This window comes from Terasakiella sediminum, assembly GCF_033100395.1.
Classification (GTDB): Bacteria; Pseudomonadota; Alphaproteobacteria; order Rhodospirillales; family Terasakiellaceae; genus Terasakiella.
In genome coordinates this window covers 1-86,823 of sequence record NZ_JAWLVJ010000020.1, presented here as the reverse complement: position 1 = coordinate 86,823, position 86,823 = coordinate 1, and the positions used below count along the sequence as shown (strand labels likewise).

Sequence of the window (86,823 nt, the reverse complement as noted above, 5' to 3'; positions counted from 1 at the left end):
TGACAAAACGATGTTAAGCTTTCTCGGCTTCGTTCAGGTCACATCAATTCGGGTTTGGGTAAAGCACTTTGTCAACAGAACCTAGCCACTTTGGTTCCACATTTCTTGTACAACACGCTTAGTCTACTATTAATTGCATCTTTTTCACGTGTCAGCCTATTAAGTTCCAAAACTTCATTATCGTAGTCAGATTTAGCCGCATCCATATCCTGTTTAATTGCCTTTTTCTCCTGAGGATCACTGGCTTCTTGATATTCCTGTTTCAACTCCTCCCAGTCTAAATAATATTTCGCGGCTAACTGTTTAGTAACACCATAGGCATGATTAACATCTTTTAAATCCTCTTCAAGCTGTGTAATCTCATCTTTGTCTTGTTGAGTACAAGTTTGTTGCTGTGTTTGAACATTCGACATAATAGTCTCCTTAGTTAAGTGGTGAGTAGTGAAATGAAAAATCTAAAAACTTATCTGATTGCTATACTTCTGCTTACGATCACAAGCTGCACAACAATGACAACGAATGATCAAGAAGAGGCACTTCTAAGCAGGTATTATGAATTGGTCCTTCATGACCCAAATGCTGCACAACAGGTCGCCCAAATGGGAGCATTCCTCGGCTACAAGGGCTTTTTTGAAGAATACGCGAAGACGCTCCCCCCCGATGATCCAAGTGCTAATTACTGGCATCAAGCGGCACTCAAAGTTTCACAAAGTGCAAATGCATATTTCAACTTCGCCTGTTGGCATTATCAACGCGCATCAAACAGCCGTTTTTACAGAAATGCGTACAGCAACATGAAAACCAGCGCAGAAAAAGGCCTTTATCATGCTCAAGTCATATTGGCCATTTACTACAGACAAGGCATTGGCACCAATAAGTCTCAAACCCAAAGTGAGCTCTGGTTAGAAAAAGCCATAAACAACAACTGGCTGAAAAAGCACCCACAATCCGAACGATATTTTAAAATTGGCAAGCTTCTCGGGAAAAACTCAAAATGCGCTCCAACGGACGAAGAAACAGCCATAAAACTCATCAAGGAGGCGGCTGATCTTGGCAACAAAATCGCTAAACTTCATATTGAGAAAAACTTAATTCCTAAAGAAATGAAATAGTCAGTCCAAAACCGCCCTCCTCCTTCCATAGATGTTCAAAAGGAGAGACGTGATGAAAACGGATCTTGGCCTGAAAAGCGGCTGCCTTCGAGAAGAAAACTTAAAGATATTCTCTAATTGAAAAAAAATGGTTTCATCCAGTACGCGAGGGCAGGTGAAATTATACCCGTCTGCCCCGCCTGCGAACGAGGACAAAAAAAATCCTCTTAGAAGTTAAAACCCATATTGTAGGCAAAACGATTGATCAGGTCGTCTTCATCGGTTTTTTTCGCAGCCTGCGTAAAAGCATCGGTGGTTTTTGGCCCAACAATGCCATCGTCTTTCAGCCCGGCACCCAGATCATTGAGCGTATCCTGCAAGGCAAGCCCTTCCATCTGAAAACCATCTTTCGGTGATTTCTTCTTCGGTAAAAGTGGGGAGAAGGTTTGGCTGAGTTCATCGGCCAAATTCTGTGGCCCCTCTTTCTTCGCCTTTTTCACCACTTCCTTAAACTGACCCATCGCCACGGCTTCGGCCACCTTGCCCGTGCCATTTTCCACCAGCGCCTTTTTCAGACCAAGTGATGTCTTCGGTCCGGCCACGCCATCTTCTTTCAACTTCACCTGTTTCACAGCACCTGGAAGTGGTGACTGGTTCTGCTTGTTGGTCAGCATATTGAGACCGGATTGAATGCCTTTGACCACGTCGGGAGCCTTTTTAGTAATCACAGGCACAGACTCATCAATTTCCCCCGGTTGCATATGCTCATAAGGAAGTTTTACGTAATCAGTTGGATGAGGTTCGCGACCTTTTTCCTGAGCCGGACCAGCAGGCACTTTATTATATCCACCTGTCATTGGATCAAACTGAACCCATCCGCCTTTTTCTTCATCATAAAAGGGCAAATTAATGCCTTCGATTGGGCTTCCAACGCCACCAATAGCCTGATCCACAATTTGTGAAATTCCAGCGTGCAAATCCTGACCATCCTTTGTCTTCATCGGTGTCGGATGTGCATATACCGGGCCACGCATCTTCGGCTGTTTCATCTTGCCTGTTTCATCATATTCGACTTCCTGATTGCCATAGGCATTTTCAAACCATTCACGTTCTCGCCGAAACATTTGATCTTTCATGACAGGATCACTGATCCGTTCGCGCTCCTTCATCGCTGCCAGTAACTCTTCCTGTGTCCAGTCTTTTGGATGTTTAATCTGAAGGTCATCTTCAGATGACCCTTTTAATTGTTCTTCCAATTGCTTACGCATAGCAATAACTGTTGGTGTCATCACCGCTGGCAGAACCACATCCTGTGGATTGTTCTTTCCTTTTGATGGCACCGCATCATCTCCTCGATATCTCATATCCGTTACCATCCCAGGCTGAACGGACTGGCTACTCATTGATTGATGGGACTGCATTCTTTGAGGCCGAAACCGCTGCTCCAACCAACGGCCTTTTGCTTTTTGCTTTGCATAACGAATTGCTTTTTCGGGACTATCCCCACGTCGTATGGCGTTGTCTGCATCTGAGACGACCTGATTATAATCAAGATATTTTTCTGGTACGCCCTCACTCCTCAGTTCATCAATTGCTCGTTCTCCAGTTGTTTCCGGTCCATTGGTTCCTATTGAGGGACCTAAAGGCCCTATATTTCCACCATTGATGCCATACCGGTCCTTACCATAAGCCCATTCAAAAATTTTCTTCTTGATAGCTCCACCTATAAGTTTGTCTTTTGCCTTCTTTTTAAGATCAGGCCTTCTTTTCTTTGAATCTGACATTGCAGTTCCTTTCAAAATGTTTCTAAACCGTCCATAGTACGTTTTAATTGTACTGATAATGAAAATGGGCAAATGAAATGAGATGTTTAAAAATTCTATTTGTAGGCTTCATCCTTCTCTTTACGCATGCAGCATCAGCGCGAAATTCAGATAAAGTCGAAATTGATAAAGAAAGATACTTCAGCGAAGATTTCGAACTCACCATTCAAAAAGCTGAACAAGGTGATGCGGGTTCGCAACATATGCTTGGCTGGTCTTTCAGAGACGGTATTAAAACCCCAAAGTCTGCTGAAAAAGCACTCTATTGGTACGAACAGGCTGCAAAACAAAACTATCGAATATCCATTTTCGATGCAGGCGTTCTATACTTTGAAGGCTATGGCATTCCTCAAGATATTGAAAAAGGCATGTCCTATTTTCTGAAAGCCCATTCCCTTAAATTTCCACCAGCCACAGAAGAGCTGGGGCGTATCTATATTCATGGCAGAAACGGCATTGAAAAAGATGTCTCAAAGGGCATTGATTATCTTACTCAAAGCGCTGCCCAAGGCATGCCCAAAAGCATTTATCTTCTGGCACATGCCTACCTAAAAGGTTTTGGTGTTGAGAAAGATGAATATAAGGGTATCTTGATGCTCATTCGTGCAGGAAACAAAGGATTGGAACGTGCCCAAGCCGACATTAAACGTTTTGAAAAACAAAATGGTGGAACGTTCCAAAATTACTTGAAAGAAAAATTCAACCATGATGAGCCTCCCTACAGTTGGGAACAATCACAGTAGAATTAACTTTTAAACCTGTGCCCCAAACAACAACGGCTCATCTCCCCTATGCCATTGCTGGAATTTCGGCATAACATTCAGGAACACCACCTCTTCCAGAAAACCTTCCAGCCATCGGTTCAGGGATTGATAGGGTGAAGATTGGAACCAGGCTTTATCAGCAAAGCAGAACTGACGGATAAAGGGGAAGATGGCGTAGTCGGCGAGGCTGGGTTTATAACCACACAGGTGCCCATGTGCAGAAATACGTTGATCCAAATCTTGCAGGACAATTTCGGCCTTTTCCCGTTCCAGCAAAGGATCAGCGTCATCATAACGATTAGCATATTTATAGCGATCCAGATGAATTTTAAACACATGATCATTCTGATAGATCAGTTGCGCGATTTCATCTTCATCAGCTTTCAACCAGCCTTTCGGATCATTCTTCACCAAGGCCCAGCGCATAATATCCAGACTTTCTTCCAGAACGGTACCATCCGGCAACTGTAAAACAGGGACCGTGGCTTTCGGCGATAAAGCGAGCATTTCAGCAGGCTTGTCACGCAAAACCACTTCGCGCAGTTCACACGTTATACCGCTGACGTAAAGCGCCATCCGTGCGCGCATGGCATAAGGACAGCGGCGAAAACTATAGAGAATGGGATAGGTCATGGCCCTATCCTAATCCACAAAGAAAAAGGCCGCCACCCCTTTAAGACAAGAGATAGCGGCCCAGTCACTTAGCCCGGATAGAGGCGACGGAAACCGTCACGCACGCGTTCCACCGTTGCAGGATCACGATCGCGCCAGTATTTCGGATCACGCATCAGGCGACGCACGTCTTCTTCACTGCTGAGACCACCTGTTTCTTCAAACCCGCCGAAGCCGGGTTCATTTTCATTTTTGGTCATCATTTCATAAAGAGTCATGACGCCGTCATAGCTGCTGCCCATGGCTTCCAGCGCCTGCGGGCCGAACTTCTGTTCCCCCCAGGTACGCAGCTGACGCGCGGTTTCCAGCCAGCGGTCTTCCCCGCCAAATTTCTCGCACAAACGATCGATCTGCTGATGGCTATGCAGGCCAGCTGCAATTTCCGCCACCATCGGTTCCAGCGCTTCATGGGCAAGGTCATAGACCAGTTGCACCTGTTCCTGAGTAAAGCCTGCTTTATGCATGCGTTCGTTGATGCCGTCATCAACGCCAAACAGATCGCTTTTACATTCCACACAATATTCAGAATGATGTTTCGGCAGCGTGCGCACCGGGACAGAACCGATCTTGCGTTCCAGGTCACGATAGGATTGGGCCATCGCTTCCATGCGGGCTTCGCCTTTTTTCGCATCCCAGAATTTCTTCGGCAGATACGACGGGCATTCATGTGTCATTGTTTCAATATGTTCGTTCATTTTTCACCTATACGATAAAGTTGAAGAGTTAGTTTGCTTCACGGCCCTGGCGCACCAGACCCATGATGTAGGAAACGAGATAACGTTGACCTTCCAGATGTCGTAAAATCCCGTTATGTGCATTGGCACCCAAGGGACGGGCCAACGTCATTTCAGCCAGATGGGCTAAGGCAGCCTCACCATCTTCCCCACGGAAACAGCGGGCAAAACGGGCGGGCATATCTTCATCTGCACTCATTTGAGACTGATCATTATGATCAATCATTTTTTCAAACCAGGACCAGCCCGGCTCATTGCGGTTGGGCATTTCCTAATCCTTTCATCAGGTTTTGCATTTGTTTGGGATCACTCATAATGCTTTGGGCAATCTGACCGATTTCCCCCATATCGCCACCTTCACCAGCACCGGGAACCACCCCGGCCATGGCTGCCGGGTTGGCGGTCTGTGCTTCGGCTTCCTGCATTTCCTCTTCTGTCTTAAGGATTTCACCGGGTACACCGTAGGCCTTGGCAAGGAAACGTGCCGTCTTCATCGGGTTGATCAACCCCATAGCTTCCGGCCCCAGACTGCCAAGCGACTGAATCCAGGCAAGAATATCCTGGGCTTCTTTGCGGGTTTGTTGTCTGGCAAGCGGGGATTTATATTGCAGGTCAATATGACGGCCATCGACCCGCAGGTTGTTGACCTCCCCACGGCGATTAAGAACAGCCAGTGCGCGCACCACAAGCGGTGTTAACAGTTCCGCCTGCAAACGCCCATAGGTCGCCCCCAAAATACGTGCCATTTCTGCCGAGCGTTCCAACACTTCAGTCGCCGTCATCTGCTTGCTGTCCGTTGCCCCAAGCTTATCGGCCAGAAGGGCGTGACGAATGCGTTTGCGCAATTCTTCCAGCACGACCTGAGACAGATCGAAACTGCCTGGTGACTGCAATGGTGTAAGACCGGCGGACCCCACAGCTTTAGGGATAATGGTGCCGGGTACCAGCTTGATCGTTGCCGGGTTCAACACCCCGTCATCATCTGCCTGCCAAATCCCGGTTACCGCGATGGATGCATTTTTAAGGGCAAGTTCCACCACCTTGTTCGCCGTCTTGATGTCCGGCAAAGCCTTCATCACCGGGGACCGACCATAGCTTTCCCCCGGTGCTTTCAACCAGCGAAACCCGATGAAAGGAGAATGGGCAAAAGCACCACGGCGCAGTAACACAGGTTCCCCCGTGCCACCATAGCCATGTTCCAATACAGCCATATAGTCAAAGCGCGGACCATTTTCGATCACCGCTTCCACAACGGCATATTTCTCATCCTTATTGCGGTTTGCCCGATCAGCCATATCGGCAGGCAGTTTGCTTTCCGGGAAACGGGCACGTAAATGATCAAAGCTGATCTCACTACGACGGAAGGTGTCGCTTAATAGACCGCCGACCCCTTCTTCCATCATCACTTGTGACAAGGGAACAGCGGTGAAACGAAAGGCCGAAGCTTCCCCCGGTGGGGCTTCTTCAAACAGAAGGCACGCACTGCCGACGGTCACCAGGTCCAGATAACACTGGTGCATCTCGATGGAAAAATTGGATCGTTCAAAATGCGTCTGCAAGGTTTGGGATGCTTTATCCAGATCCACATTCAACGCCTGCAACTGGGCTTCGTCTGCTTCCGGTCCCGGTGTCAGGCCGAACCAGCGTGCCCAGGGCGGCGTCAGGTGTGCCAGCATACTGGCCGCCAGCTGATCCACTGCATCCGGGGCCGTGCCATCAAACAGTTTATCTGCGCGTTTTTCACCGGGTGTGCCGCCGCTGAAAAAGCCCGTGCGATGGGGCAGTGCAAAATCATAACATTCCTGCCAATGACTTTCCCAGACGTTGCGACGTTCCTTTGCTTTTTCAAACCGTTCAAGCACGTCTTTTGGTGTCAATTCCGACATAATCAGTCTCCTAACAATTGCTTGCCCGATGTCGGGATTGCATTACTTTGTTCCAACCCACGCCAGGATGTCTGAATGGTGCCCTGACGCCCGCGGCGACGGCGTTCCATATTCTTCAGACGCTCTTCACGTTCTGCATCTTCCGGTTCTGGCGGTGCAGGTGGTTCTGGTGGGGGTGCCGGGGGTTTTGGGGATGAAAATACTCCTCCCATGGGACTCTCCTTTTTAAAATGTTCAGGGGAAGGCCTGAAATTGGCCCAAAAAAAAGCCCCTCGAGCGTGCTCGAAGGGCTTTAGTCACAGTTTTCCTGTTGACTGAGACAAAACCTAACGAACTAAGCGCCAAATGTCAAGTAATTTTTCCTATATATTCTCTTTTTGTTCTTATTGAGCGCTTTATAGAGCTGCCATGGGGTTAAAACCCGCCAATCGCGTGCACCAACCAGTCGCTTGACCACTTCGACGCAAGTCATCGGTGCCCAACAATGCGGGGTCGCCCGGGTGGTATCCACATTTACTTTCAGAACCCGCATGCCTTGGTCCCTATACCATTTCAAAAGACCTGCAAGTTCATAACCTTCCAGCAGCTTGACGGTAAAGTTGTTGCTTAAAGGGTCCAGCCAGATACATCCGCGATCTGTTTCCAGAATGACAAAGCAATGGCGAAACCCGGGTTTCAAGAGTTTGAGCCACCAAACCCCTGCATTGTCGCTAAAGACAACCAGTGCTGTACTCATTGTACGATTCCTTTCTGTTGCAGGGCATCGCCCAGTTTAATTAAAGCCTCTTTCCATAAAGGAACATCTTCGCGTTCCTGCCTGACATATTCATCCGGTGGGGTAAGCCGTTCCCCATATTGGCCAAGCACCTGCAGATGCTGACCTTCAATGCGGCGTTTCTGATAAAGACGCATAACAGCACGGTACACATCATCCGGGCTGCAAGGCCTCGGGGTTTCAACCATGCCGGATATAAAGCGGGCGCCATCCAGACGCATGACCTGACAACGCGAAAACCAAAACCAGGCTTCTTCACCATCAGCAAAAGGAACAGTTTCAACATCATGGCTGGGGGGCAGAACAATTCGTTTTGTAGTCGACATACTCATATACTCTCTGGTGTATTTTGACAAAAGAACACAACAAGAACATTTAAATACAGTAATTTTGTCCTATGTCAATGACAAGTTTTCAATAAATTCCTATAGCATTGTGATCTTATTTCTATAATAATGCTCGAATGTTGAAACATGCTGATATCTGGCGCGCTATAGATCGCCTCGCACAAGAGTACGGATTGTCCGCGTCCGGCCTTGCGCGTAAAGCTGGACTTGATCCCACGACATTCAATAAAAGCAAGCGCTTGACCCGTGAGGGCAAAGCCCGCTGGCCAAGTACAGAAAGCATTGCGAAAATCCTGGAAGCCACTCATTCAGACCTAGCTGAGTTCATTGGATACGTGCAGGGTGAAGGTGGGCGTGGTGTCATCAAAAATGTCCCCCTGATCGGTCTGGCACAGGCGGGATCACAAGGATTCTTTGACGATGCGGGCTATCCAACAGGGGGCAGCTGGGATGAAATCCCCTTTCCTGATGTGCCCGATTCCAATGCCTATGCCCTTGAAATATCAGGCGCAAGTATGGAACCCGTCTTTCGTGATGGGGACCAGGTTTTGGTCTCGCCCAACGCCAATATCCGTCGCGGAGACCGTGTAGTTGTAAAGACAGTTGAAGGCGAAGTTATGGCCAAACAACTGCGCCGTCGATCCGCCAGAAAGATCGAATTGCAGTCTTTAAACCCGGAATATGAAGACCGCATCTTCGAAATGGATGAGATCGTCTGGATTCACCGGATCATCTGGGCATCCCAATAGGGGTTTACAAATTAAAAAATCAGATTAGGTCTATTTTCCTACAAGGAGAATAAAATGACTGATCTGACTCTGCGTTTCAACGGACCCATTCCGCGTTATCTCACGCCCCTGCCCACCGGGACCATTCTGTCTGCACGGCGGCTTTGGGAAACGTGCTATCATCAAAGGCAACGTAAAAAGCAGTTGCATAAAAAAACTTTAAATCGCTATCCTTCACAAAAGAAAAAACAATCACAACATTAAAAGTGAACATTCCAAAGGTGAGGAGAGACGTATGGGAAATGTCGGTAGCGGCAAAACCTGGACATATTTTGATGGCAAATGGTCCGAAGGCAATCCAGAAATGATGGGCGCACGCACCCATGGGGTGTGGCTTTCATCCACCGTCTTTGATGGTGCACGCGCGTTTGATGGTGTAGTCCCCGATCTTGACCTCCATTGCCAGCGATCCATCGATTCTGCGCGTATCCTGGGGATGGCGCCTATGTTAAGTGCCCGTGAAATAGAAGAACTCGCATGGGAAGGGGTCGCCAAATTCCCTGCCAAGTCAGAACTTTATGTCTGCCCCATGTTTTATGCGGATGCGGGATTTATTGCACCTGATCCGGCCAGCACCCGTTTTGTCCTCAGCATCTTTGATGCCCCGCTACCGGAACCAACCGGGTTTAGTGCCTGTAAATCCAGTTTTCGCCGTCCGGCACGCGATATGGCCCCCACGGAAGCCAAGGCCTCCTGCCTCTATCCCAATGTGGCGCGCTGCGTTAAAGAAGCAACCGATCAAGGGTTTGATACCGCTGTGGTGCTGGACCCTAACGGGAACGTTGCCGAATTTGCCTATACCAATCTGTTTTATGTCAAAGACGGCACCCTCTTTACCCCTGCCCCCAATGGCACCTTCCTGAACGGCATTACCCGTCAGCGCGTCATTAAACTGGCCCGCGCCAATGACTATCAGGTCATTGAGAAACCTGTCGCCTTTGAGGAACTGCTCGAGGCTGATGAGATTTTCGGCACCGGGAATTATTTTAAGGTCGGTCCCTGCACCAAAATCGAAGACAAATCCATGCCTATCGGCGACATCACCATGCATCTGCGTAAGCTTTATTTCGACTGGGCAAAAAAATAGCCGGGCACGAAGGCCCGGCAAGTCTATAACAGGGAGGCTTCACGTCTGGAGACGTAGGACCCAATAAAAAGGCCCTTAGATCGGAACAAGTCCGAAAATCTGCTTAATACTGCGCTGCAGCATTAGATGAGTCTTGTTTTATATAATTTCTAAAGAAACAACCAGATTTATTTTATCACCCCTACCATGCGTCCTGCGCATGGAACACCATAAGTCACTGTAATAAAACAGACTTATACTTTCGGATTAAGTCGGAATAATCAAAAAAAAAACCGGACCACGAGGGTCCGGCAAGTTTTAACAGGGAGGCTTCACGTCTGGGAGACGTAGGGTCAACCCGAGAAGGGGACCCTCACACTCAGGTAAGACCTGAGGGGAAGAAACTTTGCTGCAACGCAACAAAGTCGATGAGCTATATTTAGCTCGTCGCACTATCAAACACCATAGCAAATAAATCAGGGCAGCTATGCGTTTAGCGCATAGTTGACCGTATGGTTAGTTTTTTATTATTTATTTTCAAACACTTAAACTAAAGCAGCTTAATGCGCCTGACTCATTTTGCGGACAATAAAATCTCTAAAAAGCGTAATTCTTTTCGAATTGCGCAATTCCTCTGGATAGACAAAGTAAGTATCGATCACCGGACCACGCAGTTCTGGCAGGATTTCCACCAGATTCCCCACTTCCCGGCTCATATATTCCGGCAAAGCCCCAAGGCCCAGGCCGGACTGTACCGCACGGTAAATGCCATAAACGTTATTCACACGCAGGGCGGCTGTGCGTTTGGTGCCGTCACTGCGCCCCGCAGACAGCAGCCAGTTCAGTCCCTGCACGGGCTGGCGCACATCATCGCCGTAGACAATGATACGGTGATCATCCAGGTCTTGTGGGGTACGTGGCATACCATGTTTCTTCAGGTACTCTGGTGCCCCATAAATATGATAAGGCATGCGCCAGAGATGACGCTGGATCAGGTCCGGCTGTTTTGGCGGACTCATGCGAATCGCAACATCGGCTTCACGCATGGACAAATCCAATTCGGTATCCGTCAGCACGACGGAAACTTCGATATCTGGATAGAGCTCCAGAAATTCACGGATTTTAGGTGTCAACCAAGTAGACCCAAAGGCCACGGTCGTTGTGATTTTCAATGTGCCCTGCGGCTTTTCCTTGGTTTCAGAAAGCTGGCTTTCCACCATGGCAAGCTTGGCAAAGACTTCATGGGCAGTTTTATAGAGCAATTCACCCTGTTCGGTCAGGATCAAACCACGGGCATGGCGATGGAATAGACTGACCTGGACACTGTCTTCCAGGGCACTGATTTGACGACTTACCGCAGACTGGCTGAGATTCAGATTCTCACCAGCGTGTGTAAAGCTTCCGGCTTCCGCAACAGCGTGAAAGACCCGTAATTTGTCCCAATGCATCTGTCATCCCATTCAAAAATCGCATAGAAGGTATGCGTATATAACATAGACGAAAAAGGCGAAAGGAAAAACATCCCTTCGCCTTCATCATTTTAATTTTTTTGAAGAAGCAGACCTTAGTCGTCCATCTCAGCAATAAAACGTTCTGCTTCCAGTGCTGCCATACAGCCTGTCCCCGCAGCCGTTACGGCTTGCTGATAGACCTTATCCTGTACGTCACCAGCCGCATATACACCTTTGATGCTGGTTTGTGTGCTATCCGCATCTGTCAGGATGTAATTTTCATCATCCATATCCAGCTGACCTTTAAACAAGCCTGTGTTCGGATCATGGCCGATGGCGATGAACGCGCCGTGTACCGGAATGGTTTTAACTTCATCTGTCTTAACGTTCTTCACACGCACGCCAGTAACGCCAAACGGCTCTTCTTCACCAACGATTTCGTCAATCACGCTATCCCAGACCATTTCAACTTTTTCGTTCTTCAGCAGACGATCCTGAAGGATTTTTTCAGAACGCAGTTCGTCACGACGGTGAATGAGATAAACTTTGGACGCGAAGTTGGTCAGGTAAAGGGCTTCTTCAACAGCCGTGTTACCGCCACCAACAACTGCAACTTCTTTACCGCGATAGAAGAAACCATCACATGTGGCACAGGCAGAAACACCAAAGCCCTGATACTTCTGTTCTGAATCCAGACCAAGCCAACGTGCAGAAGCACCCGTGCTGATCACCAATGTATCACCAGTGTAAACAGTGCCGCTGTCCCCCGTCAGTTTGAATGGACGCGATGACAGGTCTGCTTCAACGATAGTGTCGTCAAACATTTCTGTGCCCACGTTCTTGGCTTGATCATGGAACTGGTCCATCAGCCAGGGACCCTGAATAGGGTCTGCGAAACCAGGATAGTTTTCCACGTCCGTTGTGATGGTCAGCTGACCACCGGGCTGCAGGCCTTTTACAAGAATGGGTTTTAAGTTTGCACGCGCTGCATAGATGGCTGCCGTGTAGCCTGCGGGGCCGGAACCGAGAATGAGAACCTTGGAATGGTGCTGTTCGGACATGAAGGATATCCTTGATAGAAGTATAAAATTCAAATGAGGGCGCTAATCTAGGCAGGATGTTTCCTGAGCGCAAGGGAGAAGAAAAAAGGGAAGCCACAGCCCCCCTTTTCTCTATACTTATAAGTACTTAATCGACTTACAGCTTGTCAGAGTTTTCTGACAGGTATGCCGCAACGCCATCAGGTGTCGCAGTCATGCCAGAATCGCCTTTGTTCCAGCCTGCTGGGCAAACTTCGCCGTGCTCTTCATGGAACAGCAGCGCGTCCAGTGTACGGATGGTTTCATCAACGTTACGGCCCAGTGGCAGATCGTTTACCAGCTGGTGACGAACAACACCATTTTTGTCGATGATGAATGTGCCACGGAACGCGATACCAGGACCGGTTTTAACGCCGTAGTTTGTTACGATGTCTTTGGTGATGTCAGCAACCATTGGGAACTGAACCTGCCCCAGACCGCCTTCGTTAACCGGTGTGTTTTTCCACGCCAGGTGTGTGAAGTGCGAATCGATAGAAACAGCGATTACTTTCGCGCCGCGCTCTTCAAATGCTTTCATACGGTGGTCAAAAGCGATGATTTCTGAAGGACATACAAATGTGAAGTCCAACGGATAGAAGAAAACGACACCGTAAGAACCGTCCAGATAGGACTTCAGGTTAAACGCATCTTCGATTGAGTTGTCACCCATTACAGCCGGTGCTGTGAAATCAGGTGCTTCCTGACCAACGAGAACTTGAGACATTATTGTTATTCCCTATTTTAGAATGATTCAAAACTAGTGACAGACTAACTTCTCTCCCAACCATTTGCAAGCGGGGAAACAAGATATCTTGAACGCCTTAACGTTAACGCCTTTTTATTAACAGGGCTATAGCTTGCTTCTTAAAATTTATCAAAAAAATCAAATGCGTAGCTGACAAGGCCCGTTCCGTTTTCTAAACTACGCGCTAAGGTTCCAGAACAGCGTAATTTTTCTTTTCTCATATCCACCACCAAGATAAAAAAACGCAATTTTATTTCTTCTTTTTGACAAGCTTCTCTTGGCTTGTTAGGAACAACATTGTAATATCATTGCGTCTTTCAGGGAATTTTTGGAGTAGAATTATTATGCAAAAGGTCAAACTTGACCGAATCGACCGTCGTATTCTTGCGGACTTACAAGATGATGGTCGCATGACAAATGTCGAATTGGCCCGCCGTGCCGGCATTTCCGCTCCGCCTTGTCTGCGCCGTGTGCGTGCCCTTGAAGAGGCCGGTTTTGTGCGCGGCTATCATGCTGAACTTGATCCGGCTGCCCTTGGTTTCAACGTCACTGTCTTTGCGCAAGTTGGCTTGAACAGCCAGGCCGAATCAGATCTCAAGGCTTTTGAAGATCTGGTCGAAAGCTGGCCGGAAGTGCGCGAATGCCATATGCTGGCAGGGGAAACCGACTTCCTGCTGAAGATTGTTGAAAAAGACTGGGATTCGTACCAGCAGTTCCTGACCAAGTCCCTGACATCTGCGCCAAACGTGGCCCATGTCAAATCATCCATGACGATTCGCAGTTCCAAAACCATCCCCGGCGTGCCGATCAAGGTTGATGTGGCGGATGAGGATGAAGACGAATAAGTCAGGTCAAAGAATAGATGAAAAAAGCGGCGCTGAAAATCAGACGCCGCTTTTTTTATAAATATCGTAAGTCGTTATTTATATTCGACTTCCACAATCTCGTAAGATTTGGCACCACCTGGTGTGCGGACCTCTACGCTATCACCCAGACTCTTGCCAATCAGGCCGCGTGCAAGTGGAGAACTGATGGAGATTTTACCACCTTCAAGGTCGGCTTCATGCTGACCAACGATCTGATACGTGGTTTCTTCATCGGTTTCTTCATCCGCCACCAGAACCGTTGCGCCAAAGCGGACCACGTCCCCGGACAGGGTTTTCGGATCAATCACTTCGGCAACACTGATCACAGCTTCCAGTTCTTTAATGCGGCCTTCAATGAACCCTTGTTTTTCACGAGCAGCATGATATTCGGCATTCTCTGAGAGGTCGCCATGTTCACGCGCTTCTGCGATCGCCGCAATAACTGCCGGACGTTCAACCGATTTCAGGTTCTTCAATTCTAATTCAAGCTGAGCACAACCCTCAGCGGTCATGGGTATCCGTTCCATAACTCTTTCCCAAACGTACAATAAAAAATAGTTGCGCCCCCACGCATTCGTGAGGGCGCAAACGAAAGAACTCTTCCTTCTTAATCTGATTTAGAAGGATTTGTCAAAATAAGATTGCAACGAACCGACTTCAAGCGTATCGGCTCGAAGCGCGTCAATCGCTTCTGCTGCTGCCTGTGCACCCGCCATTGTAGTGTAATAAGGGATGCTTTGCGTCAGAGTTTCGCGACGGATTGAATAACTGTCTTCAATCGCCTGCAGACCTTCGGTGGTGTTGATCACCAGGTGAACTTCCTTGTTCAGGATCGCATCCACACAGTGCGGACGACCTTCAATCACTTTATTGACGGTCTTGGCAGAAATACCGTTGCTTTCTAGGTGTTTCGCAGTACCTGATGTCGCCAGGAGAGAGAAGCCCATATCCACCAGCTTCTGTGCAATCGGCACGATCTTTTCTTTGTCACGTTCTTTCACAGAAACAAAGGCACAGCCTTCTGTCGGCAGGTGAGAACTTGCGCCCATCTGCGCTTTCAAAAAGGCCGTTGGGAAGTCTTTATCCAGCCCCATAACCTCACCAGTGGATTTCATCTCTGGGCCAAGCAGAATGTCAACGCCCGGGAAGCGGGCAAATGGGAAGACCGCTTCTTTAACCGCAACGTGATCCATCTTCGGCATTTGATCTTTGATACCAAAGTCAGCCAGTTTTTCACCCGCCATGATACGCGCACCGATCTTCGCAACCGGAATGCCTGTCGCTTTGGCAACAAACGGTACGGTACGTGATGCACGTGGGTTCACTTCGATGATGTAGATCACATCGTCTTTCACCGCGAACTGTACGTTCATCAGACCGACAACTTTCAAAGCTTTCGCCAAGGAAACTGCCTGATCTTTCAACTCACCAATGATTTTGTCGCTCAAAGAATATGGCGGCAGGGAACAGGCAGAGTCACCGGAGTGGATACCCGCTTCTTCAATATGCTGCATGATACCTGCGATATAGACGTTACCGTCGCTATCACCAACCGCATCCACATCAACCTCAATCGCATCCTGCAGGAAGTTATCCAGCAGAACCGGGCTGTCACCGGACACCTGAACCGCTTCTTTCATGTAACGCTTAAGACGGTCCATGTTATGGACAATTTCCATCGCACGACCACCCAATACGTAGGAAGGACGAATTACCAGCGGGAAGCCGATACCTTCAGCGATGGCCAATGCTTCTTCTTCAGAACGTGCCAGACCATTTGATGGTTGCTTGAGACCCAGTTCAGCCAGCAGCTGTTGGAAACGTTCACGGTCTTCTGCCAAATCAATCGCGTCAACAGATGTACCAAGGATTGGAATACCTGCTTTTTCCAAAGCGTGAGACAGTTTCAATGGCGTTTGACCACCATACTGTACGATCACACCTTTGACGTTGCCTTTGGATTGTTCAACGCGGATCAGTTCGATCACATCTTCCTCTGTCAGTGGTTCGAAATACAGACGATCAGAGGTGTCATAGTCAGTCGATACTGTTTCCGGGTTACAGTTGACCATGATGGTTTCATAGCCTGCTTCTTTCAAAGCGTAAGCGGCATGTACACAGCAGTAATCAAATTCGATACCCTGACCAATACGGTTTGGACCGCCACCCAGGATTACGACCTTATCACGATCAGACGGGTCTGATTCACATTCCGGAACGTTGATACCGTCACCTTCGTAAGCAGAATACATATAAGACGTCTTGGACGGGAATTCTGCCGCACAAGTATCCACGCGTTTGTAGACCGGGTGAATATTCAGCACGTGACGGCGATAAGCCACAACTTCCAGATCACGTTTTGTCAGCTCGGAAATACGCTTGTCAGAGAAGCCCATTTTCTTGAAGCGCATCAGATCATCGGCTTCGCTTGGCAGGCCTTTGTCGATCAGTTCCTGTTCTGCTTCAACGATGCCCTGAATTTGACGCAGCATCCATGGCTCGTACTTACAGGCAGCATGGATTTCTTCAAGGCTCAGACCGTGGCGGAACGCTTGTGCGATCACCAGCAGACGATCAGAACGCGGCTTACCCAGTTCACCGATGATCGCCAGCTTGCCTTCCGGCCCGTCAGCACCTTCGATTTCAACTTCGTTCAGACCTGTCAGGCCTGTTTCCATGGAACGCAGACCCTTTTGCAGCGATTCCTGGAAAGTACGGCCGATGGACATGGCTTCACCCACAGACTTCATCGCTGTGGACAGGCTGTCATCAGTGCCGGGGAATTTCTCAAAAGTAAAGCGTGGGATTTTTGTCACCACATAGTCGATGGACGGTTCAAACGAGGCTGGCGTGCAGCCTGTGATGTCGTTGTCCAGCTCATCCAGTGTAAAGCCAACCGCCAGCTTGGCCGCCACTTTCGCAATCGGGAAACCGGTTGCTTTGGAAGCCAGCGCAGAGGAACGTGACACACGCGGGTTCATTTCAATCACGATCAGGCGACCGTCTTTCGGGTTCACGGTGAACTGTACGTTCGACCCGCCCGTTTCCACACCAATTTCACGCAGCACGTTCAAAGACGCATTGCGCATAATCTGATATTCTTTGTCGGTCAGCGTCAGGGCCGGGGCAACGGTGATGGAGTCGCCTGTGTGCACGCCCATCGGGTCAACGTTTTCGATAGAACAGATGATGATACAGTTGTCGTTTTTGTCACGAACAACTTCCATCTCATATTCCTTCCAGCCCAGAAGCGATTCCTCGACCAGAACTTCCGACGTCGGCGACAGCGCGAGACCGGAAGCCACAATGGTTTCAAACTCTTCTTTATTATAAGCGATACCACCGCCGGTGCCGCCCATGGTGAAGCTTGGACGAATGATCACCGGGAAGCCGATGTCTTCCAGGGCTTCATTTGCTTCTGCACGTGTATGACACACATAAGATTTCGCATTTTCCAGACCGATCTTGGTCATGGCTTCACGGAAACGTTCGCGATTTTCCGCCTTGTCAATCGCATCCGCTGTCGCACCGATCATTTCGATACCCAGTCTTTCCAGCGTGCCGTTCTCGTACAAGGCAAGCGCCGTGTTCAAAGCGGTTTGACCACCCATTGTTGGCAGTAGTGCATCCGGCTTTTCTTTTTCCAGGATTTTGGCAACAACGTCCGGTGTGATCGGCTCGATATAAGTCGCATCAGCCATGCCTGGGTCGGTCATGATGGTCGCGGGGTTGGAGTTCACCAAAATCACCCGATAGCCTTCCTCACGCAGCGCCTTACAAGCCTGAGCCCCTGAATAATCGAACTCACATGCTTGCCCAATCACAATGGGGCCGGCACCAATAATCATAATTGATTTAATATCTGTACGTTTTGGCATGACTAACCTTATCGTCCTTCGTTTTCCAACATGTCACCGGATAAACCGATGACACAATTCATTCTCTACCACGTCATCCCCGCAAAAGCGGGGACCCAGAAGTCAGTGCATGTCATTTCCCATACACTGGGTTCCCGCTTTCGCGGGAATGACGATAATTTCCTATCTGCTCAAATACCCAGCCATATCCAAGCCATGCAGCGTGATAGAAGCCATGAACGGAGGCGTGGGTTTCACGTGGAGTTCATGATCTTCCAAAATGGCTGCGCCTTCTTGGCAGAGTTCTTCGAGCCAGTCGGCGAGCGTGCCCTGATCGGGGTAGCTCACCATAAATTCTTCGCAGATCCCTTCCACGTCACGAAACGCCCCGCCTGGCAGTTGATCATCTTCTGCCATGGCGTTGAGGAGTTTCGAAGCGTTATCGGAAAGGGACATGCTTATTTTGCTTTCGCCATCAGTTCAACAAAGCGCGCGAACAGATAGTGGCTGTCCTGCGGGCCGGGGGAGGCTTCCGGGTGATGCTGCACAGAGAAGACAGGCTTGTCATCCAGGGCAATCCCTTCCAGCGTTTTATCAAACAATGAACGGTGCGTGACCTTGGCGTTTGCTGGCAGTGTTTCTTCATCCACCACGAAGCCATGGTTTTGTGATGTGATTTCAACCGTGCTTGTGGTCAGGTCTTTAACCGGGTGGTTACCACCGCGATGGCCCAGATGCATTTTATATGTCTTGGCACCAAGGGCGAGACAGGTCATTTGGTGACCGAGGCAAATCCCAAACATCGGCTTGCCGCTTTCAATAATCTCCTGGATCATCGGTACCGCATATTCACCTGTGGCTGCCGGATCGCCCGGACCGTTTGACAGGAACACGCCATCGGGGTTGTAAGCCAGAATATCTTCAGCAGATGTATTGCCCGGAACAACCGTTACACGACAGCCCGCAGCGGCCAGGCAGCGCAGGATGTTACGCTTGGCACCGAAGTCAACCGCTACCACATGGTATTCAGGTGCATCTTGCTTGGCGTAACCTTCACCCATGGTCCAGCCTGCTTCGTCCCATTCATATGGCGCATCGCACATGACTTCTTTCGCCAGATCCATCCCTTCCAGACCGGGGAAAGAGTTGGACATTGTATTAAGGGCATCCAGATCAATCTCCTGACCTGCGGGCAAATGGATCACAGTGCCGCCCGGAGCACCATTGTCGCGGATGTAGCGGGTCAGCTGACGCGTATCGATACCGGAGATGCCGACCAGGTTGGAGGCTTTCATCCAGGCATCAAAATGTTCAGCCGCACGCCAGTTGGCAGGCTCTGTAATATCGGCGCGCAGGATACAGCCGCGTGCAGCGGGCTTGGCAGTTTCGATATCTTCGGCGTTGGTGCCGACGTTACCAATATGTGGGAAGGTAAATGTGATGATCTGACCAGCATAAGAAGGGTCGGTCATGATCTCCTGGTAGCCAGTGATGGAAGTGTTGAAACAGACTTCCCCGATGGCGACACCTTCAACACCAACGCCTTTCCCCCAAAAAACAGTTCCATCCGTCAATACCAGTGCGGCGTTGGCGTTTTTGGGACGGGCTTTCGGTGGCATCGGGGCAACCGGTGCTTGTGTCTGCGACATGGCTACAGTGTCCTTTATAAAAGAGCTATATTCATTCAATGCCTATAGGCAAATTGGCGCGTTGATAAAGAAATCTACCACGCTCGTCAAGAGGGAGTCACAAATAAAATTTATGCTTATTTTTCAATGGCTTACAAAATAGTTTCTGATTGATTTTTTTCGCCAGTTGGTATAAGTTTCTTGCTTTCCTTAAAACAACGACAGTTCAAAGCAATGCTTCGTGAGCAGATTAAATCATCCTTAAAAGAGGCTATGGTCGCAAAAGACACGCATGCCGTTTCTACCATGCGCCTGATCATGGCAGCCCTTAAAGACCGCGACATTGCGGCACGAACACAAGAAAAACCGGACGGCATTGGCGACGATGAAATCCTGTCTTTGCTGCAATCCATGATCAAGCAGCGCCGTGACAGCATCACCATGTATGAAAATGGTGGCCGTCTTGAACTGGCCGAACAGGAAGCCAGCGAGATCAAGATTATCGAGCAATTCCTGCCAAAACAAATGTCAGAAGAAGAAATCGGCGAAGCTGTCGATTCTATCATTGCAGAACTGGGTGCCTCCAGCCTGAAAGACATGGGCCCCACCATGAAAACCATCCGCGACCGCTATGCCGGACAGATGGATTTCGGTAAAGCAAGTGCAATCATCAAAGCGCGCCTGGCTTAGCAAAAGACCGTCATTCCTGCGAAGGCAGGAATCTCCTGAACAATAACAAAGAGATCCCTGCCTGCGCAGGGATGACAGATATAGAAACACACCATGGCAATACCACCCGGATTCCTTGACGAACTTAGAAACCGTGTCTCTGTTTCAGAGATTGTCGGCAAACGGGTGAAGCTGATTAAAAAAGGCCGGGAACATTCCGGCCTTTGTCCCTTCCATAGCGAAAAATCCCCCTCCTTTACCGTCAATGACGATAAAGGCTTCTACCATTGCTTCGGCTGTGGTGCGCACGGCAGTGCCCTTGACTTCGTCATGAATACCGAAGGGCTGAACTTCCCCGAAGCGGTTGAACGTCTGGCCATTCAGGCCGGAATGGACGTCCCGCAGGACACGCCCGAACAACGCGAACGTACCGAACGGCGCAACACACTTTATGACGTGATGGAACAGGCGACCCTTTATTATGAACGCGCCCTTCGTATGCCCGAAGGTCAAAAGGGTCTAGCGTATCTGCGCGATCGCGGTCTCACCGAAGAAACCATCAAACGGTTCCGTCTGGGATATTCCCCCAATATTCAGGGGGGACTGAAAGCCGCATTGAAACGCGAAGGTATCGAAGAAAGCCTGATGATCGAAGCGGGCCTTCTCATCCAGCCCGATGATCGTGGTCGCAATCCTTATGAACGATTCCGCGAACGTGTCATGTTCCCCATCACGGATCGACGCGGCAAGGTGATTGCTTTTGGTGGACGTATTCTGGGCGATGGCAAACCGAAATATCTGAACTCCCCTGACACTCCGCTCTTTCATAAAGGCACCATTCTTTACGGTCTGGCCCAGGCACGTGAAAGTGCGCACAAGAAAGAAGAGATCATCGTTACCGAAGGCTATATGGACGTGATCGGTCTGGCACAAGGCGGCTTCCCCAACGCGGTTGCACCGCTAGGCACAGCCCTGACGGAAGAACAAATTCAGCTGCTGTGGCGCATGAGTAAACGCCCGACCCTGTGTTTCGATGGCGATGCGGCAGGGCAACGTGCGGCCTCTCGGGGGGCGGAACGCGCTTTGCCTCATCTGAAACCCGGCTATGGCCTGCAATTTGTTCATCTGCCAACAGGCGAGGACCCGGACAGTCTGATCAAGGCAGAAGGCAGCGCGGCCATGCAGACGGTTTTGGATGACGCCATTCCGTTGTCAGAACTTTTGTGGCGCACGGAAAGTGAGGGCATCAATCTGGAGACAGCTGAAGATCGCGCGCTGTTGGAAGACAAACTGAAGAAACATGCCTTCCAGATCGAAGACGAATCGGTAAAAAGTCACTTTTTATCTGCGCTGAAAGACCGGATGTGGAAGGAAATCCGCGCAAAAAAAGAGACAAAACCCTTCCAGCCACGCCGGGACTGGAAGTTTGAGAAAAAAAATCATCACACCCATCTGGAAACAAATATTGCAAAAAATACAAAAATTAATGCGCAAAACTGGCGCGAAACCTTGTTATTGGCCGCGATCATCCTGCACCCGTCCATTATGGATGAGGTTGGGGAGCGTTTAGGACTGCTGAATTTCTCATCCGATTCGCTTGACAAACTTCGTCAGGAAGTTTTAAAGACCGTCGATGGGGATTTAGGCTTAGATTCAAGCGCGCTTCAAGGCCACCTCATAAAAAATGGGTTTTCAGGACCGCTGAATAGTCTGCTTGGCAAATTTCACGCACCGAACGGGGGGAAGTTTATTGGGCATGAGACCTTCTTGCACCCTGACCGCCCGATCGACGATGTGCTTCGGGGCTGGGACCATACGTTCAATCTCTATGTGAAAGAACGGGATCTGGCAGCGGAGTTTAAAGAATTGAAACGCAGGCTCGAACAGGAAATGACCCCTCAGGCCCTGAGTCAATTTCAGGCTCACCAAAAACTGATGGGGATGGTTGATACCGATGAGGACGACGGCGGCGTTGGAAGTTCTTTTAAATTAAATGAAGAAGATTTGTTTGATTAACGCTCTTTACATATTCTTGGCGCATCTTACTTAAAAGAGTCTGTTCTTTTAGTTTTAAAGATCGCGCTGAATAAAGATAGATTATTAAGTTTCACGGGGAATCGCATGTCTGCGAAAGCTGCAAACCAAACCGAAGCAAAAACCAAACAAGAAGAAGGCGGTGATGGCCCACTTCTTGATTCCCTTGGTGCCGCTGTTAAAAAGATGCTCGCAAAGGGCAAAGAACGCGGTTTCATCACCTATGACGAATTAAATACCGCTTTGCCACCGGACAAAATGTCGTCCGAGCAAATCGAAGACACCATGTCTGCGCTGTCAGAAATGGGCATCAACGTTGTTGAAAACGAAGAAGCCGAAGACGATAACGAAGAAGAAAAGTCCGACGAAAAAGCCGTTGGTAACATCGACGAAAACGACACAGGGCGCACCGACGATCCGGTACGTATGTACCTGCGCGAAATGGGCAGCGTAGAGCTGCTGTCACGCGAAGGTGAAATTGCGATTGCCAAACGGATCGAAGCGGGCCGTGAAATGATGATCGGCGGCATCTGCGAAAGCCCGATTACCATCCGCTCTATCGTTGAATGGCACGATGCGCTGATCAATGGCGACATTCTGCTACGTGACATTATCGATCTGGAAACCACATATGGCGGTGGCCCCAACACTGAAGAAGTGGAAGCCGCTGCCAAAGAGATGGAAGAAGACACCGATACCGATTCCCTCACAGCGGACATTGATAACGCGGGCGATGATGATGACGACGACGATAAAGAAATCGAAGCCCCGGACGGCGTAGATGCGGGTTCGGAAGACGACGACCTTGATGAGTCACCTGAAGGTGAAGAAGGCGAAGAAGGTGCTGAAAGCACTGGCGAAGAAGAAAACGGAGAAGAAAACAACGTTTCTCTGGCTGCCATGGAAGAACAGCTCCTGCCACAGGTCGTTGAGACGTTTGAAAAAATCGCCAAGACTTACGACAAGCTGCATAAGTCACAGGAACAACGCCTGACCACATTGGGTAAAGGTGAAAAAGTTTCTGCAACAATTGAACGTCGCATTGAAAAACTGCGTCACGAACTTGTTGTCCTGATGGAAGGTGTTCACCTGAACAACGGTCGGATCGAAGAACTGATGGACCATCTTTATGGTCTGAACAAGGCTTTGATGAACTGCGAAGGTCGCATGTTGCGTCTTGCCACCGGCTGCCGTGTCTCACGCGTGGACTTCCTGAAACAGTACTACGGTCACGAACTGGACCCGAACTGGCTGGAACGCGTCTCTGAACTGCCTGCCAAGGGCTGGCAGCGTTTTGCCGAACGTCACCACGACGAAGTTGTCAAACTGCGCGCCCGTGTAACCGAAGTTGCCGGCGAAGTTGGCCTGCCAATTGCCGAATACCGCCGCATTGTCTCCACCGTTCAAAAAGGTGAACGCGAAGCCAACCGTGCGAAAAAAGAAATGATCGAGGCCAACCTGCGTCTCGTTATTTCGATTGCCAAAAAATACACCAACCGTGGCCTGCAGTTCCTGGATTTGATTCAGGAAGGGAACATCGGCCTGATGAAAGCCGTAGACAAGTTCGAATATCGTCGCGGCTACAAATTCTCAACTTACGCCACATGGTGGATCCGTCAGGCCATTACCCGTTCTATCGCGGACCAGGCCCGTACCATTCGTATCCCTGTGCATATGATCGAAACCATCAACAAGCTGGTTCGTACCAGCCGTCAGATGCTGCATGAGATCGGTCGTGAGCCCACACCGGAAGAACTGGCTGAAAAGCTGTCCATGCCGCAGGAAAAGGTCCGCAAGGTCCTCAAGATCGCGAAAGAACCAATCTCCCTTGAAACACCGATTGGCGATGAAGAAGACAGCCATCTGGGTGATTTCATCGAAGATAAAAACGCGGTTCAGCCGTTGGATGCGGCCATCCAGTCCAACCTGCGTAACACCACAACACGTGTCCTGTCATCCCTGACACCGCGTGAAGAACGTGTGCTGCGTATGCGGTTCGGCATCGGCATGAACACAGATCACACGCTGGAAGAAGTCGGCCAGCAGTTCTCTGTAACCCGGGAACGTATCCGTCAGATTGAGGCGAAAGCCTTGCGTAAACTGAAACACCCAAGCCGTTCGCGCAAACTGCGCAGCTTCCTGGACTATTAAGTTTATTTGCACAGACAAACACTTGACGTGGCGTGAGTTTCCAGTAAATTCACGCCACTTCTATTTGTAACGACAACATAGTCGCTTACGTGTGGGGCAGTAGCTCAGTTGGTTAGAGCCGACCGCTCATAACGGTCTGGTCACAGGTTCGAGTCCTGTCTGCCCTACCATATATTTCAAATACTTACGGCCAATGTGGATACAGCCTGCATCGGCCGTAAGTGCATAATAATTTAACCAATTTTCCGTCGTCATATAATTACAAACCTGATGAGACAAAGTCCTCTGCGACTTTAAGCGCTCACTTGTCCCAAATTATATGACGACGGAAAATGTGTTTTACACTCAGTTTATAATATCACAATGCACAAATAGAAAAGCGCTCAACCAGTTTTGGGAGCGCTTTTCACATGGATGAGGAGGGTTACGAACCCAGCTGCCCAACTCGCCGTGACCGCCACGAAAATGTTTAGAGTGGCTGTTAAGAGGTTGTTGGTTGCGGGTTTTACTTGTTTCTCACGTTTAATGTTCGTTTTTGTCATGACTGTCTCCTTCATATTCTGAAGCCAATATTGGCCTAAAATTAGAACTAAAACGGTCACGAAGAACCAAGCAGCAGGATTTGCGCCTGCACCCATCCCCGAAGAACATTTAATTTATATCATCACCTTCAAATTTCATCAATTTTCTTTCTTTGTTCTACGTATTGACTATATTCCTATTTCTCCCCATATCCAGCTATTATCAACTCTAGCCGGAACAGGTAGATATGAATTTTTCGAATATGTTTAAGGGGTTTAGCGACTTATTCTCTGTCGATAGTCCCGTTTCTTCTTCATCATTTGATATGTCAGATGATGTGATTAAAACCCAAAATGCGTTGTCCGACCTTGGACACTTTAATACACAAACACCCGACATCGGAGCAGGGCTTAAGAGCTTTCAGGCTGATAACGGTTTGAAGGCGGATGGGATTATGAATCCCGGTGGGCCAACGGAGAATGCGCTTTCTCAGACCTTGGCTGGTCAAGGGATTGGCAACACCGACTTACTTGAGAAAAGCAATAGCCCTTTGCCGTCTAATATTGAAGTCAGCCAGCCGATTTCAAGCAAGGCAGACAATAAATCATGGACGGCTTCTGCACCTTTTGGGGAAACACCGAAACCGAAGGCACCGTCCAAGCCAAAGGCCAATATGAAAAAGGCCTGGGACGATTTCTATATACAACAGTCCAAGAAAGCAAAGACAGCCATTGTGCCGCAAGGCAATACAGTGGATGAGCGTATTCGCTCTATGATGCAGGACAACCGCTATCAGGATAAGCGTGATACAGGTTTGCGAGACCATGTGGTCAAACAGTTCGAACGCGCCTATCCGGGCATGGTGGAATATGATGAAACTGGAAAAATGGTTCAGGCCAAACCCATCATTTCACCAGATGAAGTGGAACCTTATGACCCTCATGGAGAATTGCGTTATGCTCAAGAACAAGCGGATCAAATTCAAGCATTATCTCACCAGCTGCCCGAGCGAGATCAAACGTCTTCAACAGGTGCAAATGATGAAGGACCGGGAGATTACCCTCACCGCTCAAACACTCAATCCTCTGCCCGACGATCAAGCGACCAATTGGGACCAAACATCCCGTTCAATGAGGCAGCTTTAGCGGAAGCCTCGGCAATGAGCCTGGATGGAGCGTCACAAGGTAAGGGCCATCAAGTGGCACAAAACCAGTATACCGATACAATGAGCGATGCGGGACAGGCAGATACACCACATAAACCATTATCAAAAGAAGCCGTGGAGCATCTTGCAAAGCAATATAATGATGCCCTTGCCTCAGGTGATGAAAAACAGATCAAAGGGTTCCAAGGGGCATTGAATGCGTATCACCCTGATGATCGGGCACGCATTGTCGATGCATATCACCAGAAATTCAAATCTGGTGATGGGCCAAAGCTTTCAGATGAGGCGACAAAAGAAATGGGAGACCACCTAGCCCGCCGTAAAGCCCGAGACCCGTATGACGAAGGTCGCTTGGACGCAACCGATACAGCCATCAACACCACGTATACAAAGGAAGAACAGGAGCGCATTCGCAAACATGCCGAAGAAAACCCGCAACCTGTTATGCCGAAACATCATGATGTCTGGCGCGACAATGTGCATGTAATGGGGGAAGTGATGGGCCTTGATAAAAAGCTGATTGATGAGGCTGGCAATGACGCTATGAATGCTATGGCAGCCGCCATGTCTTATCGACAACTGAAAACACCTGAAGCGCAACGAAAAGCATTAGCTGAAATTCAGCGACTTGAGGAAGCTGGATATAGAAAGCTGGCTTTTAAACTAAGAGGAGAGGTTGGCGTGTCGTTGGTACAGGATGCTTTAGTTCCAACCAGCCAGTCTGATAAGGAGATTAAACAGCAAATCAAGGATCACAAGGCACTTGAAAAAGCAGCAGGTACAATCAGCAACTTACCAGGCCTGCCTCCAACAGCTACTATTGGAGCAAAAACTATAGAAGACGGTCTTCAAAGAAAAGGAATAAAGGACAAACGAGAACTTAAACGCAGGCAACGAAGACACTAATCAGGGTATAATCGTGTACATGGGGCTATAGGAATAACATGCTCCCCAACGTGATACTCCCTGATACGGACTATATATTCATTGGCGGGTGTCTTTATATCAAAGCGCCCGTCAGTGACTTCGTTTTTAATTTTGAGCATTTCAACTTTAGTCAACTTCTCGTCGAGAACTTTGAAAAGATCTTGGATATTAGGGGTCAACACATATGCCTTTTTCTTAATATCTGTTGCTCCGTTCTGAATAGCTGTAATTAACCAGCCATATGAGCGATGATAATCGGGCCGGTGGCCCCAAGATACATCGCTTAGTATGGAAGCCATCATCATTTGTGCATCAGTGTCGCCCTCACGAGCTGCCCGATCAATCCACTTCACACCTTCACAGGCATCAGTATTAAGCCCATTTCCGAGAAGAAACATTACGCCAATATATAATTGTGCAGAAGGATTGCCTTTAATCGCCAAAGGAAGAAATTTGTGCCTCGCAGTCGCATATTCCTTCTTTTCCATTGCTTCTATACCGCGTTCAAGGTCATCGGCTTCAGAGTCTGACATCTCATCAATTGTCAGGGCATACGCCGGAACAGCCATTAACAAAGAAACAAGAAACAAAAAAGCCTTCATCACAACCACCATGTCTAAATACTCGTTTAAGTTATGGCAGGATTAGAAGGCTTTTTCTATGGGAAAGCAATTCGCCTAATACACCAGGCGTATCATCAAGGCATTCACCGACCCCATATCTCTTTGATACGTGAACTCATAAGCTTACCCTTCCTTCCCGAAATAGGTCAGAAATACGTCTCCGGCATCCTACAGGGAATAAAAAGCATCTCTTTTTTCACTCCAATACCGATCGAAGAAAAGATGGTGATTTCTGGTTTCGATTTTCTGGGTATGGGATGACTTTTTTATAAACAGATCAATCAGATATTGTGTAACCTGTCGGCAGGCTGTGAGCAGCCGGTCCATCCCATTGGCAGAAATATGCGCAACAGATCTCGGCAGTACAAACATTCAATCTTCGATTTCCACGTTTCGAGGGTCCAGCGGGTTCACTGTGGGGGTCACTTTGGGGACATCGTAGACAAAATCAGTTCTGTCTTCGGCGGCCAAGACATCTTTTTTGGCAATGCGATAGGTCGCAAATGCAATCAATGGAATTTGGGCAGTTGCCAGATAAGCAAAGAAGCCATCCACCCCGAAAAAAGACATAAAAGTTGAGGAAAGTAATGGGGCGAGAAACGCACCACAACCATATAAAACGACCATTGTACTGCAAGCGGAAATAAATTCATCGGCTTCCAGATAGTCGTTAATATGACTGGCACATACGGCATATATCGGAAAAGAAACAAACCCCAACAATCCAACAAGCACATAAAACAGGCTTGGAGAACTTGATCCTGCAAGGAAATGGGTGATGGAGACAACAAACGTCATCACTGTTAAGCCAAGAATAACTTTCCGGCGATCAATCATGTCCGAAAGTTTTCCAATCGGCCAAAATGCAAGTGTTCCGCCAACCATAAGGCAGAACATTGCTATTGAAACTTCAGAAGCCGCATAGTCCGACCGGATCATAAAGACAGGCGTCATCGCCCATAGTGCGCCACTCAGCAAGCCGGCAACAAAAACACCGAGTGTGCCCAAAGGATGATGTTTCAACATCAGCAACAGCGGTTTTCTTTGTGCTGTCTTGATCTCCGGAGCATGTATTCTTTTGCCAAGGCTTAAAGGAAGAACAGATAAAGACAAAATGACCGACACCAAAACAAAAAGATCATACCCTTGTATGCTGGTCAGATTGAGCAATGTCTGACTGATCGCTGCTGCTGAAAAAATCACCAGCATGTAGCTGGCAAATACTGTTCCTCTATTTTCGTTGCTGACCGAGGCATTCAACCAGCTTTCAACGATTAAAACCAGACCACCGAAACACACCCCGGTAATCGATCTGAAAACAAACCATGAAACAGGGTCAACAAATACTGCATGACTTAAAGTCACGGCGGAACACAGCGATGCAAAAGCTGCAAAGGAACGGATATGTCCAACTGCATTGATAAACCGTGGCACGATCATAATGCTGATAATGTAACCAATAAAGTAGGAGGACATGACGATACCCGTCTCGGTCACATCAAATGACTCAAGGGTAGCGCGCATGCCCAAAAGTGTTCCCTGCAATCCTCCGCCCAGATTAATTAGCCAGACACTAACGAAAAGAAAAATAAAAGGGCTGATGATTTTTTGCATTGTTAATTATTTCTGCTTTTTCTGGATTGCTGTTCAACAGACGCTGTTTCGATCATTGGGAAGTCATCCATCTCACCGATAACATTCTCATTCTTGGCGAATATTGGCGATGACAGCATATATTGTCCCAGCAAACGCGCCACACATTCAAGTGATTTCGTATGGGTTCTTTCAAAACCATGCGACGCATCAAGCGCAAAACAGACAAGTGCTGTGCGAATGTCATTCCCGGCTTCAAGGGCAGCTGCGGAATCACTTCGGTAATAAAGAAATACATCACGACTGAATTCAATGGTCTTGTTTTTACATAAGTCAATCAAATGGTTACTGAGATGCCTATCAAATGGGCCGCTTGAATCCTGCATCGCAATCGTAACCCCATATTCACAGGTATTCTGATTAGGTGCGATTGTCCCATTGTCTACAGAAACCATTTCCGCAACATCTCCATGAAGTACATGAGACGCCCCGACACCGACCTCTTCTGAAATAGTGAAAAGCAAGTGACAATCCAGTTCAAGTTCAAAGTTTGACTCTTTCACTGCTTTTGCCGCTGCCAGAATTGCGGCAACACCTGCCTTATCGTCGATATGGCGAGAATTGACAAAACCGTTCTTGTTAAATTCCGGTTGAGGATCAATCGAAATAAAGTCTCCGACACGAAGCCCTAATTCCCAGAGCGTATCGACGTCTGAGCAGATTTCATCAAGGCGAAGCTCAAGATTTTCCCATTCAGAGGGCTGGCTATCAATTTGTTCATTGTAGGTATGCCCTGACGCTTTTAAAGGCAGAATAGTACCTCTGAATGTTCGTCCATCATCACTATGGACTGTACACTTTGCCCCTTCAGCAAAACGGGCGGACCAATAACCAATAGGTACAACAGACAAGCGTCCGTTATCCTTCAAGTTTTTAACCATCGCCCCAAGCGTGTCCAAGTGAGCTGCAACAGCTCTACGCGGGCCTGTTCCATTGCTGCTCAATGTGGCACGAATAGCCCCCCTACGTGTCAGTTCGTAAGGAATATCAAGTCGGTCCAGTTCTTGACAAGTCAATCGCACCACATCATCCGTCATACCCGATGGGCTTGGGGTCATCAAAAGACGTTCAAGAATATCTTTCAGATATTCCTGATCAATTTCCAGATTGTGTTCGCTCAATTTAGACCTCAACTTTCTTTGTGTTTGGGAACAACATATCAATAAATTTCTCAGCCGTAGGTTGCGGCTCATGATTGGCAAGCCCGGCACGCTCATTGGCTTCGATAATTGCGTAATCTTCTCCGGCAACATCAGGCACCATGAAATCCAGCCCCACACACGGGATATCCAATGTCATTGCTGCCTTAATGGCAGCGTTTTCCAAAACCGAATTTAACTGGTCTGTAACATCATGAATGGTCCCGCCAGTATGGAGATTTGCAGTCTTGCGCACTTGCAAAGTGATGCCTTCAGGCAAAATGTCGGACCGTTTGTATCCTTCCATTTCAATACACCGTTGTGTTTCTGCATCAAGTGGGATCGTACTTTCACCAGAGGTTGCAGCAGCCCGGCGGCGACTGTAGTAATGGATCAATTCTTCAATTGTCCTTTTGCCGTCGCCTTTGATTTGAGCAGGTTTTCGGATAGCGGCGGCTACAACTTCATTATCAATAACAATAATGCGCAGATCATGCCCCTGGACAAATTCTTCCAAAAGAACTTTCTCACAAACATCCTTGGCTTCTTCAATAGCTTCCAGTACATCTGCCAATTCGGATAAATCGACTTTGATCCCGCGACCTTGTTCACCTTGAGCCGGTTTCACCACGGCCCGTTTATGACGTTTCAGAAAACTGGCAACACGATCAGGATCATCCGCAGTAACTTGCTGGGGAACACGCAATCCACTCTGACTTAAGAGACGACGAGTCACAGCCTTGTCGTCACAACGGCTCATGGCGATTGCTGTGGTCAATTCGCTTAAAGATTCCCTGCAGGCGATACTGCGCCCGCCCAAAGAAAGCTTGAAATAACCATTTTGAGCATCCAGAACATCAACACTTATGCCCCTGCGACGTGCTTCATCTACAATAATCTTGGCATAAATATTCAAGTCTTCTTCAGGCTCAGGGCCAATGAACAATTGCTCATTGATCGAATTTTTGTTTTTGATGCAATAAACCGGAACCTGCTGAAAGCCAAGCTTTTGATAGAGACCAATGGCCTGGCTGTTATCATGCATGACGGAGAGATCAAGAAAACGTCGTCCTTGTGATGCATAATATTCAATCAGGCTTCTGACCAATGCTTCACCAACAGCGGGACGTTGGCATTGGGGATCAACAACCAATGCCCACAGACTGCACCCATTATCTATATCAGAAAATGCCTTGTAATGATCAACACCTGTGACAGCGCCAATAATTTCGCCAGTTTCCCCATCTGCTGCGATCAGTATTTTCAGGGCACCCACTTCTGCAGCCGTATCGTAAAACCCCTCATATGCAGGAACCATTGAACGAGACAGGTACAACCTGTCCAGCGTTTGGGCATCATCCCCCTGCTTCAAGGGACGAATAACAACACCGACAGGTTTCTTGTCACCTGTTTTGTAGCGATCAAAATCCAAACGATAAGTCAAAGACGGGTCCAGGAACAAATCTTGCGGGGCAAAGGAAACCACAACATGCGGATCACGAACATAGAGAGCGACATCACGTCTCCCCTCCTGTTCCGACGTCAGTGTAGAGGCCAAATGAGCAGGGTCCTCGTAGGTCTGTCCAAAAATCAGCCTACCCCAGCCGCAGTCTACATTTACGGCAGCTTTCATTGTCTCTGCCCCAGACTCCTCCACAGGGCTACCCCAATGCTTAAGAGATGCCATTTTTATCGGGTTCATTGGGTCCGTTTTGTCATTGTGCTGTTGGGTCATCATGATCAAATCCCTTGTTCCTGTAGCCACAGTTCAAGCAAGGCCACCTGCCACAACTTCGAACCACGAAGGGGCGTGATATGATCCTTTGGATCAGTAAGCAGCGTTTGAATATAGCTTTCTTTAAAGATACCTCTCTGTCTTGCGGTATCACTTAATAAAGCGTCTTTCACCATCTCCAGGTATGGACCTTGAATATATTTCAGGGCAGGAACCGGGAAGTATCCTTTTGGACGATCAATCACCTCAGACGGAATGACCTTTCGGGCTGCTTCTTTCAGAACCCATTTCCCTGAATTCTTAACCTTGTATTCAGCCGGGATACGACCAGCGAGTTCACAAAGTTCATGATCCAGAAACGGAACACGCGCCTCAAGCCCCCAGGCCATGGTCATATTGTCCACCCGTTTCACCGGATCATCGACCAGCATAACCGTCGAGTCCAACCTTAACGCCTTATCAACATCTCGGTCCGCACCGGGTTTGGAGAAATGCGCTTCTACAAACTCTCGTGAATAATTACTTTCATGGTAGGTACCTGTTACCGCTGAAACATATGTTGCTTCGTCCTGATCAAAAAAGGCCTTCTGGTATTTGTCAATCGCGTTACCCGTTTCCATCATGGGCGGGTACCAATGATATCCAGCAAAGATTTCATCCGCGCCTTGTCCACTTTGCACCACCTTCAAGTGTTGCGAAACTTCCTGAGACAAAAGAAAGAAGCCGACATTGTCGTAGCTCACCATAGGCTCAGACATCGCTCTAATTGTTTTGGGCAAGGCCTCCAACAGGTCGCTTGAGGGAACGAACTTCTTGTGATGCGTTGTCCCATAGTGGTTAGCAATCAAGTCCGAATACTGGAACTCATCTCCTTTTTCACCACCAGCCTCTTCAAACCCAACAGAAAAAGTGTTCAAATCTTTCTGGCCAGCTTCAGCCAATAAACCGACAATCAGGCTTGAATCCACACCACCGGATAGCAACACACCGACAGGGACATCAGCAACCATGCGACGTTTAACCGCCAAACGCAAAGCATCCAAAACGCGTTCCTGCCATTCTTCACCAGTGATCTTACGATCATCATCTGATTGATTGATGTTGAGTTTCCAATAGGTCCTTTCAGAGAGAGTACCGTCAGCGTCAATTGTGCGAATAGTTGCCGGCGGCAACTTTCGAACACCTTTGATAATTGTGTGAGGGGCAGGCACGACCGCATGCCAGTGCATGTAATGATGCAAAGCAACGGGATCGATCATTTTATCGACTTCGCCTGCGGCCAGCAGTGCAGGAAGGCTTGATGCAAATCGAATACCATTTGGACGATCTATGTAATAAAGCGGCTTAATCCCAAAACGATCACGCGCCATGATAATACGGCCGCTTGCATGTTCATGGATTACAAAAGCAAACATACCATGGAAACGCTGGACACATTCCAGACCCCAAGCATGAAACGCTTTCACAATGACTTCTGTATCGCCAGAGGAAAAAAAACGATACCCTTTCTCTATCAACTCTTCACGAAGCTCTTTGTAGTTATAAATACAGCCATTAAAGACGATGGATAATCCCAATTCATCGTCAGTCATCGGTTGTTTAGATTGATCGCTCAAATCTATAATTTTGAGACGGCGGTGCCCAAAAACAACTCTTCCCTTTTCATATATATCGCCGCTATCCGGCCCACGGGGGATGAGAGCTTCGTTCATGATTGAAACCGCCTCAACTGACGCCGGGGCATTATTAAAATTCACATCGCCACAAATACCACACATTTTTACAATAGAATTACTTGGAACTCATAAAGTAAAATAAAAATAAAAATACATATTATTAATATAATTATTATCATTACTTTATAAATAATATTTGATGTAACAATTATTTAACATCACATATAACCAAGCAAAAATTCCTTTCATTTCAATTCATACAAATATTATTTCTAAGAATTATTATTGTTTCATTATATACTTGACAAAACAATATTGTTTTTATAAAATTTAAATCAACGAGCTAACAAAAGGTTTTTTGGCTCGATTTTTTATGTGTTCATTAGACCAACACATATATATCTGACGATTAACCGTAATAATATTGCGGATATCGAGCCTCCTTTTAACAAACAGCCAACAAAAGGAGATAAAATGACCCAAAATACAAGTGGATTGAGCAAAGTTGCAGACAACCTTCAAGAGTCTGCTGAAAAAGTTGAAGATGGCATCAACAATGTTCTTGAGCCGGAAATCAAAGAAACACGCATCTCATCTCACGACACAAAACGATTAATGCAAAACCTTTACAACAGAGTTGTCCTTCTTTTTGCTGCTTCGGTAGCGATCAATGGAATCACATTACTGATCATTATGAACGGGTAAAAAAATGCCAATTGAAATTGAAGGAATTCAGGAGAACCAAAAACTTAAAAGCAACAGTAATGACTTAGCTGAGTTTGTCGATCAGCTGACGCGTGCATACCGCGATCACGGTGAATACATTGCCGAGTTACACCAATGCATGCTGTTCAACGACCATCCACTCCTAACTTTAGAGGTTTTACGAGAAAACTGTGACTTTTGTAATCTTCTTACAAACATCGAAGATAAAGAAATAACGGAGCATCACGTATATCAACGCCTCAAAAAGAAACATAAGGTTATTCATAGTCTTGCGGATCAATTAGTAATCCTTGCAAGAGACAATCGTTTGCAGCCGCATGAATATGATATTTTTAAAAGGTTTTGCCAGAAGGAAGCCTATTATGTTGATCAATTAAAACAATTGGGCACTTTTTCTATTGCTCATGTTGATGATCTAACAAGCCTCTTAACACGAGACGTGATGGAGGAAATGATCGAAAAGGAATGGAGCCGCTCACAACGAAATGGCAGCCCGTTCTGCGTCGCTATGATCGACATCGATCACTTCAAGAAAGTAAACGACACCTATGGCCACCCAGCAGGTGACCAGGTATTGAGGGAAATTGCATCCATTATTGACGATAACTTGCGCCCCTATGACGAAGTCTTTCGTTACGGCGGAGAAGAATTTCTTGTTTTGCTGCCGGATACACAGCTAAGCAAAGCGGTCCCGGTATTAACGCGGGTCCACGAAGCCATCAACGTTCTGACCATCCAGACAGAAGAGGCACAAATCAAAGCAACCTCCTCTATCGGCATTGCTTCATCCGTATCCCATAATACCTATACAGATGTCATTGAAGCATCTGATAAACTACTATATGGCGCAAAAGAAGCAGGACGTAACAAAATATTGCACGAAAAACTTTGCTTCGAGATTGAACTTAACACCCCATAAGCCCGCCTCATTTGAATGAGCTGCATTACACGGCCTAATAATGGCTGTGAATACCGTGCTGTTCACGCTTTATCACAACTTTGACGTCAAAAAGGATAATCTGAATGCCAGATGACAACAGAATATTCGACCTGCCACCCAAGATAAAAAAAGCCGATGGGGCAAACAGGAAGGTAGGCTTTGAACTTGAGTTTTCAGGCTTGACGATTGATCAGGCTGTTGAAGCTGTGCAAACCTCATTGAACGCGTCACTGCGTTCTGAAACCACTGCTGAGAAAACACTTGATGCGGAAGGATTAGGCTCTTTCAGCGTTGAACTTGACTGGGAACTTTTGAAACGTCTTGCAGACAAAGCAACACAAAAGGACAACAACTGGATAGAGACGCTCAGCCAAACCGCTGCCATGATTGTCCCGATCGAAGTGGTTTGTCCGCCCATTGAAGTTGAGCAATTGTTTGCACTTGAGCAGATGGTAAAGGCACTTCGTAATGCTGGCGCCAAAGGAACAGAAGAGTCCCCTATTGCAGCCTACGGAGTTCATATCAACGTTGAGCTCCCAAACCTTGATACTCATACGATCAACGCCTATGTAACAGCATTTTGCCTGCTCCAGTGGTGGTTATCAGAGGCACGTGACGTCAACATTACACGTAAGATCAGCCCTTATGTCGCTTTATTTTCTGAGACTTATGTCAAAACAATCCTATCAAGAAAATCACCCGGAATGGTAGATATCTTTGAAGACTATTTGACACACAACGCCAGTCGCAACCGGGCATTAGACCTCTTACCTCTGTTGGCACACATAGATGAGAAACGTGTATTCGCGGCTGTAGATGATCCAAAGATCAAAGCGCGTCCTGCCCTTCATTATCGGCTGCCAAATTGCCATATTGAAGATCCTGACTGGTCACTGAACAACAGTTGGAACGTCTGGCAAATCGTCGAAAAGCTAGCATCAAGTCCAGAAGACCTGGAATATTTATCCTCAAAATTTTTTGAATATGACAGGCCGTTGATTGGCATTGATACGAATGAATGGAACGAGTTCATAGACAAATGGCTAAAAGACCAAAAATTGGCGTAACCGCCTCTGAGCGAACCTGGTCACCAGGATGGTGGTTCACGGCGTTAGCACTTCTTCTTGTCGGTGCAAAGCCGAAAAGGATCGGCTTGCGCCATCATCCTGATACAGCCCAATTCGACGCAATTGTTATTGGTGGCGGCGATGACATACACCCAGACCATTACGGCGGAAAACTCAATCAAAAAGTGAGAATTGACCTTGAGCGTGACCAATTGGAAATTGAATGGATTAAATGGGCAATCAGTAAACGCATTCCCTTGATGGGGATTTGTAGAGGCGCACAGTTGATAAATGTTGTACTCAGCGGAACTCTTCACCAAGATATTCGAACCATAAGAAAACTGACCTATAACCGCCCCGGCCTGTTACCAACCAAACAGGTGCGTTTAGAGGAAAATTCTCTTATGTCATCAATATGTGGCAAGAATAGAATACGAGTGAACAGCTTACATCATCAGGCAATTAAATCTTGCGGCTCAAGCCTCAACGTCGTGGGCTGGGATCTGGATAAAATCACACAAGCAATTGAATCTTCAGCAGGTCAAAAAATCGTCGCAGTCCAATGGCATCCAGAATACATGTTCTACATGCCATCCCAACTGGCCTTATTTAAGTGGTTAAGAGAAAGCGCCGAAGAATGATTGTATTTACTTCATTCCCTAAAACATAGAAGCATAGAATTAAATATCATCCAAATATCCAGATGAAAACGCGCCATCGCAATCACGATACCCATCAGCTTGCCTGAAATCCGCTTAAACCGGACCATAAACCAAAGTCACAAACCCGTATCTTTACCTATTGGGTTGATTGTTCATCGGCATAAACCCTGCGCACACTCAGCTTCATCAACATTCCCGAAAGCTGAGGATCAATACAATGCGGTTTGCTGAAAAAGAAGAAAACGCCCTTCAATATATAAAGGTCTGGGACCTGCCGTTGCGCATTTTCCACTGGACTATGGTCATCGTGGTATCAACGACCGCAATTACTGGGTTCTTCTTTGAAGACCTGTTTCTGACCTTGCATGTTTATGCCGGATACACACTGGGTGTACTCATCCTGTTTCGCCTCATCTGGGGGGTTATGGGCAGTTATTACAGCCGCTTTGCCACCTTCCCTTTGTGTCTAGGCGATCTAAAATCTCAGCTCGATGATCTCAAGCAAATGAAATCACCCGCCTACAAAGGCCATAATCCGGTCGGCGCCTGGATGATTGTCAGTCTGCTTGGCTGCCTCACCCTTCTCTCCCTCAGTGGCCTTGGCGTTTATGCAAGCGAAGAAAATGCAGGTCCTCTTGCGGATCTTATTCCTGCAAGCCAGGGAGAGTTCTTTGAAGAAACCCATGAGGTTCTCGCCAATCTGCTCATGATCCTCGTCACCATTCATATCTTCGGCGTCCTTGTGGAATCCTTAGTTTTCAAACACCCTGTGGTTCAGGCCATGATTACAGGTCGTAAGCGTTTTGCAACGCGCAGCTTGCTATTTATTGCAGCCCTGAGCATGAACTTGCTGGTCACAACCTCCACCAACATGGCAACAGCAAATGAAACACAGCTTCCCTTACTAGGCATTTATGCAGAGCAAGCAAAAAAAGACCTTGCTTCATTTGATGGATTTTCTGCCGAACGTGGACAGCGTTTCTTTATGGAAAAACACAACAGCGGCAATCCGGAAACGGCTTCCTGCACATTCTGTCATTCCTCAGATCCGAAAAAACCGGGATCAACACGTGCCGGTAAAGTTATTGCACCCCTTGCCCTGTCCGTAAACCCCGAACGATATCTTGATTTCAACAAGGCTGAAAAATGGTTTCGCCGGAATTGCAACAGTGTCCTTGGCCGCCCCTGCACCGCCCTTGAAAAGGGCGATTTCATCACCTTCATGACAACTCAATAGGAAGAAAGAACATGAATTCCCTTACCCTTTGTCTTCTGGCAGCAGCCTTTGCGCTGTCCACATCCACAGCCAGCTTTGCGGATGCCCGCTATTCCCCCATTGAAGATAAAACCGTAAACTCAGAATGCGGCGCTTGCCATCTGGCTTTCCCGCCACAGATGCTGCCGCAACGGTCCTGGCAAAAGATGATGAGCAATCTGAAGGATCACTTTAATGAAGATGCATCCGTAAATGAAGAAAACCAACTCTATATCACCCGGTTTCTGATGAACGGTGCGGCCGATACAGGTCTTTGGAACAGCCGTTTTATGCGCGGCGTTAAAGATCATATGACCCCGCAACGCATTACAGAACTACCCTATTGGCAGCATGAACATCGAGGTGAAGTCCCCGAAACCGCATGGAATGACCCGAAAGTTAAATCCAAGTCTAACTGCATGGCCTGCCATCCACGCGCGGATCAGGGAAAATATGATGATGACGATTGATCCATATCATCGTATCTTGTCCCACCCCCATTTTTTGAGAACTCAACATGTCCAATAATCAAAAACACAACAACGAAGTTAAGGCGCTCATCTTTTCTTTTATAGTCATCGCCATGTGCGAGGTCTTTTTCCTTATCGATGTCGTTGCCGACCTATTCGGTGTCGATGTCGATACATCCTGGATTGCCCATGATGAAATCGAACTCACAGCCGCCATTATCCTGTCCATTGCCCTTGTTGTCATAGGCAACCAGATTTTGCGTCTGCTGAAAAAACACCGCCAGATTCAGGCCTCTGTCGAGGTGGCATCCGGTGAGTTACTGAAAGTCATCAACCGACATTTCACTGACTGGAAATTCTCCCCTTCTGAACAGGAAGTCGCTTTGCTGCTGATCAAAGGTATGTCCACGCAGGAAATCGCTGATCTGCGCAACACCAAAACCGGGACAGTGAAAAGCCAAAGCAGTTCCATCTACCAAAAGGCAGAAGTGCGCGGGCGAAATGAACTGGTGGCCTTCTTCGTGGAAGACCTACTGGCAGGAGAAAAAATCCTTAAAGAAGAAGTAAATGGATAAGGAGATTCTTGAATTTGAAGCTCCCTATCCTTTAAAACAGCGGTTTCGCAACATTGTTCTCCCCTCATTACTGTTTCTGACTGTTATTATTGGTCTTGTAATGGGGGTCGGCAGTTCCTGGCTAACGCAAAAAATCTATTTGGAAATTTCAGAGAACAGAGCCGCTGTCATTAATCGAGCCCTATTTGACGAAAATGGAACAGCTTGGCACAGGCTACAAGAGACAACAGACCCTACAACCTTTTTCAGTAAACCAGAAGGGCAACATCTGCTTGATACTCTGCGTGGCGAAGTCAAGGAACTTGGCCTGTCACATTTGAAAATATACGGTCATCACGGACTTATTCTTTATTCCAGCGAAGAAGAACAGATCGGAAATTATGACCCAAGTGCTGGTTACAAAAATGCCTTAAACGGGAAACGAACCCTAGTGGCAAAAAAGCGTCCCGGCGGGACCAAACTCTATGAGCTTTATGTCCGCGTACCTGACAGTCAATACAATACTGTAATGGAACTCTATGAACCAGTCGGCTATCTGGATATGATCGCGCTTAAGGTCGTTGTTCCCGCCATTGTTCTCCCTGTATCCATTCTGCTGTTTCTGGGCTGGATAATGCATAGACTGGTTTTTCACGCTCAAGCAGACATCAATTACAGAACAGACCTGCTACGCGAATTTCGCCAACGCCTCCAAAAACTCGTCTCCAATGAAGCCGTCACGTCACTACGCTCTTCCACTGGAAAAGGAGCTGTAAAATCAAGACGGGTCAAAGCGACGATATTATTTTCCGATATTCGCGGTTTTACAGACTTTTGCGAAAATGAAACACCGGAAGATGTAGTTGCCTTTCTGAATAAATCTCTTGGAATCGTTATTGACGCAATTGTGCAGAACAATGGAGACGTGGATAAAATGATCGGCGACGCCGTCCTTGCCCATTTTCAGGGGGACAGATCCGAAAAGCGCGCCTTGCAAGCTGCCCGAGAAGCCATGAACCAAATGAAGCAAGCAAAACTGCCGCGCGGTATTGGCATCGGGATTTATACTGGCTATGTTGTTGTTGGAACCGTTGGTGCCGCCAGCCGCATGGACTTTACTGTCATTGGCGATACGGTAAACGTAGCATCACGTTTGTGTTCCGCAGCACAGGAAGGTGAAATCATTGTTGATGATCAAACCTACCAGCAGATTGGAAATCCGGGTATCACGACCAAAGAACAAATCCAGGTTAAAGGGCGCGAAAATGCCCTTACTATTTTCAGGCTTCCATAAAAATACAGCAAGGAACAATTCAGAATGGATCCAGTCACACAAGGCGTCATCGGCGCGGTCGTGCCGCAGGCCACACGAAGCAAAAAACACCTGTTTCTGGCCGCCCTGTTTGGCTGGATTGCAGGGATGACACCTGATCTGGATACGTTTATCCGATCAGACCATGATCCGCTTCTGTATCTGGAATATCATCGCCAGTTCACCCATTCTCTAATCTTTGTCCCAGTGGGAGGATTGATCTGCGGGAGTTTGCTCTATCTTTTTCTCGGGAAACGATGGGGGCTTTCATTTAAACAGAGCCTGCTATTTTGCACACTCGGTTACGCCACCCACGGGCTTTTGGATGCAGCCACGTCTTATGGGACCATGTTGTTCTGGCCGTTTAGCGACCTGCGCGTGGCCTGGAGCTTTATCTCCATCATTGATCCACTCTTTACCCTGCCCATCCTGATCCTCGTCATCCTGGCCGCCTGGAAAGACCATGTTCGATATTCACAGATCGCTCTGGGCTGGATGGTCCTTTATCTGTCATTCGGAGCCTTGCAGAATTTCCGCGCGACGCAAGCCGGATTAAATCTGATCACCCAGCGCGATCATGAAGCCCGAATTATCGATGCCAAACCGAGCTTCGGCAATCTGATGGTCTGGAAAGTGATTTACCGCGAAGGCGATACCTATCACGTCGATGCGGTACGCACCGGATGGAATACCACAATCTTTGAAGGCACCACCATCAAAGCCCTGGATATCGATCGTGATTTTCCCTGGCTGGACAAATCAAGCACCCAAGCCAAAGACATTGAACGCTTTCGCTGGTTTTCAAAAGGCTTTATCGCCAAAGACCCAATCCATGAAAATCGCATCATTGATCTGCGCTATTCCATCGTGCCGAACGAGATTAATGCGCTCTGGTCCATTAAGCTTTCCAAAGAGGCAAACCATGAGGATCATGCACGATTCATCACCCATCGCAGAGCCGGACCTGCAGAACGTAAAATTCTCTTGGATATGATTTTTAATTAAGCCAGAAGGTGGCGGCGACGTTCCAGGCTTTCAATCAGCTTCCACTGAACGATCGGGATGTCTTTCAAAACGTCTGCTTTGATGGTGCAGAATTCCAGAGCGGAATTTGTCACAATATGATAATTGCTGTCCTGACCAAAGATGGCGCTGTCTTCTCCAAAGAAGTCACCACGACCAATTGTTTCCAGCTCATCACCATTACTATAAAGGGTCGCTTCACCTTCGCGGATAATATGCACACCACTGCCTTTTTCAGGGGTGTATTTTTCCCCTTTATCCAGATGATGACAAACCATTTCATCGGCAATGCGATTTTGGGTGGAATACGAAATCGCTTCCCCGAATATCCAGGTCGATTGCAAGAATTCACGCCCCTCCATCAGGCGCAGAATATCGGCAAACAATTTATATTTATCAACAACTTCACGATAAAGCTTGGTCGGGATCTGCAATGCCTGCACAAAGGTTAGCGCGCGATAGGTCTCCATCGACGGCAAATGGTGAAGGGCGTTGATTTCCCCCACCAGAGAACCCGCTGAGACCAGTGAATGCATATCGTTCGACGTTTTCAACAATTCAACCGATCCGGTCAGCAGAAGATAGATATTGTCAATATCTTCGCCTTCCTTCAACAGGATGGTTTCCGGGTTGAAAGTCACCACCGTCGTGTTCATTAAAGTACGCAGCGCATGTTTCGGCACGGTCGGAAAATAGTCTTCCAGATAATCAAACGCATAACGACGCGTATTATCCTGATGGGACGGAATCAATACATCGCGCGTACCAAACGGCGCACCCGATCCAATCTCACGTTGGTCGGGGCGTAAAGCAAGGGCCGTATGGGATAAGATCATCTTGCCAGATTTATCTTTGGCAAAGTCGCTGGCTTCACCATGGATCAGACCGCCACCGATATCGATCTTTTTCACATCCATCGGTTCAAGATAGTGATCCTGAATGCGATCATAAAATTCCTGCGATACACCGGGGGCTTCATCATCATCGGTGATCATCCCCTTTAAAACGTCTAGTGAGACAATATCAGCATAATGCCCATAAGTCTTATAGCCATCCGGCCCCAATGCGCGGAACTGCAGGACAGCTGTTTCCACCGGATGCGGGGACAGACGCGGGCGTACTTCCAGCCCATGGACATCATTCCATTCATCGACTTCAAGGTCATGAATATTAAAGAAATCAGAAAAACGGTCTTCTTCAATCGACAAAAGCGCCGACAGCTTCTTGGCAACAGACGCGCGTACATAAGGGGCCGCATAATAATTTATTTTACGGTCTGATCGGATAAAGGCTGGCAGTCCGGCAAAATGGTCATCATGAGAATGGGTGTGGAAGATACCGTCCACCTCGCTAATCCCAATGCCCAAGGATTGCAGTGTCACACGCACGTTTGGCCCCGCATCCACCAGATAAATCTTACCCTGATAAAAGACCACACTGGACATAGTCGGACGGTTTACGTCCCAGCCATCCCCATCCCCCGAATGGATAATGGAAAAACTGTCTCGCGCCACCCGGTGATAGCCCAGCGGATAAGACGGCACATAATGTTCCTGCGCTTCCAGCTTCAGATTGACCTGAATAGACTCCGTCCCATAGGAAATCTCAAACTTATTCAGCGCCAGGCGTTTAACATAAACACCATTTTGAATTTCAACCGCATCTTCTTTTAAGACACGATGATCCAACAGGGCACTGGGATGATGAATAGCACCAAAAGCGAAACGCAGTTTCATGCGCATCATGGTCTTGGCTTCTTCCGGTGAAGCCCCACCTTTGACCATTTCTTCTTCGCTAACCAGACCATAGTTGCCACGATGAATATATTCCATCTGCGCATTGATCTGATCTTCCGCCCCGATCAAGATCGGTTTAATGCCTGTATTATTGGGATGATTCGGAATCAGGGTACCCTGACGATAGAGCATCTGCAGAACCGGGAATTCCGCCATATTGGTGAAACTGCCATTTTGCAGGATCACATCAGACAGCAAAATCGCATTTGGCCCGGTTTCAAACGTCCAGCCATCACGTTCAGTTGGGACGATGAGTCCCAGTTTCATCAGGTGTTTCACACTATCGGGGGGACAGCCGCACAGGATGTAAACACCTGCGGCAGGTACCTCTACCCATTCGATCCCTGTAGAAACTTTTACTTTGCGAATTTCTGGCATACGCCTGAACGACCCTGTGAAACCAATTTTGTTCTATAATAGCAGATAGTTGCATTGAACCCTAACCTGCTTTTTAACAAAGGTCCATGACTGATATGCACTTAATTGTTTTTTCCAACCCTGAGCTTATCACCTATACGGCTGCTCGCATGTATAATTGATTGTGCCCGCAGGCCAGACTGCGATAGAGTAAACGCAGGAATTGATCCTTGGTTTTGACAGGGAAATTAATGAGCACACGCAAGTCCATTGCCTATCGCATGACGCGAACTGTCGTTTTGCTGACCCTTATTCTGGGGCTGCTGATCGGGAGTGTGCAGGTTGTCTGGGATTATCATCAGCGCCTGGAAAACCTGAGCATGCGTGTGGTTGAGGTCGTCAATTCCATTGAAAAGGCAGCCACCAAAGCGGTTTATACCTTTGATAACGACCTGGCGGCCGAAGTCGCCGCCGGGCTTTTTGAATTCCAGCCGATCATCAGCGTTGATATCAAAGATGAAAACCACAACAGCATGACCACGCTTTTACGCTATCCAAGCGAATTGCCCTATAACGAGTTCACGAAGTATTTCTTTAAAAAGAAATATTATTTCAAACGACCTTTGCGTTTTCAGGGCAATCCGCAGGAACTCATCGGAACGCTAAGTGTGGAAGTTTCCCCCTATAACACGGTGCTTGCCTTCTTAAAACAATCCCTGACCATCCTGGGTGCTGCCCTGCTGCAAAGTTTTGTGATCTCCATTCTGCTGCTGTTTGTCTTTTATAAGACCGTGACCCGGCCCTTGCACTTCCTGGCCCATGACTTCAAAAGGATTGACCCCACCCGCCCGGAAGATACGTCCTTACGGCTGGAACCCAACCTTGCCAGAACGGAATTTGAAGAAGTCACCACAGCCGGAAACAATCTACTGAAAATTGTTGGTTCGCACCTGCGATCAAAAGACATTGCCGAAGCCAACCTTAAAAAACAGAAAGAAGAGACCGAACGTTTCCTGCATATCGCCGAAGCCATCATTCTGAAACTGGATAACACCGGAAAGATCGTCATGGTAAATCAGCGTGGTCTGGATGTACTGGGATATGATGCCAATGATATTATCGGGCGCGACTGGTTTGATCTTGCCATCCCGCCAGAAGAACGACACGCCCTGCGCCAGGTTTTTATTGATCTGTTTCGTACCAACACCACCCCCGAAGGTGTCAATAAATCATCTTACTATGAAAATGAGATTATCACCAAGACCGGGGAACGCCGCCTGATCTTCTGGCACAACGCGCTGGAACTTAACCGCTATAATCAGCCAAACGGGGTCTTAAGTTCCGGTCAGGATATCACGGCACGCAAAAAAGCCGAAGAAGCCCTGCTCGCCACCGAAGGCAGCCTGCGCGCCATTATCGAAGCCACATCGGAAGGTTTCGTCATTGCCGATCTGGATCGCCGTGAAATCATTGATATCAATTCCGCCTTTCATAAAATGCTGGGCTATAACCGCGATGAAATGTTCAATCGCATCATCACAGAATTTATCCATCACGATGACATTTCCATCTGGGAAGCTCACCTCAATCAGGCCAAAGAAATCCCGCATCAATCTTACGAACTGCGCTTCCTCAAGAAAAACGGCGATACGCTGCCAGTTGAAATCAACGCTTCTGTTCTGCCCGGTGCCCCGCAGGAAAATATGCGAAGCGTAGCCTTTATCACCGATATTTCTGCGCGCAAAGAACAGGAAGAAAGCCAGAAAGCGCTGGAAAAACAACTGCGCCAGGCCCAGAAGATGGAAACCATCGGCACATTGGCAGGTGGCATTGCCCATGATTTCAACAATATCCTGACGCCGATTTTGGGCTATTCATCTCTTTTGTCGTCGCGAATATCAGATGATGACCCGAACCACGCACGTATCCAGCAAATCGCCAAATCCGCCAACCGGGCGGCGAATATGGTCAAACAAATCCTGACCTTTTCCCGACGTGCCGAAGGGGAACTGGTCAGTACCCATATCCCGCCTGTGCTGAATGAAGCCATGCAGCTGGTGAAATCAACCACCCCAGCCAATATTGATATCCACCAGCACATCCCGACAAAGTGTGAACCCGTTGTCGCAGATAGCACCCAGATCCAGCAGCTGATCCTAAACCTCTGCACCAATGCCAATCATGCCATGGGGCAAGAAGGTGGTGTACTGGACGTGCGGCTTGAAGAAGTAACCATCAGCAAAAATTTTGCCGAACGATCAGCTGCGCTAACCCCCGGTCCCTATCTGAAACTCACCGTCACCGATAGTGGACATGGCATGAACGAAGAAACCATCACCCGAATTTTCGACCCCTTCTACAGCACCAAGAAAAGCGGGGAAGGCACCGGGCTGGGCCTTGCCATGGTGCATGGGATTGTCCAGAACCACAACGGTGACATTCAGGTGGAAAGTGAACCGGGCAAAGGCACCACCTTTACCGTCTATCTACCCATCACCAACTTGCCTGTCGCCCAGGAAAACAACAATCTGCCGCTGACCGGCGGCAATGATGAACGCGCACTGATCATTGATGATGAGGTTCTAAACACCCAGTTCCTGGAAGAATTGCTGGAAGAAACCGGCTATCAGTTTGAAAGCTATACCGACAGTATCGAAGCGCTGGATGCTTTCGTCACTGACCCGGATCGCTATCAGATCATCCTGACAGATCAGACCATGCCGAAAATGTCCGGTGACCAGATGGTCAAGGCCATTCGTGAGATCAAGGCGGACATCCCGATCATCATGATGTCCGGCTATGATAAAAAGGTGACCGAAGAAAACGCCATGGAATTTGGCGTGGATATCTATATTCAGAAACCCGTTTCCATCGATGCACTGACGCAGGCAATGAACGAACTGCTGAAAGATGAGGGTCGCGAAGATAAGACCCCCATCTAATTTTTTTAGAGACCGCCTTCAACCACAGTCAGCCCCAAAGCATGCCAGGCCTGCATCCCGCCGCGATAATATTTGATTTTATCCGCCGGATATCCATCACGCAGCAAAGCCTTGATCGCCACCGGGGATTGCCCACACCAGGGACCGTTACAATAAAGCACGACTTTCTTGGCACCTTTACAGTCCCAGGCCTTACCTGACTTGTCACAGCCCAACTCATCCATACGCTGGGCAATTTCAACATAAGGAATATTGACCGAACTGGGAATCGTGCCTTTGAAGTGCCATTCTTCGGTACGCGCATCAATCAACATACCTTCTTTATTTTTCAGGAAATTGACGATTTCAAGTTCCCCATAGGTTTCCACCCCGTCCGCCACTTTCATGGGCTGGACGCAGAAGGGCGGACAGGGCCGTGATGTTTTGGCGAAGTCTTCGGCAATCAGATTATTTGTGTCCTGATTACGTTCAATCTTGATCGGACCATCATCGGTTTCCACCAAAACATTGCTGATACCTTTTGCGATCCCGACTTCCTGTGCCTGTGCGACAGACAGGCTCATCACCATAGCAAAAAACAATACACAGACGAGTTTTGTCATTTTCAAATCCTTATTCTTCCAAAATAAATTCCGCAACCTGATCGGCCAGGTCTTCACCTGCAAAATCAATAAACATATGATCTGCATCTTCGATCATGCGATAAGTGACATGCGATAAATCCAGCTTTTCCATTTGCTGGGGCAGATCCGCAACGACCGTATCCTCACTGGCGGCCACGACCAGAGTTGGCTTGCTAATTTTGTTTAAAAGGGACGGCGTATTCATACGCGCATCCGGCTTGTAATAATCAACAAAGCTGGCGGCTGTGACTTTGGCACCGGGACAATAGATAAAATCAACGCCTTCTTTGACCTCGTTCCCTTCAGCCTTCAGCATCTTTTCCAGCACCATAGGCAAGTCTTTTTGGTAGCGCGCGTGGTAAGAAGCCACTTCCTTTTTAGCCGACCAGGTCTGCGGGGCAACCAAAATGAACTTGTCGATAAGATCATTGGGTTGTTCTGCTCCAAACCAGGCCACCTGATTGCCGCCACGTGAATGCCCCATCAACACAACGGACGTAGCCCCCTTTTCTTTCAACCAGTCCAGCCAGGCTGCAATTTCATCCAGCGCATCACGATGCTTATGGGTATGGGGAACAGCGCAGTCATACATGCCTATACGCTTATCCAGCCCGAGGCTGAGATTAATGGCAAGCACACTAATGTCGCGTTCATTCAACAATTCGCGCTGGGCTTTCACAATTGCCATGTCCTTGTGGGCAAGCGTGCCGTGGACAAACAAAACCAGTGGTCCATCGCTTATGGATTTCCCGTCGGCCAGTTCAAGGCTGCCTTGTGCCATCAGGCCATTTGACAGAGGGATGGTTACGTCATCTGCCAGTGCCCCGGTTGCCAAAGATAAGCCCAGAAGCCCCAAAAACGGTCGCATAAATTTATGCATTGGTATTCTCACCTGTTATGATCATTTATCGGTTTAATTTTAATTGCTTCTAATTTATATTATTCTAATATTTTATTCCAGTCTTTGTTGGAGCATCTCTCAGTGGGTTTGGACGTCTCATTTCTGGCAGCATTTACAGCGGGTATATTGACCTTTCTATCGCCCTGTATCCTGCCGTTGGTTCCGGCCTACCTGTGTTTCATCAGCGGGAATTCACTGGAACAGCTGACAAGTAAAGAAAGTAGTGAGGACTTTCAGCGCAGCCGCGTGCTGTGGGCCGGGCTAGCTTTTGTGCTGGGCCTTTCCAGCATCTTTATCACCATGGGGGCAGCTGCGACATCGCTGGGTCAAGCCATTGCCCAATATAAACAGACATTAGCTATGATTGGCGGCGGGGTGATCCTGATCTTCGGGCTGCATTATATGGGCCTTTTCAAGATCGCTTTTCTGAATTTTGAAAGACGCTTTCACCCGGATCAAAAGCCCGCAAGCCTGATCGGGGCCTTTGTGCTCGGCCTTGCTTTCGGTTTTGGCTGGACGCCTTGTGTCGGCCCGGTCCTTTCCACCATCTTGATGATCGCGGGCGGCATGGGGGAACTCAGCCAGGGGATCGGTCTCTTGGCTGTTTATGCGGCCGGGCTTAGCATTCCCTTTTTACTGGCTGCCGCCTTAAGCGCCCACTTCATGGGTTTTCTTGGTAAATTTCGCCGTCATCTGCATAAGGTAGAAATCGCCATGGGGCTTCTGTTGGTCGCGACCGGACTTTTGATTTTAACCGGCAGCCTGACCAACATCACTGCCTGGATGTTGAAGACCTTCCCGGTTTTGAATGGATTGAACTAACATCAATTTCATGAAACAGACGGAAGACGCCATTGCCGCCGAACTTCTAGAAAATATAGGCAATGAAATGGAAGAACGTATTGGCAGTCCAAACGTCCATTTAAAACAATCCTCCATGGAACTGGAAACCACCGCCAACAAACTGGGCGATATTTCCAACGAATCCCCGGTCTTGCAGCATTGCCATTACCACCTTGTTGGCAACGGATGATCTAAAAACCAATGAAGACAAACTTCAGGCCGAGGTCAACACTTTTACCCAGCAGTTACGACAACAAGCTGCTGGATAAACACCCGTGCCCCGGCAAAGGCCGGGGCCTTTTTAAGTCAGGAGTACAATGTTTAAAAGGTCCCGGCCATTTGCCGGGACACGGTGGTATTCTCTCAGGGTTTCGTCCCGCTTTGGGCAAGGTCCACAACATAACGCTGAAACGATTTTTCGCCTTCATACATTTTTTCATGCACGTAATTCAGCATGGCCTTGAAATGAAAGGGACGGAAAAAACCGGGCAGCCGGGCAGCATCGCGGGCCATACCTTCTTTGCCGGATACATCTTCATGGAAGAACTGTACCGTGGGGGTAAAGGCGATGGCGTTTTTGGCAGCAAATTCTTTTTCTGTCATTTCCGTGCCATCAAAATCGGTGACATCCCGGTCCCCCCAGATGTTCATCTGCACAACGACGAAATTCTCCTGCATGTATTTTTTGATATTTGCCTGTGACAGGGTCTTGGCATGCAGGTCCTTGCAATATGGACAGCCCTTTTGTTCCCAGATGATCACAAACCGTTTGCCTTCATCCTTTGCCGCCTGAAAGTCTTCGGACATATCCAGGAAACTTTCCAGGAACCAGTCCTGATGATAAAGCCCGAAATCATTGACCGGAACTTCTTCAGCGCGCACTGAAACACATGTCAGCATCAAGGCTGTGAATGTATAGAAAAGCGTCTTCATGAATCCTCCAGTCAGGGGATGATATAGTGCCATCCCTCAGTCTTTTTCTCGATGATCTCGGCAATACCAGACGTTACCACGCGGATACCCGGCAGCAGGTCTTTGGGCCGCTTGCCGATAGTGGTCATGGTGTTGTTACAGGCAATAAAATCAATCTCATAATTCTGCAGGCTTTTTACGCGATCAGGTGAAATCGCACTTTCACTCAAGATCGGGCGAATGCCAGGGCCGTAAAAAACAATGGCGATCTTGACGTTGTCGGCCCCATAGAATTTCTGCAGGTTGATGGCGTTGTAATAGACGTTATTCACATGGAATTCGTCTTTGGTGGTGACCTGTAACACGATCCGGCGCGGGTTATCCCAGTCAGGTTCTGGTTCCACAATTTTGGTATCATCTTCAAGTCCGGGGCTGCGTTCCTGTGCCAAAAGCGGGTTTGATAATCCCAACACAAAAAGACCAAACAAGAGACAGCGCAAAAAAAACGTCATGCATCACCTTTTTCAGGATTGATAAGCCGGATTCAGTTTTTTGATATTTTCCTGCACAAAGCCCCAGAAGAATTCCTGATTATAGCCAAGGATACGCCCGACTTCTTCCTGCTTGTCGTTCAGGATAATGAAGGTGGGGGTGAAGCTGGGATAGGTCAGATGTTTTAAATCGTCCGGCATACCGCCATCCAGATTGACTTCACGCAGGGGCAGGCGTTTACCTTCGTCAGTTTTATGATAAATCGGCAGAATTTCTTCGCGCCACATCTGGCAGTATATACAGGCCGGGGAATGAACAAAGATCATCTCATCCGCCTGTACCTTTTTACCAAAGGACAATGCAGAAAAAATCAGAAATACAGCAAGGATCAGTTTGTTCATCATAAAATCATTATAAAAGAAAAAGGACAAAGACTGAAAAACAATCTTCGCCCCCCTTCATCATATTTTAGCGCAAGGCATCTTCACCTGTTGGTGTCACACCCAATGTTGCTTTGGATGTAATTTCTACAGACTTCAAACAATCCTTCATGCACTGGACATTTTTGACGTCCGGTCGGGGATCATCAAAGAAGCCCCCTTCGTTTGGCATTTTGATCGCTTTCAAAGCGGCTGCATCCATTGGTACTTCTTCATCATGAAGATCATTTTCCACCATCAAGAAGCCCGTGATGGCATAGACTTCGTCATCCGTCAGGGACTGCGCATTGCCAAACGGCATGGCGCGTTTGATATAGTCAAAAACGGTTGAAGCATACGGCCAGTAAGACCCGATGGTTTTTTCCGGCTGCCCGGGGCGTTCATCCTGAGACAGTTCTTCCGGTGAGCCACCCACCAGCGGTGGATAACGCCCGCCGCCGCCATCAGCAAATTCACCGTGGCAGGAGGCACAATGTTCCTGGAACAGTTCTTCGCCCTGTTCGTACGTGCCACTACCAGCTGGCAGACCTATACCATCCGGGCGGATATCGATATCCCAGCCAGCAATTTGTTCAGCGGTTGGTTTAACGCCGAACTTATATTTCATTTCATCACCCGCATATGCAGCAGACGTCATCATGACACCGCCAAGGGCGAGGCCCATTACAAATTTAGCTACCGGAAACTTGGACATTTTGTACCTCCCCGCTTTTCTTGACTAACCAAGTGTGGATTGAATTGTTGTGATAGATCGACCATGTGCCACGCACTGCGCGCAGCTGATCAAGGGTCGGCTGAACATAACCTGTTTCGTCATAGGCCCGGCTTTGCAGCAGAGCTTCCTGACCGTTCCATTCCCAGTCAAAGACAAAGCGGGTCAAGGCCTTACTGAAGACGCCGCCTTCCAAACGGGCTGGCATCCAGTTTTTGCCACCATCAACGGAGATATCAACGCCCTTGATCTTGCCCATGCCACTCCAGGCGAGACCCCGAATCTGATGATAGCCTTTACCCATCATCGGATATTCCGGACAAGGTGATGTGATCACAGACTTGGCTTCCTGGAACCATGTAAAACGACGTGATTTCCCGTCATGCATGGTGTCGGTATATTTAGATGTTTCTTCGCGGTGGTGCCACGGCTGATCCCCAAATTCCAGACGACGTATCCATTTGACGTTCATATTACCTTCAAAGCCCGGCACGATCAGGCGAAGCGGATAGCCCTGTTCAGGGCGCAGCATTTCACCGTTTTGGGCATAAGCCAGAATGCAGTCATCACCCAGTTTTTCAATCGGGATAGAGCGGCTCATACCCGCCGCATCCGCGCCTTCTGCCAGCACCCATTTGGCCCCCGGCTTCACGCCAAGTTCTTTCATGAGTGTTGAGACTTTAACGCCTGTCCATTCACAGCAGCTGACCATCCCGTGAGTGAACTGCAGCTTGTCCATTTGCGCGCCACGCCATTCCGCACCAGAATTTGCCGGACATTCTACAAAGTGAATGCGCGAAACTTGCGGGAAGCGCATGATGTCCTGCAGCGTGAACATCCGTTCATTCTTCACCATACCATGGACGATCAGGCGGAAATCTTCCTTATTGATATGCGGAAAGCCACCGTGGTGACGTTCAAAGTGCAGACCGTTTGGCGTAATGATACCGTGCAGATCCTGGATCGGCGTAAAGGAAATGGAACTTTCCCCCGTTGGCGTCAGCCATGGCACCGTGCGACGATGTACGTTCTTTTCATATTGTGACGGAATACCATAAGGTTCCGCTGTCACACTGTCGCCCAGCTCCTTTGACCAATCCGGCACATTTGGCGGCAGGTTTTCCGGGTTCCCTGCAGCCAGTGCTGCCCCGCCTGTCGCTGTGGCGGTTGCAGCCGCCCCTACAGCCACTGCACTTCCACGTAAGAAAGAACGCCGTGTCGGTTCCAACTCCGCACTTTCACGTTCTGCCTGTGCCATGACGGCCCGGCTGTTTGCTTTCTTGTTATCCATATTTATGTCTTCCCCAGTTAAGCCCCAATGACTTTAACGCTTTGATTTTCAGGAATGTTTACGGTCTGGTGATTGGATACATATCCGGCCACCACATCCCAGATTGCGGGACCTTCCGTCCCTTCGTTGACAGACGCCCAACCTGCGACCACGTATTCCTTGGACGCTTCAATCGGTTTGCCTGTTTTTAAATGCACCATGTTGGTAATGCGGCTGCCCATCGGTTTATGAATATCAATGGTGTAGCCCATGCCGCCGATGCGGACCATATCGCCACCTTGCTGATAGAACGGGTCCACGTTAAAGAGGTTGTCCGCCACATCTTCCAAAATGTCCTTGATCACCTTGCCCGTCATCATGGAACGATAGGCATTCGGATAGGTGATCGCGGTCTGATTATAAATATCGTCCATGGTGATATTGCCGCCCGGTGGCAAGCTGGACCCCCAGCGGAAACCCGGCGACATGGAAATTTCGGCATCACGTCCTTCAAGCAAGGCCTGACAGATGAGATCATCAAAGGTCCCGTTGAAATTACCCCGGCGATAAAGCAAACCTTCGGTTTGGCCGACCACTTTGTCAATCACGCCTTTATGCGGTTTGCGGATACTATCGACCAGCTCCTGCATTTCCGAGTCCGGCTTGATCACATCAGAGAATATCGGCATCAGTTTGAAGCTGTGATCCACGACCTTTTTGTTTTCAATCTTCACATCCAGACGTGCCAGGAACTTCCCATGTGACCCGGACGCCACCATCAGCGTATCGCCGACCTTGATCACATTTGGCACCGCATCATGGGTATGACCTGTCAGCAGCACATCAATGCCGTTGACAGTTGCCGCCAGTTTGCGATCCACATCGAAACCATCGTGGGATGCAACAACGATCAGTTCGGCCCCTTCTGCTTTTGCATCATCAATGCGTTTTTGCAGCTTGTTGGGACGAATACCAAACGACCAGTCTTCCATCATGTAACGCGGGTTCGCAACCGGTGTGTACGGGAAAGCCTGACCGATCAAGGCCACTTTCACCCCGCCCTTTTCAAAGAAGGCAGTATGTTCAAAGACGTCTTCTTCCCATTCCGTATCCTGCACGTTGCCGCACAAAAATGGGAAGTTACATTTTTCCACCAGTTCCTGCACCCGGTCCTGACCATAGGTGAATTCCCAGTGCGCGGTCATGGCGTCCACACCCATCTTGTTACAGACATCGACCATATCTTCGCCGTTTGTCTGCAAGGATGTGTAAGACCCCTGCCAGGTATCCCCGCAATCGATCAACAATGTGTTGTCCGGGCGTTCTTCGCGGATGGCTTTGACCAGGGTGGTCATCTGTGCAACGCCACCAATGCGGCCATATTGTTTGGACAGTTCTGCAAAATCAACTGAGGTAAAGGCATAGGCATTTGCCGTACCCGCCATCAGACCATAATGATCCAGCAGCTTCTTGCCCGTAATGTGCGGAACCAGACCGTTGACTTCGCCCACCCCCAGGTTGACGGAAGGTTCACGGAAATAAAGCGGTACCAGCTGTGCGTGAATATCGGTGAAGTTCAGCAAGGTCACCTGACCTTTGGTGTCAAACTTCAGCAATTCTTCCTGCGTTACTTTTTGTGTGCTGGCTGCATGCCCTAACGAGGCAGTTGCCGGAAGCATAGCTGCACTTGCTGCAGCCACCTGTAAAAAATCACGTCTTGAAAGCATCAATTATAGCCTGTTAAATTTGTTCAATAAATCAACTTTGAATTGATATTTCGATTGCAAGCCCCGTCATTTTCGGCGGTTTCCCGATGGGTTAATCACCGGAAAACCGCTTTAAAAAGAGAGACTTTGGTCGTCTTCAGCTCTGCTATTTACGCACAGACGGGGTTTCGATCGGCAGACCGTTGCCACGCCATGTTACATAAAGTTCCAGTGCCATATATTCAGGGGAACCATTCTTCAGTTTTTCCGCCCGGATGTTGCCATTACATCCACGGAAACGACGATGAAGGGAACCCAGCTTCTGCCATTTCAGACGATAGGTTGGAAAACCGTTTGCCTGGCCCTGGGACAACAGTTCGGCACGCATGTAATTGCCGTTCTGATCCACGTGACAATGCTTGCACGCCATATCCATCTGACCAACCCGGGTGTTGTAAAATTCCAACCCTTTTTCATAATATTCCTTGGCCGGACCATCAATGGCCACATTGACCGGCATGCCGCGTGACTGCATTTTCACCAGGGCGGTCATGCCCAGCAATTCGTCACTTTCCCATTTCCACGGGTTTGCCTGCATACCGCCTGTGCGACACAGATTGATCCGTTTTTCCAGGTTCAGCAGCTCACCCAATTCTTCATTATATTTTGGATAAACCGCGCCGACACCTTTCATGTCTTTGACATCACCATGACAGGACTGACAGGATTTACCTGCATCCCCATCGACGTCTTCCCACAGTTCTTCTGCTTTTTCCACCCACAGAAAAGCCGGGTTTTCAAAGTCGTCTTCCTGCAAAGTGCGGGTTTCTTCTGTGGCATAGGTAAAGCCGGAACGGGCGTCGCCATGGGCGTACATTTCCATACCTTTCTCCACAGGTTCGTCCTGCGGCATGATATGGACAACATCAGACATATGACCGTCGGCCATGGCAGCCTGTGCGCTTAAGCCCAGCAACAGTCCAACCGCAAGGGCGATAGGTTTTTTGGTCTTTTTCATCATCATTTGATGAACCTCCCAGTTTATTTTTTGTGGCATCGCCCTTTGGAAATTTTCTCCCAAAGGGCACCCCATCTCCCCCCGAAGATGTTAGGCCAGTTTCATCTTCGCCTTTTTGGAATAGACTTCGCCGTTATCGTCATACCATTTGAATTCGAACTCACCGGCTTCTTCCACCTTCATATCGAAATCGATATAAGGGTTGGCAGAAATAGAGGTGAAAAGGTTCGCGCTCATGACCACCTTGCCATTGAATGTGGCTTCAAATTTATTAATGATCTGTTTTGGAATGATGTTGCCGTCTTTGCCTTTACGCAAACCGGATTCCATACGGTGAGAGATGGTTGTCTTGATCGTTACAACATCACCTTTAGCGGCCTTTTTCGGCGCTTTCACACGGGGTTTTGGTTTCTTGGACATAATTGTAAATCCTTATAATCTATTGTCTTGTACCGAGATCAACCGCCGCAGCCGCCGATGGTTACCTTAATTTCTTTTTCACCAGTAAAGGTGCTGCCGTCGTTCATCATGGCAACAGCGCGCACTTTTTGTGTCGCTGCCATACGCATACGGAATTTCACACGCGCTTCGCCAGACGCAGGCGTCAAATTGAATGTCACCACTTCCGGTGTCGGGTTGCCTTCCGCCGCCACAAAGATGGTTTTGACATATTCTTTTTCCGTCATCGGTGCATCGACAGAAACTTCGATTGGAACGGTATTGCCGTTTTCCGCAATCTCAGGTCCATCAACAGTGACTTTGGACGCTTTGGCACCTGATGCTTTTACTTTCTTGAAGTAAGCATCCACATCTTCAGGTTTCGCCTGTGCAGAACCAGCAAAAGATGCAGCACCCACTGCAACAGCACCGGCACCTGCGATTTTAAGCATATCGCGGCGGCTTACCTTGGACTTTTCAGTAACTTTGGTCATTAAAGGCCTCTCTTAAAAACGATGAAACACCATGGCTTCATCGCAACTTCCATCATTTGGGTTATTTCAGTGACACCAGATAAGCCACCACGTCTTCAAGCTCCTGCTCGTTCAACATTGGCTTACCGACAAATTTCTTGTTTACCTGGTTCAGACCATGGGTCTTGTAATACGCCATCATCGGTGTATCCGGGTTGGACAGTTTCGGGTTCACGATACGTAGGCGAATTTCACCTTCTGTCATGCGATCGCCAACACCATCCAGATCCGGTGCGACCTTGCCATGGAATTCTTCTTCAGGAATGGGGGCTGTGTGACAGGTCAGACAGTTCCCTTTTTTACGATGGACAAACAACTTTTTGCCATTTGCCGCATTACCGGGCTTGCCCGTAAAGGATTTGGGGATCGAGGTCCCATCCACAATTGTGTAGGGCTTGAGGTTCGGCTCGCTCACACGTTCCAGGCTACCTTCGGCCAGGGCAGTAGAGGTACCAAACGCAACACCTGCAAGCACACCCCATGCGAGGGGGCCCGCAAGCTTTCGTTTCATCATATGAAAATTCATATTTCCTCCCAGTTTTTTATAAGCCCTTCTGGGCCTTTTTAAATTTATTCGAACCATCCCTGACTTCCCCAACATGGCCCGAACTCACAAACATTATAATATTAGAATAATCTAAAATTCAACCCATTTCTGCATTATTTGCTAATATTCCAGAATCACATTGAAATTTAAGACCTTTTAAATTTTCAATCGTCTCATCTTCCTTCGAAAACGCAGCAATTGCTTTCAGGACTCCATCGCCAATCGCCGCTGGTCGTTCTGCGAGACCGATGAAATGTGCCTCATTGTCACGGGGGTCGATCTCACATAATTTCTCCCCTTTCAGCACGCTTAGGCCCGGATGCAAAAGCCCACGCAGATATCCTGAAATCCCCGCCAGAACATTGGTTCCATCCAACTGTCCAATCACCGCGCCTTTTTCCACATAGGCCCCGATGGATAAATCACTTTCAAACCGTCCCGGAATTTCCGATCGCACAAACCGTTCCCATCCAATCCCGTTCAAACGTGGCGGCACGGGGACAGGATCAACGGCGGAACCGTCAGAAATCACACGGCCCAGATCTTCACCCCAGCAACTTTCAATCACCCGGTCCACATCCTCACCAGCAATAAAGCTCGGCCCAACCGCGATGGTCAGAGGGGCTTTGCCTTTTAACGGTTCAACTTTGGCAAATTTCTGTATGCGCGCATCCACAATCAAATCCGGCTTTACATTGGTAATCAATCCATCCAGCTGTCCCGCATAAAGGGCAATCGCTTTTCGAAGATTTGCCAGTTTCAGCACATCATCCAGACGTTCCACCCGAACGGCTCTTAAGCCTTCCAGTTCCGCTTCCCCGGTCCAGAGCGCATCACAAAAGGCCATCTTGCGCCTGATCGTGCGAGGTTGGCGGTTTTCATGATTGATCACGATAAATCCAGCGTGAAAGAGCTTCCATGAAATGGCGGATCCCACATCACTCACCCCGCGCACCAAGGCAATCGGTCTGCTTTGTTCTTCTTGTTTACTCACCTGTTTCATTCTTCCCTGTTTTCTTTCCCAGGCTTTCATAATTGGTGGCTCGGACCTAAACATCAAGCGTTTCCTAAGACCTCTTGTTTTTCGGCAGGGCCTGAATATAGCCCATCAAGTCCTGCACAGTTTCCTGATCCAGTGACCGCCAGGCAGGCATTTCTTCTGCCGGATGACCGTTTAGAATTTTATGCAACGACTTCCATGGATCATCATTGGCAACACGACCCAAGGCCCCCATAGTCCGGATCGCCCGGCCCTTTGGCCCATGGCAGTTGCCACACAACGTCGGATAGAATTTCGCATGCGCCTGATAATCCCCTTTAGCCACTTTGGTTGCCGGATCGATATAGTCTTCCATATCCAGCTGCCCTTCGCGCACAAAATTGGCAAGATCCAACAGATCAAGCATGGACAGCACCCGACCATAGCCATGGGTGTCATCTTTCAAAATTTGAATGATCTCTTTCACATCCGCGCCTTTTTGATCCGCAATACCCTTGATCCCGGTAAAGTGCTTGCCTTTGCCATACTGACCATCTTTGCCCAGATAATCCCAGCCATGACATTCCTTACAAAGCCAGGTCTGTTTAGGCTTGATCTTCAGATCAGATTTTCTCGGATAGGCAGAATGAATTTCCGTTGGCGCTTCAAACCCGGTTTCCATAAACCAGTTATCATACAGCCGCCCGCCGCGCACGATGGATACGAGCGATGCATTTTCCGGCAGTGTCTGCATATAGGCCAGAAGTTCCACCAGCTTTTGATTTTCAAAGGCACGTAGCGACGGCATGACCGCACCGGGGTGACCGTTAAAGATAGAATGCAAAGTCAGATAGGGTTGTTGAATGGCAAAGGCACCCAGCGATACACCGGGCAGGCTTTGACCTTCCGCCCCATGACACATGGCACAGACTGTTTCAAAAAACGGGCGCTGTTTCAGCCCATAGGCCTTGGCCTTGCCTGTCCCGCGCTCGATCATATCGTCCATATCCGTCATTCCGGTGGAAATGAAACGCGCGAGATCGATCATGTCGTCATTGTCCAGATATTCCTGATAGCCATGGGTCTTGTCTTTCAGGACAGAGACAATATCTGCCGGGCTTGCCCCGACTTTCCCCATAATCCCTTTCTGGGAATTGGCCCCCTTATAATCCCAGCCATGACACGACACGCAACGCCAGCTATCAGCAATGTCTTTTTTGCTCTTGGCATTTTTTGGAAATGCCGGATTGCCTTCTTTCGGGGCGCGTTCGTCCAGTTCAATCATCCAGTCATTGTAAATCCGCCCCCCACGAGAAACCGACGCATCCAGATCCATGATCTTGTCCGCAGCCGCCACATCATCGGATGGCCCGGTAACGACAATCATCATGGCTGCCACAGCAATTAAAACACGCCTTATCATAACCCCATTCCCCAACACAACTTAACCCTCGTAATCTTTTGGCAGTTCGTGCACCACGCCTTTGTGGCACTGGATGCAATGCTTGCCTTCCTGCATAGCTTTGGGGTGTTTGCGCTGTGCACGACGCCCCATTTCTTCCAGGTCCATGGCTTCAAAAGCATGACAGTTTCTACATTCACGCGATTCTGTCGCTTCCATTTTGGCCCAGACCCGTTCGGCCATGCGCAGGCGATGTTCTTCGAATTTTTCTTTGGTATCGATGGTGCCCAAAATTTCGTGCCACACGTCTTTCGCGGCAACGATCTTGGCGACCAGTTTATCCGGGTAACTTTTTGGAACGTGACAGTCAGGGCATTCCACACGCACCCCATATTCATTTTTGTAATGCAGGCTCTTTTTATATTCCTGATAGACGCTTTGTTCCATGGAATGGCAGGACACACAGAATTCCAATGAATTCGTCCCTTCAATGACAACACTTGCTGACACCATGAAGACAATGGTCCCCAAAGACCCGACAACCAGTGCCAATTTGACACCGCTTTTTTTCAACCATTTAAGCACAGTTGTACTTCTCCCAATCGCGCACTTGGCCCCTCTAATGCCTGTACACGTTATTGTTTTTATTCTTTAGAAAAAGGCAGCTTTCCTCTTCCCCCCAGAAGAGAAAAGCTGCACGTGTGATATCTTGAAGCTTAGCCCCAGATATCTTTACAAATGTTGTTATACCAGCTGTGTGCGTAAGCCACTTCACGCTTACGATCTTCTGCTGATGCATCCATCGGTGACAGACCGCCTGCGCCTTTAACGCCTGCGATAATGTCATTTTCCTTGTCATACTTATAAACAGCGGCAACCGAGAAGGCCCAGTCATCAGCTGCGATGGAATAACACGTGTTCACATAAGAAGGAATGCCAACGGTCTTGCCGTTAAGCGCTGCTGCAATCGCTGCGGCAGTCACCTTACCCTGTGAGTTTGCTGCGTAGCCAGATTTTGGCATTTTGGTTGCAATCGCCGCATCACCAAGAACATGGATGCCTTTCACCATTTTTGATTCAAAGGTGACTTTATCAACCGGACACCAGCCCGTCTTGTCCGTCAGACCCGCCTTGAAGGCAATCGGGCCAGCTTTTTGGGCTGGGATAAAGTTGATCACGTCGCCTTTATATTCATCAAAATCAGTTGTGACCGCCATGCCGTCCACATCAACACCTGTGATGGTGCCGACGTCGGTACCCTTCATCCATTCAATCATGGAATTGTCGGTGCCAAAGCCATAAAACTTCTCCCACGCCTGGGTAAACAAACCCTGCTTGGAGAACTTGTCTTTATGATCCACGATCAGGATTTTGGACTTAGGCTTTTCTTTCTTGAAGTAGTTGGCAATCAGGCTCACACGCTCGTATGGGCCAGGTGGACAACGAAATGGGTTGGGTGGTGCAACCATAGTGAAGACACCGCCATCCGGCATGGCTTCAAGCTGTTTGCGCAACAAAGCGGTTTGTGGACCGGCTTTCCAGGCGTGCGGGATTTTGGTTTCCGCAACTTCTGCATCCAGACCTTCGTATTTTTCAAACTTGAAATCAACACCCGGGGCCACGACACAACGGTCATAGTCAAACGTCTGACCGCCCTTGGTCATAACCTTTTTCTTGGCCCCATCAATGTCGGTAACCATATCATGAACAACTTTGACACCCGCTTTTTCAAGCGCGCTAAAGTCCTGACGGATACCGTCCATGGAACGTTTGCCGCCCAGGACTTCGTTGCTCATGAAACATGTGTAATAATTTTTGCCAGCTTCAATTAAGGTCACTTCAATAGAAGCATCCATCATGCGCAGATAGTTGGCAACTGTTGCACCAGCCGGGCCGCCGCCCACGATAACAACTTTTTTACCAGCCGCTTTTGCAATCGTTGGCGCGCTTACAACAGCCGCACCAGTTACAGCAGCCGCACCTGTCAGCTGGAGGAAACTCCGGCGATTAAATTTCGTCATATTAAGTCTCCCTTCCTATTGCTTTGAGGCCATGTAATCGAGAACGGCGTCATAGCCTTCCTGACCATGATCATCCATCAAGGCTTTCATTTTCTTCTTCTGTTTTTTCGACCATTCACGATCGCCAGAGAAGAAATCAGCCACCATAAAGTGCAGATATTGTTTCGTCTGACCCGCCATCACACCGATGCCGTCTGCCAGATAGCCATCGTCTTCATGGCATTTCTCACAGTAGTTCTGGAACAGCTTGCGCCCTTTTTCAGCCAGCTTTGGATCGAAGTCCTGCTTGTAGCGCGTGATCTTTTTCGCAGCGAAATAATCTGCCATCGCCTTGATTTCCGCTTCGCTATAGCCCTTAGCGATTCGGCCCATCACAGTCGAAGGACGTTTTCCACTGATGTAATCATTCATGGAAGAGATAAAGTAATCTTGCGTAATTCCTGCAATTGTCGGCGTTGCCGGACCATGGCTTGACCCGTCTGGCCCATGGCAGCCTGCGCAAGGCGCAGCAAGCGTTTCCACACTTGCCATATCGGCATTTGCATCGGCAGAAAAAGTCGTCATTGTCAGCAGCGCGGCTGCCATCAATGTCGGCTTAAGAAATGATTGGCTCATTCATGCCCCCTAGTTAAAGTTTTTCTAGTTACAAGGTTACCCATAACATAACTTTTAACTAATTAAGTATACTTTTTTATTATGTTTTTATAATATAAATACCACACAAGAAATGCAGTACAATAGCGTTTGCACACTGTGCTTTTGTGTTTTTCGCGCGCGCACATGAGATCACCGCAATGCAAAAACCTTAAAACCATAATATTTTTGACAAAATGGTCAGAATCAAGTTGTAGTTTTAAACAAAGGACTTAAACTCAATCCTATAAAAGGCATCACTTTGTGCGGAGAAAAAAGCCGAATGCCCGAAACAAAACGGACATGGACATTAAGAACAAAACTTTTGGCCACCTACCTTTTAATCGTAGGTGTCAGTATGGTTGTCCTTTTTACGGCGTTTGAATACCGCAACTATCACAATGCGAACAAACGATTGCACGAACAGATCCGCGAAATTGCGGAATTCCAAAGTTCTACCCTGTCCGTTCCGGTCTGGAACTTTGACGAACAGTCCATTCGCTTGGCCATGAGCACCCTTGCCAACAACCCCTATTTTATCAGCGGGACCTTGCTGGATGATTATGGCCATGTACTGGAACATGTCGGCCCGCAAAATGTGGAACCCAACTCCGAAGAATTAAAAGTGTCGCGCGACATTATCTTTTCGGGATCTGAACGCGATGAAGTCGTTGGCAAACTGATCCTGATCTTTGATGATGAACAGGTGAAAAACCAGGCCCTGGAACGTCTGATTTTTGACAGTTTCATCCTTGTGCTTCTGGCTGCATCACTGGTGGGCGGAACGTTTGTTGCGTCTCAACGTCTGATCGGCAAACCACTTGACCTCCTGCTTAAAGGGATTCGTCGCGCCAAGGCAGCAGATGATTTTGAAGCGGTAAAATGGGAATCTTCTGACGAGATCGGTCAAGTGATCACCGCTTTCAACGACATGATGCAGCATCAGGTGGAAACTGATGCCGCCCTTCGTGCCGCACGCAACACAGCCGTTGAAGCGGAAGCGCGCGTGAAAGATGCGATTGAAAATATTTCCGAAGCCTTCGTTCTGTTTGATAACCAGCAACAACTGGTTTTGTGCAACACCCGCTTCAAGGATTTCTACGAATATAACGACGAAGATATTGAACCGGGCATTGATTATAACCGTCTGATCGAACTGGATATCGAACGCGGTGTGGTCCCCGCGGTCGACCACTTTGGCCGTTCTTACCATGACCTGCGCAGTGCCTACAACTGGGATACCAGTGGGTCCATCGAAGTCGCCCTGACTGACGGACGTCACCTGCTCATCCGTGAACGACCCACACATGCGGGCGGCCGTGTAGGTATCCAGACGGACATTACCGAGATCAAACGCGCCGAACGTGAACTGCGCCGTGCCCGTGATGAGCTGGAACACCGCGTCGAAGAACGTACGCACGAACTGCAAGCCGCCACGACAGACGCGAAGAAAGCCAACCGTGCGAAATCCGAATTCCTCTCGCGCATGAGCCATGAGCTGCGTACACCACTGAACGGTATCCTTGGTTTTGCGCAATTGCTGTTGATGGATCAGCGTCATCCGCTGTCTGATAAACAATCTGAATATATCGAACATGTTCTCAAGGCCGGGAACCTGCTTTTGGAACTGATCAACGAAGTACTTGATCTGGCGAAAATTGAATCCGGCCGTATCAGTCTGTCCATCGAAAATATCGACCCAAGCAGTGTGGTCAATGAATGTGTGGATATGATCGAAGCTTATGCGGCAGAACAAAACATCGTCATTACCCACACAGGCAAGGAAGAAGCCGATAATTATGTGATCGGTGACTTCACACGCCTGAAACAGGTTCTCTCCAACCTGCTGTCCAATGCGATTAAATATAACATCTCCAATGGCAGCGTGACGCTGGATAGCTCGCCTGGTCCAAAAGGCTTCTGGCGTTTTACTGTGACCGATACGGGCTACGGGATTGAAGACGAAAATCTGGAACAGCTCTTCCAGCCGTTTAACCGACTGAACGCTGAAAACACCGACATCGAAGGCACAGGTATTGGCCTGACTATCACCAAACACCTGATTGAAATCATGGGTGGTGAAATCGGTGTAGACAGTAAACTGGGCGAAGGCAGCACCTTCTGGGTAGACATTCCATTATCTGACGAAACCATCATCCATGATGCGCCACAGGCAGCCGAAGATATGCATGATGCCCCCAAACGTCTGGATGGCAACAAGACCATTTTGTATGTGGAAGATAACCCGGCCAACATGCGCTTGATGCGTGAATTGCTGACCCAACTGCCACGCACCAACTTTGTTGAAGCCGGCACCGCTGAAGAAGGACTGGAACTGATCCGTGGGGACAAGCCGGACCTGGTCCTGATGGATATCAACCTGCCGGGCATCGATGGGTTTGAAGCCTTTGAAGTTATGCGTGATGACGAAGAAATGTCCGATATTCCAGTTATCGCATTGACTGCCAACGCCATGCCCCGCGAAGTCGATCGTGGTCGTGAACTCGGCTTTAAAGCCTATCTCACCAAGCCGATTGACGTGGCTTCTACACTGGCAGAAATCACCCGCGTGCTGGAAGAAAGCGAATCCTGACGTAGTGTGTCCCGGCGCAGGCCGGGACCTTTTAGAGGCCAGAGCGCTGACGCTTAAATGAATCTTGCCCTCGCCGGGGAACACGCTCCTAAGACTGCTTAGTTATCACACAAAAACTCGTGCACGCCCTTGATGGTTTCTGCCAATCCAGTGCGCACGACTTCTACCCCCTCAGGGAAAGCACCTAGCATTCGGGTTGGGGTCTGACGGTCCAACATCACAAAGACACCCCGATCCGTTTTACGACGCACCAGTCGGCCAAAGGCCTGTTTCATGCGCAGACGGGCAATCATCTCATCATAAGATCGCCCGGGGAAAGAACGTTTGCGCGCTTTGTGCAAAATGGTCGGGCGCGGCCAAGGCACCCGATCAAATACGATCAGATGCAGCGAATCACCCGGCACATCGACCCCGTCACGCACAGCGTCTGTCCCTAATAAACAGCTATTCTGTTCAGCACGGAAGATATCAATCAGTGTGCCCACATCCATGGTATCAATATGTTGAGCCAGCAACTGAATACCTGTGCGATCCAGCGGTTCAGAAATCTTCTGATAGACCGCACGCAGGCGACTAACAGCGGTAAAGAGCCCCAATGCCCCGCCCCCTGCGGCCAGGAACAATTCCCGATACGCTGTTGCGATCTGATCCATATTATCTTTACGGATGTCATCCACAATAAAGACTTTGGTTTGTTTGGGATAATCAAAAGGCGATTTCACCCCATGCAGCACCGCTGGCTTTGCCAGATGGGAAACCCCTGTGCGCGCAGCGGCTACTTTCCAGTCTGCTTCGTCATCCCCGCTGCCATCACGAAGGGTCGCGGACGTAATAGCCACACCATGGGATTTCTCGACAACCTCTTCCACAAATGGGATGGTCGGATCGACCCAGTGACGGTGCATCCCCACATCCATATCGCGCCCATCAATCCGGTCCACACTAAACCAGTCAACAAATTCCGCAGGAGTTTCGCTAAAGAGACTATCGAGCATGCTATACCAGGCAAGTACCTGCTGCACGCCACGACGATCCAGCGTGGCACAAACGGCTTCGATCCGTTGACGATTGGCGCTATCCAGTTCATCTGCCTCTTCATCCAGCAGACCGATCAATCCTTTCATCAAAGATTGCAAGGGCATACGAATTCTTTCCAGCTCTTCTTTTAAGCGATCAGCTGCTTCCAACAGATGTTCCACCGGCGGATGAATGCCTGCTTCCAAGGAAAAAGGGGAGTTGGTGTTTACGTCACGGGCATAGACCTGTTGACGCACACGACCCAAGAAACTTTCAAACGGCCCGTAAGGCTCTCCACCGGAAATGCGTTGATGCCAGCTGGGGCCGGGTAAGATACGCGCAGCGTTTAAAACCTCATCCAGGGCCTCTTCCATTTCCCGACCTGTGACCAAGTCTTCAATGCGCGCTTTCAGACCACGTGCACGCGATCGGCTGCTTTCTTCAGCGCCCAACAACCAACGACGCAGGTCCGCACCTTCCTGCCCCGATAAATGGGCGGAAAAAGCCTTATCGGCAGCATCAAAAACGTGATGACCCTCATCGAAGATATAGCGCGTCGGCAGCATGGCTTCTTCGGTCGATCCGAGGGCGGCCTGGATCATGACAAGGGCGTGGTTCGCCACAACCAGATCAGCCCGGCGTGCCCGGCGCACGGTCTTTTCGATAAAGCATTTGGAATAATGTGAACAACTGGAATAGACACATTCCCCCCGGGTATCGGTCATATCCACGGTCAGACGTGCACCCAGCAATTCCTTCAGCCAGGACGGAAAATCCCCGCCGATCATATCGCCATCACGCGTCGCCAGTGCCCAGCGGGCCATCAAGCCCAAGGCAGGTGCATCATCAGCACGCAGACGCAAACGTGACACCGCTTCTTCAAAATTCAGCAGGCAGAAATAGTTTTCCCGCCCCTTACGGATCACAATCTTGCGTTTCTTTTCGCGCGGATCATCATAAAGACGATCCAGTTCCCCGTCCAGCTGACGCTGCAAGTTACGGGTGTAGGTGCTGATCCAGACCGCCCCCTGGTTCTTTTTCGACCAGACACTGGCAGGTGCGATATAGCCAAGGGTCTTCCCAACCCCGGTCCCGGCCTCGACCAAAGCCATAGCGGGTTCACCACGAGCATTAGGGGCTTGAAAGGCTTCGCTGATGCATCCGGCGTAATCTTTCTGTTCCAAGCGTTCTTCAGACCCTGCGCCTAACAACTGGTCCAGACGGGCACGCGCTTCCACGGGTTCCACGGGCAGATGACCGGGTTGGGGCGGCGGTGGGCCTTCCACCCATTCTTTCAGTCTGTTCCAGACCTGTAAGGACCGGAGCAAAGCCCCACTGTGCGGTGCATCTTCCCCGCCCTGCCCCAGCACATTCAAAACGATATTGCCCCAGGACCAACCCGCCGTTTTCATCGCCCAGGCAATGGCAGCCGCATCCCGACCCGGCTGAGCGCGCAGTTCCCCCAGCAGCTGTTGAGCCGCTGTCAGCAATGTTTCGGTTTCTTCTTCAATTGATTTGGGGGCTGGCAGTTTTAGAACTTCTGCCAATCCTTTAGGTGTGGGCAAACAAAACTGGGCCGGGCGCACAAAGGCAAACAGTTCCAGAATATCCAGCCGGGGAAAAGGCCCGCAGCGCAAACGCCGCGCAGTTGCCAACGCATGGAGAACAAGGACGGGGACTTCACTGGTGGAAAGACGACGCGCACCTTCTTTTAACGAGAGCGTTTCAATCTCCCCTTCCGCACTCAGCCAACCGCAGGAGCGAACATGCGCGACCAACACAGGGGTCGCGGGCATGCGAATCGGCGTTACGGGTGGGAAAGATGGGTCGGTCTCAGCAAACATGGGCCAACAATACTGCCTGTCTGCGACAAATACCAGTCTTGGCGTTATGATTTTTTAAATGTTGCGAATCGGACGCACAAAATCGGCTTCAGAAATTGCTTTCTGACGCACAAAAACACTGTTTATGGATGTCAGGAAGAAGACTTACTCGGAGCCTTCTTCACCATCAATACCACCAGCACGATTTTGGTCACGGTTAACAGGATCGCTCTCTTTTTCGCGGATTTTATCAGCAAGGCGAGATTCGAATGTTCTAAACACAACGACTTCGTCTTCATTGCCAATATTTGCGGAAAGCATATCAATTACCACTTCGCGAACGGCATCAAACATATAGTCTTCTTTGCCGATCTTTTCGCCTGGAAGCTCTTGATATTGCTGACCAATCAGCTCACGGGCTTTATCCTCATCCATACCGAGAACTTTCATCAGCTCAACTTCATCCTGAGCCTGCTTCAGTTTTTCAGCGGTGGAAATAGCGATGCCGATACTTACAATATCTTCGATCTCAGCGGGATGTCCACTACCCTGCTGATACCCTTGATTGCTGCTGCTATCGGTTGATAGTCCATCTGGAGCCTGGACAATGTCCACGCGCCCGTCAGAGGACGTAATTGTCATATTGTTACCCATCGGAGTTCTCTCCTAATAAAAAACACATTCTGTCGATATCTATTATGGAATCATTTCGGAAAAACTTCAAGTTTTCTATAAACCCACAGTTCCCCTGGAATGATTATAAGCCCGTCATTGACGTCAAGCTATTGACGAACCCAAACGTTCTGCGTAGGTTTGCCAGCCCTCTAAATAGGGTCCTCTTTTAAACTTGTCATCTAAAATATTAAGGATTTTGCGATCATGCCGTCCGATGCCCCCGCACTTCATGCAAAAGAAGCCGCACATCACTCTAAAGCCTGGCCCTTTGTTGAGGCCCGCAACATCCTTAAACGTCTGAACAACAAGGTGCCGGAAAAAGGCTATGTGCTGTTTGAAACAGGCTATGGCCCATCCGGTCTGCCCCACATCGGAACCTTTGGCGAAGTTGCACGCACCACAATGGTTATGCGCGCCTTCCAGATTCTGTCCGATGGCATGCCCACAAAACTAATCGCTTTTTCCGATGATATGGACGGTTTACGCAAAGTGCCGGACAATATCCCGAATAAAGAACTGCTGGAACCACATCTGGGCAAGCCGCTGACGGCTGTGCCAGACCCATTTGGAACGCACCCCAGCTTTGGTGAACATAACAACAACCGCCTGTGTCAGTTCCTGGACCAGTTTGGCTTTGAATATGAATTTAAAAGCGCGACGAAATGTTATCAAAGCGGTGAATTTGATGACACGCTGCTGTCTATCCTGCGCAACCACGAAGCCGTCTGTGACATCATCCGCCCGACGTTGGGTGAAGAACGCCGCGCAACTTACAGCCCGCTTCTGCCCGTTGATGCAGAAACTGGCAAAGTCCTGCTGGCAAAAGTCGTTTCTACCGATCCTGACAACGGCACCATGGTGTACCTGAACGAAGACGGCAAAGAAGTCGAGACCAAGGTCACAGGTGGCGCGGTTAAATGTCAGTGGAAAGCCGACTGGGCTATGCGTTGGACCGCACTGGGCGTAAACTATGAAATGGCAGGCAAGGATTTGATCGAGTCCCAGAACCTGTCTTCCAAAATTGCCCGTGCAATTGGTGGCAAGCCACCCGTTCAGTTTACCTACGAACTGTTCCTGGATGATAAAGGTGAAAAAATCTCCAAATCCAAGGGCAACGGCCTGTCTATGGAAGAATGGCTGCGTTACGCGCCACCTGAAACACTGTCTTATTTCATGTTCCAGAAGCCAAAGACAGCCAAGCGTCTGCACTTTGATGTAATCCCCAAAGCGGTTGATGAATATGTCAGCCATGTTCAGAAATTCGACAGCGTTGAAGATGCCAAGAAACTGGATAGTCCCGCCTGGCACATCCACAATGGTCATCCAGAGGCGGACAGCCATTCACTTAGCTTCAACATGCTGCTGAACCTGGTGTCTGTTTTAAATACCGAAGACAAAAACGTCATCTGGGAATTCATCAAAAGCTACAATGCGGATGCGTCTGCTGAAAACAGCCTGATGCTGGACAAGCTGGTGGGATATTCCATCAACTATTACCAAGATTTTGTAAAGCCGAACAAAAAGTTCCGCAGCCCCACAGATGCAGAACGTTCAGCCCTTGAAGATTTGAAAGCCAAACTGGCTGAACTGCCTGCAGATACCGATGGCGCTGACGTTCAGTCCGTCGTCTTCAGCGTGGGTAAAGAACATGAGTACGAAAACCTGCGTGAATGGTTTGGCTGCCTTTATGAGATTCTGCTGGGTCAGGAAACCGGCCCACGTATGGGGTCTTTCTTCGCCCTTTACGGTCTGGATAAAAGCTGCGAGCTGATCGGCAAAGTGTTGGCTGGTGAAAGTCTGGAAGACTAATCATGCGGGTACTGGGCCTGATACTTATCATCGTATCTGTATTATGGCCCGTTCCCTATTATTGGGAACTTGCCGCCAAGCACGACAATATTGCGCTTTTTAGCCAGTATCTCGGCTCTGTTTCCCTGATCCTGATGGGGATCAGTCAGTTTTTGGCAACCCGCATGAAAGGGCTTGAGACTCTATTTGGCGGGCTGGATCGCATTTATCTATTGCATAAATGGCTCGGCATTTCCGCCATGGTCGCCATGATGTTTCATGACACCATCGATGCGGAAATGGACGGTCTTGGCGTTGAGACTTTTTTGGCCGATGCTGCAGAAGAAAGCGGAGAAATCGCCCTTTATGGATTACTGATCCTCGTTGTGATTTCGCTTACAACATTCGTTCCTTACGAACTGTGGAAAAAGACACATAAATTCATCGGCGCGTTTTTCGCCATGAGTGCCTTTCACTATCTCTATATCTTAAAACCGTTCGCCACCCTCGATCCACTCGGCCTCTATATCACGGCCTTCTGCGTACTGGGTGTGGTTTCATATGTTTATATGTTGCTACTGCATGGGGTGGTTGAACGCAAACATCCGTATCAGATCTCATCACTTGATCAGCACCACGATGTGTTTAAAATCCGCCTGAGCCCGCTTAAAAAAGGGATCAAGCATAAGGCAGGTCAGTTTGCTTTCCTGCATGCCAATCAGGAAGTCCATCCTTTCACCATAGCTGCAGGCCCGCAGGAAACACGTGAACTGACGTTCTATATCAAGCAATTGGGTGACTTTACCCAACAACTTGGACATGCCTATCAGGAAGGTGATACGGTTCATATCTCCCGCCCCTCCGGTCATTTCACAATTCGAAAGAAAACAAATCAGGTCTGGGTTGCTGGCGGCATTGGCATCACACCGTTTCTGGCCTGGATTGATCGTCTAAGTGAGATGCCAGATCAAATGGTTGATCTGTTTTTCTGTGTCAAACGCCGAAGCGACCTCGCTGCCTTTGATGAACAATTGAATCATCCGCAAGTCAGACTACATACGTTTGTCTCTGAAGAAGGCCATCGGCTGAACCTTGCTGCGATGGAAGAAATCCTTGGCTCTGAGCACGCTAACCCGCATGTTTTCTTCTGCGGTCCCAAGGCTTTGCGTGCCCTACTGCAGGAGAAATACAAAGTCACCTTTGAAGAATTTGAAATGCGATCCGGCCTGAGTCTAAAATTCCTCCTTCCTGTCGGAGAATGGCTAATGACTCTTATTCTGAAACGCATAAACCAGTCAAAGTAAGCATCATCATGGACCACCACGCCAGAAGCGAGTGGATTTTTCTCGCAAAATGCCCTAACCTTTAAATGTTTTAATACTCTAAAATCAATCAAAGATATAAGCCGAGAAAACTTCTTTTCAACTTTCTAGCCGGAGAGTCATCATGAGAACAAGTCGGATTATTTTATCACTCTTGATATTACCTTTTCTTCTTTCAAGCTGCATTACCACTAGTGAATTTGAAACCGACCTTTCTGAATTGGAAGATCGAAAATTTGACGATTGCTGGAACGATCATTTAACAGAAACCAAAGTAAAAGAAAAACTCGCTGCGACTGAGAACAACAGCGAGCAAACCATCGTCAGAAAGGGCATTCAGGAATTTTTCAATTGCTATCTCGGCCCTGAAGTTATGCCCACAGATGAAACAGCGCAAAAAGAACTTTTGCTATTGCGTCATCATGCCGTTCTCAGCATGCTTTCAGAATATGCGGCCTATAAGTTTGACGGCCAGGTTAAAGCCATGCAAATCATCCGGAATCCCGAATATAAAGACCGTGGCGAAGACGCACAGGAAGTTTTAGGTGCACTTCAGGAAACAGAACGTGCCATCCGTGCAGGCTCAAGCCTAGCGCCACCGCTATTTGCGAGTGATCGCACGGAATTTTCCAGTTGGACAGCTGACACGGCACATCGCCCACATTTTCAAAATGCCATTCAATATTTTGAATATCTGGACCGTATCATTCAAACCATGGACGTGGTGCGCAGAGCCAACAAACCCGCCATTGCCCGCCTATGGCGTTCAATCCTGAATATCAAAGATCTGGTCAACAACGTGACTTCTGCAAACCTTTCATCCAGCTTGGGAAGTATTAAGAGCCTTGCACTTAATGCAAAAGTTCTCAAGTCCGTTTATCCAAGCAATCGATTGGATTTGTTCAATTACTTAAATTGCGTCTCCACACGAGAAGAGACAGGTCAGAAGCCAGCAAACGGAACTTGTAAATCCAACTTTACCGAAGATTGGAAAACCTGGGATAACAATTTCCGGCGTTCATGTGATCGCCTTGCTGTTGTTATTGAAAAAGACGTCAAACTGAAATTGGACACAACAAAACTTTGCGTCCCACCAAGATCATAAAGACTTAAAACGACAGCCCCGCGACCAGGGGAACAGAGACGCCTGACTTGTCTTTGTTCTCCTGGTTATGTTCCTGGCTGCGTGCCTGCATTTCCTGTTGGATCGCTTCCTGCACAGCCTTTTCAATGGCAGCACGTTGTTCAGCGGGCAGTTGCTTATATTGTTCTTCTGACAAGCCCAATGCGTTCAGGATTTTCTCACGGATTTCCTTTTCCAGCTTTTCCTGCTGCATGTCAGACACATATTTGGCAAAGCCTTTATCCAAAATTTCCGCTTTGACTTCCTGCTGTTCTTTGACCATCGCGGCAAAGTCAGTGCCTTGGGCTTCGGGTTGGTTTTGTTTCTGGATTTTCGGCAGGTTCAGATTGACGCTATAGGTTCTGCCATCAACAACAATATCCATCATTTTTCCTTTCATCAAAAGACGTTAAGGAAAAATTAAGCAAATCTTGGACCATATAACCCCGGGTTATTTTCGATCAAAAACAACGAAGCTGTAATCCGGCTTTTTATCACCATCACCTGCATGATTTTCACGCGAGGTTTCAGCCCAAACTGCCTTATCCAATGCTGGGAAGCTGGCATCATGACCGTAAGACTTATGAATTTCCGTATAGTAAATCCGATCCGCCTGATCCATCGCCTGCTGGTAGATTTGCGAACCACCGACCACCATCACCTCCTCGGCATTTTTCGCCTCTGCCTCGGCAAAAGCTGCCGACAGGGCGGTCTCAAGGTCATGAACGACCATCACGCCGTCGGCCTGCCAGTCGGTATCACGTGTAATCACAATATTCAGACGTCCCGGCAGCGGGCGACCAATACTTTCAAAGGTCTTGCGGCCCATGATCATAGGTTTGCCCATGGTGGTGGCTTTGAAATATTTAAAGTCTTCCGGGATATGCCACAGCATCTTATTGTCTTTACCGATGGCACCGTTTTCAGCCACCGCAACAATCATGGAAATCCGCATTAGACAGCCACCGGGGCTGAGATATGACCGTCCGGATCGTAATCTACCAATTCGAAATCATCGTAAGTAAATTCAAACAGATCTTTTACATCCGGGTTCATCTTCATGGTCGGCAAGGATTTAGGCGTGCGGGTCAGTTGCAGGTCAACCTGTTCCATATGGTTGGAATAAAGGTGTGCATCACCAAAGCTGTGGACGAACTCACCCGGTTCCAGATCACAGACTTGCGCAATCATCATGGTCAGAAGCGCGTAAGATGCGATATTGAACGGCACGCCGAGGAAGATATCAGCGCTGCGCTGATAAAGTTGGCAGGACAATTTGCCATCGGCCACATAGAACTGGAACAAGCAGTGGCACGGCGGTAGAGCCATATCTTCGATGTTTGCCACATTCCAGGCAGAGACGATCAGACGGCGGGAATCCGGGTTGTTTCTAATCTGATCAATCAGTCTCGCAATCTGATCAACCTTTTCGCCATCGGGCGTTGGCCAAGATCGCCACTGATAACCATAGACCGGGCCCAGATTACCATTTTCATCGGCCCATTCATCCCAGATAGAAACCTTGTTGTCCTTGAGATACTTAATGTTTGTATCGCCCTTTAAGAACCACAGAAGCTCATGGATGATGGAACGCAAATGCAGCTTTTTGGTCGTAAGACACGGGAAGCCTTCGGATAGATCGAAGCGCATCTGATAGCCGAACACACTATAGGTACCGGTTCCGGTTCTGTCGCTTTTATAGACACCCGTGTCGCGCACATGGCGCATGAAATCCAGATACTGCTGCATGGCGGTGATCAGCCTTTAAATTTAAATGATAGTGAGTTGCCAATTTAGGCGTCGCGCCCACATTGGTCAAGGATGGACAGACACCATGTTGCGGTTTGGGAAATGACAGGATGTTCATCTGCCACCAATTTGGAAACTTCACCTGACAGTTCCGTCATTTTTGCATTCGCAATAGCGATCAGGACATTGCGGATAAAACGATGGCGTTTGATCCTTTTAACCGGATTGGCGCGGAAAAATTCCCGAAATGTCTCATCATCAAATGTCACCAGCTTGGCAAGGTCCGGCGTTCTGAATTCATCGCGCGGCTTATAGTCTTTTTCCGTCGTTTCCTTGGTGAATTTGGTCCAGGGACAGATGGCAAGGCAGTCATCACAGCCGTAAATCCGGTTGCCCATCTTCAACGCCAATTCCGGCTCAATCACCCCATCATATTCGATGGTCAGATACGAGATACATTTGCGCGCATCGATCTGGCCTTCCCCCACAAAAGCATCGGTCGGGCAGATATCCAGACAGGACGAACAAGACCCGCAATGGTTCTTTTCCGGCGCATCCGGTTCCAGGTCAAGGGTGGTGTAAATCTCACCTAAAAACAGCCAGGACCCAAAGTCACGCGAGACCACACAACTGTGCTTGCCCTGCCAGCCAACGGATGTTTGTGCCGCAATTGGCTTTTCCATCACAGGGGCGGTATCGACAAAGACTTTCAGTTCACCATCCCAGCGGGCTACCATTTCACGGGCCAGTCGTTTCAGACGTTTTTTTACCGTATCGTGATAATCCCGGTTTTGAGCATAGCAACTGATGACCCCTTTATCAGTTTCTTCCAGCAAATCCATTGGGGCATAATCCGGGCCATAGTTCATACCCAAAACGATGATGGATTTTGCCCCCTCCCACAAAACCTTTGGGTCGGCGCGGCGTTCTTCTGTCGTGACCATCCAGTCCATGTCACCATGATAACCCCGGGCGTTGAATTCCTTCAGGTCACGCTTGGCCTGATCGGAGGTTTGTGCCTTACAAAAACCGACCGTATCAAACCCCATGTCCAAAGCGAGGCTGCGGATTGTTTCTTTGATCTCTTCCATCGCAGCCTCCTTCAAATCTTCGTGATCACGTGCGAATTCTTATAAAGCCTGTTTGACAAAGAAGAAACACAGCTTATCTCTTTTTCAGGTCCGATTTATCGAAAAAGGAAAAACAATGGTCAAAGAATATCAAAAAGCCACCTTTGCTGCCGGATGTTTCTGGGGCGTCGAAGCGCGTTTTCGCGATCAGGATGGTATTGTGGATGCCCAGGTCGGTTATACCAGCGGTCATAAAGAGAATCCGACCTATCAGGAAGTTTGTAGCGGAACCACAGGCCATGCCGAAGCCGTAGAAGTTGTATTTGACCCGGATCGCGTCTCATTTGATGATTTGGTCATGCTTTTCTTTAACTTGCATGATCCAACCACACTGAACCGCCAGGGCCCGGATATGGGCACGCAATATCGATCCGGCATTTATTATCATAGTGACGCACAAAAAGATGTAGCTGAAAAAACAATTGCCCAGTTGGAAAGCCTAAAAACCTTTAACTCCCCGATTGTTACCGAAATCAAGCCCGCCACCACCTTTTATCGGGCCGAAGAATATCATCAGCAGTATTTCGACAAAACCGGACGGCGCGGGTCCTGTTACTAAGTAACAAACTGACGCCCACAGGGGGAGTGGTCATTCTTATGATCAACTAATAATAGCACAATGGCAGATTTTCCTGCGGTATCCGAACCTTAATAGTTGCACGCACCTCTTCTAAACCATATTATTTCAAAATATTTCAGCTTTAGAATTTGTGCATATGACAGAAACGAAACATATCCTCATTGTCGAAGACGACCCGGTTGTGGCCGATGTTGTCGCGGCCTGTCTTGAGGATGCGGAGTTTCATACAAGCATTACCGATTCCGGCCAGGCCGCGCTAAATATTATTTCAGATACCAATATTGATCTGTGTGTGGTGGACCTTGGTCTGCCAGATATGGATGGCCTGTCGCTAACGCGGGAAATCAAAAGCCGCAGCAACATCGGCATTGTGATTTTAAGTGGCCGTGGGGAAACCACAGAACGGATCATCGGGTTGGAAGTCGGCGCAGACGATTATCTGGGCAAACCGTTTGAACCGCGTGAACTGCTGGCGCGCGTACGAAGCGTCATTCGCCGCACCCAAGCCACCCCTGCCCAACCAGAATTGCTGCCGATTGATGCCACTGTGCAAGCCGGCTCCTACGATTTTGAGGGCTGGAAAGTCGATCTGTCATCACTTGAAATCGTTGGACCGGACGGCGCACAACCGCGTCTTTCCAGCAGTGAATTTACCCTGTTACAGGCCTTTATGGATCATCCCAACCGGGTCTTGACCCGCGACCAATTGCTTGATCTGGTCCATGGCGATAACACGCCTGCCTTTGATCGCAGCATTGATGTACAGATCACCCGCCTGCGCAAAAAAATTGAAAATGATCCAAAGACACCAAAGTTCATCAAAACGGTGCGCAATCGTGGTTATATGTTTACTGCCAAAGTGACCCGCGCTTAATCAGCTTTATTTCTCACCACACGCTCATCAATCCCACCGCCGGGATATGGGTCTTTGCGTTTCCACCACAGCAAGTCACCACGCACAAAAGCTTGCGCCAGATCGTTTTTCGGTTCTTCAAAAAAGTCCGCTGCTTTTGCCTTTTCCAGAATACGCCCGCGATGCAGAAACATTACATCCGTGCCCAATCGTTTAGCCTGACCCAGGTCATGTGTGGTCATAATGATCGTTGCGCCACCTGCGGCGATGGCTTCGATGGTTTCTTCGATGGAATGGGTGGCGCTTGGGTCCAGACTGGCGCTGGGTTCATCCAGAAACAACACATCTGGATCGATGGCCCAGGCGCGTGCCATGGCAAGGCGTTGCTGTTCCCCAAAGGAAAGGACGCGCGCGGGCTGTTGGGCCAAGCGTCCCAGACCAACTTTTTTTAAAACACTATAAGCACGGTCTTCGCGTTCTGCCTGTGGGACTTTTCGCAGGGACAAGGCGTATTCGATATTGGCAAGGGCCGTGCGCCGTAACATCACCGGACGCTGAAAAACCATGGCCTGGCGTTCCCGCGTGGCCTTTGAAAAAGATGTATCCCCATTCCAGCTGACATCACCCTTTAACGGGTCCAGCAAGCCGTGGCACAAACGCAGCATCAAACTTTTACCCGCCCCGTTTGCGCCTAAGATCATCGTGCGCGATCCAGCTTCAATGGTGAAATTCGCATCTTTCACCAAACGTTTGCCGCGTGCTTCGAAACACAGGTCTTTAACTTCCAGGGGAAGGATCGTTGGATTGGTAATCATGCCCCAATCCTTTTCTTCGCAAATTCACCCAGCCAATAAGCCGTCGCGTTAATGCCGAGCGATAAGGCGAGAAGAATGATCCCAAGCCCAAGGGCCAGCGCCAAATCTCCCTTGCTGACTTCCAGCGCAATGGCAGTCGTCATGACGCGGGTGACATGATCAATATTACCGCCCACAATCATCACCGCCCCCACTTCCGCACTTGCTCGGCCAAAGCCAGCCAAAATAGTGGTAATCAAACTAAAGCGCCCATCCCACAAAAGCGTAGGGATCGACCCCATAGGGCTGCAGCCTAATGAGAGAAGCTGTTCGCGATATTCCCCCCACATTTCCTGCACCACCTGTCGCGTCAGAGCCGCAATAATGGGCGTGATCAGAATGACCTGCGCGGTGATCATGGCAGCCGGGGTAAAAAGCAAACCAAAGACCCCCAGCGGGCCGGATCGTGACAAGACCAGATAGACGATCAGCCCGACCACCACAGGCGGCAGGCCCATCAGGGCATTCAGCATCACAACAACCGCGCGCTTGCCCCGAAACGGGATCAGAACCAGCCCGGCACCTAATGGCAGACCAATGAGAGCTGCGATAAAGACAGCACTGAGGCTGACCTGCAAGGACAGGCCGACGATTTCAACCAGATTGGCATCAAGCTGGACGATTAACTGAAAAGCTGCGGCAAAGGCAGACGAGAATTCCCCCACGGTGTGTTAGCCCCCACCGCGCTGAAAATATTTTGCCATACGTTCATATTCGCGGTGCGCGGTTTCTTCATCCACGCCAAAGAAACGGAAGGTCACGTGCGTTACAGGCAGGCACAGCAAAGCAATGCGGCGTTCGCCGACTTTGGACAAATCGATTTCGATCCGGCCATAAGGCGCATTTTCCACCACCACAGTTGCCCCTGTTCGTTCATCCCCCTTGGATGTAATGGTCGCCTCAGGGACCGATTTGGGCAGAAGGCGAAGGAGGTCACGATGGTTTGTGCCCATCTCGCGCGAAATCTCGATAAACTCGGCCAAGATCAGCCCCCGGCCACAGGGGGCCAAACAGCGAGATGGTCTTTGTCTTCCAGCAGGTGGGAGCCACGGGCTTCAGGCGCCAGATAATTGCCGTTCACCAGCACAAGGTGACACATTTCCGGCGGGACCTGATATTTATCCAACACATCGGTTACAGATGTGCCATCAGCCAGATCAATCTCAGCCTCATTTGCTGGCGTGCCTTCGGGCAGGTATTTTCCCAATTGTGCGTAGAGTTTAAGCGTCATCGTCATCAAGCTTACATGCTCCGTTATTTTTCGTCCTAAGTATTTTGTGTACAGGCAAGATAGGCGTCCATCACACGGGTGGGATCTTTCATCAGTTTAGCTTTCCAGTCACCCAAGTCTATACGACTTTGGATGAGGCCGCGCAAAACACCCACATGGTCCGTGCGCCCGATCATCTGCGCCCCGACCAGATAGTTCCCGTCAAATTCCAACCGGACATATTTGTAATTGGCCTTATCCAACAGGACCGACTGATCGCCGCCTTCAACACCATCCCACAGACCAAAGGAGACCGAGATCAGCCCCAATGTATCCAGCACGTTCATCACCAGAGATCCTTGATAACTGGTTGGAATACCTGCCATATTCAAGGCCGCAATGCGTCCATGTTCTGTCGCGGTGGGCTGAATGGCGTGCACCGACATACCGCCTGTTGAAAAATCAAGGCCTTGGGCCACATCCCCAGCGCCATAAACATCGGTCTGGGTCGTCATCATGTTACGGTTGATCAGAATGCCATCTTTCTGTTTCACCCCGGTATCTTCCAGAAAATCCACATTGGGGGCCACACCTGCGGCCACGACAACCAAATGCGCGGGGATTTGATGGCCGTTATCCAGATCAACCAGCAAGGTGTCTTCATCCACACCTGCATTGGGTTCAATCTGCGTGATCTTTGTGCCCGTATGGACGCTGACGCCTTTATACTGACACCAGTCTTTCAGCATGTTACCCGCATTGGCATCCAGCATACGTGGCACCATGCGATCACCCATTTCCACCACGGTCAGTTTGACGTTTCGAAGCGCCAAGGCTTCCAGAATGATACAGCCGATAAAACCAGCGCCCAGCAAGACAACGTGAGCGCCTTTATGGGCCAGTTCAATGATCTTGCGGGCGTCTTCCAGCGTCCAGCAGTGATGAACACCCGGTTGGTCCAGCCCTGCAATCGGCGGCTTGACGGGGCGTGATCCGGTCGCGACCAGAAGCTTGTCATAGCTTTCCACATCGCCATTACAGAGCGTCACCTGCTTCGCCGCTGTATCTACTTTTTCTGCCCGGTTCTGGCGCAGGGTAATCCGATTTTCTTCATAGAAACTGTCGGACCGTTTGATATGGGTGCCGGATTCTTCAATATTGCCGACCAGCAGATAGGGAATGGCCATGCGCGAATAAGGCAGTTCCGGTTCATCCCCCACCAGCACGATCTCACAATCCGGATCATTTTTGCGTAACGTTTGTGCCGCGCTTACCCCGCATGGACCTGCGCCCAGAATTACGTGTTTCATTTAAAACACCTCCCTAACCTGTCACGTGTATTTTTTAATTTGGGAAAGGGTATTCCTTTCATTTGAAACAGACAAGAAAATCCCATACGGCATTGCAACAAAAAAAGGACTGCCCACAACGCGCAGTCCTTTTCTTAATCATCAACGAGGATCAGAAGTTTAATGCTTCTGCCCGTGTGACATGAGGGATGTTTTTCACCTCTGCCAAAGTATCCTCGCTGATTTCCTGATCGACCTGCATCAAGCAAATCGAATCAGCCCCCGCATCTGAACGCCCCAAATGGAAGGTGGCGATATTGATTCCCGCAAAGCCAAGAGTGGACCCGATTTTACCAATAAAGCCCGGCTTATCCTGGTTGGTCACAAACAGCATGTGGTTGCCCACTTCGGCTTCCACCGGAATATCATTGATCTCAACAATGCGTGGTTTGGACCCGGTAAACATGGTGCCCGCAACGGACCGGGTTTGTGTTTCCGTCACCACGGTCAGTTTGATGAAGCTTTGATATTCAGCTGACTTTTCCCGGGTGACTTCGGTGATTTCAATATCACGTTCTTTGGCGATGGCAGGGGCACTGACCATATTCACACTTTCCAGCATAGGTGTAAGCAACCCGGTCAGCAACGTCGAGGTCAGAGGTTTCAGGTTAACTTCAGAAACAGCGCCTTCATATTCAATCGTTACCGACTTGATCCCGCTTTGGGTGATCTGGCCTGCAAAGCTGCCAAGCTGTTCCGCCAGTTTCATATAGGGTTTCAGCTTGGGGGCTTCTTCAGCAGAAACCGACGGCATGTTCAATGCGTTTGTCACCGCCCCGGTCAGCAGGTAATCCGAGATTTGTTCGGCGATCTGCAACGCAACCTTTTCTTGGGCTTCCGAAGTCGACGCACCAAGGTGTGGCGTACAGATGCAGTTTTCCACCCCAAACAGAATATTGGATTTTGCAGGTTCTTCGATATAAACGTCCGTTGCAGCCGCTGCGACCTTGCCGCTTTCCAATGCTGCTTTCAGGGCTTCTTCATCGACCAGACCACCACGCGCACAGTTAACGATGCGCACACCGTCTTTCATCTTTGCAATGGCTGCTGCATCAATGATGTTGCGGGTCTGTTCAGTAAGCGGCGTGTGAAGTGTGATGAAGTCAGCGCGGGCGAACAGTTCATCCAGTTCGACCTTTTCAATCCCCATGTCCTTGGCACGTTCAGGTGACAGGAAGGGATCAAAGGCAACCACGCGCATCTTCAAACCCATGGCACGTTCACATACCGCAGAACCAATATTCCCGGACCCGATGACACCCAGGGTTTTACCGAGAAGCTCAACCCCCATGAACTTGGACTTTTCCCAAAGGCCCGCGTGAGTGGAAGCGTTGGCCTGCGGTATATTGCGTGCGCACGCCATCAGCATGGAAATCGCATGTTCTGCCGTGGTGATAGAATTGCCAAACGGCGTGTTCATCACCACCACACCTTTACCTGTGGCCGCGACCTTGTCGATATTGTCCGTGCCGATGCCTGCGCGGCCAATGACTTTCAGGTTGGTCGCAGCATTCAGGATTTCTTCGGTCACCGTCGTGCTGGAACGAATGGCAAGGCCGTCATATTCGCCGATGCGGGCTTTCAGTTCTTCCGGGCTTTCCCCTGTGATCACATCCACGTCTACACCACGGGCTTTGAAAATCTCGGCCGCTTGTGGGCTCATTTTATCGGAAATTAGTACTCTAGGCATATCTTTACGATGCCTCCCTGTTTAGAAGTATTCATAAGAAAAAACCCACCGTCACGGCGCGTGACGATGGGCTTATCTGTTAGGAGTATTCAGCAGCAACCTGGGCAAGTCCCCAGTCCAACCATGGGGTCAGCAGCTTGAGGTCTGATGTTTCCACCGTCGCCCCCGCCCAGATCCGAAGACCGGCAGGTGCATCCCGGTAAGCACCAATATCGTAGGCCGCACCCTCTGCATCCAGCAGGCTGACCAGCTTTTTGGCTGCCTTGCCCTGATCTTCATCACTCAATGCCGTAAACCAGTTGGCTGTAATTTTCAGACAGACCGATGTGTTGGAACGAATGGATTTATCTTCAGCCAGGAAGCCAAAGTCGTCATTTGTTTCCACCCAGTCTTCCAGTGCTTTCAGGTTGGATTGTGAACGTGCGATCAACGCATCCAGTCCACCAAGACCTTCTGCCCAGTTTAGACCATCCAGCGCATCTTCCACACACAGCATGGAAGGCGTGTTGATGGTCGCGCCTGTAAAGATACCGTCGATCAGCTTGCCGCCTTTGGTCATGCGGAAAATCTTCGGCAGCGGCCATGGTGGCGTGTAGCTTTCCAGACGTTCCACAGCACGAGGGGAAAGAACCAGCACGCCATGTGCACCTTCACCGCCCATCACTTTTTGCCAGCTGTAGGTCAGCACGTCAATTTTGTTCCATGGAATATCCATGGCAAAAACAGCAGAGGTCGCATCACAGATGGTCAGACCTTCACGGTCATCCGCAATCCAGTCGCCATTTGGTACGCACACACCGGATGTGGTGCCGTTCCAGGTGAAGACCACGTCGCGGGAAAAATCAGCCTGGCTCAGGTCAGGAAGTTCACCGTATTCCGCTTTGAATTCGCGCATATCGTCCAGTTTCAGCTGGCTTTTCACATCGCCAACCCAGCCTTTGCCAAAGCTTTCCCACTGGAACATATCAACACCGCGCGCGCCCAGCATGGACCAGAGCGCCATTTCAACCGCCCCTGTATCAGACGCAGGCACGATGCCCAGACGATAATCGTCCGGAACACCCAAAATCGCCTTGGTGCGATCAATGGTGTCTTTGAGTTTTTCTTTACCGATTTTTGCACGGTGTGAACGGCCCAGCGCAGCGCCTTTTAATGCATCCAGTGTAAAACCGGGGCGCTTGGAACACGGACCTGATGAAAAATTAGGATTAGCCGGCTTCTCGCTCGGCTTGGCGACAGTACTCATGTCTGTATAACTCCCTTCCCAGACGGCCATTTCGACAATCACGAAGAGATATCTTTCATACCGCTAGTATGAAAGTGACCTTAATTACTTTTGGTCTCTCTCTTCCTTCACATCCTATGGCAAAAGAAGAGCTTCCTGATCCGTTGGGGGATCAGAGCCCACATCGGTCATACCAAATAAAAAGGGCTGGAGCAACGATGCATCCAACCCTTTTTAAAAGCGAATATTTTGGAAAGACTTACTCTTTACCAAAGACTCGTTCAAAGATCACATCCACGCGTTTGGTGTGATAAGAAACAGAATCTTCATCCAAAAGTGTCTTGAGCTGATCAACGCTCAAATGCTCTGTCAGGCCTTCGTCTTTGGACAGGAAGAAAAACAGGCGGTTGTCGTGGTTCTGTGCTTCGATCTCTGTCGCATCCATTTCGACTTCGCCGTCCGGGTTATCCGGATCGATGCCGTAGGATTTCCAAACGCGCATGGCGTTGCGCTGAACGATGCGGTAGCTGTCTTCACGCGATACATTGTTTTGTGTCAGGAACAACAAAACGCGCTGTGCATCGTGGATGCCGCCGAAGTTGTTCATGTGATCCAGCATGTTTTGTGGGTAAACAACCAGTTTCTCAATGGTGCCCGCCAGACGGCCAAGAGCGAAATCAAGTGTTACGGTTGCATCCGGGCCGATCATCCGTTCAACGGAAGAATGCGAGATATCGCGCTCGTGCCACAGGGCCACGTTTTCCAGCGCAGGTGTAACAGCCATACGAACCGCACGGGCCAGACCAGTGAGGTTTTCAGTCAGGATCGGGTTGCGTTTGTGTGGCATTGCGCTTGAGCCTTTCTGACCCGGTGCGAAATATTCCTGTGCTTCACGGACTTCGGTACGCTGCATGTGACGAATTTCAATCGCGATGTTTTCGACAGAAGAAGCGATGGTGCCCAGAACGCAGAAGTAGTTGGCGTGACGATCACGTGGGATCACCTGTGTGGAGATCGGCTCCGGCGTCAGGCCCATTTTCTCAGCGACATATTCTTCAACACGCGGGTCAACGTTGGCAAATGTCCCGACAGCACCAGAGATCGCACAAGTTGCGATTTCATCACGGGCCTGCAGAAGACGTGTGCGGTTACGATCCATCTCAGCGTAGAAACGGGCGAATTTCAGCCCCATGGTCACAGGTTCAGCGTGGATACCGTGAGAACGACCGATGCAAACCATGTCTTTTGTTTCTTTGGCGCGTTTTTTCAACGCAGCCAACAGTCGGTCCAGATCTTTAATCAACAGGTCAGCCGCCTGCATCATCTGTACAGAAAGACAGGTATCCAGAACGTCAGAAGAGGTCATGCCCTGGTGTACAAAACGTGCTTCATCACCAACGTTTTCCGCCAGTTCTGTCAAAAACGCGATCACATCGTGTTTCACTTCCAGTTCGATCTCGTCAATGCGTGCGATGCGCTCTGGCGTATATTCCTTCTGACCTTTGGACCAGACCACATCAGACGTGCCCGCCGGAACAACGTTGAGTTCTTCCATCTTGGTCAGGGCGTGGGCTTCAATTTCAAACCAGATGCGGAATTTATTGGCTGGCTCCCAAATGGAAGTCATCTCAGGTCGGGAATAGCGCGGGATCATACGGTCTCTCCTAGTAATCGTTTTTGCGAAGGCCCGTTTGATCATCAAAATACAAGGTTTCGCATGGATGTTGCGTGTGTAAAGGGGCGAGCCGAGTTCGCGAGATATGCCTGTATTTGAAATGACTGAGAACTGATTCTCTAAAACCTGATCAAGGTTCGTTACATAAAATGGGACAAACCGTTACATAAACCAGAGCTAAATCATTACAAATACAGGATTTATTCTTTTACAAGACAGAATAAACCAAACCCGACACTTGCCCTTCAAAATTTGCCCTGTTCATACAGAAAAGTAAGGGGGAATGCAATAACACACCTTATACAAAACACCTTTAGAACTTTCTTCTGTTGATCCTCACTTGTGTAACGCTTGACGCTCCTTGGATTGAAAGCAACCCAATCCATAGGAGAAAGCGATATGGCACCTCCCGCAAAACGCAAAATTCGCCTTACCGACAATTCAGTAAAGAAACTAAAAGAAGGCCGCACATGGGATAAAGAAATTGGAGGTTTTGGCGTTAAGGTTTATTCATCCGGTAAACGCCAATTCATCCTACGATATAAATCACCCGATAAAAAACAGCGCGAATTCCGCATTGGACAGTTCGGTGTCATCTCAGCAGATGAAGCCCGACAAAAAGCTAAAGTCCTCATCGGAAAAATCAGTGAAGGTGCAGACCCTCAATGGGAAAGAAAAATCGGGCTTGCTGAAGCCAAAACATTCAACTGTTTAATCGACAAATATTTGGCTTACGCTTCAGAAAGCCATAAACCGACATCCTTAAAGGAAGTTCAAACATACTCCCGCTTACACATCCGTAAACACTTTGGCGACATCCCCTGTCAGAAAATCTCCAAAGGGCTCGTACAACGCATCTATGACGGATTACAACAGTCTCCTCACTATCGAGCTAAAATCATTCAGTGGTCTCGCATCATCTGGGGGTGGGCAGAGAAAAGAGAACTCGTTGGCGAACAAAGAAATCCTTTCTGCATCGAAACCAAGGTTCCTGCCCCAAAACGAAGCCGCATTCTTTCAGAAAAAGAGTATCGTCAACTATGGGAAACCATAGAAAAATATCGATATAAAGGGGTTATTCCCAAAATATCTTTACTCGCCATGGAAATGCTGATCCTCACTCCTCTGAGGAAAAACGAATGCTTCCAGCTCAGGTGGGAGAATGTTCACCTAGAAAACAATAAAGTTGTGGTGACTGAACATAAAACTGATCGTTACGCCCAACCTTTGGAATTACCTATCTCAGAACCTTTAAGAGACCTGTTATCTCGAATTCCAAAATCCCCCCAATGGCTTTTTCCTGCACCTGATTCAAAGTCAGGTCATATCGAAAACATAGAGCACTCATGGACCCGAATTAGAAAAGAGGCTGGACTATACGAAGGGAAAGCCAGAATCACCATGCATGATCTCAGAAGGTCATGGAATAGTGTTGGAGCTAGCCTAGGTTACGATCCATCAACAATGGGAAAGGTTATTGGAAATTCCACGAGGGTGAATGCCGATCATTACTGGCACATTCAAGACAACATGAAACAATCCATTTCCTATTCTATTGCTAATCAGATTGCTGGTTTTAACTCAAAGCCTGATTTGAGCGATTGAAAGGTTTCAGACACCATTTCCCGAAGTGTTTCGGTAATACCCCCGATTTTTAGTGGTCCTTAGAAGTAGAATTTTCTCGTATATTAAGTGCAGGAGATTCGAAATGAAAAAACCAAGATATA

General features: G+C 48.7%; 82 protein-coding genes and 1 tRNA gene. 30 read left to right on the top strand and 53 right to left on the bottom strand.

The window, feature by feature from the left end; genetic code table 11:
- Positions 1–71: 71 nt before the first annotated feature.
- Positions 72–413, bottom strand: coding sequence for a hypothetical protein (locus RYZ26_RS15230; RefSeq protein ID WP_317684093.1), 342 nt, complete (start codon positions 411–413; stop codon positions 72–74).
- A gap of 33 nt (positions 414–446) precedes the next feature.
- Here RYZ26_RS15230 and RYZ26_RS15225 point away from each other — a divergent pair, with 33 nt between their 5' ends.
- Positions 447–1,112: an SEL1-like repeat protein gene (locus RYZ26_RS15225; RefSeq protein WP_317684092.1), complete on the top strand. Its 666-nt coding sequence runs from the start codon at positions 447–449 to the stop codon at positions 1,110–1,112.
- A gap of 206 nt (positions 1,113–1,318) precedes the next feature.
- On the opposite strand, the gene RYZ26_RS15220 is transcribed toward RYZ26_RS15225, so the two are convergent.
- Positions 1,319–2,890: a lysozyme family protein gene (locus RYZ26_RS15220; protein ID WP_317684091.1), complete on the bottom strand. Its 1,572-nt coding sequence runs from the start codon at positions 2,888–2,890 to the stop codon at positions 1,319–1,321.
- A gap of 62 nt (positions 2,891–2,952) precedes the next feature.
- Here RYZ26_RS15220 and RYZ26_RS15215 point away from each other — a divergent pair, with 62 nt between their 5' ends.
- Positions 2,953–3,657, top strand: coding sequence for a tetratricopeptide repeat protein (locus RYZ26_RS15215; RefSeq protein WP_317684090.1), 705 nt, complete (start codon positions 2,953–2,955; stop codon positions 3,655–3,657).
- Between the two features lie 9 nt (positions 3,658–3,666).
- Here RYZ26_RS15215 and RYZ26_RS15210 read toward each other — a convergent pair whose 3' ends face one another.
- The 7 genes from RYZ26_RS15210 to RYZ26_RS15180 all read right to left on the bottom strand — a co-directional run bounded on the left by RYZ26_RS15210 (position 3,667) and on the right by RYZ26_RS15180 (position 8,071).
- Positions 3,667–4,311 (bottom strand): glutathione S-transferase, encoded by a 645-nt coding sequence (locus tag RYZ26_RS15210; RefSeq protein WP_317684089.1) that lies wholly within the window; start codon positions 4,309–4,311, stop codon positions 3,667–3,669.
- A 68-nt stretch (positions 4,312–4,379) separates the two neighbouring features.
- Positions 4,380–5,045, bottom strand: coding sequence for a capsid assembly protein (locus RYZ26_RS15205; protein ID WP_317684088.1), 666 nt, complete (start codon positions 5,043–5,045; stop codon positions 4,380–4,382).
- A 28-nt stretch (positions 5,046–5,073) separates the two neighbouring features.
- On the bottom strand, positions 5,074–5,352 hold the full coding sequence (locus RYZ26_RS15200) for a Bbp19 family protein (protein WP_317684087.1): 279 nt from the start codon (positions 5,350–5,352) through the stop codon (positions 5,074–5,076).
- On the bottom strand, positions 5,336–6,970 hold the full coding sequence (locus RYZ26_RS15195; protein ID WP_317684086.1) for a portal protein: 1,635 nt from the start codon (positions 6,968–6,970) through the stop codon (positions 5,336–5,338). The genes RYZ26_RS15200 and RYZ26_RS15195 overlap by 17 nt, the downstream gene beginning before the upstream one ends.
- 2 nt (positions 6,971–6,972) lie before the next feature.
- The gene (locus RYZ26_RS15190) at positions 6,973–7,182 is read right to left on the bottom strand and encodes a hypothetical protein (RefSeq protein WP_317684085.1); all 210 of its coding nucleotides are present in this window, start codon (positions 7,180–7,182) and stop codon (positions 6,973–6,975) included.
- Between the two features lie 122 nt (positions 7,183–7,304).
- Complete coding sequence (locus tag RYZ26_RS15185; protein WP_317684084.1) at positions 7,305–7,706, bottom strand: hypothetical protein; 402 nt, start codon at positions 7,704–7,706, stop codon at positions 7,305–7,307.
- Positions 7,703–8,071 carry a hypothetical protein gene (locus RYZ26_RS15180; RefSeq protein ID WP_317684083.1) on the bottom strand — a complete coding sequence of 123 codons (369 nt, stop codon included), beginning with the start codon at positions 8,069–8,071 and terminating at the stop codon, positions 7,703–7,705. Before RYZ26_RS15180 ends, RYZ26_RS15185 begins: the two co-directional genes overlap by 4 nt.
- Before the next feature lie 137 nt (positions 8,072–8,208).
- Between RYZ26_RS15180 and RYZ26_RS15175 the strand changes: the two genes are divergently transcribed.
- The 3 genes from RYZ26_RS15175 to RYZ26_RS15165 are packed head-to-tail and all read left to right on the top strand — an operon-like array spanning position 8,209 to position 9,967.
- Complete coding sequence (locus RYZ26_RS15175) at positions 8,209–8,841, top strand: S24 family peptidase (RefSeq protein ID WP_317684082.1); 633 nt, start codon at positions 8,209–8,211, stop codon at positions 8,839–8,841.
- A gap of 54 nt (positions 8,842–8,895) precedes the next feature.
- Entirely contained in the window at positions 8,896–9,084 is a 189-nt protein-coding gene (locus RYZ26_RS15170) for a hypothetical protein (RefSeq protein ID WP_317684081.1), read from the top strand.
- Positions 9,085–9,115: 31 nt separating this feature from the next.
- Complete coding sequence (locus tag RYZ26_RS15165; RefSeq protein WP_317684080.1) at positions 9,116–9,967, top strand: branched-chain amino acid aminotransferase; 852 nt, start codon at positions 9,116–9,118, stop codon at positions 9,965–9,967.
- Between the two features lie 539 nt (positions 9,968–10,506).
- Here RYZ26_RS15165 and RYZ26_RS15160 read toward each other — a convergent pair.
- From RYZ26_RS15160 to RYZ26_RS15150, 3 genes are all read right to left on the bottom strand, one after another.
- A complete protein-coding gene (locus tag RYZ26_RS15160; protein ID WP_317684079.1) occupies positions 10,507–11,394 on the bottom strand; it encodes a LysR family transcriptional regulator in 888 nt (295 codons plus the stop codon).
- A gap of 116 nt (positions 11,395–11,510) precedes the next feature.
- Positions 11,511–12,458 (bottom strand): thioredoxin-disulfide reductase, encoded by a 948-nt coding sequence (gene trxB, locus RYZ26_RS15155; RefSeq protein WP_317684078.1) that lies wholly within the window; start codon positions 12,456–12,458, stop codon positions 11,511–11,513.
- A gap of 136 nt (positions 12,459–12,594) precedes the next feature.
- Complete coding sequence (locus RYZ26_RS15150; RefSeq protein ID WP_317684077.1) at positions 12,595–13,200, bottom strand: peroxiredoxin; 606 nt, start codon at positions 13,198–13,200, stop codon at positions 12,595–12,597.
- Positions 13,201–13,565: 365 nt separating this feature from the next.
- Between RYZ26_RS15150 and RYZ26_RS15145 the strand changes: the two genes are divergently transcribed.
- A complete protein-coding gene (locus RYZ26_RS15145) occupies positions 13,566–14,066 on the top strand; it encodes an Lrp/AsnC family transcriptional regulator (protein WP_317684076.1) in 501 nt (166 codons plus the stop codon).
- 74 nt (positions 14,067–14,140) lie between these two features.
- Here RYZ26_RS15145 and greA read toward each other — a convergent pair whose 3' ends face one another.
- From greA to carA, 4 genes are all read right to left on the bottom strand, one after another.
- Positions 14,141–14,614: a transcription elongation factor GreA gene (gene greA, locus RYZ26_RS15140; protein WP_317684075.1), complete on the bottom strand. Its 474-nt coding sequence runs from the start codon at positions 14,612–14,614 to the stop codon at positions 14,141–14,143.
- A 90-nt stretch (positions 14,615–14,704) separates the two neighbouring features.
- Positions 14,705–17,965, bottom strand: a complete 3,261-nt coding sequence (gene carB, locus RYZ26_RS15135) for a carbamoyl-phosphate synthase large subunit (RefSeq protein ID WP_317684074.1) — start codon at positions 17,963–17,965, stop codon at positions 14,705–14,707.
- 162 nt (positions 17,966–18,127) lie between these two features.
- Positions 18,128–18,400, bottom strand: a complete 273-nt coding sequence (locus tag RYZ26_RS15130; RefSeq protein WP_317684073.1) for a hypothetical protein — start codon at positions 18,398–18,400, stop codon at positions 18,128–18,130.
- 2 nt (positions 18,401–18,402) lie between these two features.
- Positions 18,403–19,593, bottom strand: coding sequence for a glutamine-hydrolyzing carbamoyl-phosphate synthase small subunit (gene carA / locus RYZ26_RS15125; RefSeq protein WP_411576875.1), 1,191 nt, complete (start codon positions 19,591–19,593; stop codon positions 18,403–18,405).
- Positions 19,594–19,806: 213 nt separating this feature from the next.
- On the opposite strand from carA, the gene RYZ26_RS15120 reads away from it, so the two are divergent.
- The 5 genes from RYZ26_RS15120 to RYZ26_RS15100 all read left to right on the top strand — a co-directional run bounded on the left by RYZ26_RS15120 (position 19,807) and on the right by RYZ26_RS15100 (position 27,019).
- The gene (locus RYZ26_RS15120) at positions 19,807–20,262 is read left to right on the top strand and encodes a GatB/YqeY domain-containing protein (protein WP_317684072.1); all 456 of its coding nucleotides are present in this window, start codon (positions 19,807–19,809) and stop codon (positions 20,260–20,262) included.
- A gap of 93 nt (positions 20,263–20,355) precedes the next feature.
- A complete protein-coding gene (gene dnaG, locus RYZ26_RS15115; protein WP_317684071.1) occupies positions 20,356–22,257 on the top strand; it encodes a DNA primase in 1,902 nt (633 codons plus the stop codon).
- 105 nt (positions 22,258–22,362) lie between these two features.
- Positions 22,363–24,426, top strand: coding sequence for an RNA polymerase sigma factor RpoD (gene rpoD, locus RYZ26_RS15110; protein ID WP_317684070.1), 2,064 nt, complete (start codon positions 22,363–22,365; stop codon positions 24,424–24,426).
- Between the two features lie 93 nt (positions 24,427–24,519).
- A tRNA-Ile gene (locus tag RYZ26_RS15105) sits at positions 24,520–24,596 on the top strand.
- A gap of 599 nt (positions 24,597–25,195) precedes the next feature.
- On the top strand, positions 25,196–27,019 hold the full coding sequence (locus RYZ26_RS15100; RefSeq protein ID WP_317684069.1) for a peptidoglycan-binding domain-containing protein: 1,824 nt from the start codon (positions 25,196–25,198) through the stop codon (positions 27,017–27,019).
- On the opposite strand, the gene RYZ26_RS15095 is transcribed toward RYZ26_RS15100, so the two are convergent.
- The 5 genes from RYZ26_RS15095 to RYZ26_RS15075 all read right to left on the bottom strand — a co-directional run bounded on the left by RYZ26_RS15095 (position 27,016) and on the right by RYZ26_RS15075 (position 33,968).
- Entirely contained in the window at positions 27,016–27,654 is a 639-nt protein-coding gene (locus RYZ26_RS15095) for a tetratricopeptide repeat protein (protein ID WP_317684068.1), read from the bottom strand. The two genes, RYZ26_RS15100 and RYZ26_RS15095, sit on opposite strands and share 4 nt — an antisense overlap.
- A 381-nt stretch (positions 27,655–28,035) precedes the next feature.
- Positions 28,036–29,277, bottom strand: coding sequence for an MFS transporter (locus RYZ26_RS15090; protein ID WP_317684067.1), 1,242 nt, complete (start codon positions 29,275–29,277; stop codon positions 28,036–28,038).
- A gap of 2 nt (positions 29,278–29,279) precedes the next feature.
- On the bottom strand, positions 29,280–30,437 hold the full coding sequence (locus tag RYZ26_RS15085) for an osmoprotectant NAGGN system M42 family peptidase (RefSeq protein WP_317684066.1): 1,158 nt from the start codon (positions 30,435–30,437) through the stop codon (positions 29,280–29,282).
- Between the two features lies 1 nt (position 30,438).
- Positions 30,439–32,088 carry an N-acetylglutaminylglutamine synthetase gene (ngg, locus tag RYZ26_RS15080; protein ID WP_317684065.1) on the bottom strand — a complete coding sequence of 550 codons (1,650 nt, stop codon included), beginning with the start codon at positions 32,086–32,088 and terminating at the stop codon, positions 30,439–30,441.
- 107 nt (positions 32,089–32,195) lie between these two features.
- Positions 32,196–33,968, bottom strand: a complete 1,773-nt coding sequence (locus RYZ26_RS15075; protein WP_317684064.1) for an N-acetylglutaminylglutamine amidotransferase — start codon at positions 33,966–33,968, stop codon at positions 32,196–32,198.
- A gap of 372 nt (positions 33,969–34,340) precedes the next feature.
- Between RYZ26_RS15075 and RYZ26_RS15070 the strand changes: the two genes are divergently transcribed.
- The 9 genes from RYZ26_RS15070 to RYZ26_RS15030 all read left to right on the top strand — a co-directional run bounded on the left by RYZ26_RS15070 (position 34,341) and on the right by RYZ26_RS15030 (position 41,857).
- Positions 34,341–34,571: a hypothetical protein gene (locus RYZ26_RS15070; RefSeq protein WP_317684063.1), complete on the top strand. Its 231-nt coding sequence runs from the start codon at positions 34,341–34,343 to the stop codon at positions 34,569–34,571.
- A 4-nt stretch (positions 34,572–34,575) separates the two neighbouring features.
- A complete protein-coding gene (locus tag RYZ26_RS15065; RefSeq protein WP_317684062.1) occupies positions 34,576–35,511 on the top strand; it encodes a GGDEF domain-containing protein in 936 nt (311 codons plus the stop codon).
- 104 nt (positions 35,512–35,615) lie between these two features.
- A complete protein-coding gene (locus RYZ26_RS15060) occupies positions 35,616–36,599 on the top strand; it encodes an amidoligase family protein (RefSeq protein ID WP_317684061.1) in 984 nt (327 codons plus the stop codon).
- Positions 36,572–37,240, top strand: coding sequence for a gamma-glutamyl-gamma-aminobutyrate hydrolase family protein (locus RYZ26_RS15055; protein ID WP_317684060.1), 669 nt, complete (start codon positions 36,572–36,574; stop codon positions 37,238–37,240). The genes RYZ26_RS15060 and RYZ26_RS15055 overlap by 28 nt, the downstream gene beginning before the upstream one ends.
- Positions 37,241–37,478: 238 nt before the next feature.
- Positions 37,479–38,498 (top strand): DUF1924 domain-containing protein, encoded by a 1,020-nt coding sequence (locus RYZ26_RS15050; protein ID WP_317684059.1) that lies wholly within the window; start codon positions 37,479–37,481, stop codon positions 38,496–38,498.
- An 11-nt stretch (positions 38,499–38,509) separates the two neighbouring features.
- Entirely contained in the window at positions 38,510–38,986 is a 477-nt protein-coding gene (locus tag RYZ26_RS15045; RefSeq protein WP_317684058.1) for a diheme cytochrome c, read from the top strand.
- A gap of 47 nt (positions 38,987–39,033) precedes the next feature.
- Positions 39,034–39,561 (top strand): helix-turn-helix transcriptional regulator, encoded by a 528-nt coding sequence (locus RYZ26_RS15040; RefSeq protein ID WP_317684057.1) that lies wholly within the window; start codon positions 39,034–39,036, stop codon positions 39,559–39,561.
- Positions 39,554–40,834, top strand: coding sequence for an adenylate/guanylate cyclase domain-containing protein (locus tag RYZ26_RS15035; protein WP_317684056.1), 1,281 nt, complete (start codon positions 39,554–39,556; stop codon positions 40,832–40,834). Before RYZ26_RS15040 ends, RYZ26_RS15035 begins: the two co-directional genes overlap by 8 nt.
- A gap of 24 nt (positions 40,835–40,858) precedes the next feature.
- A complete protein-coding gene (locus RYZ26_RS15030) occupies positions 40,859–41,857 on the top strand; it encodes a metal-dependent hydrolase (RefSeq protein WP_317684055.1) in 999 nt (332 codons plus the stop codon).
- Here the strand turns inward: RYZ26_RS15030 and RYZ26_RS15025 are convergent.
- The gene (locus RYZ26_RS15025) at positions 41,854–44,049 is read right to left on the bottom strand and encodes a cyclic nucleotide-binding domain-containing protein (protein ID WP_317684054.1); all 2,196 of its coding nucleotides are present in this window, start codon (positions 44,047–44,049) and stop codon (positions 41,854–41,856) included. The two genes, RYZ26_RS15030 and RYZ26_RS15025, sit on opposite strands and share 4 nt — an antisense overlap.
- A 230-nt stretch (positions 44,050–44,279) precedes the next feature.
- On the opposite strand from RYZ26_RS15025, the gene RYZ26_RS15020 reads away from it, so the two are divergent.
- Positions 44,280–46,970, top strand: a complete 2,691-nt coding sequence (locus tag RYZ26_RS15020) for a PAS domain-containing hybrid sensor histidine kinase/response regulator (RefSeq protein WP_317684053.1) — start codon at positions 44,280–44,282, stop codon at positions 46,968–46,970.
- Positions 46,971–46,975: 5 nt separating this feature from the next.
- On the opposite strand, the gene RYZ26_RS15015 is transcribed toward RYZ26_RS15020, so the two are convergent.
- Both RYZ26_RS15015 and RYZ26_RS15010 read right to left on the bottom strand, forming a co-directional pair.
- Complete coding sequence (locus RYZ26_RS15015; RefSeq protein WP_317684052.1) at positions 46,976–47,572, bottom strand: rhodanese-like domain-containing protein; 597 nt, start codon at positions 47,570–47,572, stop codon at positions 46,976–46,978.
- Between the two features lie 10 nt (positions 47,573–47,582).
- Positions 47,583–48,473: an alpha/beta hydrolase gene (locus tag RYZ26_RS15010; RefSeq protein WP_317684050.1), complete on the bottom strand. Its 891-nt coding sequence runs from the start codon at positions 48,471–48,473 to the stop codon at positions 47,583–47,585.
- Positions 48,474–48,575: 102 nt separating this feature from the next.
- Here RYZ26_RS15010 and RYZ26_RS15005 point away from each other — a divergent pair, with 102 nt between their 5' ends.
- Complete coding sequence (locus RYZ26_RS15005) at positions 48,576–49,316, top strand: cytochrome c biogenesis CcdA family protein (RefSeq protein ID WP_317684049.1); 741 nt, start codon at positions 48,576–48,578, stop codon at positions 49,314–49,316.
- Positions 49,317–49,326: 10 nt separating this feature from the next.
- Entirely contained in the window at positions 49,327–49,527 is a 201-nt protein-coding gene (locus RYZ26_RS15000; RefSeq protein ID WP_317684048.1) for a hypothetical protein, read from the top strand.
- Between the two features lie 173 nt (positions 49,528–49,700).
- Here RYZ26_RS15000 and RYZ26_RS14995 read toward each other — a convergent pair whose 3' ends face one another.
- From RYZ26_RS14995 to RYZ26_RS14925, 15 genes are all read right to left on the bottom strand, one after another.
- A complete protein-coding gene (locus RYZ26_RS14995; RefSeq protein ID WP_317684047.1) occupies positions 49,701–50,270 on the bottom strand; it encodes a thioredoxin family protein in 570 nt (189 codons plus the stop codon).
- 11 nt (positions 50,271–50,281) lie between these two features.
- Positions 50,282–50,761, bottom strand: a complete 480-nt coding sequence (locus RYZ26_RS14990) for a DsrE family protein (protein WP_317684046.1) — start codon at positions 50,759–50,761, stop codon at positions 50,282–50,284.
- A gap of 12 nt (positions 50,762–50,773) precedes the next feature.
- Complete coding sequence (locus tag RYZ26_RS14985) at positions 50,774–51,142, bottom strand: hypothetical protein (protein ID WP_317684045.1); 369 nt, start codon at positions 51,140–51,142, stop codon at positions 50,774–50,776.
- 67 nt (positions 51,143–51,209) lie between these two features.
- A complete protein-coding gene (locus tag RYZ26_RS14980) occupies positions 51,210–51,875 on the bottom strand; it encodes a c-type cytochrome (RefSeq protein WP_317684044.1) in 666 nt (221 codons plus the stop codon).
- Entirely contained in the window at positions 51,853–53,184 is a 1,332-nt protein-coding gene (soxC, locus tag RYZ26_RS14975) for a sulfite dehydrogenase (protein ID WP_317684043.1), read from the bottom strand. Before soxC ends, RYZ26_RS14980 begins: the two co-directional genes overlap by 23 nt.
- A gap of 17 nt (positions 53,185–53,201) precedes the next feature.
- Positions 53,202–54,890 carry a thiosulfohydrolase SoxB gene (soxB, locus tag RYZ26_RS14970; RefSeq protein WP_317684042.1) on the bottom strand — a complete coding sequence of 563 codons (1,689 nt, stop codon included), beginning with the start codon at positions 54,888–54,890 and terminating at the stop codon, positions 53,202–53,204.
- Between the two features lie 145 nt (positions 54,891–55,035).
- Positions 55,036–55,893: a sulfur oxidation c-type cytochrome SoxA gene (soxA, locus tag RYZ26_RS14965; protein ID WP_317684041.1), complete on the bottom strand. Its 858-nt coding sequence runs from the start codon at positions 55,891–55,893 to the stop codon at positions 55,036–55,038.
- An 84-nt stretch (positions 55,894–55,977) separates the two neighbouring features.
- Positions 55,978–56,307 carry a thiosulfate oxidation carrier complex protein SoxZ gene (soxZ, locus tag RYZ26_RS14960; RefSeq protein WP_317684040.1) on the bottom strand — a complete coding sequence of 110 codons (330 nt, stop codon included), beginning with the start codon at positions 56,305–56,307 and terminating at the stop codon, positions 55,978–55,980.
- Positions 56,308–56,345: 38 nt separating this feature from the next.
- Positions 56,346–56,819, bottom strand: coding sequence for a thiosulfate oxidation carrier protein SoxY (gene soxY, locus RYZ26_RS14955; RefSeq protein ID WP_317684039.1), 474 nt, complete (start codon positions 56,817–56,819; stop codon positions 56,346–56,348).
- Between the two features lie 61 nt (positions 56,820–56,880).
- The gene (gene soxX, locus RYZ26_RS14950; RefSeq protein ID WP_317684038.1) at positions 56,881–57,384 is read right to left on the bottom strand and encodes a sulfur oxidation c-type cytochrome SoxX; all 504 of its coding nucleotides are present in this window, start codon (positions 57,382–57,384) and stop codon (positions 56,881–56,883) included.
- 118 nt (positions 57,385–57,502) lie between these two features.
- Positions 57,503–58,399 (bottom strand): hypothetical protein, encoded by an 897-nt coding sequence (locus RYZ26_RS14945; RefSeq protein ID WP_317684037.1) that lies wholly within the window; start codon positions 58,397–58,399, stop codon positions 57,503–57,505.
- A gap of 73 nt (positions 58,400–58,472) precedes the next feature.
- Positions 58,473–59,807 carry a c-type cytochrome gene (locus RYZ26_RS14940; protein WP_317684036.1) on the bottom strand — a complete coding sequence of 445 codons (1,335 nt, stop codon included), beginning with the start codon at positions 59,805–59,807 and terminating at the stop codon, positions 58,473–58,475.
- 21 nt (positions 59,808–59,828) lie between these two features.
- On the bottom strand, positions 59,829–60,371 hold the full coding sequence (locus tag RYZ26_RS14935; protein WP_317684035.1) for a NapC/NirT family cytochrome c: 543 nt from the start codon (positions 60,369–60,371) through the stop codon (positions 59,829–59,831).
- A gap of 131 nt (positions 60,372–60,502) precedes the next feature.
- Complete coding sequence (locus RYZ26_RS14930) at positions 60,503–61,807, bottom strand: FCSD flavin-binding domain-containing protein (RefSeq protein ID WP_317684034.1); 1,305 nt, start codon at positions 61,805–61,807, stop codon at positions 60,503–60,505.
- Positions 61,808–61,822: 15 nt separating this feature from the next.
- A complete protein-coding gene (locus RYZ26_RS14925) occupies positions 61,823–62,422 on the bottom strand; it encodes a c-type cytochrome (RefSeq protein ID WP_317684033.1) in 600 nt (199 codons plus the stop codon).
- Between the two features lie 376 nt (positions 62,423–62,798).
- Here RYZ26_RS14925 and RYZ26_RS14920 point away from each other — a divergent pair, with 376 nt between their 5' ends.
- Positions 62,799–65,033, top strand: coding sequence for an ATP-binding protein (locus tag RYZ26_RS14920; RefSeq protein WP_317684032.1), 2,235 nt, complete (start codon positions 62,799–62,801; stop codon positions 65,031–65,033).
- A 98-nt stretch (positions 65,034–65,131) separates the two neighbouring features.
- On the opposite strand, the gene RYZ26_RS14915 is transcribed toward RYZ26_RS14920, so the two are convergent.
- Together RYZ26_RS14915 and RYZ26_RS14910 are read right to left on the bottom strand one after the other, a co-directional pair.
- Positions 65,132–67,894: an ATP-dependent DNA helicase gene (locus tag RYZ26_RS14915; RefSeq protein WP_317684031.1), complete on the bottom strand. Its 2,763-nt coding sequence runs from the start codon at positions 67,892–67,894 to the stop codon at positions 65,132–65,134.
- A gap of 144 nt (positions 67,895–68,038) precedes the next feature.
- Entirely contained in the window at positions 68,039–68,527 is a 489-nt protein-coding gene (locus tag RYZ26_RS14910; protein WP_317684030.1) for a hypothetical protein, read from the bottom strand.
- Positions 68,528–68,752: 225 nt separating this feature from the next.
- Here RYZ26_RS14910 and RYZ26_RS14905 point away from each other — a divergent pair, with 225 nt between their 5' ends.
- The 3 genes from RYZ26_RS14905 to RYZ26_RS14895 all read left to right on the top strand — a co-directional run bounded on the left by RYZ26_RS14905 (position 68,753) and on the right by RYZ26_RS14895 (position 72,763).
- Positions 68,753–70,357 (top strand): lysine--tRNA ligase, encoded by a 1,605-nt coding sequence (locus tag RYZ26_RS14905; protein WP_317684029.1) that lies wholly within the window; start codon positions 68,753–68,755, stop codon positions 70,355–70,357.
- 2 nt (positions 70,358–70,359) lie between these two features.
- Entirely contained in the window at positions 70,360–71,640 is a 1,281-nt protein-coding gene (locus RYZ26_RS14900) for a ferredoxin reductase family protein (RefSeq protein ID WP_317684028.1), read from the top strand.
- Between the two features lie 142 nt (positions 71,641–71,782).
- The gene (locus RYZ26_RS14895; RefSeq protein ID WP_317684027.1) at positions 71,783–72,763 is read left to right on the top strand and encodes a hypothetical protein; all 981 of its coding nucleotides are present in this window, start codon (positions 71,783–71,785) and stop codon (positions 72,761–72,763) included.
- A gap of 4 nt (positions 72,764–72,767) precedes the next feature.
- Here the strand turns inward: RYZ26_RS14895 and RYZ26_RS14890 are convergent, their stop codons facing one another.
- The 4 genes from RYZ26_RS14890 to queG all read right to left on the bottom strand — a co-directional run bounded on the left by RYZ26_RS14890 (position 72,768) and on the right by queG (position 75,621).
- Entirely contained in the window at positions 72,768–73,169 is a 402-nt protein-coding gene (locus RYZ26_RS14890) for a hypothetical protein (protein WP_317684026.1), read from the bottom strand.
- Positions 73,170–73,232: 63 nt separating this feature from the next.
- Positions 73,233–73,736, bottom strand: a complete 504-nt coding sequence (locus RYZ26_RS14885) for a dihydrofolate reductase (protein WP_317684025.1) — start codon at positions 73,734–73,736, stop codon at positions 73,233–73,235.
- Positions 73,736–74,530 carry a thymidylate synthase gene (locus tag RYZ26_RS14880; protein ID WP_317684024.1) on the bottom strand — a complete coding sequence of 265 codons (795 nt, stop codon included), beginning with the start codon at positions 74,528–74,530 and terminating at the stop codon, positions 73,736–73,738. The genes RYZ26_RS14885 and RYZ26_RS14880 overlap by 1 nt, the downstream gene beginning before the upstream one ends.
- Positions 74,531–74,574: 44 nt before the next feature.
- The gene (gene queG, locus RYZ26_RS14875) at positions 74,575–75,621 is read right to left on the bottom strand and encodes a tRNA epoxyqueuosine(34) reductase QueG (protein WP_317684023.1); all 1,047 of its coding nucleotides are present in this window, start codon (positions 75,619–75,621) and stop codon (positions 74,575–74,577) included.
- Between the two features lie 115 nt (positions 75,622–75,736).
- On the opposite strand from queG, the gene msrA reads away from it, so the two are divergent.
- Both msrA and RYZ26_RS14865 read left to right on the top strand, forming a co-directional pair.
- Complete coding sequence (msrA, locus tag RYZ26_RS14870) at positions 75,737–76,219, top strand: peptide-methionine (S)-S-oxide reductase MsrA (protein ID WP_317684022.1); 483 nt, start codon at positions 75,737–75,739, stop codon at positions 76,217–76,219.
- Between the two features lie 157 nt (positions 76,220–76,376).
- Positions 76,377–77,114 carry a response regulator transcription factor gene (locus tag RYZ26_RS14865; protein ID WP_317684021.1) on the top strand — a complete coding sequence of 246 codons (738 nt, stop codon included), beginning with the start codon at positions 76,377–76,379 and terminating at the stop codon, positions 77,112–77,114.
- Here the strand turns inward: RYZ26_RS14865 and RYZ26_RS14860 are convergent.
- The 8 genes from RYZ26_RS14860 to purB all read right to left on the bottom strand — a co-directional run bounded on the left by RYZ26_RS14860 (position 77,111) and on the right by purB (position 85,075).
- A complete protein-coding gene (locus RYZ26_RS14860) occupies positions 77,111–77,908 on the bottom strand; it encodes an ATP-binding cassette domain-containing protein (protein ID WP_317684020.1) in 798 nt (265 codons plus the stop codon). The genes RYZ26_RS14865 and RYZ26_RS14860 overlap by 4 nt on opposite strands.
- On the bottom strand, positions 77,905–78,612 hold the full coding sequence (locus RYZ26_RS14855; protein WP_317684019.1) for an ABC transporter permease: 708 nt from the start codon (positions 78,610–78,612) through the stop codon (positions 77,905–77,907). Before RYZ26_RS14855 ends, RYZ26_RS14860 begins: the two co-directional genes overlap by 4 nt.
- A 6-nt stretch (positions 78,613–78,618) precedes the next feature.
- The gene (locus RYZ26_RS14850) at positions 78,619–78,930 is read right to left on the bottom strand and encodes a hypothetical protein (RefSeq protein WP_317684018.1); all 312 of its coding nucleotides are present in this window, start codon (positions 78,928–78,930) and stop codon (positions 78,619–78,621) included.
- Between the two features lie 2 nt (positions 78,931–78,932).
- Positions 78,933–79,184 (bottom strand): MoaD/ThiS family protein, encoded by a 252-nt coding sequence (locus tag RYZ26_RS14845; RefSeq protein ID WP_317684017.1) that lies wholly within the window; start codon positions 79,182–79,184, stop codon positions 78,933–78,935.
- A 29-nt stretch (positions 79,185–79,213) separates the two neighbouring features.
- On the bottom strand, positions 79,214–80,467 hold the full coding sequence (locus tag RYZ26_RS14840; RefSeq protein WP_317684016.1) for an NAD(P)/FAD-dependent oxidoreductase: 1,254 nt from the start codon (positions 80,465–80,467) through the stop codon (positions 79,214–79,216).
- 151 nt (positions 80,468–80,618) lie between these two features.
- Positions 80,619–82,196, bottom strand: coding sequence for a phosphoglycerate dehydrogenase (gene serA / locus RYZ26_RS14835; RefSeq protein WP_317684015.1), 1,578 nt, complete (start codon positions 82,194–82,196; stop codon positions 80,619–80,621).
- 79 nt (positions 82,197–82,275) lie between these two features.
- Positions 82,276–83,442 (bottom strand): phosphoserine transaminase, encoded by a 1,167-nt coding sequence (locus tag RYZ26_RS14830; RefSeq protein WP_317684014.1) that lies wholly within the window; start codon positions 83,440–83,442, stop codon positions 82,276–82,278.
- Positions 83,443–83,680: 238 nt separating this feature from the next.
- Entirely contained in the window at positions 83,681–85,075 is a 1,395-nt protein-coding gene (gene purB, locus RYZ26_RS14825; RefSeq protein WP_317684013.1) for an adenylosuccinate lyase, read from the bottom strand.
- A gap of 420 nt (positions 85,076–85,495) precedes the next feature.
- Between purB and RYZ26_RS14820 the strand changes: the two genes are divergently transcribed.
- A complete protein-coding gene (locus RYZ26_RS14820) occupies positions 85,496–86,701 on the top strand; it encodes a tyrosine-type recombinase/integrase (RefSeq protein ID WP_317684012.1) in 1,206 nt (401 codons plus the stop codon).
- The last annotated feature ends 122 nt before the right edge of the window (positions 86,702–86,823 follow it).

Excerpts from the sequence above, each read along its gene's own strand:
- RYZ26_RS15025 (WP_317684054.1), bottom strand. The coding sequence starts at position 44,049 with ATGCCAGAAATTCGCAAAGTAAAAGTTTCTACAGGGATCGAATGGGTA.
- RYZ26_RS15020 (WP_317684053.1), top strand. The coding sequence starts at position 44,280 with ATGAGCACACGCAAGTCCATTGCCTATCGCATGACGCGAACTGTCGTT.
- carB (WP_317684074.1), bottom strand. The coding sequence starts at position 17,965 with ATGCCAAAACGTACAGATATTAAATCAATTATGATTATTGGTGCCGGC.
- RYZ26_RS14980 (WP_317684044.1), bottom strand. The coding sequence starts at position 51,875 with ATGTCCAAGTTTCCGGTAGCTAAATTTGTAATGGGCCTCGCCCTTGGC.
- RYZ26_RS15225 (WP_317684092.1), top strand. The coding sequence starts at position 447 with ATGAAAAATCTAAAAACTTATCTGATTGCTATACTTCTGCTTACGATC.
- RYZ26_RS14890 (WP_317684026.1), bottom strand. The coding sequence starts at position 73,169 with ATGATGGATATTGTTGTTGATGGCAGAACCTATAGCGTCAATCTGAAC.
- RYZ26_RS14930 (WP_317684034.1), bottom strand. The coding sequence starts at position 61,807 with ATGACGAAATTTAATCGCCGGAGTTTCCTCCAGCTGACAGGTGCGGCT.
- trxB (WP_317684078.1), bottom strand. The coding sequence starts at position 12,458 with ATGTCCGAACAGCACCATTCCAAGGTTCTCATTCTCGGTTCCGGCCCC.
- RYZ26_RS15040 (WP_317684057.1), top strand. The coding sequence starts at position 39,034 with ATGTCCAATAATCAAAAACACAACAACGAAGTTAAGGCGCTCATCTTT.
- serA (WP_317684015.1), bottom strand. The coding sequence starts at position 82,196 with ATGCCTAGAGTACTAATTTCCGATAAAATGAGCCCACAAGCGGCCGAG.
- RYZ26_RS15010 (WP_317684050.1), bottom strand. The coding sequence starts at position 48,473 with ATGCATAAATTTATGCGACCGTTTTTGGGGCTTCTGGGCTTATCTTTG.
- dnaG (WP_317684071.1), top strand. The coding sequence starts at position 20,356 with ATGGCAATACCACCCGGATTCCTTGACGAACTTAGAAACCGTGTCTCT.
- greA (WP_317684075.1), bottom strand. The coding sequence starts at position 14,614 with ATGGAACGGATACCCATGACCGCTGAGGGTTGTGCTCAGCTTGAATTA.
- purB (WP_317684013.1), bottom strand. The coding sequence starts at position 85,075 with ATGATCCCGCGCTATTCCCGACCTGAGATGACTTCCATTTGGGAGCCA.
- RYZ26_RS14940 (WP_317684036.1), bottom strand. The coding sequence starts at position 59,807 with ATGATAAGGCGTGTTTTAATTGCTGTGGCAGCCATGATGATTGTCGTT.
- rpoD (WP_317684070.1), top strand. The coding sequence starts at position 22,363 with ATGTCTGCGAAAGCTGCAAACCAAACCGAAGCAAAAACCAAACAAGAA.
- RYZ26_RS14895 (WP_317684027.1), top strand. The coding sequence starts at position 71,783 with ATGAGAACAAGTCGGATTATTTTATCACTCTTGATATTACCTTTTCTT.
- RYZ26_RS15230 (WP_317684093.1), bottom strand. The coding sequence starts at position 413 with ATGTCGAATGTTCAAACACAGCAACAAACTTGTACTCAACAAGACAAA.
- RYZ26_RS15160 (WP_317684079.1), bottom strand. The coding sequence starts at position 11,394 with ATGCATTGGGACAAATTACGGGTCTTTCACGCTGTTGCGGAAGCCGGA.
- RYZ26_RS15045 (WP_317684058.1), top strand. The coding sequence starts at position 38,510 with ATGAATTCCCTTACCCTTTGTCTTCTGGCAGCAGCCTTTGCGCTGTCC.
- soxC (WP_317684043.1), bottom strand. The coding sequence starts at position 53,184 with ATGGATAACAAGAAAGCAAACAGCCGGGCCGTCATGGCACAGGCAGAA.
- RYZ26_RS15065 (WP_317684062.1), top strand. The coding sequence starts at position 34,576 with ATGCCAATTGAAATTGAAGGAATTCAGGAGAACCAAAAACTTAAAAGC.
- RYZ26_RS14900 (WP_317684028.1), top strand. The coding sequence starts at position 70,360 with ATGCGGGTACTGGGCCTGATACTTATCATCGTATCTGTATTATGGCCC.
- soxY (WP_317684039.1), bottom strand. The coding sequence starts at position 56,819 with ATGACCAAAGTTACTGAAAAGTCCAAGGTAAGCCGCCGCGATATGCTT.
- RYZ26_RS14860 (WP_317684020.1), bottom strand. The coding sequence starts at position 77,908 with ATGATTACCAATCCAACGATCCTTCCCCTGGAAGTTAAAGACCTGTGT.
- soxZ (WP_317684040.1), bottom strand. The coding sequence starts at position 56,307 with ATGTCCAAGAAACCAAAACCCCGTGTGAAAGCGCCGAAAAAGGCCGCT.
- carA (WP_411576875.1), bottom strand. The coding sequence starts at position 19,593 with ATGTCGCAGACACAAGCACCGGTTGCCCCGATGCCACCGAAAGCCCGT.
- RYZ26_RS15165 (WP_317684080.1), top strand. The coding sequence starts at position 9,116 with ATGGGAAATGTCGGTAGCGGCAAAACCTGGACATATTTTGATGGCAAA.
- soxX (WP_317684038.1), bottom strand. The coding sequence starts at position 57,384 with ATGAATTTTCATATGATGAAACGAAAGCTTGCGGGCCCCCTCGCATGG.
- RYZ26_RS15200 (WP_317684087.1), bottom strand. The coding sequence starts at position 5,352 with ATGCCCAACCGCAATGAGCCGGGCTGGTCCTGGTTTGAAAAAATGATT.
- RYZ26_RS15075 (WP_317684064.1), bottom strand. The coding sequence starts at position 33,968 with ATGTGTGGTATTTGTGGCGATGTGAATTTTAATAATGCCCCGGCGTCA.
- RYZ26_RS15195 (WP_317684086.1), bottom strand. The coding sequence starts at position 6,970 with ATGTCGGAATTGACACCAAAAGACGTGCTTGAACGGTTTGAAAAAGCA.
- RYZ26_RS14990 (WP_317684046.1), bottom strand. The coding sequence starts at position 50,761 with ATGACGTTTTTTTTGCGCTGTCTCTTGTTTGGTCTTTTTGTGTTGGGA.
- RYZ26_RS15060 (WP_317684061.1), top strand. The coding sequence starts at position 35,616 with ATGCCAGATGACAACAGAATATTCGACCTGCCACCCAAGATAAAAAAA.
- RYZ26_RS15175 (WP_317684082.1), top strand. The coding sequence starts at position 8,209 with ATGTTGAAACATGCTGATATCTGGCGCGCTATAGATCGCCTCGCACAA.
- soxB (WP_317684042.1), bottom strand. The coding sequence starts at position 54,890 with ATGCTTTCAAGACGTGATTTTTTACAGGTGGCTGCAGCAAGTGCAGCT.
- RYZ26_RS15170 (WP_317684081.1), top strand. The coding sequence starts at position 8,896 with ATGACTGATCTGACTCTGCGTTTCAACGGACCCATTCCGCGTTATCTC.
- RYZ26_RS14995 (WP_317684047.1), bottom strand. The coding sequence starts at position 50,270 with ATGAAGACGCTTTTCTATACATTCACAGCCTTGATGCTGACATGTGTT.
- RYZ26_RS15030 (WP_317684055.1), top strand. The coding sequence starts at position 40,859 with ATGGATCCAGTCACACAAGGCGTCATCGGCGCGGTCGTGCCGCAGGCC.
- RYZ26_RS14885 (WP_317684025.1), bottom strand. The coding sequence starts at position 73,736 with ATGCGGATTTCCATGATTGTTGCGGTGGCTGAAAACGGTGCCATCGGT.
- soxA (WP_317684041.1), bottom strand. The coding sequence starts at position 55,893 with ATGATGATGAAAAAGACCAAAAAACCTATCGCCCTTGCGGTTGGACTG.
- RYZ26_RS14915 (WP_317684031.1), bottom strand. The coding sequence starts at position 67,894 with ATGTTTGCTGAGACCGACCCATCTTTCCCACCCGTAACGCCGATTCGC.
- RYZ26_RS15070 (WP_317684063.1), top strand. The coding sequence starts at position 34,341 with ATGACCCAAAATACAAGTGGATTGAGCAAAGTTGCAGACAACCTTCAA.
- queG (WP_317684023.1), bottom strand. The coding sequence starts at position 75,621 with ATGGAAGAGATCAAAGAAACAATCCGCAGCCTCGCTTTGGACATGGGG.
- RYZ26_RS14880 (WP_317684024.1), bottom strand. The coding sequence starts at position 74,530 with ATGCAGCAGTATCTGGATTTCATGCGCCATGTGCGCGACACGGGTGTC.
- RYZ26_RS15090 (WP_317684067.1), bottom strand. The coding sequence starts at position 29,277 with ATGCAAAAAATCATCAGCCCTTTTATTTTTCTTTTCGTTAGTGTCTGG.
- RYZ26_RS15120 (WP_317684072.1), top strand. The coding sequence starts at position 19,807 with ATGCTTCGTGAGCAGATTAAATCATCCTTAAAAGAGGCTATGGTCGCA.
- RYZ26_RS15215 (WP_317684090.1), top strand. The coding sequence starts at position 2,953 with ATGAGATGTTTAAAAATTCTATTTGTAGGCTTCATCCTTCTCTTTACG.
- RYZ26_RS14820 (WP_317684012.1), top strand. The coding sequence starts at position 85,496 with ATGGCACCTCCCGCAAAACGCAAAATTCGCCTTACCGACAATTCAGTA.
- RYZ26_RS15055 (WP_317684060.1), top strand. The coding sequence starts at position 36,572 with ATGGCTAAAAGACCAAAAATTGGCGTAACCGCCTCTGAGCGAACCTGG.
- RYZ26_RS14920 (WP_317684032.1), top strand. The coding sequence starts at position 62,799 with ATGGTTGTCCTTTTTACGGCGTTTGAATACCGCAACTATCACAATGCG.
- RYZ26_RS15035 (WP_317684056.1), top strand. The coding sequence starts at position 39,554 with ATGGATAAGGAGATTCTTGAATTTGAAGCTCCCTATCCTTTAAAACAG.
- RYZ26_RS15130 (WP_317684073.1), bottom strand. The coding sequence starts at position 18,400 with ATGTCCCTTTCCGATAACGCTTCGAAACTCCTCAACGCCATGGCAGAA.
- RYZ26_RS15095 (WP_317684068.1), bottom strand. The coding sequence starts at position 27,654 with ATGGTGGTTGTGATGAAGGCTTTTTTGTTTCTTGTTTCTTTGTTAATG.
- RYZ26_RS15015 (WP_317684052.1), bottom strand. The coding sequence starts at position 47,572 with ATGACAAAACTCGTCTGTGTATTGTTTTTTGCTATGGTGATGAGCCTG.
- RYZ26_RS14985 (WP_317684045.1), bottom strand. The coding sequence starts at position 51,142 with ATGAACAAACTGATCCTTGCTGTATTTCTGATTTTTTCTGCATTGTCC.
- RYZ26_RS14845 (WP_317684017.1), bottom strand. The coding sequence starts at position 79,184 with ATGACGATGACGCTTAAACTCTACGCACAATTGGGAAAATACCTGCCC.
- RYZ26_RS14905 (WP_317684029.1), top strand. The coding sequence starts at position 68,753 with ATGCCGTCCGATGCCCCCGCACTTCATGCAAAAGAAGCCGCACATCAC.
- RYZ26_RS14910 (WP_317684030.1), bottom strand. The coding sequence starts at position 68,527 with ATGGGTAACAATATGACAATTACGTCCTCTGACGGGCGCGTGGACATT.
- RYZ26_RS15180 (WP_317684083.1), bottom strand. The coding sequence starts at position 8,071 with ATGTCGACTACAAAACGAATTGTTCTGCCCCCCAGCCATGATGTTGAA.
- RYZ26_RS15050 (WP_317684059.1), top strand. The coding sequence starts at position 37,479 with ATGCGGTTTGCTGAAAAAGAAGAAAACGCCCTTCAATATATAAAGGTC.
- RYZ26_RS15100 (WP_317684069.1), top strand. The coding sequence starts at position 25,196 with ATGAATTTTTCGAATATGTTTAAGGGGTTTAGCGACTTATTCTCTGTC.
- RYZ26_RS15185 (WP_317684084.1), bottom strand. The coding sequence starts at position 7,706 with ATGAGTACAGCACTGGTTGTCTTTAGCGACAATGCAGGGGTTTGGTGG.
- RYZ26_RS14840 (WP_317684016.1), bottom strand. The coding sequence starts at position 80,467 with ATGAAACACGTAATTCTGGGCGCAGGTCCATGCGGGGTAAGCGCGGCA.
- RYZ26_RS15210 (WP_317684089.1), bottom strand. The coding sequence starts at position 4,311 with ATGACCTATCCCATTCTCTATAGTTTTCGCCGCTGTCCTTATGCCATG.
- RYZ26_RS15150 (WP_317684077.1), bottom strand. The coding sequence starts at position 13,200 with ATGTCTCAAGTTCTCGTTGGTCAGGAAGCACCTGATTTCACAGCACCG.
- RYZ26_RS14925 (WP_317684033.1), bottom strand. The coding sequence starts at position 62,422 with ATGAGCCAATCATTTCTTAAGCCGACATTGATGGCAGCCGCGCTGCTG.
- ngg (WP_317684065.1), bottom strand. The coding sequence starts at position 32,088 with ATGAAAGCTGCCGTAAATGTAGACTGCGGCTGGGGTAGGCTGATTTTT.
- RYZ26_RS15000 (WP_317684048.1), top strand. The coding sequence starts at position 49,327 with ATGAAACAGACGGAAGACGCCATTGCCGCCGAACTTCTAGAAAATATA.
- msrA (WP_317684022.1), top strand. The coding sequence starts at position 75,737 with ATGGTCAAAGAATATCAAAAAGCCACCTTTGCTGCCGGATGTTTCTGG.
- RYZ26_RS15145 (WP_317684076.1), top strand. The coding sequence starts at position 13,566 with ATGCAAAAGGTCAAACTTGACCGAATCGACCGTCGTATTCTTGCGGAC.
- RYZ26_RS15190 (WP_317684085.1), bottom strand. The coding sequence starts at position 7,182 with ATGGGAGGAGTATTTTCATCCCCAAAACCCCCGGCACCCCCACCAGAA.
- RYZ26_RS14865 (WP_317684021.1), top strand. The coding sequence starts at position 76,377 with ATGACAGAAACGAAACATATCCTCATTGTCGAAGACGACCCGGTTGTG.
- RYZ26_RS15205 (WP_317684088.1), bottom strand. The coding sequence starts at position 5,045 with ATGAACGAACATATTGAAACAATGACACATGAATGCCCGTCGTATCTG.
- RYZ26_RS14830 (WP_317684014.1), bottom strand. The coding sequence starts at position 83,442 with ATGAGTACTGTCGCCAAGCCGAGCGAGAAGCCGGCTAATCCTAATTTT.